Genomic DNA, 113347 nt, shown 5'->3' with positions numbered 1-113347 from the left:
GCCCTGTGCGATGGTGGCGGCGCTGAGCGCCGCAGGCCTGCCGACCGATCGCTTCCTGTTTCAAGGGTTTCTGGCGGCAAAGCGAGGGGCGCGTCGCGCCGCGCTCGAGGGGTTGGCTCGTGAAACCGCAACCCTGGTGTTCTATGAATCGCCGCACCGGATCAGTGACTTTCTGGATGACGTGGTCGATGTGCTGGGGGCCGGGCGGGAGGTTGTTGTCGCAAGGGAGCTTACCAAGTCGTTCGAAACGTTCTACAGCGGCAGTGCCAGTGACGTCCGGCAACAGGTCGGGGAAGACAGCCACGGTACCCGCGGCGAGTTCGTGGTGATGGTGCGTGGGGCGGATTTGACCGCCAACGCGCCCGATGCCGTGGATGTTGATCGAATGCTGGCCATGCTGGTTGCGGAGCTCCCGGTCAAAAAGGTGGCCAGATTGGTGGCCGAGTTGACCGGGTTGCCGAAAAATGAACTTTACCAGCGCGCCCTGAGGTTGCGGGAGGACTGATCGTGGATCTTCCGCGCGCGGGGCAAATTGTCTTGCGCGCGGGCGGGCACCCGCGTATCGTCTCGCCTGAGCTCGCCAGACAGTCGCCGCCGGTTTCGATCGGGGGAGGAAAGTCCGGGCTCCGCAGGGCAAGGTGCCAGGTAACGCCTGGGCGGCGCGAGCCGACGGAAAGTGCAACAGAAAGTATACCGCCTAAGTGCCTCCGGGCACCGGTAAGGGTGAAATGGTGCGGTAAGAGCGCACCGCGTGGCTGGTAACAGTCCACGGCGATGGTAAACCCCACCTGGAGCAAGACCAAATAGGAATCCAATGGCGTGGCCCGCGCTGGATTCGGGTAGGTTGCTTGAGGCCTGTGGTGACGCAGGTCCTAGATGAATGACTGTCCACGACAGAACCCGGCTTACCGGCGAGCTCTCCTTTTCCCTTTTTGTGATGCCGATCGTTCTGACGGCATCAGCTTTATAGCCAAATAATCTTATAGTTCATTTTTTCCCTCCGAATTTGAATTCATGTCTTTGATTTTCAAGTTTTTCTTATCTGTAATCTTCGGTTTTCTCTCCGTCGAAGCCTGTAACTCATTGTCTTAAAAGAAACTTTTGCTGGTACGACGCTGTTGGCGGCGCTTGCATTGTGGCAGGTGTGTTTCTATAGTGTGCAGAAGTGGGAAAAAGTGGTTACTTGTGGTTTTTGGTGGTGGATTTGTGCGTTGAGGTGGGTTTTTGGCGCCAGTTCACCGTTTCACCAGGGATCGGGTGCCAGCAAATGGGCCAAATATCCGGGGCGTAAGCCCGAGAGTCGGCGCGAATGAGCAACTTTCTTGGCAGTCATGCCATCAATATGGATGCGAAGGGTCGCCTGGCGATCCCCGCCCGCGTGCGTGAGGAACTCGCGCATGTGTGTGGCGGTCGCATTGTACTGACGGCCAATGCTGATGAGGAGCGTTGCCTGCTGATGTATCCGGAGCCCCAGTGGGAGGCCCTGCGTCCTCAGATTGAAGCCCTTCCCAATATGAACAAGGCTGCGCGCAGGTTGCAGCGGTTGCTGCTTGGTCACGCCACTCCGCTGGAGCTTGACTCGGCAGGCCGTATCCTGGTGCCACCAACCCTGCGCAGCTATGCGCGGCTGGAGAAAAAACTGATGTTGATTGGGCAGGGCAAAAAGCTGGAGCTCTGGAGCGAAGAGCGCTGGTTCGCCTGGCTGGATGAATCCTCGGATGAGGACGAAATGCCGGCGGCCATGGAGGCGCTGTCCCTATGACCTCCGGAACTGGTCAGGAGAAAGGCGGTCAGGCACTGCACCGTTCGGTTCTCCTGGATTCGGCGGTTGATTATCTGGTTAATGATCCGGATGGCCGCTACATCGATGGTACCTTCGGACGCGGTGGCCATAGCCGGCTGATTCTCGATCGGCTCGGCCCTGAAGGTCGCCTGCTTGGTATCGACAAAGATCCGGAGGCGATCCGCTTTGCCGGCGAGCTGGCCGCGGACGACGCCCGCTTTGCACTGTTCCACGGTTCCTTTGCGGAGCTGGAGAAGGCGGCGAGCGAGCAGGGCTGGCATGGGGTTAACGGGGTGCTGCTGGATCTCGGTGTGTCCTCACCGCAGCTGGACGATGCGAGTCGTGGATTCAGTTTCATGCGTCAGGGTCCGCTGGATATGCGGATGAATCCGCAGCAGGCGCCCAGTGCAGCGGAATGGCTGGCAACAGCCGGCGAACAGGAAATCGCTGATGTCATCTGGCGATACGGCGAGGAGCGGTTCTCCCGCCGTATTGCGCGGCGGGTGGTTGAGCAGCGCCAGGAAGCACCACTTGCCACGACCCGGGAGCTGGCTGAGCTGGTCGCGGCAGCGGTCCCGAAAAAAGAAAAGCACAAGCATCCGGCAACCCGGACCTTCCAGGCGATCCGGATCTTTATCAATCGTGAACTCGAGGATCTTGAAGCCGGGCTTGAGGCTGCCGTCAATAATCTGCTGCCCGGTGGCCGGCTGGTCGTGATCAGCTTTCACTCGCTGGAAGATCGCATTGTCAAACGCTTCATGCGGGACCTGGCGAGGGGGCCGCAATTGCCGCGGGGGCTGCCGGTGACGGCGGAGCAGCAGGCTTCGGAATTTGCCCTGGTAGGCAAGGCCATCAAGGCCGATACCGGGGAAGTCAGTGACAACATCCGGTCCCGGAGTGCGGTGATGCGTGTTCTTGAACGCCGCAAAGATCGGTCCGGATCAAAAGGAGGAGTTTGAGCGTGGGCGCGGTAACCATTGAGAAACCGGCCAGGACCTCGGCCGTACTGAGCCGGCAGACCGTACGGGAAGGTGTGGTCAGCGGCCTGCAGTTGTCGCGCACCATCTTTGCCGGGCTGGGGCAGCGGCATGTGGTCATCACTATGGCTCTCGCCTTGCTGCTGATAGCGTCTGCCGTGGGCGTGGTCGTTGCGGCGCATGACAATCGTGCGCTGTTCAACACTCTGTCTGGGCTGCATGCAGAACGGGATGGTTATCAACGGGAATGGAGCCAGTTGCTGCTCGAGCAAAGCGCATTGAGCGCCCATGGACGGATAGAACAGCAGGCTGCAGGTCAGCTGGGAATGGTCGTGCCAGGAAAGGACAGTATCGTGCTGGTGCCGGGAACGGTAGCCGGAACCAACTGAACAGATAACAACAATCCGTAACAGGTGGCTAAATTGCCGGGTCAGGGACAGAAGCAGTCAGGGTTGCAGCGGATCGCTGCCGGGCTTAAGGCCTGGCGGTTCGGCTCTGTGCTGGGTGTGTTTCTGCTGGTTACGGGGGTGTTGGCGTGGCGGTTGGTGGATCTCCATGTCATTGATCAGGAGTTCCTGCGTGAACAGGGCGATGTCCGCACCATCCGCGTTGAAACCATTGACGCTCACCGCGGCATGCTCACGGATCGCCACGGCGAATCGCTGGCCGTAAGTACGCCGGTCCAGACGGTCTGGGCCAACCCGTCCGAGATGGATCCCGAAGACCCGCGACTGACCAATGCAGCTCGGCTGCTGGGCTTTAATGAGGCAACGCTTCGTGAGCGCTTGCGCCAGTATGCCGCGCGCGAGTTTATTTTCCTCCGGCGCAAGATCCAGCCGAGCCTGGCCCGGGAAGTCCTGGCACTTGATATTCCCGGCATATACAGCCGTCGGGAATACCGCAGGTATTATCCCGCGGGTGAGGTGACCGCCCATGTGGTTGGCTTCACCGACATCGACGAAGCGGGCCAGGAGGGTATCGAGCTTTCCTACAACGAGTGGCTCAGCGGCGAGACCGGCAGCAAGCGGGTGCTCAAGGACAATCGTGGTCGGGTCATCAAGGATCTGACGCTGATTCGCGATGCCAGTCCGGGCCGCAATCTGGCTCTGAGTATTGATCTGCGGCTCCAATATCTCGCATACCGCGAGTTGAAGGCGGTGGTCAGTGCCCATAATGCACGCGGCGGTACCCTGGTGATGCTTGATGTGGACACGGGCGAAGTGCTCGCGATGGTCAACCAGGGGTCCTATAACCCCAATGACCGCCGCCAGCTCAGCTCGGACCGGCTGCGGAACAAGGCCATAACCGATCTGTTCGAGCCCGGGTCAACCATGAAACCGGTTGCCATGGCCGCGGCACTGGAATCGGGAAAGTTCAGGCTTGAGAGCACCATTGATACAGCGCCGGGGTACCGGCGCTTTGGTCGTTTTACTATCCGTGACACCCGTAATCACGGTGTGCTGACGATGACCGATATCATTGCCAAATCCAGCAACGTCGGCATGAGTGATATCGCCAATGAGCTGGGTGGTGACCTGATCCGGGATCTGTATTACCGGGTTGGCCTTGGTCAGGCAACGGGTATTGGTTTTCCGGGTGAAGCCGTGGGTGTCCTGCCATCGCCGCCGCGCTGGCGGCCGGTGGAAGAAGCCACTTTGTCTTACGGTTACGGGTTGAGCGTGAACGCCTTGCAGCTGGCCCAGGCTTACATGGTCATCGCCAACGGTGGTATCCGTTACCCGGTCAGCCTGTTGCGCCAGGATGCCCCGCCTGCCGGGGAGCGGGTGTTGTCCGAAAAAGTCAGTTATCAGGTGCGGGAAATGCTTCGGGAAGTGGTTGAAAACGGAACTGGCAAGCGGGCCAGACCGGGCTTTTACTCGGCGGGTGGCAAAACCGGAACTGTGCACCTGGTCGGCCGCAGCGGCTACCAGGACAGTGAGTACAAAGCGATTTTTGCCGGTATGGCACCTATTGATAACCCAAGGATTGTAACGGTAGTGGCCGTGGATGCGCCTCAGTCCGGTGAATACTACGGTGGCGAAGTTGCCGCTCCGGTATTTGCCCGCGTGATGAGTGATGCCCTGCGGCTGCTGAATGTAAAGCCTGAACTGGAACTCGGCAAAGTGTCGAGTGGTCCGGCAACAACCGGTGAGCGAGGTTAGGACTATGTCTATCGCATCACTCAGTACGCTGTTACAGGGCATTGTGGCGGTGCCTTCCGTCTTCGATGTGACCATCCACGGATTGCGAACGGACAGCCGTGAAGTCCGTGCCGGGGACGCCTTCGTGGCAATGGCCGGCGCGACGACATCGGCCGACCACTATGTGGATGAGGCGATCAGGCGCGGCGCAACCGTAGTCCTCCTGGAGGCAGCGGAGATGGCTCAGTGCAGTGAGCGACATGGCGCCCTTATCGTGCCGGTGCCGGACCTGCGTGGTCGGCTCGGCCGCATTGCTGCGCGCTTTTTCGAGCACCCGTCGCAGCGCCTGCGGCTGATTGGTGTCACCGGGACCAACGGCAAAACGTCGGTTACCCAGTATATTGCCCAGCTGCTGCAGGAAACCGGAACGCCCTGCGGCGTCATTGGCACTATTGGCTACGGCATGCCTGGCGGTTTGCAGCCGGCCACCCACACCACTCCGGATGTGGTGCAGGTTAATCGGGTGCTGGCCCAGGTCCAGGCCCAGGGCGGTCGCGCGGCGGCCATGGAAGTTTCTTCCCATGCGCTCGATCAGGGCCGGACAGATGGTCTGCTGATGACCGGGGCGGTGTTTACCAACCTGACCCGGGATCATCTCGATTACCACGGGTCGATGGAAGCGTACGGCGCCGCCAAGGCCCGCCTGTTCGAGCGGGAGGAGCTGCACTTTGCCGTCCTCAACTTCGACGACCCGTTCGGCCGTCAGCTGGCGGAACAGTTGCAGGGTCAGTGCGATCTGGTGCGTTACAGCCTGCATGAGTCGCAGACTGAACTGTGGCTGACGAACTATGAGCCGTCGGCCCTCGGCTTTGACGCCACAATTGACGGTGCATGGGGAAGTTTTGCGATATCCGCGCCACTGCTCGGCAGCTTCAATGTCAGCAACCTGCTGGCGGCAATGGGTGCGGTACTGAGCCTTGGCGTGCCGGTCGAGCGTGTGCGTACGGCAGTGGCCCGGTTGTCGCCGCCTCCTGGCCGGCTTGAAACCTATTCGGGCGCCAGTGGTGCCCAGGTCGTGGTGGACTATGCCCATACCGCAGACGCCCTGGCCAATGCACTGGCGGCCTTGCGCCCTCACACTTCCGGCCGTCTGATCTGTGTGTTCGGCTGTGGCGGTGACCGGGATCGCGGCAAGCGTCCGGAGATGGCGAGGGAAGCGGAAAAAGGTGCTGACCTGGTGATTGTCACCGATGACAATCCCCGCAGCGAGGATCCTGCCGTCATCGCGGACGAGATCCTGGCCGGGTTTGAAAGGCCGGCAGCGGTACGTGTCATCCATGACCGTGCCGAAGCCATTCGCACTGCGGTGAGTCTTGCTGCGGCCGGTGATGTGGTGCTGATTGCCGGCAAAGGGCACGAAGCCTGGCAGGAATCCGGCGGCCAGCGTACGCCGTTCAGCGATGCCGAGCAGGTCCGCGGTGTGCTGTCCCTGAATGGCGGTGTGGCATGATGCGGGCTTTCTCTCTGGCCGACGCGGCCCGGGTGCTGGACGTGCCGGCGCCGGAGCTGGACGCATGCTATACCGGGGTGAGCACCGACACCCGGGCGATCGGCCCGGGGCAGCTGTTTGTTGCGCTCAAGGGCGATAATTTTGACGGCCATCGTTTTCTTGCCCAGGCAGCGGCGGCGGGGGCTGCGGGTGCGGTAGTGGATACCGTTGACAGCACGGTGGACCTGCCCCAGATCCTGGTCGCAGATACCCTGGTCGCTCTGGGCCGGCTGGCGGCCGCCAACCGGGATGAAAGCCGGGCCGGTTTTGTCGCCATTACCGGCAGCAGTGGCAAGACCACCGTCAAGGAGATGACCGCGGCCATCCTGTCCCGGGACGGTGAAACCCTGGCAACCCGCGGCAACCTGAACAACCACATCGGAGTGCCGCTGACGTTGTTCGGGGTCGGGCCGAAGCACCGCTACGCCGTCATTGAAATGGGGGCCAGTGGCCTTGGCGAGATCGCGTACACCGTGGCCATGACCCGACCGGATGTGGCGATCATTACCAATGCCGGAGAAGCGCACCTCGAAGGTTTTGGCAGCTACGAGAATATCGTGCAGGCCAAGGGGGAGATAATTGACGGGGTGCCGGCCACCGGCCTGGTCGTGCTTAACCGGGATGACCCGGCGTATTTGCAGTGGCTGCAACGAGCCGGAACCCGCCACGTGGTCAGTGTCAGCACCGATAGCGGCAGTGACGCGGACTATCGTGCCGAGGTGATTACCTCCGGTCCTGACGAGCAGCGCTTCAGGATCAATGGGCCGAACGGTTGGTCTGCCGACATCGGTCTTGCCCTGAAAGGGGCGCACAACGTGACCAATGCCTTGCTGGCGGTAGCGGCGAGCCGTGGCCTGGGTGCCAGTGATCGCGCCGTGAAGGAGGGGCTTGAGGGCCTCGCGTCGGTCAAGGGGCGGCTGCAGTTCCTTGCGCTGGGTCCCGAACTGACCGTGATTGATGACAGTTACAACGCTAATCCCGCCTCGATGAAAGCGGCGCTGGCCACTCTGGCGCGACAGCCGGGTGAGCGCATTGCCGTTTTGGGTGCCATGGCGGAGTTGGGGCCGAAGTCCCTTGAGTTGCACCGGGACGTTGGGCAGGTTGCCCGCGACCTCGGCGTTGACCGGCTGCTGACGGTGGGACCGGGTTGCGAGGGGTATGCAGAAGGGTTTGGAGCCCAGGCGCAAGCCTGTGCCGGTCATGATGAGGCCGTTGAGCGGCTGATGAAAGGGTTGTCGGGGCCGGTCGTGGTGCTGGTCAAGGGTTCTCGCAGTTCCGCCATGGATCGCGTGGTGGAGGGAATAACACAAAAGGTGAATAACTGATGCTGCTCTGGCTGACTGAGCTTCTTGCAACCTACTTCCCCTCGTTGACGGTATTCCAGTACCTCACCGTGCGGGGCATTCTGGGGGTGCTGACCGCGCTGGTGATTTCGCTGGTGATCGGTCCGGTGATGATCCGCAAGCTCAGCCAGTACCAGATCGGTCAGGCGGTACGTGACGATGGTCCGCAGACTCACCTCAGCAAGGCCGGTACGCCCACCATGGGGGGCGCGCTCATTCTCGTGGCGATTGCTGTGAGCACCCTGTTGTGGGCAGATCTCGGCAACCGCTATGTCTGGATTACCCTGCTGGTCACCCTGCTGTTCGGTGCGGTTGGCTGGGTGGATGACTATCGCAAGGTGGTGGAGCGTAACCCCCGCGGCCTGCCCGCCCGCTGGAAGTATTTCTGGCAGTCATTGATTGGTGCCGGGGCGGCGATTGCACTTTTCTACAGTTCCTCGATGCCCCAGGAAACTTCGTTGTTTGTCCCGTTCTTCAAGAACGTTTCGCTGGCTCTGGGGCCGGTCCTGTTCATCCTGCTGAGCTATTTCGTGATTGTGGGGAGCAGCAACGCGGTCAACCTGACCGATGGGCTGGATGGCCTGGCTATCATGCCCACCGTTATGGTCGCGGGCGCACTGGGGATCTTTGCCTATGCATCGGGCCATGCCCAGTTTGCCAATTATCTGCTGATTCCCCAGCTACCGGGAACCGGTGAATTGATTGTGTTTTGCTGCGCCGTGGTTGGTGCCGGACTCGGCTTCCTGTGGTTCAACACCTATCCGGCCCAAGTTTTCATGGGCGACGTGGGCGCGCTGGCGCTCGGAGCGGCGTTGGGTGTGGTTGCGGTGATTGTCAGACAGGAAATCGTGCTCTTTATCATGGGCGGTGTGTTCGTCATGGAAACCATCTCGGTCATCCTGCAGGTGGCCTCGTACCGGCTGACCGGGCGGCGGATTTTCCGGATGGCGCCACTGCACCATCATTTTGAGCTGAAAGGCTGGCCGGAGCCCCGGGTTATCGTCCGGTTCTGGGTTGTTACGGTTGTGCTGGTCCTTATCGGGCTGGCTACGTTGAAAATTCGCTAGAGAGCAAGGCAGCGTCATGAGTGTTATCGCATCAGATCGTCGCACACTGGTAGTAGGGCTCGGCAAGACCGGGCTTTCCTGCGTGCGTTATCTGTGCGCGCTGGGCCGTGACGTTGCGGTCGCAGACAGTCGCCACAATCCGCCAGGCCTCGATACCCTGAGGGCAGGCTGGCCGGATGTGCCGGTTTACCTGGGAGATTTCGATCCCGCGCTGTTCGCCGGCTTCAATGAGCTGGTAGTTAGCCCGGGAATCGCCATCGCCGAGCCGGCCATTCAGGCGGCAGCGGCCCGGGGGGCAAGGATTCGTGGTGATATCGACCTGTTTGCCGAGGCCGCCGATGCACCAATTATCGCGATTACCGGCTCCAACGGTAAAACCACGGTAACCACTCTGGTGGGTGAAATGGCCGCGGCGGCTGGTCGCAAGGTCGCTGTCGGCGGCAACATCGGTACCCCGGCGCTGGAGTTGCTCGGTCGGGGAGCGGAGCTGTATGTACTCGAACTGTCGAGCTTCCAGCTGGAAACTACGGAAGAGCTGGGAGCTCTGGCCGCCACCGTGCTGAATGTCAGTGACGACCATATGGACCGTTACGACAGCAAGATGGATTATTTCCAGGCCAAACAGCGTATTTTCCGGGGATGCCAGAATGCCATCGTCAATCTCGATGATGCTCTCAGTACCCCGATGAAGCGGGACAACCTGCGCTTCCTGTGTTTCGGATTTCACCGGGTCAATCCGGACACCTTCAGCACCCGCGACGATGATAACGGCACCTGGATAACCTTCGGCTTCGATAACCTGATCCGTGCCGGGGAATTGCAGCTGATTGGTCGCCACAACATCAGCAATGTAATGGCCGCGCTCGCGCTGGGCTATGCCGCCGGGCTCCCGATGGACGCCATGCTGGAAGTGGCGCGGAACTTCCCGGGGTTGCCCCATCGCTGCGAGCTGGTGCGCCGGGTAAACGGCGTCGAGTACATCAACGACTCCAAGGGCACCAATGTCGGTGCCACCGTGGCGGCACTGGAGAGCCTGGCCACCGATCAGGGACGGATCGTGCTGATTGCCGGTGGTGACGGCAAAGGCGCCGATTTCACTCCGCTCGCGGAGCCGGTTGCCCACCACTGTCGTGCTTTGGTACTGATTGGACGTGACGGGCCGACCATCGCCGGCGTTGTCGGTGACAGGGTAGCGGTCGAATTTGCCGGCTCCATGGTGGAAGCCGTCAGGACGGCAGCGGGCCTGGCCCGCGCGGGGGACCGGGTGCTGCTGTCACCGGCTTGCGCCAGTTTCGACATGTTCCGGGATTACCTGGACCGGGGTGACCAGTTCCGCAACCTGGTGGAGGGGCTGGGATGAAGGCAAACCTGTTGCTCGGCTCCGGTACTGTCGAACAGGCACGTCGCCCGTTGCCATGGCTCATCCTGAGTGCCGCCGCCCTGATGGTGTTCGGGGTCATCATGATTTCGTCCGCTTCCATGGACATGGCGGCGGAAACCCTGGGCAACAGTTACCACTACGTGATCCGGCAGCTGATCTTTGCCACGCTCGGCTGTGTACTCGCGCTGATCGCGGCCAATATCCCCATTGCCTGGTGGGAGCGGAGCGGCTGGTTGCTCCTGGGGTTTGGCATGCTGGTGCTGGTGCTGGTGCTGACGCCTCTCGGCATGACCGTGAACGGATCGACCCGCTGGATTCCGTTCGGCCTGTTCAACGTGCAGGTGTCGGAAATCGCAAAACTTTGCCTGATTGCCTATCTGGCCGGTTACCTGGTGCGCCGCCGCGACGAGCTGCTGTCAACCTGGGTCGGTTTTATCAAGCCGGTCGGCGTGTTGACGGTTGCCTCGGTCCTGCTGGTTATCGAGCCGGATTTCGGCGCCACCGTGGTGCTGATGACCGCCGCCCTGGGCATGATTTTTCTCAGTGGCGTGCGGCTTACCCGTTTCCTGCCGCTGATCAGCTTCTGCGTGGTGATGGGGGTGATCCTGGTTGTCACCCAGCCCTACCGCCTCAAGCGCGTGGTGAGTTACCTGGACCCCTGGAAGGACCAGTTTGATACCGGCTACCAGCTTACCCAGTCACTGATCGCGTTCGGTCGCGGTGACTGGGCCGGCGTTGGCCTCGGTAACTCGGTGCAGAAACTGTTTTACCTGCCGGAGGCCCATACCGATTTCATCTTTGCGATTGTGGCAGAGGAGTTCGGGCTGGTCGGCTCGCTGGCGGTGCTGGTGCTGTTCGTTGTACTGGTGTTTGCCGGCCTGTCCATCGCCCGGGGTGCCGAAAAGGCCAACATGCCATTCGCCGCTTGCTTCTCCTATGGCATTACGTTGCTGATCGGCCTGCAGGCCAGTATCAACATCGCGGTCAATACCGGTCTGCTGCCGACCAAGGGCCTGACTTTGCCGCTGATGAGCTACGGCGGCTCCAGCCTGATGGTGACCTGTGTCTGTATCGGCGTACTGGCTCGGGTGGAAATGGAGCGCCTCGACAGCTTGAGCAATGCGCCCGGTGATGGGGAAAACGTAGCCAGGCCGGTCAGGGGAGGTGCCGTCTATGAGTAACAAGCGCTTCCTGATCATGGCTGGCGGCACCGGGGGACATGTCTTCCCGGCACTCGCCACGGCCCGGATGCTTGAAGAACGCGGCCATCAGGTGTTCTGGCTGGGGTCCCGGGGTGGCATGGAAGAGCGGTTGATTGCCGATACCGGAATTCCGTTGTCGCTGATCCACATTTCCGGACTTCGCGGCAAGGGCACGCTTGCCCTGTTGATGGCACCCTTCCGGCTGGTGCGGGCACTGAGTGAGGCGATTGCGGTGGTTCGCAAGGTGCGGCCGGATTGCGTGGTGGGTATGGGCGGTTTTGTGACCGGTCCCGGTGGCATGGCCGCCTGGCTGACCCGCACCCCCCTGGTGATTCACGAGCAGAATGCCATTGCCGGTATGACCAACCGGATTCTGGCCCGGTTTGCCAAGACTGTTCTGGAGGCGTTTCCGCAGAGTTTTGGCGCCGGAGTAGTTACCCGCTGTACCGGGAATCCGGTACGTCAGGATCTGGCGGCAGTCACCGCACCGGAACAGCGGTTGGCGGGGCGCAGCGGGCCGCTGAACGTGCTGGTGGTTGGCGGTAGCCTTGGCGCCCGGGCCATTAATGAGTGCGTTCCCCGGGCTCTGGCCCTGCTGCCGGACGCGGACCGCCCGCAGGTGCGCCACCAGTGTGGTGAGAAAAATCTGACAGCTGCCCGGAAAGCCTATGCTGATGCCGGTGTCGAGGCCAGTGTCGAGCCGTTCATCAAGGATATGGCGGACGCCTACCGCTGGGCGGACCTGGTGGTCTGCCGTGCGGGTGCGCTGACGGTGTCGGAACTGTGCGTTGCGGGCGTGGCGGCGATTCTGGTGCCATTTCCCCATGCGGTGGACGATCACCAGACCCGTAACGGTCAGCAGATGGTGACCGCCGGAGGCGCCATCCTGGTCCCGCAAAGCCGCCTGACCCCGGAACTGCTGGCGGAGACCCTGCGGGATCTCGGCGCCGATCGAGACCGGATTCTGAATATGGCGCAGTCAGCCCGTTCGCTGGCCCGCCCTGATGCAACGGAGAGAGTCGTGAATTACTGTCTGGAGGCCGCTAATGGCTGAAGCAACCAACCCGCCACTGGTGTATCAGGTGCCTGAAATGCGCCGCATCCGCAGTATCCACTTTGTGGGTATCGGTGGCGCGGGCATGAGTGGTATCGCCGAGGTGCTGAAGAACCAGGGCTACGATGTCTCCGGATCGGATCTGAAGGACAGCCCCGTTACCGATCGTCTGAGGGCGCTGGGCGTCACCGTGTTTATCGGGCACCGGGAAGACAACAGTGCGAACGCGGACGTGGTTGTGGTGTCGTCTGCGGTATCAGCCGAAAACCCGGAAGTGGCTGCGGCCCGCAGTCGACGTATCCCGATTGTGCCGCGGGCCGAGATGCTGGCGGAAATAATGCGTTACCGCCACGGCATTGCCGTTGCCGGTACCCATGGCAAAACCACCACGACCAGCCTGATTGCGTCGATCCTCGGGGAAGCGGGGCTGGATCCCACGTTCGTGATTGGCGGAAAGCTCAACAGTGCCGGCACCAATGCCCAGCTGGGAGGTTCACGCTACCTGGTTGCCGAGGCGGATGAGAGTGATGCGTCATTCCTGCACCTGACGCCAGTGATCTCGGTGGTGACCAATATCGAAGCCGACCACATGGATACCTATGGCGGGGACCTCGAGAAGCTCAAGCAGACCTTCGTGGAGTTTCTGCACAACCTGCCGTTCTATGGGGTCGCAGTGATGTGTGTGGATGATGATTATGTGGGTGAAATCATCCCGCGGATTTCCCGCGCGATTATCACCTATGGCATCGACAACCCCGACGCCGACTACCGGGCGGACAACATTTGTTTTGACGGCCTGAAAACCCGCTTCCTGGTGCGGCGCCCCGGAGGACGTTCAGACCTTCAGGTCGAGCTCAAGATGCCTGGTCGTCACAATGTGCTCAATGCCCTCGCGGCGATTGCCGTGGCAACGGACGAGGGTGTTGATGATGCTGCCATCTGTCGGGGCCTGCAGGGCTTCGGCGGAGTGGGGCGTCGTTTCCAGGTGTATGGCGACTATAAGACAACCCGGGGCACGGTCACCCTGGTGGACGATTACGGCCATCACCCGACCGAGGTCGCCGCGGTAATTCGCGCTGCCCGGGCCGCATATCCTGGCCGTCGTCTGGTCATGCTGTATCAGCCGCACCGGTACAGCCGGACCCGGGACCTCTACGAAGACTTCGTCAAAGTGCTGTCGGACGTGGACGGCTTGCTGCTGATGGAGGTGTATTCTGCCGGGGAACCGGCCATTCCCGGGGCGGATGGGCGGGCTCTGTGCCGCAGCATCCGGCAGAGGGGCAAACTCGAACCGGTGTTCGTGGAAGACAACAGCGAGATAGAAAGCCTGCTGGCCAACGTGTTGCAGGACGGCGACCTGCTGATTACCCAGGGCGCCGGTGATATTGGCGGTGTTGCAGCGCGTCTGGCCGCTGCCGGAGTGATATCAGGTGAGTGAAATGAATGCAGTGACGACCGCAGCCAACGGATTCCGGATTGATGAGCCGACCCGCAAGGCCTTCGGCCGTGTTGCGGTGTTCATGGGAGGCGACTCTGCCGAGCGTGCTGTCTCCCTGAAAAGCGGCCAGGCCGTGCTCGAGGCCCTGCTGGCCGCTGGTGTTGACGCCTTTGCCGTGGATGTTCGGGGTTGCTTGCTGAAAACCGTGGAAAACCCGGAGTTCGATCGGGTGTTCATTGCCCTGCACGGCCGCGGCGGCGAGGACGGCACCTTGCAGGCGATCCTGTCACAAGCCGGTATCCCTTATACCGGCAGTGACGTACTGGCTTCGGCACTGGCGATGGACAAACTGCGCACCAAGTACGTGTTTGCCGGTTGCGGCCTGCCGACACCCAAGTTCCGTACCATGGCGTCCATCGACGAGGCCGATGACATCCTGGCGGAGCTGCGGGTACCGCTGAGTGTCAAGCCATCCCGGGAAGGCTCCAGCATCGGCATTCGCAAGGTCAGCAACCGCGGCGAACTGGTGGAGGCCTACGAAGATGCGTGCAGCCATGATCCCCTGGTACTGGTGGAAGAGTGGATCGAAGGTCCCGAGTTCACGGTCAGTGTGCTGCAGGACCGGGCACTGCCGGCCATCGGTCTGAGCACCGATCACGTGTTTTACGACTACGACGCCAAGTACCTGGCGGATGACACCCGCTACCAGATTCCCTGCGGCCTGGCCGCGGCTGATGAGCAAAGGCTGCAGCAGTTGGCGGTGGATGCGTTCCGGGTGGTGGGCTGTCGCACCTGGGGGCGGGTGGACATCATGCAGGACCGGAACGGCGGCTTCTGGCTGCTGGAGGTCAATACGGTTCCCGGAATGACCGACCACAGCCTGGTGCCCATGGCCGCACGGGCAGCTGGCATCAGTTTCGAAGAGTTGGTGGTACGAATCCTGAAAGACACACTGGAGAGCGGTCATGCTTGATCGGGTTCTGGTAAGGAGTCGGGCAGTTCCGCCCGAGCCGCCCCGGCGCCGGGGAGCAACGTCGATCGGGCCGGAAGGCAGCAGCTTCGGCCCGCTGCGCCAGTTGCTGGCTGCCGTACCCTGGCAGCAGGTCGGTCTCGGGGGCGTCATTATCCTGCTGGCGGCCATGGTGCCCTGGGGCACGGGCCAGGTCCTGGCGGCGATGGACCGCAAGATTATGGCCATTGATGTCGCCGGGCAACTGGTCGGCGAAACCCGCACCGCCCTTGAGCGCGAGGCCGGTGACTGGTTGGGCAAGAGCTTCTTTGCCACCGATCTGGCCGATGTCAAAGCGGACCTGGAGCAACGGCCCTGGGTGGAGAGTGCCGCGGTCAAGCGGGTCTGGCCGGACCGGTTGCTGATCGAAATTCGTGAGAAGAAGCCGCTGGCCTACTGGAACAACGACAAGCTGGTCAGCCGCTCCGGCCAGCTGTTCGCACCGGCGAACCGGGACGTGGCCGGTAAGCTGCCGCTGCTGTCCGGGCCGGATGAGCGGGTCAGCGAAGTTATCCGGATGGCCCGCAGTTTCGCGGAAACGCTGACCGAGCGGGGAATCGGCTTTGCCGGGCTGACTCTGGAAGAGCGCGGCGCCTGGACCCTGACGCTGGCCAATGGCATCGAAGTTGCCCTTGGCCGCGACCAGGTCGAAGAACGATTTGAGCGCTTCCTGACCGTGTACGAGGGCCGGCTGGCCGTCCGAGCGGATGAGGTCAGGCGAGTGGACGCCCGTTACACCAATGGTGTGGCGGTCCAGTGGAAGAACCTGGATCCGGCATCCGGGGCGAAATCCTAGAACCATTTTCAAACCTGAGGTTTGGTGAAACGCATGTCATCGGTTGAAGCGGAAAACATGATTGTCGGCCTTGATATCGGAACCTCCAAAGTGGTTGCGATTGTAGGCAAGCGGAAGATGGACGGAACCATTGAGGTTGTCGGTATCGGTTCGCACCCCTCCCGCGGCCTGAAGCGGGGCGTGGTGGTGAATATTGAAACCACCGTTCAGGCAATTCAGCGGGCCGTGGAGGAAGCGGAGCTGATGGCGGGTTGCCGGATTCACTCGGTTTATGCGGGGATTGCCGGCAGTCACATCAAGAGCCTGAACTCCCATGGCATCGTGGCGATCCGCGATCGGGAGGTGACCCAGGCGGATATCGACCGGGTGATCGATGCCGCACAGGCGGTAGCGATCCCGGCCGACCAGAAGGTGCTGCACATCCTGCCCCAGGAGTTTGTTATTGATAACCAGGAAGGCATCAAGGAGCCGATGGGCATGTCCGGTGTTCGCCTGGAAGCCAAGGTCCACCTGGTGACCTGCGCGGTCAATGCCGCGCAGAACATTGAAAAGTGTGTGCGCCGCTGCGGTCTGGAGGTGGACGACATCATCCTCGAGCAACTGGCATCCAGTCACGCGATCCTCACCGAGGACGAGAAGGAGCTGGGGGTCTGCGTGGTGGACATTGGCGGTGGTACCACCGATATCGCGGTGTTTACCGGTGGTGCAATCCGTCACACCGCGGTCATACCCATCGCCGGTGACCAGGTCACCAATGACATTGCCATGGCATTGCGGACGCCGACCCAGAATGCCGAGGAGATCAAGATCAAGTACGCCTGCGCCCTGACTCAGTTGGCCGGAGCGGAGGAAACCATCAAGGTGCCGAGTGTCGGCGATCGCGCCCCCCGGGATCTGTCCAGGCAGGCGCTGGCAGAGGTGGTGGAACCCCGTTACGAAGAGTTGTTCACCCTGGTGCAGTCAGAATTACGCCGTTCGGGCTTTGAAGACCTGGTCCCGGCGGGCATCGTGATCACCGGCGGCTCGTCCACCATGGAAGGGGTGGTGGAGCTGGCCGAAGAAATCTTCCACATGCCGGTACGGCTTGCGAGTCCGCAAAAAGTGTCCGGGATGACGGAAGTGGTCAACAACCCGATTTACGCCACCGGCGTGGGCTTGTTGATCCATGGTTTCCGCCAGATGGAGCTGGGACGGGGACCGGTGCTCAGGGGCGAGGATGCTCCCTCGCTGGCTGAGCGCATAAAAAGCTGGTTTACCGGTCATTTCTGACGGTATCCGGTGGTTGTGAGGCCCTCAAGGGCCGGAAACGAAGGTATCTCGAAAACACAATCTCGAAAAAAATCAGTCTGGAGAAGGCTGAAAAACAGCACGAAGGAGTAGGGGAATGTTTGAACTCGTTGATAATGTCCAGCAAAACGCTGTTATCAAGGTTGTTGGTGTAGGCGGTGGCGGCGGTAACGCTGTCCGGCATATGCTCAGCAGCGACATCGAAGGTGTGGAGTTTATCTGCGCCAACACCGACGCCCAGGCACTGACCGACCTGGACGCCCGCCAGATCATCCAGCTCGGTGGCAACATCACCAAGGGGCTGGGTGCCGGTGCCAACCCGGAGGTTGGTCGCCAGTCCGCCCTGGAAGACCGTGACCGCATTGCCGAGGCCCTGTCTGGCGCGGACATGGTATTCATCACTGCCGGTATGGGCGGTGGTACCGGCACCGGTGCTGCCCCTGTGGTTGCCGAGGTGGCACGTGAACTGGGTATCCTGACCGTGGCCGTTGTTACAAAACCTTTCAATTTTGAAGGTGGCAAACGGATGAGTGTGGCCGAAAATGGCCTCAAGGAACTGGAAGAAAGCGTTGACTCCCTGATTACCATCCCCAACGAAAAACTGCTTTCGGTCATGGGCAAGAAAACCAGCCTGCTGGATGCCTTTGCTGCCGCGAACAACGTTTTGCTGGGTGCAGTTCAGGGCATTGCCGACCTGATTACCCGTAACGGTATGATCAACGTTGACTTCGCTGACGTAAAAACCGTCATGTCCGAGATGGGCATGGCAATGATGGGTACGGCCCGTGCCACCGGCGAGAACCGCGCCCGGGAGGCCGCAGAAGCCGCCGTTCGCAGCCCGCTGCTGGAAGATGTCAACCTGCAGGGTGCGAAGGGAATCCTGGTCAATATTACCGCCGGAATGGACCTCAACCTGGGCGAGTTTTCCGAAGTGGGCGACATTGTGCGCGAATTTGCTTCTGACTCGGCGACCGTTGTGGTGGGTACTGTCATTGATCCGGAGATGACCGACGAGCTGAAGGTGACTGTGGTTGCCACCGGCCTGGGCGGTGACCGGGAGAAGCCCACCAAGGTGGTGGACAACAGCCGTACCCTGGATGGCAAGACTGACTATCATCAGCTCGATCGGCCCGCAGTGCTGCGTCGCCGTGCGGTGGCTCATGGTAATGTCGCCATTGACCAGAGCAAAGACAGTGAGGAGCAGGGTGTCGATTATCTCGATATTCCCGCATTCCTTCGTCGCCAGGCTGACTGATAATCTGTTGCAATACGCAGCGGCGTCGGGTTTTCGCCGCAGGACTGCACGCTGATTATCAGCCTGGCCTTTGCCGGGTAAAGATCCGGTAAAGACGGATTGGTTAAATGGTATTCAGTCTTATTTTCTGATAGGCTGCGGGCAGATTTTTGCCTCGACACTATCGTACTTTTGTGACGGAAATATGTACCGATGATCAGACAACGGACGCTTAAAAACACCATCCGTGCCACCGGTGTTGGCTTGCACTCGGGTGAGAAGGTTTATCTGACCCTGAAGCCTGCACCAGTGGATTCGGGAATTGTGTTCCGCCGTACCGACCTCGACCCGGTGGTCGAGATTCGTGCCTGTGCGGAAAACGTGGGTGAGACCATGCTGTCAACGACGCTGGTAAAGGATGGCGTCCGGGTGGCGACGGTAGAGCATTTGCTGTCAGCCATGGCTGGTCTCGGAATTGATAACTGCTTTGTCGAACTGAGTGCGGCAGAAGTTCCGATTATGGATGGTAGCGCGGGACCGTTTGTGTTCCTGCTGCAGTCTGCCGGAATCGCCGAGCAGGACGCTGCCAAGCGGTTTATTCGGATCAAGCGTGAAGTGACGGTTGAAGAAGGCGACAAGAAAGCTACCTTCCTGCCTTTTGAAGGCTTCAAGGTGAGCTTTGGCATCGACTTCGATCACCCGGTGTTCAAAGGTCGGGCGCAGACCGCGTCGGTCGACTTCTCCAGCACGTCGTTTGTGAAGGAAGTCAGTCGTGCCCGGACTTTCGGCTTCATGCGTGATATCGAAAAACTGCGCGCAATGAACCTGGCGCTCGGTGGCAGTGTCGACAACGCCATTGTGGTTGATGACTACAAGATCCTTAACGAAGACGGTCTGCGTTACGAAGACGAATTCGTCAAGCACAAGGTTCTGGATGCCATCGGTGATCTCTACCTGCTGGGCAACAGCCTGATCGGTGAGTTCCGTGGTATCAAATCCGGTCACGACCTGAACAACAAGCTGCTGCGCAAGCTCAGGGCAGAAGAGGATGCATGGGAAGTGGTTACCTTCGATGACGAGGCGACAGCTCCTATCTCCTACATGAAACCTGTGCTCGCGGCCCAGGCTTAAGGCAGGACAGCCTCAGGTCCGGACGTGGCTTGCGAGTTTTTCGAGAACCTCGCGTAAGTTTTTATCCTTCGTGTGCCCGGCTTCCTCTTTGAGGAGCCGGGCATTTTCGTTGCTGAGCACCCGGCTTCGGGTTTTCGGGGCGGTCTTATAGCGTGCAGGCGCCACTTTTACCCGCAGCTTCCAGATGTAGCGGAACAGGTCGTTCTGCCGGACGGCTTCCATCACCTCGTGCTGACGGTACCGCAATTGGCTGGCGATGACCGCCGACTCCGCGCTGACCGTCAGTTCGCCTTCCTGGCAGCAAACAAAACGGACGCCATCGCGCAGACTTTCGGGAATGGCTGCCAAAACAACTGCCTCGGCCTGCTGGTGGTGCTGGGCCCGGGCCAGCAGATCCTGCAGCACCGGTGCCCGGTGTACGCTCTCCGGTGTGAGTTTGAGATCTGATTTTTTCTTCATCAACAACCCTTTTTCTCGACGCACACGGTAACCATTGGTTACACTTCGGCACGATTTCACTGCAGCACCTGTATTACACTCCGGTAACAATAGCAAGAGTGTCGTTTCAGGGCAGCTGCATTTTTCGGTAACTGCGTAGTCGCTGCCATGGAATGCTCGCCGGAATTTACGTAGTCAGCACTGCCAATGATTGAGTAGTCGGGGATTTCCCGTGATCTGGGCCAGGATGCCCGGCAGTTTGAGTCAAATTCAGCGAGGCGCAAGACTACAGGGAAAAGTTGCGCCCCGGTCATGAATCAAGAAAACGATATGAACATTATCCTGGTTGGCAAGCATCACGGGAAGTCCCGGACGCTGCCACTGAACTCTCTGGTTGCTGCCGCGCTGGTGCTGATAGCGGCAGCGGTTGTCGTTGCGGCCTTCTGGCTCGGCTTCAGGGTCGCCAGTGTGCAGGCGGAAGTCAGTGACACGCCGACACCGGCCCTGATTGCCGAATGGCAGGACCGCCTTGCGGCCCAGCAACAGGACGTCGACACCATGCGGGAGCACGCTCGCCAGCAAGTCGATGCATTGACGCTGCGCCTGGGCGAGATGCAGGGCCGTTTGCTGCGCCTGGATGCCATGGGCCAACGCTTTGTCGAATCCGGTCTGCTTGCCAGCGACGAATTCAATTTTGACCAGCCTGCCGCCATGGGGGGGCCGGAAGAGTCGATTCCGGGTGAGTCCTACACCACGCCCCAGCTAAGCCAGATGATAGACCAGCTGGAATCCCGGATTGCCGATCGTGAACAGCAATTGCGCCTGCTGGACAGTCTCATTTCCCGCAAGAAACTCGAGGATGACCGTTTTGTTGCCGGTCGGCCGATCACCTGGGGCTGGCTGTCGTCCCGCTATGGCTATCGCTCGGACCCCTTCAACGGTCGCCGGACCTGGCATGACGGGGTCGATCTCGCCGGCAAGGAAGGCAGCGACATCATTGCGGTAGCGGCGGGCGTTGTAACCTGGGCGGACGAGCGCTACGGCTACGGTAACCTGGTGGAAATTGATCACGGCGATGGCCTCGTCACCCGCTACGCCCATGCCAAGGCTGTCAAGGTCAAGGTGGGGGATGTCGTGCAGAAAGGCCAGGTCGTTGCGCTGATGGGCAGTACCGGCCGCTCCACCGGCCCTCACGTCCACTTCGAAGTACTCCGTAATGGCAAGAGCCAGAACCCGGAGCACTACATCCAGCGCGCCAGTCGCTGATCTTGTCTCCGGAGCCGGGGCCGCGTTTCGCGTGCTCCGGCTCGCTTTTATGTTCTTAACCGCCGGCCCTTATTCCCGTTGTGTGCGCCCTGCCTTTTGTACTGTCATGAAATAGGGTTAGAATGCCGGCTTCCCAAGTTTAATCAAAGAAGCAGTGGTCTATGTTCACGAAGCTTGCAACGAAGATGTTCGGCAGTAAGAACGCCAGAGAAATCAAGAGGATGCGCAAGGATGTCATGCGCATCAATGAACTTGAAGAGCAGTTTGGCAATTTGTCCGATTCGGAGCTGCAAGGCAAGACCGCCGAATTCCGTCGACGTCTGGACGAAGGGGAAAGCCTCGATAAACTGTTACCCGAGGCCTTTGCCACCGTGCGTGAAGCTGGTCGTCGGGTCATGGGCATGCGTCATTATGATGTCCAGCTGATTGGCGGTATCACCCTGCACGAAGGCCGCATCGCGGAAATGAAAACCGGTGAAGGCAAGACGCTGGTGGCGACTGCGGCAGTTTACCTCAATGCCCTGCCGGGTAAGGGGGTGCACGTGGTCACCGTCAACGACTACCTGGCCCGCCGTGATGCCGAGTGGATGGGCAAACTGTATCGCTTCCTCGGTATGCAGGTGGGTGTGATCACCGCCGGCCAGTCTCCGGACGAGAAGCGCGCAGCCTACCAGGCAGATATCAGTTACGGTACCAACAACGAATTCGGATTCGACTACCTCCGCGACAACATGGCATTCAGCACGGCTGACAAGGTCCAGCGTGGCCTGCATTACGCCATCGTGGACGAGGTTGACTCGATCCTGATCGACGAAGCCCGCACGCCGCTGATTATTTCCGGTGCTGCCGAAGACAGCTCCAGGATGTATCAGGCGATCAACGCGCTGGTACCGAGCCTGGAGCGGGGCGAAACGAGCGAGGAGGGAGAGACCTCCGGCGACTTCGTTATCGACGAGAAGTCACGTCAGGTAGAACTGACAGAGGCCGGCCACGAGAAAGTGGAAGAGCTGTTGCTCAGTGGCGGGCTGCTGCAGGAAGGCGAGAACCTGTACTCGGCGACCAACCTGAGCTTGTTGCACCATGTTCACTCTGCCCTGCGGGCTCATCACCTGTTCCAGAAAGACGTGGATTACATTGTCCAGGGTGACCAGGTCGTCATTGTTGATGAACACACCGGCCGCACCATGCCCGGCCGCCGCTGGAGCGAGGGGCTGCACCAGGCCATCGAGGCGAAGGAGGGCGTCCGGATCCAGGCCGAGAGCCAGACCTTGGCGTCGACCACCTTCCAGAACTATTTCCGCCTTTACGACAAGCTTGCCGGCATGACCGGAACCGCGGATACCGAAGCGTTCGAATTCCGCCAGATCTATGGTCTCGATGTGGTGGTGATTCCGCCTAACAAGCCGATCCAGCGGATTGATTACAACGACCTGATCTACCTCACCCAGGAAGAGAAATTCCACGCCATCATTGACGAGATCAAGGATGTGCAGGCAGAGGGTCGCCCGATTCTGGTGGGCACGGCGTCCATCGAGGCTTCAGAGCTGCTGTCGATGCTGCTGAAGAAAGCCCGGATCGACCACAAGATCCTCAACGCCAAGCAGCACGAAAGCGAAGCCCAGATTATCGCCCAGGCGGGTCGCCCGGGCGCGGTAACCATTGCTACCAACATGGCGGGTCGCGGTACCGATATCGTGCTCGGCGGTAACTGGGAGTACGAAGTAGCAGCCATGGACAACCCTTCCGAGGAAGAGGTTGGCCGCATCAAGGCGGAATGGACCGAGCGCCACAATCAGGTGCTCGAGGCCGGTGGCCTGCATATCATCGGTACTGAGCGTCACGAGTCGCGGCGGATTGACAACCAGCTGCGCGGCCGTGCCGGGCGCCAGGGTGACCCCGGCTCTTCCCGTTTCTTCCTGTCCCTGGAAGACAACCTGATGCGGATCTTTGCTCCGGAGCGAGTGAAGAACCTGATGCAGGCGATGGGCATGAAGAAGGGGGAGGCGATTGAGCACCGGATGGTGACCAATGCCATCGAGAAATCCCAGCGCAAGGTTGAAGGACGCAACTTCGACATGCGTAAGACCCTGCTGGAATACGATGACGTGGCCAATGACCAGCGTACGGTCATCTATGAACAGCGCAATGAAGTGATGTCTTCCGAAGACATCTCCGACATGATCAGCACCATCCGTGCTGACGTGGTGGATGGATTGATCAGTGAATACATTCCGCCCCAGAGCATGCCGGAGCAGTGGGATGTCGCCGGCCTTGAGGGGCAGTTGCAGTCCGAGCTGGCGATCGAGTTGCCGGTCCAGCAGTGGCTGGAAGAAGACAACAAGCTGTACGAGGAAAACCTGCGCCAGAAAATTCTCGACGCGGTTGTTGCTGCCTACGCCGCCAAGGAAGAGGTGGTTGGTGCGGAGCCGATGCGCAAATTCGAGAAGCAGGTTTTCCTGCAGGTGCTGGATACCCTGTGGAAAGAGCACCTTTCCAATATGGACCACCTGCGCCGTGGTATTCACCTGCGCGGTTACGCCCAGAAAAATCCCAAGCAGGAATACAAGCGCGAGGCGTTTAACCTGTTCGAGAGCATGCTGGACACCATGAAACGGGATATTACCCGTGTGCTGTGCCATGTCCGGGTGCAGAGCCAGGAAGAGATGGAAGAAGTCGAGCGTCGCCGCAAGGCCGAACTTGAGCGTGAGCTGGCAGCCGCCCGTATGCGCCACGATGAAACCAGTGCTACCGCGGCCCAGGGCGATGAAGGTGATCAGCAGGGTGGGCAAGGGACTCCGGAAACCTTTGTCCGGCAGGAGCGTAAGGTAGGGCGAAACGAGCCTTGTCCCTGCGGGTCTGGCAAGAAATACAAGCAGTGTCACGGTAAGGTCAGCTGACCGCCAGTAAGTGACTGCAGTAACAGACGACCCGCACCCTGGAGCTTCCAGGCTGCGGGTTTTTCGTTTACATGCCGGTACAGGCCGGCGACGGATTGCAACGAGGAGACATACCATGGCGGTAGGACCGGGCACATTACCCGACTTTTTTCCGGTGGCGGGCGTTCGGCTGGGCATTGCCAGTGCCGGAATCAAGAAACCGGGGCGCAAGGACCTGGTAGTGCTGGAGCTGGCTGAGGGCAGCCGGGTGGCGGGCATTTTTACCAGGAACCAGTTCTGCGCAGCCCCCGTGACGCTGGCTCGCAAGCACCTGACGGAAGCAAGTCCCCGCTATCTGCTGATCAATACCGGTAATGCCAATGCCGGTACCGGTGCCCGCGGTATGACCGATGCCCTGGCCTGTTGCGCGGCGCTGGCAGACGTTACCGGCGTCCAGCCCAACCAGGTGCTGCCGTTCTCGACCGGCGTGATCGGCGAGCCGCTTCCGGTGGCCAAGCTGGTCGCAGCCCTGCCGGCAGCGGTGGCAGATGTTGCCGAGGGCCACTGGGCCGAGGCAGCCAGTGGCATCATGACCACCGACACCCGGCCCAAGGGTGCCAGCCGCCAGCTGATCCTGGGCGGTCACTCGATTACCATCTCCGGGATCAGCAAGGGCGCGGGAATGATCCGGCCCAACATGGCGACCATGCTCGGCTTCATTGCTACCGATGCCCGGATCTCCCCCGAGGCGCTGCAGGCCCTGGCCAGTGAGCTGGGGGAGAAGTCCTTCAACCGCATCACCATTGATGGCGACACCTCCACCAATGATGCCTGCATGCTGATTGCCAGCGGCCAGGCCGGCGAGGAGATCGGAGTCGACAGTCCGTTGCTGCCGGAACTGAAAGCGGCACTGGCCGATGTCTACCTGGAGCTGGCACATGCCATCGTGCGGGACGGCGAGGGTGCCACCAAATTTGTAACCATTGCCGTGGAGGCCGCAGCCAGTCAGCAGGAAGCCCTCGATGTGGCCTATACCGTGGCCCACTCGCCTCTGGTAAAAACTGCGCTGTTCGCCTCTGACCCGAACTGGGGGCGGATCCTTGCGGCCGTTGGCCGCGCCGGGGTCGCCGGCCTCGACCTCGAGGCGCTGGAAATCTGGCTCGGTAACGTTTGCCTGGTGCGGGATGGCGGCCGGGCCGGGGATTACAGTGAGGAGCGTGGCCAGGCGGTGATGGACCAGGAGGAAATCACCATCCGCATCGATCTGAAGCGAGGTGATGTTGCCGAAACGGTCTGGACCTGTGACTTCTCCCACGACTACGTCACCATCAACGCAGAGTACCGGACCTGAGTGTGAAAGAGGTTCACGTTGCGGTCGCGGTGATTTGGCGTGATGACCGGCTGCTGATTGCGCGCCGGCCGGAGCACGCCCATCAGGGCGGACTGCTGGAGTTTCCGGGGGGGAAGGTCGAGCCCGGCGAGACCGTCGGCCAGGCGCTTGTCAGGGAAATTGCCGAGGAAACCGGCCTCGCCGTGCCTCTCGGCAGCCTGCAGCCGGTTATCGGCATCCGCCACGATTACGGGGACAAGCGGGTATTTCTGGACGTCTGGCAAACCAGCGCGGCCACGGGTGTGGCGGAAGGACGCGAAGGCCAGCCCGTGCGCTGGATGCGCCTTGATGAGCTCCGTGACCATGACTTCCCCGCTGCCAACCGGGCAATTCTGGGGGCCTTGCGGTTACCGGACCGTTACGGAATCACCGGTCCGTTCCGCACGCCCGCCGAGGGGGCGACCAGACTGGCGCAGGCGCTGGCGACTGGTGCGCCCCCCCTGGTGCTGTTGCGGGCGCCGTGGCTGGAGCCCGGCGCCTACCTGGAACTGGCTCGACAGGCGCTTGAGCTGTGTAGTGCCGCCGGCAGCCGACTGATGCTCCAAGGCAGTCCGGCGGTTCTTGCCAGCGTGCCGGAAGCGGCTGGCGTGCACTTGCCCTGGCGGGAGGCTGTCCAACTCGCCGAGAGGCCGGTTGGCCGGGACAAGTTGCTGGCGGTGTCCTGCCATAACAGGGATGAGGTTGCCCACGCCGCGACCCTGGCGGCGGATTTCATTACCCTCGGGCCGGTTCAGCCGACGCCCTCCCATCCCGGCGCCGCCACCCTTGGCTGGCCATCGCTGGCGGAGCAGGTCCAGCTAGCTCCGATGCCGGTTTTCGCGCTGGGCGGCGTCGGTCCGGGCGATCTGCTCAAGGCCAGGGCTGCCGGAAGCCAGGGCATTGCCGGGATCAGTTACTGGTGGTAGCGACTATATCTGTTATGCTGAGAACAAAGGCGGTTCCAGCCGTTACTCAAGGCATGTCAGCCCTGAAACAGGAGACTTTGTGAGCGAGCTTACTCATCTTGATGCCAAGGGCGCGGCCCGTATGGTGGACGTCACCGACAAGTCCGTCACCGAGCGGGAAGCCCGGGCCGAGGGTGTCATCCATATGGCGCCGGAAACCCTCGCGATGATTGTCGACGGCGAGCACCCCAAGGGGGATGTGCTGGCGGTGGCGCGGGTAGCAGCCATCATGGCCGCCAAGAAAACCCACGACCTGATTCCGCTCTGTCACGCCCTGAATCTCACCTCGGTAAAAGTGGAGCTGGTCCCGGATGATACCTTGCCGGGCGTCCGCATCGAGGCGCGCTGCAAGCTGGCCGGGCAGACCGGGGTGGAAATGGAAGCACTGACTGCGGTCAGTGTGGCGGCGCTGACCCTGTACGACATGTGCAAGGCCGTTGATCGGGGCATGCAGATTGGCGACATCCGCTTGCTCGAGAAGAAAGGTGGGCGGAGCGGACACTGGAAAGTAGATAGCGGAGCTTGACCATGACGATTGCACAACCGTTGGTTGATAACTTTGGGCGCCGGGTCACCTATGTCCGGTTGTCGGTGACCGATCGTTGTGACTTCCGCTGTGTCTATTGTATGTCCGAGGATATGACCTTCCTTCCCAAGAGTGAGGTATTGTCCCTCGAAGAAATGGAAGCGCTGGCCCGTAACCTGGTTGCCTGTGGCGTTACCAAGATCCGGCTGACCGGTGGCGAGCCGTTGGTCAGGCCGGGTGTAGTCGGCCTGGCAAAGCGGCTGAAAGCGCTTCCGGGACTGCGCGAGCTATGCATGACCACGAATGGCGGGCGGCTTCAGGATCTCGCCGAGCCACTGAAGGCCGCAGGTGTGGATCGCCTCAATATCAGCCTGGACAGCCTGGATGAAGGCCGCTTTCATGAGCTCACCAGAACCGGGCGTCTTGGTCGGGTGCTGGCTGGTATTGAGGCGGCGCAGCGCGCCGGCTTCCGCCACACCAAGCTCAATGCCGTCATACTGCGGGGGCGCAATGAGCACGAGGTGTTACCGCTGGTCCGGTTCGCCCTGGCACGTGGTCTGGATCTGAGCTTTATTGAAGAAATGCCACTCGGTGTCATTACCGAGCACGACCGTTCCAGTGCATTCATTGCCAGTGACGAGTTGCGGGAGCTCATTCGTCAGGAGTTTCCACTGGAAGCTGCGAAGGACGATACCGGCGGACCGTCCCGGTATTTCCGGATTCCCGGTCATGACACCCGTATCGGCTTTATCTCCCCGCACAGTCACAACTTCTGTGGCGACTGCAATCGCGTGCGGATCACCACCGAAGGCCGTTTGCTGCTCTGCCTGGGCAACGAGCATTCAGTGGATTTGCGGGCGGTACTCCGTGATGGCCCCCAGGATCAGCAATCGGTCGATCACCGGGTACGTGAGGCGCTGTATGGTGCGATGGCGATCAAGCCGGAAAAACACCACTTCAGTCTCGAAGAAGAGCCGCAGATTCTCCGCTTCATGAATGCCACAGGCGGCTGAACCCCCGCATCCTGCTTCCTGAAATCTGCCTGCCACTGGTTGCCACAGGCCTGTGCGACCCGTACCGCTGTGCGGTCATGACGTCAATCACCGGGTTACACTACGCCATCCGCGAGCCTTCTGGTAAAATGCGCGGCTTACTGAAGTTAACCACGAGGAATCATTGTGGCTGTCCGTTACATCCAGACTTGCCGGTTACCAACACCCTTCGGTGTCTTTGACATGCACGGTTTCGAGGAACCGGACACCGGCAAGGAGCATGTTGCCCTGACGCTTGGAGATCTGGGGAGTGGCGAACCGATGCTGGCACGGACTCATTCCGAGTGTCTGACCGGAGATGCGCTCTACAGCATGCGCTGTGACTGTGGTTATCAGTTGGAGGAGGCGCTGCGCAGTATTGCCCGCGAAGGTCGTGGCATCCTGTTGTATCTGCGACAGGAAGGACGGGGTATCGGGCTGCTGAACAAGATTCGCGCCTATCACCTGCAGGACCAGGGCGCCGACACGGTTGAGGCGAACGAGCAGCTGGGGTTCGCCGCGGACCTGCGCGATTACAGCATGTGCAAGGATATGCTTGGTCACCTCGGTATCAAGAGCCTGCGGCTGATGACCAATAACCCGCGCAAGGTGGCAGCATTGGAGTCACTTGGGATCGAGGTCGCCGAGCGGGTGGCCCTGCATGTCGGCCGCAACCCCCACAACGAAAGCTACCTCAATACCAAGCAGAGCAAGCTGGGGCACTGGCTTGATACCCATCAGGACGACGACCCGACGGTCTGACCGGGTCGCCGGCTGGACGTCTTCCTTCTGACTTAAGGAACGGCCTTCAGGGACTGATGCTGACGCATGCGGTCCAGCCGTTTCTCGATGGCCTGGCGAATACCTCGTGCATCCAGGCCGCACTCCGCCAGCAGTTCCTCGTGCTTACCGTGATCGATGAAGGTGTCAGGCAGCCCCAGCTGTAAAACCGGCTGGGTGATGCCCTCGGCATTGAGGAATTCCGTAACCGCACTGCCTGCGCCGCCGGCAACGGTGTTTTCTTCCAGCGTAACCAGCAGGTCATGTTGCCTGGCCAGTTCCAGTACCAGGGATTTGTCGAGCGGCTTGACGAAGCGCATGTCGGCCACGGTGGCGTCCAGGATCCCTGCGGCTTCCAGGGCCGGGGTCAACAGGGTGCCGAAGTTGAGGATGGCCACGGTTTTGCCGTCACGAACCTGGCGGCCGCGACCGATCGGCAGTGGCCGCAGTTCCTGCTCGATTACCGCGCCCGGACCGGTGCCCCGCGGATAGCGAACCGCCGCCGGGCCGTCAAACAGCATGCCGGTTTGCAGCATCTGGCGGGTTTCGTTTTCATCCGACGGGGTCATGATGACCATGTTGGGGATGCAGCGCAGGTAAGTGATGTCGAAGGCGCCGGCATGGGTCGGCCCGTCCTCGCCCACCAGGCCGGCGCGGTCGATGGCAAACAGCACGTCCAGGTCCTGGATGGCGACATCGTGAACCAGCTGGTCATAGGCCCGTTGCAGGAAGGTCGAATAGATAGCGACCACCGGCTTGGCGCCGTCGCAGGCCAGTCCCGCAGCCAGGGTCACCGCATGCTGTTCGGCTATGGCGACATCAAAATAGCGGTCCGGGAAGCGTTCCGAGAACGCCAGCAGGTCCGAGCCTTCGCACATGGCCGGGGTGATACCCACCACCCGCTCATCCTGGGCGGCACTGTCACATAACCACTGGCCGAATACGTTGGCATATTTCGGTTTCGGCGTTTGTGGCGCCACCGGTTCCGGTTTGCTGGCCGGGACCGGCTCGATCTTGTTGATGGCGTGATATCCGATCGGGTCCGCTTCCGCCGGTGCAAACCCCTTGCCCTTGGTCGTGACCACGTGGAGGAATTGCGGGCCATCGAGCTCGCGGATATTCTCCAGGGTTTCCACCAGCAGCGGCAGGTCGTGGCCGTCAATGGGGCCGATGTAATTGAAGCCCAGTTCCTCGAACAGGGTGCCCGGGGCGATCATGCCCTTGAAGTGTTCTTCCGTCTTGCGGGCCAGCGCCATCAGGTGCGGGGCGGCTTGCAGTACCCGTTTGCTGCTGTCGCGAACCTGGTTGTAGGTGCGGCTGGCCAGCAGCTTGGCAAAGTAATTGGACAGCCCGCCCACGTTGCGGGAGATGGACATGTCGTTGTCGTTGAGGATAACCAGCATGTCGGCATGCAGGTGGCCTGCGTGGTTGAGGGCCTCGAAGGCCATGCCGGCGGTCATCGCGCCATCCCCGATGACGGCAATGCTCTTGCGCCCGGTACCCTGCATCCGCGCGGCGATGGCCATGCCCAGCGCGGCACTGATGGAGGTGCTGGAGTGGCCGACGCCAAAGGTGTCGTATTCGCTTTCGGCGCGCTTGGGGAAGCCGGCAAGGCCGCCCTTGCGGCGAATGGTGTCCATCTGCTCCCGGCGACCGGTGAGGATCTTGTGGGGGTAGGCCTGGTGGCCGACGTCCCAGACCAGGCGATCGCTCGGGGTATTGAAGACATAATGCAGTGCCACGGTCAGCTCCAGCACTCCGAGGCCGGCGCCAAAATGGCCGCCGGTCTGGCTGACGGACCACAGCAGGAAAGCGCGCAGCTCCCTCGCCAGCTGGGGAAGCTGGTCTGCAGACAGCAGACGGAGCTGGTCCGGGGTATCTATCCGGTCCAGCAGCGGCGTGTTCGGCCGTTGTGGCGGGAACTCCCTGAATGTATATGTATCCTGCATCTGCTCGGGTCTTTTCCGGATAGGTGAGCGATAGTTGTGCGAACGGGTATTATACGGGATGAAGGCGGCCTGTTTCACACCCAAAACCGGTGGATTGCCGGATTGAGGTGGGATTGACAGGCCAGCCTGTCGAGCTCAGTGGTTACGCGCCACGATAAAGTCGGCCATGGCGCGCAGAGGATCGGCTTCCGGGCCGAAGCCGCCGAGGCTGATCAGCGCGGTGTCCAGCAGGCGCTGCAGATAGGTCCGCGCGCCGTCAATACCTAGCAGGGCCGGGTAGGTTGGCTTGGCGCGGGCCAGGTCGGAGCCCTGGGGTTTGCCGATAACGGCGGTATCACCCTCAATGTCCAGCAGGTCGTCCTGGACCTGAAAGGCCAGGCCAAGGGCGCCGGCATAGTCGGACAGGCGTGCCAGCTGATCATCCCGGACCCGCTCTGCGGTCAGTGCGCCGAGGCGGACGCTGGACTCGATCAGCGCGCCGGTCTTGGCCCGGTGCATGCGCTCCAGGGCTTCCACCGTCAGGGTCTTGCCCACGGATTCCAGGTCGATTGCCTGGCCGCCCACCATGCCCCGGTGGCCGCTGGCCACCGCCAGCTCCCGGATCATGCCGAGCCGGGTACCCTCACTTAGCCCCGGTGCCTCGGCCAGCCAGCCGAAGGCCATGGTCTGCAGGGCATCCCCCGCCAGGATAGCGGTGGCCTCATCAAAGGCGATGTGAGTAGTCGGTCGCCCGCGCCGCAACTCGTCATCGTCCATCGCCGGCAAGTCGTCGTGGATCAGCGAATAGGCATGAATCAGCTCGACACTGCAGGCCGGCACCACGGCCACCTCGGTGGACTGCCCCAGGGCCTGGGCGGCCCCCAGGCACAGCGCCGGGCGGATGCGCTTGCCGCCGCCAAGGACACTGTACTTCATGGCTTCGAGCAGCCGGGGTGTCGAGGCCACATCAATGGCAAAGCGGGCTTCCAGGGCCTGGTCGATGCGGCCGCGGCAGGTCTCGAGAAAGGCGGTCGCAGCCGTGGTGGATCTGGGCATCAGGCAGTCTCATCCGGATTGAAGGGGCGAGTTGTCAGGCTGCCATCCTGGTTCTGTACCAGTTGCTCCACCCGTTGTTCCGCAGATTTCAGGGCCTGCTGGCAATCCCGGGTCAGTTTGACCCCGCGCTCGAAGGCCGCCAGCGACTGCTCCAGGGAGAGCTCGCCCTGCTCCAGGTCCCTGACCAGTTTTTCAAGTTCGTCCAGGGATTTTTCAAAGTCGGCAATGGATGTCGTGCTGGTCTGGTCGGCCATGCTGGTCGGCCCCTCCGGTTGTGGTGCGGTTTGGCGCGATTATATCAAAGCTTCAGGATTCACGCTGCCAGCTGAACTGTCTTTGCTCGCCAGGGCGGCCAAATGGCAGCCAGGTTTGTTCGGTCACCAGTATCTCTCCGCTGGCGCCTACAGAAACAATGGTGGTGGCGCGGGTGCCATAGGCCTCGCCGCGGATAAAGGGTGACGACAGCATCCGCTCGGTGGCGATATCGACGCCGGTGTCCGGCAGGTCGCGGTCGTCTGCCGGGGTGTCATCCTGCAGTAACCGGATCAGGTCCCGGTGCAGTGCTTGCGGCCCGGCGCCGAGATCCTTGCGCAGCGTGCTGGCAAAGCCGTCCCGCAGGCGCAGCAGTTTTGGCCAGGGGCTTTGCAGCAGGTGGTTGCTCAGACCGTAAACCCCGCGGTGAATATGGCGGCCGGGGTGGGCATCCCGGTTGCTGTAGTACCAGCCGGAGCGGTCAGCCAGGCTGAGCAGGTTGAAACCGGCGTAGTCATGCTGGTGTGCCGGTAACTGCGAGGCAATAGCGTCGGGCCCGGACAGTGCGAGCACCGGCAGCTCGCCCCGGGAGACCCGTCCCGGCTCCGGACTGCCTTCGCGGACGTTGGTCACCGCGGCCACCCGGCCATCCCGGGATACCGCCAGCCAGGTGCCGCCGGAGCTGAGATCGCGGCCGGCGAGCAGATTCTGGTCCGGCCACCAGTCCATGGCCGCCGTCGGCCGCTGGAAGAATTCGTCACGGTTGGCCGCCACGACGAGGGGGTACTCGGGATGCTGGGCAAGGGCGAAGGCTATCAGGCACATGGATTGCTCGCTGGATGATCGGAGAGTGTGGTCACCGCTGCAATATCATCAAGGGCGGTGAAGGGCTGGCCAGTGATGTGTATCATACCAGCCTCGAATTCTTTCTCAGCACGGCGGCATTATATGACCCTCGTATACGTTATTGCATCGTACCTGGCCCTCGGGGCCTTTGCCGGTACCCTGGCCGGATTGTTCGGTATTGGCGGCGGCCTGATTATCGTCCCCGTGTTGATCTTCAGCTTCGGCCTGCAGGGGATCAGTCCGGAAATTGCCGCTCACCTCGCAGTCGGCACCTCGCTGGCGACCATTGTCTTTACCTCCATGAGTTCGATCCGCTCCCACCACCAGCACCAGGCGGTGCGCTGGGATATCTTCCGGCCAATGACAGCGGGAATTGTCGTCGGTGCCCTGCTCGGGGCATGGACTGCCTCATTGCTCAGCGGTCCGACGCTGGAGTTGGTGATTGGCATCTTCGTGATCCTGGTGGCACTCAAGATGCTTTTTGAAGTCAACCCCTCACCCTCACGGGGTGTGCCGGGTACCGCCGGCCTGACGGGTGCCGGGGCCAGTATCGGCTGGGCGTCTGCCATTTTCGGGATTGGCGGCGGTACCCTGACCGTCCCTTACCTGAGCTGGTGCAACGTCAAGATGCAGCAGGCGGTGGGTACCTCCGCGGCCTGCGGCCTGCCCATTGCCATCGCCGGTGCCCTCGGTAATATCTGGACCGGCTGGAGCCACGCCGAGTTGCCCGAACTGAGCTTTGGTTTCATCTATTTGCCGGCGTTTCTGGGCATCATCCTGACCAGCGTACTGTTTGCCAGAGTTGGTGCCAGCCTGGCCCACCGTCTGAACGCCAAACTGCTGAAGCGTGGTTTTGCCGCCATGCTGATCGTGGTGGGGCTACGTTTTCTCCTGAGCTGAGAGGTTATCGATGCTGAAGCATCCGCAGTTTGATCCGGTTGCCATTGCTGTTGGCCCCGTCAAAGTTCACTGGTACGGGCTGACCTACCTGGTCGGCTTTGTGGTGGGCTGGTGGCTTGGCCGTGTCCGTGCCCGCAAGTCCTGGTCGCCCGTTACCGAGGAGCAGGTGGGAGACTTGCTGTTCTATATTGCCCTGGGCGTCATCCTTGGTGGCCGGTTCGGGTACGTACTGTTCTACAACTTTGACACTTTCCTTGCCGACCCGCTGTGGTTGCTGCGGGTATGGGAAGGGGGAATGTCCTTCCACGGTGGTCTCATCGGGGTGATGCTGGCGATGTGGTGGTTTGGGCGCAAGCTGGGACGGGGCTTCTTTGCCATTGCCGATTTCGTTGCCCCGCTGGTGCCGGTGGGATTGGGGGCAGGCCGCATTGGCAACTTCATCAACGGCGAGCTGTGGGGCAAGCCGACCGACGTGTCCTGGGGTATGGTGTTCCCCCAGGCGCCCGATGCCCTGGCCCGTCACCCCTCGCAGCTGTACCAGTTTGCCCTGGAAGGCGTGGTACTGTTTGTCATCCTGTGGTGGTTCTCGGCGAAACCCCGGCCACGCATGGCGGTATCCGGCCTGTTCCTGATTTGCTACGGCCTGTTCCGCTTCCTGGTGGAGTTTGTCCGCCAGCCGGATCCCCAGCTCGGCTACCTGGCCTTTGACTGGCTCACCATGGGACAACTGCTGTCGTTCCCGATGATTCTGGCCGGCGCGGGCCTGATGATCTTTGCTTACCGGAGGCAACCGCAATGAAAGCCTATCTCGACCTGATCAGGGATGTGGTAGACAACGGCCTGGACCGGGGTGACCGCACTGGCGTCGGAACCCGTTCGGTCTTTGGCCGCCAGATCCGTTTTGACCTGCAGGAAGGCTTTCCGCTGGTGACCACCAAGAAAGTCCACTTGCGTAGCATCATCTACGAGCTGCTGTGGTTCCTCAACGGCTCCACCGACAACAACTGGCTGACAGAGCGCAAGGTCTCCATCTGGGACGAATGGGCACTGGACAATGGGGATCTTGGGCCCATTTACGGCAAGCAGTGGCGCAGCTGGCAGTGCCCGGATGGACGGGTCGTGGACCAGATCAGCGAAGTGATCGAGCAGATCCGCAGCAAGCCCAACTCTCGCCGGCTGATTGTCTCGGCGTGGAACCCCGCTGAGTTGCCGGATGAGTCTGTGGGCCCCCAGGATAATGTCCGTCAGGGCCGCATGGCGCTGGCGCCCTGCCATTGCCTGTTCCAGTTTTATGTGGCCGACGGCAAGCTGTCCTGTCAGCTCTATCAACGCAGTGCCGACCTGTTCCTCGGGGTGCCATTCAACATCGCCTCCTACGCCTTGCTGACCCACATGATTGCCCAGCAGTGTGACCTGGGCGTAGGTGAGTTCGTGCATACCTTTGGTGACTGTCACCTGTACCAGAATCACCTCACCGACGACATTGTGTTTGAGCAGCTCCAGCGGCAACCCCGACCGTTGCCGCGGTTGGTGATCAAGCGCAAACCGGCCAGTATTTTCGATTACGAACTGGAAGACTTCGAATTTGAAGGGTATGACCCGCATCCGGTGATCAAGGCGCCCATAGCAATTTAAGTCGGATTAGCAACATCAAAAGTCAGACTGCAAGGGGCGGAACATTCTTTTCAAAACTGTGCGGAGCCATGGGTGAAGAGCGAAAAGCTCTTCACGGGCAGGCCATGGACGGCCTGCACTGGACTCTCTGCGCGACGCAGGAGCGATAAGCGCAGAGGGGCGGAGCTCAAGCGCCACATGGATGTGCTTGAGCGGGTTTTGAAAAGAATGTTCCGTCTCTTGCTAACTCCGTAACGAGAGGATCTGAAATGAGGAAAGCCCTCATCGTCGCGATGGCCCGTAACCGGGTCATCGGCCGTAACAACAAGCTGCCGTGGTATCTGCCAGGGGACCTGCGTTATTTCAAACAGGCGACCATGGGAAAACCCATCATCATGGGCCGCAAAACCTGGGATTCCATCGGCCGGCCGTTGCCGGGGCGGATGAACGTGGTGATCTCCCGCAATACGGGCTGGCAAGCGCCGGCGGGAACCGTCGGGGCCGCGTCATTGCAGGATGCCCTGGTCAAGGCCGAAGCCCAGGCCGAACTGGAAGGTGGGGACGAGGTAATGATTATCGGCGGTGGCCAGATATATGCCGAGGCATTACCTCTGGTGGACCGCATGTACGTCACCCAGGTGCACGCCGAAGTGCAGGGGGATGCGTTTTTTCCGGAAGTGAACTGGGATGAGTGGGAAGAAATCGGACGGGAGGATTTCTCCGCGTCCGATAACAACCCTTACGACTACAGCTTTGTAATCTATCAGCGCTTGGCGTCAGACTGACGGGGCGGGCGTTTGCCGGCAGGCTTGCCGCCTTTGCCAGCCGGCTTACCCTTGAAGCCTTTGCCGGCTCCGGCTTTCGGGCCCTTCTTGAAACCGGGTTTGAAGCCAGGTTTGCCGCCCGGACGTCCGCCTTTGCGGTCACGGGGCGGTGCCGCAGAAACCACCGGCAATGCCTCGGGCTGCTCCAGCGGCAGCGAGCCCGGCTGGGCCGCTTCCATCCACACGGCCAGGGCGCCGGCTACCATGGCCATGTCCATCTCGTTGCGTTCGGCGATCTCGTCCAGCATGGCCATGGCCTTGGCCAGCTTACGGTCCTCGGCAAAGCCCAGCAGCTGGCTTTCGAACTGCTCGATGCGCATTTTCTGCAGATCCGCCGGTGACGGCAGCTCATAGGGCTCCATCGGAGAGTTGGTGGCGCGCTCCAGGGTGCGCAGCCAGCTTCGCTCGCGGGGGGTGACCAGCAGGATCGCCTTGCCATTACGTCCCGCGCGGCCGGTGCGGCCGACCCGGTGGATGTAGGCTTCGGTGTCGTAGGGGACATCGTAGTTGATGACGTGGGTAATGCGGGGCACGTCAAGGCCGCGGGCGGCGACATCGGTTGCAACCACGATGTCCTTTTTACCGCGCTTGAGGTCCTCGACCGTCTGCTCACGCTGACGCTGGTTCAGGTCGCCGTTCAGCGGTGCCACAGCGTGGCCGCGGGCGGACAGCTTCTCAGCCAGCAGCGTGGTTTCCGCCTTGGTGCGCACGAATATGATAGCGGCATCGATCGGCTCGACTTCGAGGATGCGGGTCAGGGCATCCAGTTTGCGCTCGGCATAGACCGGCAGCACGAACTGGGCAATCCGCTCGACCGTGCGGGTTTCACTCTCGATCTTCACTTCCGTTGCGTCGCGCAGATAGGTTTGGGCAACCTTCTTGATCTGCGGGGGCATGGTGGCGGAGAACAGTGCACGCTGGCAGTTCTCGGGCGTCTTGGCGAGGATGGCTTCGACATCGTCGATGAAGCCCATGCGGAGCATTTCATCGGCCTCGTCCAGCACCAGTGCCTTGAGTTTATCCAGCTTCAGGGTGCCCTTGCGCAAGTGGTCGAGCAGGCGGCCCGGTGTGCCGACAATGACCTGCGCACCGCGCCTCAGTCCCTTGATCTGGGGGAAAAAGTCCTGCCCGCCATAAATCGGCAGCACGTGGAAGTTGCGAAACTTGCTGGCATAAGTCGTGAACGCTTCTGCGACCTGGATGGCCAGTTCCCGCGTCGGAGCCAGCACGAGGATCTGCGGATCCATAACCGAGGCATCGACCCGGCTCAGAAGGGGCAGGGCGAAGGCCGCGGTTTTACCGGTACCGGTCTGGGCGACGCCCAGCAAATGGTTACCTTGCAGCAGCGCAGGAATGGACTGGGCCTGGATGGGTGAAGGGGTTTCGTATCCTACGGCGGTGACAGCTTCAAGAACCGCTGGATCCAGGCCAAGGTCGGCAAAAGACAATTCAGACATTAATGTACTCGGTATTCGGAGGGTAGGGCATTGCAGGGCAATGTACGTTGTCGCCCATTATAGCCCAATGCGCGCTGTTTAACACGCAAAGCACCGGCAACATTGGTAGGTAGTTGCCGGTGCGGGGGATGGAGGGCCGGTTTCAGGCGGCCCGGGAAGATTTGCAGGCGTCGATAATGATGCGGGCGAAGTCTTCCGGCGAGTCTTCCTGGAGAAAATGCCCCCCCTGCAGGGTGATGTGGGGCTGGCCGTGGGCGCCGGGGATCCGTCGTTGCATGTGGCGGTCTCCGCCCCGGGTAATCGGATCGCCGCCACTGAAGCAGGTAATAAACGGTTTGCGCCATTTCTCCAGGATACTCCAGGCCGCTTTGTTGGCTGCGCTTGCCGGATCGTCTGCGGTTATCGGTACCAGGCGAGGGAAGGCGCGGGCTCCAGCCTTGAATTCGGGGCCCGGGAAGGGTGCATCATAGGCGGCCAGTTCCGCCTTGCTGAGCGCGCGCTCGGTGCCGAGCTGCACAATGCGCCCGGCCGGGAACCAGGGACTGTAGCTGGCGAACGCTTTCCACAGCGAGAAAACCGCCGGCACCCGGGAGTCGCCGGTGGGCAGCATGCCGTTGCCGACGATGATCCGGCTGAACCGATCGTTATGTTCTGCGGCGAGACGAAGGCCAAGCAGCGAGCCCCAGTTCTGGCACACCAGGGTGGCGTCCTGCAGATCCAGGGCTTTCAGCCAGGAGGCGAGCCAACTCAGATGGCGCTGGTAACTGTAGTCTTCTACCGCGGCCGGTTTGTCGGATTTGCCGAATCCAATCAGGTCGGGAGCCAGCACCCGATGTCCGGCCTTCGCCACTCGCGGAATCATGTGGCGGTACAGATAGGACCAGGACGGTTCGCCGTGCAGCATGACCACCGGGTGGCCATCCTTCGGCCCCTCGTCAACATAGTGCATCCTCAGACCGGGTTCGACCTCAAGGTACGAAGGAGAAAAAGGATAGTCCGGAAGGCCGTTGAAACGGGCCTCATCGGTTCTCAGGATGCGCATGCCATCTACTGCCCTGACAAGTGATGTGTGTGGCCAGTGAAGACATACGGGCCATAACAGTCAGCATAAAGCAGATGGCGGAAAGATGTGTTTCGTTTGCGTAACAGTGCGTTGCGCGATTGATTCAGGACGCGACCTGGAGAAAGCGGTCGGGATTTTCCAGTTTGCCCAGGGCCTCGTCGCAGCAGTTCACCGCACCACAGTCGTCGGCAGAACACAGGCCGATGGTGTCGCATCCGGGGGCGATATCCCACTGGCCGGCGTTACGGAATACCCGGGAGCGGGACAGGGTTGACTGGCAATGGCCGCACAGCAGGGTGGGTACGGCGCTGCCCTGGGCCAGGATGGCGTGGTAGTGATGATTATCGGTCATGGTTTTCCTCCGGTGAAAGTCCAAGGTATGTCCGCGATGTGACAATTAAAAGTCAGGACTCAACTAAAAGGAACCATACGTTACCAATCTGCAATCCGGTTCATCGTATCCGTTACCGGTGGTTAATCTTCGGGGCCCGGCAACGGTCTGCGATTGGAGCGCTTGTCATCCCAGTCCAACTCCTTGGGGTCATACCAGCCCAGGGCGCTGCTGACCTTTTGCCGGGTCGGTCGGGACAGCGTACTCCACAGATCGGCAAACTCCTCAAGCCCTTGTTCACGCTGGCGCAGTTGTTTGCTGCGAAGGCGGTGGATGATCTGGGGTAATTGTAATGCCTGGCCCAGCTGACCGGGCACCCAGACCTCCTGCCCCATCACTTTGCGGCGGTGTTTGCGGGCTGCGAGAACCCGGGTGAGCTCTACGGCAGCTTCAAGGGCAGTCTCGATGGTAAAGTCTGCAGTATCCAAGCGCGGACCTGTTTGTTTGCTGATCATTAACCGTCCACTATACCCTGAAAATCGCTTTTCTGGCCACGGCGGCGTGATAGGCTATCATCCTGCCCGCCGACCTGTTTGAAGCAAGGACTCTGAGTATGTACGAAAAACTGGAAACACGGACTTTCCTGGCGATGCTGGTGGGGGTATCGCTGGCTTTTGTGTTTCTGATGAAGCCCTTTTTCGGGCCGATTTTCTGGGCGATGGCAATTGCGATGATCTTCTATCCGGTTCAGTTGCGGCTGCTTGCCCGGATCGGGCCCCGCCCCAATCTGGTCGCGCTGCTGACCCTGGTGATCTGCCTGGTTATCGTCGTTATTCCGGTGATGGTGCTGGTGTCCTCGCTGATTGCCGAGGGGCTGGGGGTGTATCAGCAGATCCAGAGTGGCCAGATCAAGCCGGGGGAATACATTGACCGGGTGAACAGGTCGTTCCCGGCCATTGAGGCCTTCCTGGCGCAGTTCGACATCAGCGTGACGGAAATCCGCGACCGGATTGCCAATGCCGTTGTCGGCGGCAGCCAGTTTCTGGCCAAGCAGGCCCTCGGGTTTGGTCAGAACACCTTTCAGTTTTTCCTCAGCCTCGCCCTGATGGTGTATCTGGCGTTTTTCCTGTTGCGTGACGGTACCCGCCTGGTGGATCTGCTGATCCACGCCCTGCCGCTTGGCGATGAGCGGGAGCGCCTGCTGTTTGCCAAGTTCGCCGAAGTGACCCGGGCCACCGTCAAGGGGAATCTGTTGATTGCGATTATTCAGGGTGCTCTGGGCGGTTTCATTTTCTGGGTGCTGGATATCAACGCCGCACTGCTCTGGGGGGTGGTAATGGCTATCGTCTCGCTGTTGCCGGCAGTTGGTGCTGCCCTGGTGTGGGTGCCGGCTGCTATCTATCTGGCGGCGACAGGCGAAGTGGTGTCTGCGGTGGTGCTCACTGTTTTTGGGGTGGTAGTGATCGGGCTGGCGGACAATGTGCTGAGACCGATTTTTGTCGGGCGTGACACCAAATTACCCGATTACATCGTGTTGCTGTCTACCCTTGGCGGTATTGTGATGTTCGGCGTCAACGGCTTTGTAATGGGGCCGCTGGTGGCAGCACTGTTCATGGCATTCTGGGGGATCTTTATTCGCGAGTTTGGCCATGCCGCACACCTGGCCAGTGTGGGCGGGGAGCGGGAGGCGACGGATACGCGCGAGGGTAATGAAGGCGGCTGATGCCGCCCCGGAATTGCGGCCCGGTATCCGGATACCGGGCCGCGACGGCTTCAGTCGAGTTTGCTGAGGTCCCGAACTGCACCTTTATCGGCACTGGTGGCCAGCAGGGCATAAGCCTTGAGTGCGGCGGAAACCTTGCGGTCGCGGGGCTGCGCCGGCTTCCAGCCATCCTGGTCGCGCTGTGCACGGCGGCGATCGAGTTCGTGTTGATCCACTTCCACATTGATCGAGCGGTTGGGGATGTCGATACGGATCAGGTCACCATTCTCAATCAGCCCGATGGCACCGCCGGCCGCGGCTTCCGGCGAGGCATGGCCGATGGACAGCCCTGAGGTACCCCCCGAGAACCGGCCGTCGGTCAGCAGCGCGCAGGATTTACCCAGGCCCTTGGACTTCAGGTAGCTGGTCGGGTAGAGCATTTCCTGCATGCCGGGGCCGCCCTTCGGGCCCTCGTAGCGGATGATCACCACTTCACCGGACTTGACGTCGTCGTTAAGGATACCGTGAACGGCGGAGTCCTGGCTCTCAAACACCCGTGCCTTGCCTTCGAACACAAAGATGCTTTCGTCTACCCCGGCGGTTTTCACGACACAGCCGTCCAGCGCGATGTTGCCATACAGCACGGCCAGGCCGCCTTCCGCAGAATAGGCGTGTTCGACTGAGCGGATACAACCGTTCTCGCGGTCACCATCGAGGGATGGCCAGCGGGTACTCTGGCTGAATGCGGTCTGGGTCGGGATTCCCGCCGGCCCGGCCTTGTAGAACTCCACCACCTCCGGGGTCGGAGAGCGCATGATGTCCCAGGTTTCCAGGGCCTCTTTCATGGTCTTGCTGTGAACCGTGGGCAGATCTGCGTTGATCAGGCCGCCGCGCTCAAGTTCGCCCAGGATGCCCATAATGCCGCCGGCGCGGTGGACATCTTCCATGTGATACTTGGGAGAGTTCGGCGCCACCTTGCACAGCTGGGGCACCTTGCGGGACAGTTGATCGATTTCGTTCAGGGTGAAGGGTACGCCACCTTCCTGGGCTGCGGCCAGCAGGTGCAGGATGGTGTTGGTGGAGCCGCCCATGGCAATGTCCATCACCATGGCGTTCTCGAACGCGGCCATGGAGGCAATGCTCAGCGGCAGAACGCTGGCGTCATCCTGTTCGTAGTAGCGGCGGCAGTTTTCCACGATCTGCCGGCCGGCCTTCAGGAACAGCTGCTCCCGGTCGGCGTGGGTGGCCAGCAGCGAGCCGTTGCCCGGCAGGGCCAGGCCAATGGCTTCGGTCAGGCAATTCATCGAATTGGCGGTAAACATGCCGGAGCAGGAGCCGCAGGTCGGGCAGGCGCTGCGCTCGTATTCCTCAACCTGTTCATCGGTGGCGTTCGGGTCGGCCGCGATCACCATCGCATCCACCAGGTCCAGTTTGTGTTCGGACAGCTTGGTTTTGCCGGCTTCCATCGGGCCGCCGGAGACAAAGATGGTGGGGATGTTCAGCCGCATGGCCGCCATCAGCATGCCCGGGGTGATCTTGTCACAGTTGGAAATACACACCAGGGCATCCGCGCAATGGGCGTTTACCATGTATTCCACGGAGTCTGCGATGATTTCCCGCGACGGCAGCGAGTAGAGCATGCCGTCATGGCCCATGGCGATGCCGTCATCAACTGCGATGGTGTTGAATTCCTTGGCCACCCCGCCGGCGGCTTCGATCTCGCGACAGACCAGCTGGCCCAGGTCCTTCAGGTGAACGTGCCCGGGGACGAACTGGGTAAAAGAGTTGGCGACGGCAATGATGGGTTTGCCGAAATCCTCATTCTTCATGCCGGTGGCGCGCCAAAGCGCACGGGCACCAGCCATGTTACGACCTGCGGTGGATGTCCGCGAACGATACTGGGGCATGGGCGTGTGGTCTCTCTCAGTCGGTTCAAACAAAACCAGAGGATAACAGATTCCACGTTGATCGCATGGTTGTTTTGCCCGGTGGCGGTTACAATCCACGGGATCAACTACTCCACAGCTCCCCGCCTGATTGCCCGGAGGAACCCGACATATGGGTGGCCAGGAAAACCTGCCAGTCGATCACCGTCTGCGGCACATGCAGCCGCTGTGCCGCCTTGCCGGGGACCAGCTGGTGCTGCTGGCCAGTCGTGCCGAGCGGCGCCGTTTCGGTGCCGGCCAGAAGGTTGTGGAACGGGGCAGTCGGGACGGGCTCGACTATTTCCTGTTGTCCGGTTCGGTGGACCTCACTGCGGTGGATGGGCGCACCCTGACCATTGCGGCTCAAAGCGATCAGGCCGCCAACGCCATTGCCCGCCTGCAGCCCCGCATGTTTCGGGTAACCGCCCACCAGCCTTGTGAATTCCTGGTTGTCGAGCAGGACGTGCTCAATCAGCTGTTACGGCAGGCGCCGGTGACCCCTGTCAGTTCGCTGTCTACAGCGCACACCGGGCTGCTGAGCCGGGGGGGTGATGAAAGTGAGGAGCACCGTCTGTTGATGGAGTTCTATGGCGATTTGCGGGTCAATCACGTGACGTTGCCGGGGCTTCCGGATGTGGCCTGGAAGGTGCGCCGTGCGGCAGAACGCCAGGAGGTATCCGCGGCCGGCCTGGCGGAGGCCATTGCCGCGGACCCGGCCATGGCTGCCAAGCTGGTCCGGGCCTGTAATGGGCCGCTGTTTCGCGGCTTCGGTGACGTCCGCAGTATTCCGGAGGCCGTCGCCAGGCTGGGTGTGGAAACCACCCGGAAGCTGGTAACCGAATTCGCCATGCGGGAGGTTTTCAGTTCCCGCCACCCGACGGTACAGGCGGCCATGACCAGAACCTGGCATCACGCCCGGGATGTTGCCGCGATCAGCCGGGAGCTGGCCGACCGGTTGCCCGGCGGTAACCCGGAGGAAGCAATGCTGGCGGGCCTGCTTCATGGTTTGGGGGCGGTTCCAGTACTGGTGCGGGCCGAACATCACGTGGAACTGTTTGCAGACCCGGTCAACCTTGACCATGCTATGAAGGAATTGTGTCCCGATATCGGCGCTGCCATTCTCGAACACTGGTCATTCCCCGAGCGGTTTGTCGAGGTGGCGCGCCATGCCGGCAGCTGGGACTACGAGTGCCTGGAGGCGACGCCCCAACTGGTGGATATCGTGATCGTGGCGCGCTTGCATGCCATGGTTGGAACCAATCAGAATGCCGGCTTGCCGCCGTTCGCCCGGGTTCCCGCGTACCGTCGGCTGGGAGGACTGGGACTAAATGCATCCCGTAGTCTCGAATTGCTGACGGCAGCGAGGGCGCGGGTCGATCGTATGCAGCAGGTGCTGTCGATCTATTGAGCGGGGCGATGTTCGGCCGGGGGCTGGCCAGGCCCGGAGTAAGGTATCAGGTGACTGTTCCGACTATGAATGTACCTTTGTTTCCACTGAATTCCATCGTTCTGCCCGGCGGCAGGATTCCACTCCAGCTGTTCGAGCCCCGTTATATCGACATGCTGACCCGTTGTCTCAAGGAAGACCGCGGTTTCGTCGTCGTGTTGTTGCGGGAGGGCCTGGAAACCAGCCAGGCGGCGGCCTTCTACGACATCGGCACCTATGTGCGTATCATCGATTTCCAGCAGCTGGACAACGGGTTACTGGGCATTACCGTTGAGGGACATGCCAAGGTTACGGTGGTCAAGTGCTGGAAGCAGGCGGACGGGCTGAATGTCGGTGATGTGGAGTGCCTGGTTGATGAGGACGAGCTCGATGTGCCTGAAGAATACGCCGAGCTGCCCTCGGTGCTGAAGGCGCTGTTCCGCCACCCGGTGGTCAGGGATCTCAACATGGAAGTGGATTATGACGATGCCCGTGACGTGGGCTGGCGGCTGACCGAACTGCTGCCCCTGGACAAGCAGGAAAAGCAGCGGCTGGTCGAGCTGCAGGACCCCCTTGAGCGACTGGCACGCCTCCATAGCCTGCTGGAGGCCATGGAGTAGAGATCACACGCTGGCGAGTCGATAGGCGATAATCGCATTGTCCCAGTGCAGGGCTATGTAGCTCCCGGCAAATGCCAGCCATGCCAACAGGCCGGTTACGGCCACCGGTTCCAGCGATAGCGGGACCTGGTCATGGCGGCTGTAGCTCGCGCGTACCAGCCCACAGACGGCCAGTCCCAGCGCGACGCCTCCCACCACATCGGTCATCCAGTGTACCCCGAGATAAACCCGGGAAAGCCCCACCAGCACCATCGGAAAGCTGAACACCAGATACACCAGCCAGCGCCGGGCGCTGGGTCGCTCCCGGGCGATAAAGCTCGCGAGCAGGCCCGCCAGGACGGTAATCCCGGCGGCGTGCCCGCTGGGAAACGCGCCGGAGTCGGGCGGGGCGTTGACCAGCGTCGGCCGGTGCACCCCAAAGCCGTACTTGCCGGCCCAGATCAGCCCTGCTGCCAGCGCAAGGGCCAGCAGTACATGCACGGCGGCGGCGTAGTAGCCGCGAAGCCCGAGCACCGCAGCTCCGATCAGCGCACCGGCAACCAGCACCGGCATGTCGCCACTGAGGGTGAAGAAAATCATGGCGGGGTCGAGCAGCGAGTTGCGCAGGGCGGTAAACCAGTCCCGGGTGAGAATGTCGGCGCTGGTGAGCAGGTCTGTCGCCGTGGTCAGAATCGCCCACACAAGGAACAGTGAGCCGGCACCTACCGCCAGGATCAGTGATGGCAGGGGGAACTCACGGTTGCTGGCTGGGCGCTGGCTGGAGTAGAGCCGCCAGATGCGGTGAGCCCGGCTGTAGCCCTCCATGTGCCTTGCCAGTAACCGGTAGAGCCGGCCCTCCGTGCCCAGTCCGAGCTGGAAGCGGAATATCACCAGGTAGACCAGGGTCAGTGCTGCAATGCTGATGCCCAGAATCGGGTAGAAGTGCGGGGGCAGGCGCACGTCGCTGGCCAGTGCGCTGCCCACCAGATAGCCCGGCAGGATGTACACCGGTGCCCAGCCGATGGCGGACAGCAGGTTGAACAGCACGAAGCGTCGCCAGGGCATCAGCAGGGCGCCGGCCACCATCGGAATGACCGGCCGTATCGGGCCGACAAAACGCCCGATCACCACGCTCTTGCCGCCGTGGCGATAGAAAAAGCGCTCGCCCTTGGTAACAAATGACGGGTACCGGCTGAACGGCCAGATGCTGTGCAGCCGGCCCTGAAACATCCGGCCCAGGCCAAAGCTGAGCAGGTCGCCGGCGATGGCCCCCAGCCCTGCCCAGATCAGTGCCTCGAACAGCGGCATGCCGGTCTTGCCGGCAAGGGCCGCCACCGCAAAGATGATGGCGACCCCGGGAATGACAATGCCTGCAATCGCCAGGGACTCCAGGAACGCGACCAGGAACAACGCCGCCGCCAGCCAGCCGGGGTTATCCCCCAGCCATTGGGTCAATAGCTGCAGCCACTCGGGAGTCATGGCTGACGGCTTTCTCCGGTGCTGTACCAGATGGTGTCATGGCCGCGTTTGCGGGCGGTGCCCAGCGCCTGGGCTGCACGCTCTCGTAATTGGGTCGAACGGGTGTCCTGGCGGGTCCGGGTGGTACAACCCAGGCTGATGGTGATTTTGCCGGCGACCGGCCAGCTGTGCTCTGCCACGGTGCGACGAATCCGTTCGGCGATTACCCGCACACCATCTTCCGGCGTGAATGGCAGGATCAGGAAAAATTCACCGGTGCGGAGGGAATACAGGGTATCGCCGGCCCGGATCACGCCGAACAGGTGTTGGGTCAGGGCCCGGCCCAGTGTCTGCATGCCGGTGACACCGTGCAGGTCCTCGGCCTCGTCGGCATAGTCAACGGCCAGCATGATCGCAGATAGCGGGTGACCAGTTGCCTCGCTGCGGCTGATCTCTTTCTGCAGGGTTTCATCAAGGAAGCGGGCGTTGTGGGCGCCGGTGAGGGGATCGGTAATTGCGAGATCTTCCGCGGATTGCGCCATATGGTCGTAATGCCAGATATAGAGTGCGGCCACGCTGGTCAGGATGACCGCTGCGAATGCCGGTGGTAGGGCCTCCACCAGCGGCAGCCGAACCAGCAGGAACAGTGTCAGCCCGGTGGTCAGCGCGAGGGAGAGGGTGATGCCCTGGCGCAGAGGCAGAATGATGAAGTTAAGCACCAGCAAGGGCAGGCACCAGTGACTGATGTATGGGCGGTCCAGGGTGACGACCGCTGCCAGTACCAGGGCATTGACCGCCGCCAGGATCATCAGGTGGCCCGGGGCCCTGAGTTGCTGTCGCCGCGAAACCAGCGTGTAAACGGCCCCGCCGAGGGTCAGCAGGGCAAGCCCTGCGGCGAGGTAAAACAGTTCGTAGAGTCCATACCGCAGGTTCTGGCTCGCCAGCATGACAATAAACAGGGTCGCCAGCAGGTAGCCGGCGAGGTGGGTCCAGGTGCGCAGGCGGGTTTCCGTCATGGTGCCGGATTCCTTGAGGTGGCTGGGCTGCCCGGTTCGGACATGTACGGGCGGGAGCTGAAGGTCTGGATACGGTTGCCGCCTTGTTGCTGGGCACGGCGCAGGGCATTTGCCGCAGACTGCTGCAGGCTGTCGGCGTCATCGCCAATATTCAGGGCCGCAACGCCTGCGCTGACAGTCAGGTCGAGGTCGTGAGAGGCCAGCAATGCCTGCAGGCCCTTGCGAAGGTTCTCTGCAGTCAGGGCCGCATCGTGGGAGTTGGTGCCGGGCAGGATGGCCAGGAACTGCAGGTCTGCCACCCGGTAGTAGGTGTCGAAATCCCGCAGCTGGGAGTGCAGAAAGCGCCCGATGCGGGGCAGGATCGAGCGGATGTCAGCGTCGGGACTGGTGTCGCTGAGGTGGGTGTCCAGACCGATCATCATCACCGCCATGGCGGTGCCTTCACGTTCGCTGCGCTGGATTTCCTTGTGGAGGTCTGCCGACAGGTATTCCCGGCTGGCGGCCTGGGTCAGTTCGTCTGTTCGCCGCAGTGGCGCAAGCTGGCGGGTCTTGTATTCCCGCAGGAAAACCAGCACGCAGGACAACACCACGGTGAGCAGCAGGGCAGCGACAAGCTGGTGCCGTTCCGGTGCGCCGGTCGCCCAGGTGCTGGCCACCATGACTGCTACCACGGTTGTCGCTGTGAGCAGCGCTCCCCAGGCTGCCGGGAGCAGGCCGAAAGCCACCAGAGGCAGGGCATACAGCCAGTGGGTCAGCCCCTGTGGGCCAGACCACAGGCTGGTCAGCAGGATGAGGAAGGTCAGCAGGAGGATTACCTGATTGATGCTCTTCCACGACAGACTGTCTCGTCCCGGCCTGAATGCCGGGCTGCTCCAGATCAGCGCTGCGCCGGCAGCGCCGGCAGCGGCCTCAAGGTAATTCCCGGTGACGGCCATGACCACCGCCACCAGCAACAGGCTCCCGCAACTGATTCTGGCGAAACGGCCAAGCAGGAATTTTTCGGCCAGTTGGGCCATGGTTTCCATCCTTTCCCGGGGGTATCCATTGTATGTGCAGCTGTATAATAAACACTTGAGGTGCGTACTTGAACGGGGAAAGGTAAAGTAGGTGCCCGATTTGCTTATCACTGACGGTCTTCAGAAAGGTATTGAGATGGACATTGCAGCTTACATGGCGGAAGTGGGACAGCAGGCAAGGCAGGCGTCTGCCGTTGTGGCACGGTCGACTACAGCGGTTCGCAACCGGGCCCTGCTGGCCACGGCCGAGGCGCTGGATGCTGCCCGCGACGAGCTGGTTGCGGCTAATGCCCGCGATCTGGCGGCGGGCCGGGAAAACGGCCTGGATACCGCGATGCTGGACCGGCTGGAGCTGACGCCCGCCCGGATTGACGCCATGATTGAAGGGCTGCGCCAGGTGGCATCGCTGCCGGATCCGATTGGTGAAATCAGCGATATGCGTTACCGGCCGTCCGGCATCCAGGTTGGCAAGATGCGGGTTCCGCTGGGTGTCATCGGTATCATCTACGAATCACGGCCCAACGTGACTGTCGAGGCGGCCAGCCTGTGCCTGAAGGCCGGCAATGCGGCCATTCTGCGAGGTGGCTCCGAGTCCATCCACTCCAACCAGGCCATTGCCGGGTGTCTTGCCCGCGGCCTGGCCGAAGCGGGGCTGCCCGAGTCGGCGGTCCAGGTGGTAAAAACCACCGACCGGGCTGCGGTGGGTGAGCTGATCACCATGCCCCGTTACGTTGATGTTATTGTGCCCCGGGGTGGCAAGGGGCTGATCGAGCGTATCAGCCGGGATGCACGGGTGCCGGTTATCAAGCACCTCGATGGCATCTGCCACGTTTATGTCGACTCCCATGGCGATCCGGAGAAGGCGCTGCGGGTGGTGGTCAATGCCAAAACCCACCGATACGGCACCTGTAACACCATGGAAACCCTGCTGGTCGACCGCGAAATTGCCGATGACCTGCTGCCGTTGCTGGCCCGGGCGCTGATCGACAAAGGCGTCGAGCTGAGGGGGTGCGAACTGAGTTGCGCCATTGTTGCCGACATGGTTCCGGCTACCGAAGAGGACTGGCAAACGGAGTACCTGGCGCCAATCCTGGCGGTCCGGGTAGTTGATGGCCTGGATGCGGCGATCGAGCACATCAATCGCTACAGCTCGCAGCACACCGACAGCATCATCACCGAGAATTACACCCGCGCCCGCAGATTCATTACCGAGGTGGATTCCAGCTCGGTAATGGTGAACGCCTCAACCCGATTTGCCGATGGCTTCGAGTATGGTCTGGGGGCAGAAATCGGCATTTCCACCGACAAGATCCATGCCCGCGGGCCGGTCGGGCTGGAGGGGCTGACGTCCCAGAAGTACGTGGTGTTTGGCGACGGCCACATCCGGGACTGACCGGTTATGCACGTCATCTATGGCGGCACCTTTGACCCGGTTCACCACGGTCACCTGCGGCTGGCGGTTGAGCTGAAGGAACGGCTGGGGGTGTCGGGCATTGCCATGGTCCCCTGTCATATTCCGCCGCACCGTGAGGCGCCCGGCACCAGCAGTGCCCAGCGTCTCCGGCTGCTGGAACTCGCGGTGAGCGGTGAGCCCGGATTACACGTCGATGATCGCGAGGTCGTCCGGGGAGGCGCGTCCTTCACCGCCGATACCCTGCGCCAGCTGCGCGCCACCCTCGGTGAGCGGGAGCCGCTGGCCATGGTGGTGGGGACCGATGCCTTTGCGGGTTTCGACCGTTGGCGGGACTGGCAGGCAATCCCGGATCTCGCCCATATCATTGTGATAGACCGGCCCGGGCCCGGCTTGCCGCCCGACAGTGCGCCGGCTCGCCTGCTGGCCGAGCGCCGGGTGGCGTCGGTGGCTGAACTCCATCGCCGGCCAAGCGGCGGCTGCCTCTGGCTGGATCTGCCGTTGCTGGACATTTCGGCGACCGGAATACGCGAGCGGATCCGCACCGGGCGGTCGCCCCGCTACCTGTTGCCGGATGTGGTCTGGGAGGCCATTCGCCGGGACGGCCTGTACGGCGCCGGCCAGCCCCTGCGCCGTTGATGAATCGCTTGGAATGCTCCTGCCCTGAGCGGAACTTTTAATGCTACAATCCGGTCTGAACATGACTATTCGGGCCGCCCATCCGGCGGAGGCCCGCAAAACAGGGTAAATATGCAGGCAGAGCAACTGAAAGATCTGGTCGTTAAAGCACTGGACGATGTAAAAGCACAGGACATCAGCGTGATCGATGTGCGGGACCGGACAAGTGTGACCGATTACATGGTACTGGCCTCCGGTACCTCCAACCGCCACGTAAAATCCCTGGCTGACTCGGTGGTTACCGAAGCCCGGGATAACGGTGTCCGTACCGCCAGTGTTGAAGGCGGTAATGTCAGTGACTGGATCCTCGTTGATCTCGGTGACGTTGTGGTACACGTGATGATGCCTGCCACCCGCGAGTTCTACGATCTCGAGCGCTTCTGGCGCGATGCTCCGGACCTCGGTGCCGCGGGCAGCGAATAACCATGCGGTTACGTCTGATCTGTGTAGGGCAGAAGATGCCCGGCTGGGTCAGTCAGGGTTATGATGAGTATGCCCGCCGTATGCCGCCGGAGCTCCCCCTCGAACTGACCGAAATTCCCATGGCCCACCGCGGCAAGAATCCGGATATCCCCCGGCTGATGCAGCGCGAGGGCGAGGCCGTGCTGGCCGCTGCCGGTGCCAGGGATCGTGTCGTTGCGCTGGAAGTGGGTGGGCGGCCCTGGTCGACCGAGCAATTGGCGGAACAGCTTGAACGCTGGCAGCTTGATGGCCGGGATGTCAGTTTCCTGGTTGGCGGGCCCGATGGCCTGGCACCGGAATGTCGGGCGAGGGCAGATCAGCAATGGTCGCTTTCGCCACTGACCCTACCCCATCCGCTGGTGAGAATCCTGCTGGCAGAACAGCTTTACCGGGCCTGGTCGATTACCCGCAACCATCCGTATCACCGCGCGTAGGATCGCTGCATGCCCTGGGGAGAGCTGAAAGATACTGCTGCCGAGCGGCGCCTGTTCCAGCGCCGTACCGTAGTCATGCTGGCGGTGGTTACCGCCATGCTGGGGCTGCTGATTGCGCGGATGTACCAGCTCCAGATTGTCGAGCACGACATCTATAACACCCTCTCCGACAAGAACCGGGTGCAGGTACAATCCGTCGCGCCTACCCGGGGCCTGGTATATGACCGCAATGACCTGCTGATTGCGGAAAATCGCCCGGTATTCAGTGTGACCGTGGTGCCTGAGCGGGTTGATGACATGGAGCAGACCCTGGCCACGCTGCGGGACATGCTGGCCATTTCCGACGAGGACATGGAGCGGTTTCGCCGTCGCCTGCGGGAGCCGCGTCGACCATTCCAGGAAATGCCCCTCCTGTACGATCTTGACGAAACCGAAATTGCCCGCCTTGCGGTTCACCGCCACGAATTGCCCGGAGTGGAAGTGGCTGCCGAGCTGGTGCGCTACTATCCCTACGGTGAGCTGACCTCCCATGCCCTGGGCTTTGTCGGGCGGATTAACCGGGAAGAGCTGCAGCGGATCGACCCGGTCAACTACGCCGGGACCAACTACATCGGCAAGTCGGGTATCGAGCGGTTCTACGAGGAGTTGCTTCACGGCAAGGTGGGGTACCAACACGTGGAAACCAATGCTCGCGGCCGGACCTTGCGGGTTCTGGAGCGTGAAAATCCGATACCGGGGGAGGATATCCGCCTGCATCTGGACATTCGGCTGCAGAAACTGGCCCATGAACTGCTCGATGGCCGCCGGGGCGCCATTGTTGCCATAGAGCCGGGCAGCGGCGGCTTGCTGGCGCTGGCCAGTGTACCGGGTTTTGATGCCAACCAGTTTGTCACCGGAATCAGTGTGGCGGATTACCGGAATCTCAGTGAATCCCTGGACAAACCCCTGTTTAACCGCGCCCTGCGCGGCCAGTACCCCCCCGGGTCAACGATCAAGCCGATGATGGCGGTCGCGGCGCTGGACAGCGGAGTGACGGATCGCCAGCGCAAGGTCTGGGACCCCGGGTACTATCAGCTCAACGACAGTGGCCGCCGCTACCGGGACTGGAAGCGGGGTGGTCACGGCTGGGTCGACCTGATGGATGCCATGGCTGAATCCTGTGACATCTACTTCTATGATGCGGCGGTCCGGATGGGGGTGGATACCATGTACCAGTACCTTTCCCGGTTCGGCTTTGGTGAAGATGCCACCCTGGATGTCAAAGGTGCACTGAGTGGCCTGCTGCCCTCCCGGGAGTGGAAGCGGGGAGCCCGCAACGAACCCTGGTATCCCGGGGATTCGGTCAACATGGGCATCGGCCAGGGCTTTATGCTGGCGACGCCGCTGCAGCTGGCAACTGCGACGGCGCTGATTGCCAATCGTGGCCAGTGGGCGGAGCCACGTTTGTTGATGGATACCCTGGGTGACCATCCGGTGGAGGAGTTTTTGCCGCAGGAAAGCCACGAACCGCTGATTCTGAAGAACCAGGACGACTGGGAGTTTGTGGTGGACACGATGGCAGCCGTCATGCACGGACCCCGGGGAACAGCGCGGCGTGCCGCCACCGGCGCATCCTACCGGATGGCGGGCAAGACCGGCACCGCCCAGGTGTTCAGTCTTGCCCAGGATGAGGAGTACGACGCTGAGGAAATCCGGGAGCGGTTGCGGGATCACGCCTTGTTTGTCGGCTTCGCCCCGGTGGATGAGCCCCGGATTGCGGTGGCGGTAATCGTCGAGAACGGGGGCAGCGGCAGTGGCACTGCAGCTCCGGTCGCCCGTGCCCTGTTCGATGCCTGGTTGCTGGGCTTCCCCGAGGAAGGTGAAAAAGTGATTGTAGAAACTTCACCGGATGGAGGGGAGTAATGCCGGTACGTGACCTGGCCAGTAAATCCGCAGCCAGCTCCCTGACCCCGAACCGGGGTTTCTGGGGGATGCTCCACCTGGATCCGGTGCTGCTCCTTCTGCTGCTGATCCTGGTCGCAGGCGGGCTGTTTGTGCTCTATAGCGGGGCCGACCAGAACATCGCCGTGGTGAAGTCCCAGGGTGTCCGTCTGGCAATTGCCTTCGGAGTCATGCTGGCGTTTGCCCAGCTGGATCCGGCCGTCTATCGCCGCTGGGCACCGTGGCTGTATATTGCCGGCCTGGCTTCCCTGGTTGCGGTGCTGCTGGTGGGGGTTGGAGCCAAAGGCGCCCAGCGCTGGCTGGCTTTGCCGGGGCTGCCCCGGTTCCAGCCGTCGGAGATCATGAAACTGCTGGTGCCGATGATGGCGGCCTGGTATTTGTCGCGGCACTATCTGCCGCCCCGGATTCGCCATCTGCTGGTGGGCTTCGTGATTGTGCTGCTGCCCATGGGGCTCATCGTCCAGCAGCCGGATCTGGGAACGTCGCTGCTGGTCGGCTCGGCGGGACTGTTTGTCATTTTCTTCGCGGGTATCAGTTGGCGGCTGATTGGCGCGTTTGCGGTCCTGGTATCGGTGGCGGCGCCGTTGATGTGGTTCTTTGGCATGAGGGAATACCAGAAGCAGCGTGTGCTGACGTTGCTGGATCCCCAGAGTGACCCGCTGGGTGCGGGCTGGAATATCATCCAGTCGAAGACGGCTATCGGCTCTGGCGGCGTTGACGGCAAGGGTTGGCTGCAGGGGACCCAGTCGCACCTGGAGTTCCTGCCCGAGAGTCACACCGATTTCATCGTGGCGGTGCTGGCGGAGGAGTTCGGCTTTGTCGGTATATTGGTGCTGTTGGCGGTTTACCTGATGATCATCCTGCGCTGTCTCTACATCGCGGTAAGTGCCCAGGATTCCTTCAGCCGATTGGTCGCCGGCGCGCTGACCATGACCTTCTTCATCTACATTTTCGTCAACATCGGCATGGTCAGCGGCATCCTGCCAGTGGTCGGGGTGCCGTTGCCCCTGATCAGCTATGGTGGAACCTCGAGTGTGACGCTGCTGGCTGCGTTCGGGGTGCTGATGTCGATCCATACCCACCGGCGGATGATCTCGGCCTGATCCGGCTGTGTGCCGCAAAGGTGGACTCAGGTTAATGGTGGCGGCGCCAACCCCATGCTAAGGTGCCCCGGATTTCGGGCACAGAACTTTACCCACGGCACACAGGACACACGGGGACATGGCAGCACGGCGGAATAACCGGATCGGTCGCAAGGTGTGGGGACTCATGGTGATGCTTGCCACGGCAACCCTGAATGCAGCCGCTGCCGGTTATGAATCCTCGGCGGATGGTAAGGCATTTATCGGGGAGATGACGGATCGCTACGGTTTCGAAGCATCGCGGGTAACGGCCTTGCTGGCATCGGCCACCCGTCAGGACGCGATTCTTGAGGCAATCAGCCGACCGGCGGAAAAGTCCCTGGAATGGCACCAGTACCGCAAGATCTTTATCCGCCCGGAGCGTCTGGCACAGGGGCGCAAGTTCCTGGCAGAGTATCGGGAGGCGTTTGCCCGTGCGGAGGCAGAGTACGGCGTGCCGGCAAACATCGTTGCCGCCATCATCGGTGTCGAAACCTGGTACGGCAACTATACTGGCAAATATCGGGTCCTTGACGCCCTGGCAACACTGGCTTTTGACTACCCGCCGCGTAGCAGGTTTTTTCGCAGCGAACTGGTTCAGTATTTGCTGTTGACCCGGGAGCAGGGGCTGGACCCGGAAAGTCTGAAAGGCTCCTACGCCGGCGCCATGGGGTACGGCCAGTTTATCTCCAGCAGTTACCGGAACTATGCGGTCGACTTCGATGGCGATGGGCGGGTAGATATCCTGAACAGCCCGGTTGATGCCATTGGCAGTGTTGCCAATTACTTCCACCGCCATGACTGGCGTAGTGGTGAACCGGTCGCGGAGCGGATCGAAGACCGGTTGCCGGAGACGTCGCCTTTGCTGGGTGGGGAACTCCGGCCACGCCTGACGGTCAGAGCCTACCGCGATGCCGGCATAGCACCGGGGGCGGCGGTGCAGCCCGACGATCCGGCCCGGGCGGTCAGGGTCAGCGGGGAGCAAGGGCCGGAGCTTTGGCTGACGTATCATAATTTTTATGTTATTACCCGTTATAACCACAGCCATTTGTACGCTATGGCCGTGCATGAACTGGCGAGGCTACTGGACTCGTCAGCCGAATTGCCAGGGGAGTCTTGAAGCGGCGTGATAAGCTCAGCCTGTAACATCAAATTCGTCATCCTGCTGTTGCTGGGGGGAGTAATGCTGGCAGGTTGTGCCTCGGCACCACCTGAGCCGGACCATTCCTCCCGCTACACGATCACTCAGGATCGCGCCCCGTCCGGCCATTTTGATGTGTCCGGCCTGGCTGACGCGGTCCCCCGCTATGAACAGCCCCGTTCCGCCGGTAATAAGTCGCCCTATTCGGTGTGGGGTAAAACATACTCCGTGATGGCCAGTAATGAGGGCTATGTCGAGCGCGGCGTCGCCAGCTGGTATGGCGAGAAATTTCATGGTCACAAGACGTCCAACGGCGAAACCTTCGACATGTACACCATGTCTGCGGCCCACAAGAGCTTGCAGATCCCGGGTTATGCCCGGGTCACCAACCTCGACAACGGCCGTTCGGTGATTGTCCGGGTCAATGACCGCGGCCCGTTTCACGGCGACCGGTTGATTGACCTGTCCTACGCGGCAGCCAAGAAGCTGGGCTATCAGGGCAGGGGAACCGCGCGGGTGGAGGTGGCGGCCATCACCGTCCGGCCGGACGGCAGCATGATGCTTGCCGGCAAACCATTCACTCCCGGCACGGGGGGCGACTCTGCCGCCGTGGCAGACCGGCGTAGCCCGGTTGCCGGAAGCGAGGCGTTATTTGTGCAGCTCGGTTCGTTCAGCAGCCCTGACCCGGCTGAGATGCTGTCACACCAGGTGCGGAGCCAGATCTCCAGCCCTACCCGGGTCAGGTCCGTGGACACGGCATCCGGGCGTTATCATCGGGTACAGGTTGGCCCCTTCCGGGATGCCGACGAAGCCGAGCGTGCCCAGCGTCTCCTCGAAGCCCGTGGCTACAGTCAGACCCTGTTGCTGACGGACAGCCATTGAAGTCCTCCGCACCGCCCCCTATATCAGGGGGGTGGAACGATTCACGACGATTAACCAATAACTGAATGGACCCATGTTAAACAACCTCGTTATCCGCTCACTGATCGCTACCATCCTGGTCCTGCTGCTTCCGGTCTTTCCGGTATCCGCACAACAGCAGGCCGTGCTGATTCCCTCGCCGCCGCAGATTGCCGCAAGCTCCTATGTCCTGATGGATCCCAGAAGCGGGGCTGTCGTCATGGACAACAACAGTGCTGAACGGCTGCCACCAGCCAGTCTCACCAAGATGATGACCGCCTACATCGTCGAGCGGGAACTGCATGAGGGCCGGATAGCCATGTCCGACATGGTGCCGATCAGCGTGAAGGCATGGAAAACCGAGGGCTCGCGTACTTTTGTGCGTGAAGGAACCGAGGTCAGTGTCGAGACCCTGCTCAAGGGCGTCATCATTCAGTCCGGTAACGATGCCTCGGTGGCGCTGGCAGAGTTTATTGCCGGCAGTGAGGGTGCGTTTGTCGATATCATGAACCAGCAGGCCCAGCTGCTGGGCATGAAAGATACCCGTTTCGCCAATGCCACCGGCTTACCGGCGGAGGGCCATTATTCGACTGCTAACGACCTCGCGATCCTGGCACGGGCAATCATCAATGATTACCCGGAGAACTACCCGATCTACAAAGAAAAGCATTTTACCTACAACAATATCCGCCAGCCCAACCGGAACATGTTGCTGTGGCGCGACGACAGCGTTGATGGCCTGAAAACCGGCCATACCGAAGAGGCCGGCTATTGCCTGGTGGCATCCGCACAGCGCGATGATACCCGCTTTATTGCGGTGGTCATGGGGACCAGCAGCGAGTCTGCACGGGCCCAGGAAGTGCAGAAAATGCTGAACTACGGTTTCCGTTACTACGAATCACAGCGCTTGTTCAGTGCCGGTCAGGAACTGGTTAGCAGCCGGATCTGGGGTGGTCAGGCCGACCAGCTACCGGTAGGCGTCGTCGACGATGTCCATGTGACCATCCCCCGCGGGTCGCGCAACTCCCTGGAGTCCAGTGTCGACCTGGATAGCGTGATCAAGGCGCCGGTGGCACTGGGCGATGAGCTGGGGCGGGTCAAAGTGACCCTCGGCGACCGGGTGATTGTGGATCAGCCGGTACTTGCCTTGCAGGAAGTGCCCGAAGGCGGCCTGTTCAAGCGCCTGTGGGACAGCATCAAGCTGTTCTTTGTCCAGCTGTTTGAGTGAGGGCCGTTGTGCCCTCCGGAGAATTGACGAATGAGTGAACCCAAAGCCCCGAAAATCGAGTTTCCCTGCGACTATGTGATCAAGGTCATTGGTGATCACGCCCCGGACTTTACCGAGTTTGTGGTGGCGGTGGTGGAGCAGCATGCCCCGGGAATCTGCGAGTCCGACATTTCCATCAATGAGAGCCGGGGGGGGCGGTTCTGCTCGGTGCGGCTGAAAATTGTTGCTACCGGCGAGCCTCAGCTCAAGGCCCTGTTTGAAGACCTGAAGGCCAGCGGCCGCGTGCACATGGTGCTCTGACGCATGGCCGAGCTGGTGATCCGTAACCTGGGAATGCAGCCTTACCAGGAAACCTGGGAGGCCATGAAGGCCTTCACCGCGTCCCGGGACAAGGATACCCCGGACGAACTCTGGTGCCTGGAACACCCGCCGGTCTATACCCAGGGCCAGGCCGGCAAGGCGGAACACATCCTCGCGCCAGGTGATATTCCGGTTATCCAGGTTGATCGGGGCGGGCAGGTGACCTATCACGGCCCCGGCCAGCTGGTCGTCTACCTTATGGTCGATCTGCCCCGGGCCGGTGTCGGCGTAAGAACCATGGTGGATATCATCGAACAGGGCATTGTAACGGTGCTGGCCGAGCTGGGGGTCACCGCAGCGCCGCGGGCGGATGCTCCGGGGGTCTATGTGGACGGCGCGAAAATCGCATCACTGGGCCTGCGGGTGAAGCGGGGCTGCTCGTTTCATGGCCTGGCACTGAACGTCGCGATGGACATGGCGCCCTTCCTGCGGATCAATCCCTGTGGTTATGCCAACATGCCTATGTGTCAGGTGACGGACTTCGCCCCCGGGGTTAGCGTTGCGGACCTTGCCGAACGCCTTTCCGGCGCACTGGCAGCTTCTCTCAAGGGCGACCCGGTAATCCGGACTGACGGCTGGCAGGCATTAGCCGACAGCTGAACCCGGTCTAGCAGTGTCGTAGTTGCAGACCCGGTTGCGGCCCTGGCTCTTGGCGCAATACAGGGCTTCATCCGCCCGTTGCAGCATCCGGTCGACCGATTCATCCCCGCAGATTGTGGCTACCCCTGCCGAAATGGTGGCGCGGACCTGCTGGCCTTCGAAGGCAATGGCTTCCTCGGCAATTGCCTGGCGGATGCGCTCGGCGGTAATGAGCGCTTCGGCGTTGCCGGTCTCCGGCAGCACCACCAGATACTCCTCGCCACCCCAGCGCGACAAGGTGTCCATTTTGCGGCACTGCTGCCGGAGGGCCCTGGCGACCAGTTTGATCATCAGGTCGCCGGCCTGGTGGCCGTAGTTGTCATTGACGCTCTTGAACAGGTCGATATCCATCAGCAGGACCGAAAACGGACGCGAGTGGCGCAGGTAGCGCTGGTGCTCGGTGTCCAGCTGATGGTGGGCTTCACGCCGGTTGGCGAGCCCGGTGAGGGCGTCGTGCTTGGCGGCAAATTCGAAGTCTGCAGCCAGCCTTATCAGGCCGAGTTTACTGCGGCGTCTGCTCTGGTCAAGGATGTAGCAGGTCACCATCTCGAATCCCAGTGCCGCTACCATGGTCAGGCGAAAATTGGTGCTGTATGGCGTGTTGAACAGACTGTCGCCGATCGGGCTGAACAGCAGAATCAGTGCGCTCAGACCACCGCTGCAGGCAATGACGCCGATGCGGGCTTCACTGATATAGAAAATGATCGGCGGGAAGGCAAACAGCCACATGATGGCCGATCCGTCCTCCACGGCACTGACCGCCAGATAGGTGAACAGTACGGTGATCAGCACGATAAACCCCCGCCGTTGCAGCGTGGTGTTGCGGCTGACCTGATACCAGAGCGCATTGCTGGCGAGCAGGGCGCTGAAGGTGACCAGCACCGCAAAGATCAGGGCATCGCCTCGCAAGTGCGAGCGTATGGCAAAGAACACCAGCAGCGGAATGGCGGCCAGGCTGAGCCAGCCAATCAGTACCGGGACAGGGATTTCCCCTTTGACCCGGAACTGGGACAGCTCGGTATCCGGGGTCGTGTGCGGATCGTGGATCATCTCGATTGCCGTTATTGTTGTGATTGGGCCGTTATCGGTTCCGGTCGGCGCAGGCGATTGTTATCTTAGCGGTCTCGCACGCTGCCAACTGTGTAAAAACGTAAACGATGGCGTCATATCGGTGCGGTGGTCAGGACGCCCTGCTGCCTCCCCGTGGCCAGTCGTCAGCTAATCACGTCCGGAATTTGATACATTGGCCGTCGGGCCAGCCGGTCGGGGGCGGCTCAGTGAGGTGAGAGTTGCCGGACCACCGTATAATGGCGGGAACTGGCAGCGCCCCGCGTCGACAAGGTAGTCAGGCGCGGCAAGACATTTCCCAACGAGAGCAGGTTATTGATGGCTTCCAAGGGTCGCGGTAATTCGGTTTCGCGGATCAAAACCGGCAGTTTCGAGCGCCGGCTTACCCTCACCCGGGCCGGGTTGTTTGCCGGTACCCGCATGGCGTCACACATGGCGACTAACTGGCTAAGCAGCAAGGACAAGCGGGATGCCCGCCATCGAGCCATGCTGTCGAGCCAGGCGGAGTTCCTGGTGGAGGAGCTCGGCAAGCTCAAGGGCAGTGTGGTCAAGATCGGCCAGGTCATGGCGTTGTATGGCGAGCATTTCCTGCCGGAGGAGGTCACCGAAGCCCTGCATACCCTGGAAGACCAGACCACGTCGCTGGAGTGGCCGGCGATTGCGAGGGTGTTGCAGGAGGAGCTCGGCGCGGCAAGGCTGGCGGAACTGGAGGTGGACCCGGAGCCGATCGGCGCTGCGTCCCTGGGGCAGGTGCACCGGGCAAGACGCATCAGTGACGGTCTCGAACTGGTACTCAAGGTGCAGTATCCGGGAGTTGCCGATGCGGTGGACAGCGACCTCAACGCCGTTGCCCAGCTGCTTCGGATTGCCCGTCTGGTCTCCTTTGGCCCCGAGTTCAACGACTGGCTGGAGGAAGTCCGCGAGATGATGCACCGGGAGGTGGACTATCGCCTGGAGGCCCGGACTACCGAGAAATTCCGCAACCTGTTACGCGATGATGCCCGCTTCGTGGTGCCGCGGGTGCTTGGCGAGTATTCCACTGCCCACATCATTGCCTCCACCTTCGAGCACGGCCACTCGGTCAGTTCGGTTGCGGTCAGGGAGCTGCCCCTGGAGCGGCGCAGCGAACTTGGTCGTGCGGCCCTGGAGTTGTTCTTTCGGGAACTGTTTGACTGGGGGGAAATCCAGACCGATCCCAATTTTGGCAACTACCGGATCCGCATCGCGGGTGAGCCGGGCGAGGATGCACCCCGGGACCAGATCGTGTTGCTGGATTTCGGGGCTGTCCAGGCCTACCCGGACAGTTTTCTGACCCCGGTCATCCACATGATCCGGGCGTCCTACGAGCGCGATCTCGATGAGGTGATCGAAGGTGGCGTGCGGTTGCGGTTCATGAGCCGGGACTGGCCGGAAGACGTGCTCCACAAGTTCGGTGAAGTCTGTATGTCGGTGCTGGAACCACTGGCACCGGATCGTAGTCACTGGCCGGATTATGCCGTGAACCCCCGGGGCGAATACCGCTGGAAGCAGAGCGATCTGCCGTCCCGGGTTGCCCGCCAGGCAGCCCGCTCCGCGATCAGCCGGTACTTTCGGATTCCACCCAAGGAATTTGTCTTCCTCAATCGCAAGCTGATCGGGGTTTATACCTTCATCGCGGTACTCAACGCGGAGTTCAACGGCGAACCGCTGCTGCGACAATTCCTTTACGACGAGGCGTGAACCACCAGCCACAGCACGATGGCGTAGCGGATGCCCTTGCCGATCCCCACCAGAATCACAAAATTCAGCCAGGGTACGCGCATGATGCCGCCAATGAGGGTCAGCGCATCGCCGCCAACCGGCATCCAGCCAAGCAGCAGCGACCACTGGCCATAACGGTTGAAACGGATGCGGGCCTGCTCCAGTTGCTTGTCGGTCATCGGAAACCAGCGTTTGTGGCGGAAGCGATCCACCTGGCGGCCGATGATGCCGTTGACGACGGAACCGAGTGTGTTGCCGAGGGTAGCCCAGAACCACAGCCACCAGAGCGAGAAGCCCTGGGTCACCAGGCCGCCGAGCAGAACCTCGGAATAGGCGGGCAGCAGTGTGGCGGCCGCGAAAGCGGTCAGGAACAGGCTGAGGTAGGCCACGGGCTTCTCCGGAGGTGACGCTTTGCTGGCGGCTGTGGAATGTGCCGATTGAAGTGGATCTGGCGGCCCCCTACACTTGGCCCGGTGGTTGATCGGCGCCGGCTATCGATGTTATTCAAACCATTAAATTTCATGCAAGTCCGTTGTCTGTCACCATGCAGGCTGATTTCAGTCAATGCGATGGGGCCCCGTGTCGTTCCATCATGATTATCCGGTTCAGTTAGTTGGAGGTAGTTTATGGAGCGCGTCACGATATACGGCCGTTACTCATGCGGATTTTGTGTCGGAGCCAAGAATCTTTGCGAGCGGAAAGGGTTCGACTTCCAGTTCGTGGACATGATCGCCGAGGATATGACCAAGGCAGATATTGAAAAGATTATTGGCAAGCCGGTTATGACTGTACCGCAAATTCTGGTCGGTCAGCAGCATATCGGCGGCTACGATCAGTTCAGTGCCTGGGTCCGTGATCGTGAAACCGCCGGCGTGCAGGGCTAAGCGCTTCTCATTGCGGTGAGCGCCCGGGTTTGCTGAGCCCGCCCGGGCCAAAGCAAAACGCCCCCGGCCTTGCGGTCGGGGGCGTTTTTTCTGGTCGGTCCAGCGAATTTACAAGGTAAATTCGGTTTTCAGTTTCTTTTCGGTCAACTCGTTTTGCAGTCTGGCCACCTTTGGCAGGCCATCCTCGAACGGCGGGAAGCTTTCGCCCGCAATCAGCGGCTCCAGGTAGTCACGGCAATCCTGGGTGATGCCAAAGCCGTCATCACGGATGTAGTGAATGGGCATTTTCTTTTCCTGGTTGGCAACGTCGCTCAGTGGCGCTTCGCCAATGTGCCAGCGATAGGGCCGGGCCTGGTCGCGGACGATGATCGGCATCACGGCCTGCTTGCCACTCAGCGCCATTTCTACCGCGGCCTTACCCACGGCGTAGGCCTGCTCGACATCGGTGGCAGAGGCGATGTGGCGTGCAGCCCGCTGCAGGTAGTCGGCAACCGCCCAGTGATACTTGTAGCCCAGCGCCTGCTTGACCATGTTGGCGAGGGTAGGCGCAACGCCACCGAGTTGGGTATGGCCAAAGGCGTCCTTGTTGCCGGTATCGGCAAGGAAGCGGCCGTCCTCGTGCTGGGCACCTTCGGACGCGACAATCACACAGTAGCCGTAGTTCTTGACGCAGAAATCAACCCGCTCGAGGAAGGCCTCCCGGCGGAAGGGAATCTCCGGGAACAGGATGATGTGAGGTGGCTCCGCTTCGCTCTTGCTGGCGAGGCCGGCAGACGCCGCAATCCAGCCAGCATGACGGCCCATGACTTCGAGAATGAATACCTTGGTGGAGGATTCGCACATCGATTTGATGTCGAGACCGGCCTCCAGGGTAGAGGTGGCAATGTACTTGGCGACAGAGCCAAAGCCCGGACAGCAGTCGGTGAACGGCAGGTCGTTGTCGACGGTCTTGGGCACCCCGATGCAGGTAATCGGGTAGCCCATCTTGTCGGCAATCTGGGAAACCTTGTAGGCGGTGTCCTGGGAGTCGCCGCCCCCGTTGTAGAAGAAGTAGCCGATATCGTGGGCGCGGAAGACCTCGATCAGCCGTTCGTACTCGCGCTGGTTCTCGGAGATGTTCTTCAGCTTGTAACGGCAGGAGCCAAACGCACCGCCCGGCGTGTGAATGAGGGCCCGGATGGCCTCCTCCGACTCAAGGCTGGTGTCGATCAGTTCTTCCCGCAAGGCGCCGATGATGCCGTTACGGCCGGCGAAAACCTTGCCGATACGGTCGGGATGCTTCCTTGCGGTCTCAATTACGCCGCAGGCACTGGCGTTAATGACGGCGGTGACTCCGCCTGACTGGGCATAAAATGCGTTTCTGATGGCCATCTCGGCTCACGCCTCCTGGTGGTTCAACGAATGCCGCGAATGATACGCCAATCCCCGGCAATTTTCATGAGGGACATCCACAGCCCGGCTCTGCACTCATGTCGCCGAAAAATGGCCTTGACGGGTCACCACAGATACAGGAGGCTTGGCACCATTGAAATCAGCACACGGAGTTCAAATGCACGTTCATATCCTGGGTATCTGTGGCACCTTTATGGGCAGCCTGGCAGTGCTGGCACGGCAGTTGGGCCACACTGTCACCGGCTCTGATCACGGGGTCTACCCGCCCATGAGCACCCAGCTTGAAGCCCAGGGTATCAGCCTGATGGACGGCTATGATCCGGCCAATCTGGACCCTGCGCCAGACCTGGTACTGATTGGCAATGCCATGTCCCGGGGTAACCCGGAGGTGGAGGCGGTACTCAATCGCGGAATCGATTACATGTCCGGTCCCGAGTGGCTGGCCCGGGAGGTGCTCCGCAAGCGCTGGGTGCTCGCGGTGGCCGGCACCCACGGCAAGACCACGACCACCTCCATGCTGTTGTGGATCCTCGAGCAGGCCGGTTTTGATCCCGGATACCTGGTAGGTGGTGTCCCCCAGGACTTCCCGGTATCGGCGCGGCTTGGCAGCAGCGATTTCTTCGTGATTGAGGCGGATGAGTATGACAGCGCCTTCTTCGACAAGCGCTCCAAGTTCGTGCATTACCGGCCCCGGACGCTGATTCTCAATAATCTCGAGTATGATCACGCGGACATTTTTGCCAGCGTTGAGGACATCGAGCGCCAGTTCCACCATCTGGTGCGCACGGTACCCTCCAATGGCCTGATCGTCCGTCCGGTGCTGGACAGCCATCTGGACCGGGCCCTGGCGATGGGCTGCTGGAGCAGTGTGCAGGACACCTCGGTGGGCAGTGAATGTGCGACCGCCAGCGACTGGCGTGCCGAGTTGCTGGCCGAGGACGGCAGCCATTTCATGGTGGTCCATCACGAGCAGCCAGTGGCTACGGTGCGCTGGTCGCAAACCGGCCTGCATAATGTACGCAACGCCCTGGCTGCCATTGCGGCGGCTCGTCATGTCGGAGTCACCCCGGATCACGCCGTGGCGGCACTGTGCCGTTTTTCCGGCGTAAAGCGGCGGATGGAGTTGTTGGCAGAGGTTGGCGGTATTCGGGTCTATGACGATTTTGCCCATCACCCCACCGCGATCGCTACCACCCTGGAGGGGCTGCGCAACAAGGTGGGGGATGAGACGATCATTGCCCTCATCGAGCCGCGCTCCAATACCATGCAGCAAGGGGTGCACCAGCAGGCGTTGCTGCCGAGTTCGGCGGCCGCCGACCGGGTGGTCTGGGCCAATCTCGGCAATCTCGACTGGTTGTCGACGCTGATTGAAAACGATCGGCAGAACTCCGGGGGCCCCGGTCGTCATCGGCTGGAAACGTCGGTGGAAAGCCTGATTGAACGGGTCTTGGACGAGATTCCGCGGCCCTGCCATATTGTGATCATGAGCAACGGTGGATTTGGCGGTATTCATCAGAAACTGATTGCCGCCCTTGAACGTAGTTTCAGTGGACAATAATTCCAGCGAAACCAGTGAGCCCTGATCATGACGACATCACCTGAATTCAGTCGCACGGTTAATCTGGCCGTAACCGGGGCCTCCGGTGTCCAGTACGGCCTACGCCTGTTGCAGTGCCTGGTTGCGGCGGACTGCCGGGTGCACGTGATGATCAGCCGTGCTGCCCAGGTGGTAATTGCTACCGAAACCGACCTGCAGTTGCCCGGATCCACTGCCGCCATGCAGGAGGCCCTGGCCTCCTATGCCGGAGCCCGGGAGGGCCAGGTGCTGGTGTTCGGACGGGAAGACTGGTTTGCGCCGCCAGCCTCGGGTTCGGGTGGCAAGGCGCCGCTGGTGATCTGTCCCTGCAGTACCGGCACCCTGTCGGCGCTGGCAACCGGAGCCAGCAACAATCTGATCGAGCGGGCCGGCGATGTTGCCCTCAAAGAGCGCCGGCAGCTCATTCTGGTGCCGCGGGAAGCACCCTACTCAGAAGTTCACCTCGAGAACATGCTCAGGCTTACCCGCATGGGCGCGGTTATCATGCCGGCCAGTCCCGGGTTCTACCATCGTCCCGAATCGGTTGCCGACCTGGTGGACTTCGTGGTGGCGCGCTTGCTGGATCACCTGGGCATTCCGCAGACCCTGATGCCCCGGTGGGGCGAGGCGCGCCTGCAGGCCCGGCAGGACCGCCGCTAGACCGTGGTTTGCCACCCGGCGCCCTGGCGCACCGGGATGGTGGCGGAAGGCGGTTTTGGTCATCCCGATTGATGGTTTTCATCATTGAGCAATCCCCGTCGGCGCCACAGACTTGTGTGACTACAACCACAAGCATGTCACACCGAGGTTCAAGATGATTCCACGTACACTCTTTGACGCCGACCTGGATGGGTTCCGCGATTCGCTTCGCAAGTTTCTCGAGCAGGAGGCCGTGCCTTACCATGCCCAGTGGGAAAAAGACGGCCAGGTCAGTCGCGAACTATGGCTCAAGGCGGGAGCGTTGGGCTTCCTGTGTCCGACCCTGCCGGAGGAGTATGGTGGCGTCGGGGCCGACTTCCGCTACAGCGCGGTGGTGATCGAGGAGATCTCCCGTGCCGGCTTGTCCGGCATTGGCTGGGGCCTCCATTCGGACATTGTGGCGCCCTATATCCTGCATTACGGCTCGGACGAGCAGAAACAGTACTATCTGCCGAAACTGGCGACGGGCGAGATGATCGGTGCCATTGCCATGACAGAACCCGGCGCCGGGTCTGACCTGCAGGGCGTCAAAACCACCGCACTGAAGACCGGCGATCACTACCTCCTCAATGGCTCGAAAACATTTATTACCAACGGGCAGCTGGCGGATCTGGTGATCGTCGTTGCCAAGACGGATCCGAAGGAAGGCGCCAAGGGCACCAGCCTGTTGCTGGTCGAGACGGCCTGGGAGGGCTTTGAAAAAGGCCAGAACCTCAACAAGGTGGGGATGAAGGCGCAGGATACCTCGGAGCTGTTCTTCCAGGACGTCAAGGTGCCGGCCAACCGCTTGCTGGGGGCTGGTGAAGGGCAGGGCTTCTTCCAGTTGATGCAGGAGTTGCCTGCGGAGCGTCTGCAGGTGGCGCTGGCTGCGGTCGCGGCAGCCGAGGCGGCCTGGCAGTGGACCCTTGATTACGTCAAGGAACGCAAGGCTTTCGGCAAGCCGGTCATCGCCTTCCAGAACACCCGCTTCAAAATGGCCGAGATGAAGGCGGATATTACCGCGGCACGGGTGTTCTGCGACCGCTGCCTCGAGCTTCACCTGGAGAAAAAGCTGGATATTCCCACCGCGGCCATGCTCAAGCAATGGACGACGGATCTGCAGTGCAAGGTAATGGACGAGTGCGTACAGCTTCACGGGGGCTACGGGTATATGTGGGAGTACCCGATTGCCCGTGCCTGGGCCGACTCCCGGGTGCAGCGAATCTATGCCGGCACCAACGAGATTATGAAGGAAATCGTCGCCCGCTCCTTCTGAGTGGGCCAGGATCGCTGCGGCGTTGGCCGTAGCCCCCTGATCGCCCGATTCCGGCTACGCCGTTACCGGAACCGGGCGGTTACCAAACTTTACAAATTGCCAAGCCTATCAAGGTTCGCTATCCCGACATCCCCTACAGTGTCCGTTCGGTCTCACAGATGGATTGCGGTTACTGACATGACACGCTTGCTTGCCTTCTCCCTTACTGCACTCATGCTTGCCGCTGCCGGCTGCAACAAGGAATCCACCGAGCTGCCGGTGGATGGTCGTGACTTTGACGGGGTCGGTTACAGCACGACAGCCGTCTACAGTGGTCGCGTCATCGACGGCTATCTGCGCGAGGCACGGGTGTGGCTTGATGTCGACGGTAACGGCCAGTACACGCCGGGCCCGCTGACACTGGCCCTGGATTCCGGTATCAACATTGTGCTGGAGGAGGGTGAGCCCACCGCCATGAGCGGTGCCGGTGGCCAGTTCCGGCTCGATATTTCGGGCCTGGCTCGGGACGCCGGCGAGGCCCCGGACCTGGATCCGCGAAGCTTTGCGCTGTTTGCCGTCGCGCTGCCCGGCCGGACCCTGGAGGAAACCGCGAGTGGAGATCGGCCGGTGGAGCGGGCGTTCTTGCTGTCCGCGCCGCCCGGGGTGAGGAATGTAACACCGCTGACCACGCTTGCCCGTCACCTGGGTTTGATGGGGGTGGCCCTTGGGGATGACTCCACCCGCGAGTTGGCAGCCTTGCTGGGTAGTATCAACCTGTACGGCGATTATGTCGTCGCCGGAGATCATCGTGCCCATGCCTACGCTAGGGCGTTTGCCCGCTACCTGGCTGGCCAGTTTCCGGACAGTGCCAACGCTGTGCTGGCGGCCGGGGATGGTACCGAAACGGTTCTGGGTGCCAGCGAGATTTTCCTGTTAGGTGCGTCACTGGTCCGCGGTGCCCCGGATATTCTCCGGGCCGTGGACGAGGCGGCACCGTCCGGACGCTATGACAATGTTGATGTCGCGGAGGTGGTGTTGCCGGGGGTGGCGCCGGATCTGACCAACCCGGTGCTGTTGCGGCGGCAGCGGGTGAGCGCGGTGCCGGACAGTGGCGACCTGCCGACCGGCAGTAGCCATCTGGCGATATCCGCGGAGCTGGTGTTCGATTACCAGGCCGACGGTCGGCTGATCTCGATCACTGCCGATGGCTGCATGATGCCATCCATGATAGAGATGGTTCGTCTCGCCAACGCCGACGGCCGTATGGCCGCCACCGGCACCCAGTGGCGGCCGACACTCTCCCTGGCACCGGCAAGCCGGACGTTTTTTGATCAGAAAGGCGCCGATGAGCGCCTGGCGTTTGACTGGAGTGCCCGCCGCGCCACCTTTGAGACCACGACAAGTTGCCAGCCAGGGCTGGCGGCAGGTTCGGAATTGGGCGGTCAGCCGGCCGTCACCTGGCAGTGGACACTGGATGGTGAAGGCCGGGTGGCCAGTATTACCGACGGCACACGAACCCTGATCCCGGACTACGGTCGCATCAGTGCCGGATTCCTCGGGTACCGGTTACAAGCGGGGGAGGTCCTGGAGGAGGAAGTCGCCGTTGTCGGGGAGCTGCAGGACTGTGAGGCCACCCTTGCGGCGGAAGTTATGGCGGCGGGCCGGGTGATCTCGGCGCAGCAGTCGTACACCTTTGCCGGCCATGATCCTCAGCCGGCGCAGTTTACCGCCTTGCAGCTGGACCTGGACCTTCGTAACGGATTTGATCGCCTGCTGGGTTACAGCTTCCTCGATCCGGCGCTGGCGGCGTCCGCCGGACTGCCGGACAGTAATGGCTTTCGCTGGCACTTCGTCTATCCGTTGCCGGGCAGCCTCCAGTATGTGGCCGATCAGCCAGATCTTATTGGTGAGGCGTTGTTGGCTGGCCATTCTGCAGACCTCAGCTGTGGTACCGACGTGTCCAGTCTGCCGTCATCACTGTTTGGGCGGGTGCAGTTTGAATACCAGACCCTGTCGGACTACCTGATCGAGCAGTTGCAGTAATGGCAGCGGTGCCGGAGCGGCGGCCTGTGGCGCCATGTTTCCGGCATATCTGACTGGCCAGCGCACAGACATGCGAAAAACCACCGTGCAGCAACCGCAAGTGGGCATTTTACGTTAAGTAAACGTTGATCTTGAGTAAGCAAGGGATTGGGTTTTCAGCCATTTCCTGGGGGAGGAAATGGTGCCGAGGAGAGGACTTGAACCTCCACGGGGTTGCCCCCACTAGCACCTGAAGCTAGCGTGTCTACCAATTTCACCACCTCGGCAGGTGATTTGCAGGTTCGCTGTTAGTTTATTGAAAACTTAGCGGTTCTGCCAGTCCGGTGAGGTGTTCCCCTCAACCGATGGCGCGTACTTTAATGATTCCCCTTTGGCCTGTCAAACCTTTTTTCAAAAATATTTTCGGTCCGGTTAGGCAGCCTTGCAGGAGGGGCGTTATACTCCTGACAACCTCAATGAAAACCGGGTGCTGCATAAAGCGGCACCGGTACCCGATAAAGGATCCGAATGGCTTCCAGGAAGAAATCAGACGCAGACCCCTATGCCCGCCGCGAGGCAGAAAAGTACGACAACCCCGTCCAGAGTCGCGAGTTTATTCTGGCTCATCTGCGTGAGCGCGGCGCGCCGGCAACCCACGAAACCCTGTGCCAGGAATTCGGCCAAACCTCCCCGGACAGCATTGAAGCCCTGCGCCGCCGGCTGATAGCCATGTGTCGGGATGGTCAGCTGATCTGTAACCGGCGGGGGGCCTACCTGCCTATAGATGAAGCGGACCTGGTGACCGGCAAGGTCGTCGGCCACCGGGATGGTTTCGGTTTTCTGGTGCCTGATGATGGGGGGGCGGACCTGTTCCTCAGTGCCCGCCAGATGCGCCAGGTGTTTCACGGTGACCGGGTGGCGGCGCGGGTTGACAGTGTCGACGACCGCGGTCGTCGCGAGGGTGTGATTGTCGAAGTGCTGGAAGCGAGAACCTGGCAAACCGTTGGCCGGCTGTTCCGGGAGAGTGGCATTTCGTTCGTGGTGCCGGAAAATGCCCGCATCAACCACGAGGTGCTGATTCCCGAGGAGCATTGCGGAGAGGCGTATCACGGCCAGTATGTGGTGGTGGAAATCCTCCGGCAGCCGTCAAAGCGCACCCAGCCTACTGGCAAGATCCTCGAAGTTCTCGGTGACCACATGGCGCCGGGGATGGAGATCGATGTGGCGATCCGCTCCTATGAGATTCCCCACAGCTGGCCGTCAGCCGTGGGTGAGCAGGCGGCGGCTATTCCGGCAGAGGTCGCCGAGAAGGACAAGGCCAACCGGGTCGATATCCGCAACATGCGGCTGGTCACCATTGATGATGAAAGTGCCCGGGATTTTGACGATGCGATTTACTGCGAGCCGCGCCCCCGTGGTGGCTATCGCCTCGTCGTTGCCATTGCCGACGTGTCGCACTACGTGCGTCCCGGCTCCCCGCTGGACGAGGAGGCCATTCGCCGGGGCAACTCGGTGTATTTCCCGGACCACGTGGTGCCGATGTTGCCGGAGAAGCTCTCCAATGGCTTGTGTTCGCTGAACCCGGATGTCGACCGGCTGTGCATGGTGGCGGACATGACCATCAGTGCGGCAGGCAATATCAGTGGCTATACCTTCTATCAGGCTGTAATGCGCAGTCATGCCCGGCTGACCTACAACAAGGTCAGCGATATGCTGGAACGCCCTGACACCGAGCAGGGATACCGGCTGGCGACCCAGTACGCGGATCTGCTGCCACACCTGCACAACCTGTACAGTCTCTACAAGTTGCTGCGTGAGGCCCGCACCGAGCGCGGGGCGATTGATTTCGAGACCACCGAAACCAAGATTGTGTTCGATGCCGAGCGCAAGATTGAGGAAATCGTGCCGGTGCACCGGAACGATGCGCACAAGATAGTAGAGGAGTGCATGCTGTGTGCCAACGTGGCCACGGCCCGCTTCCTCAAGAAATACAAGATTCCGGCGCTGTACCGGGTGCATGACGGGCCTTCGGAGGAGCGTCTCAGTAACCTGCGGCTGTTCCTGGGCGAGCTTGGCCTGCCGCTGGGGGGCGGAGACACACCGACCTCGGCGGATTACCAGGCGTTGCTGGGTCAGGTGGCGGAGCGGCCGGATGCCAATGTCATCCAGATGGTCATGCTGCGTTCACTCAGTCAGGCGGTCTACAGTCCGGAAGAGAGCGGGCATTTCGGTCTCGGGTATTCGAGTTACACCCACTTTACCTCGCCCATCCGGCGCTACCCGGACCTGATTGTGCACCGGGCGATCAAGTCCTGCATCCATAACCCGGGTGCCAACAAGGATGTGGTCGCGCCCAAGGTCGCTGATCCCGAGCTGGCGGTATATCCCTACGATTACGCCAGCATGGAGCAGCTGGGCGAGCATGTCTCGATGACCGAGCGGCGGGCCGACGATGCCACCCGCGATGTCATGGCATGGCTCAAGTGCGAATTCCTCAAGGATCATGTGGGTGAGGAATACGACGGTGTTATCGCTGCGGTGGTGCCGTTTGGTTTCTTTGTCGAGCTGTCGGATATCTACATTGAGGGGCTGGTCCACGTTTCCACGCTCAGTGGCGATTACTTCCATCATGACTCCGCCAAGCATCGTCTCATCGGTGAGCGCACGGCGGTCAGTTTCCGTCTTGGTGACGAGGTGCGGGTAAAGGTGGTGCGAGTGGGGCTGGAAGATCGCAAGATTGACCTGGAGCTTACCAGCACGCCGAAGCGCCGCAAGGCGGATCTTGCCGCGCTGGACGTGCCGGCTCGTGGTGACAAGGGTAAAGGCAAGGGCCGTGATCGCGGTCGCGGTAAGGGCGGTGACTCTGCCGGCGCCGGGCGTCCGAAATCTGCCAAAGAGCAGTTGGCAGCGGAGGCCGCCCGCGAGGCGGCAAAGAAGTCCCGTGGCTCGGGGAGCGCCCGGAAGGCCGTCGATGGTGATGCCAAGGGCAAGTCCGCTGGCAAGAAAAAATCCCGTGCCGGTGCCTCTGGTGGCAAGTCCGCCCGTGGCCGATCCCGCAAGCCTGCAAAATCTGGAAGTTGAGTCGTGACTGATAATTATGTATTTGGCTGGCACGCTGTCGAGGCGGTGCTGAAGCGAGAGCCTGATCGTCTCCAACAGGTGTGGATTCAGACCGGGCGGCAGGACAAGCGGGTGAAATCAATCACCGACTCCCTTGATGAGCTGGGGGTGCGCTGGAGTGTGGTGCATCGCAAGGAGCTGGATGAGCGGGTTGCCGGCGTTCATCAGGGCGTTGTGGCAGCGGTCAGTGAGAGTCGTGAATGGTCCGAGGATGATTTGCTGGCGCACATGGCAAGTCCGGGTGTCACCCCTTTCCTGTTGATCCTGGACGGAGTGACCGATCCCCATAATCTGGGTGCCTGCATGCGCACCGCCGATGCGGTGGGCGTGCAGGCGGTGGTGGTGCCCAAGGACAAGTCGGCGTCTCTTACTCCGGTAGCGCGCAAGGTAGCCTGCGGCGCTGCCGAAACCGTGCCGCTGGTAAGGGTGACCAACCTCGCCCGCTTTTTGCGTAGCTTGCAGGACGCCGGAGTGTGGCTGATCGGCACGGCCGGCGAGGCTGCGGGTACGCTCTACGAAGCGGATTTCCGTGGGCCGGTGGCCCTGGTGATGGGCGCAGAGGGCAAGGGAATGCGTCGACTGACCCGTGAACACTGCGATCTGCTGGTGAAGATTCCCATGCTCGGGCATGTGGACAGTCTGAATGTCTCGGTGGCCACCGGCGTCTGTCTTTACGAAGCCTTGCGCCAGAGGCTTGCATAGTCGCTTCGACACGCCTAAAATGCCTGACCCCTTTTTCAAGGGGCGGTGTTTTATTGTCTGAAAACCTGTTTTCGGCAATTAAACCCGGCTTTGAATGAAAGCGAAATAACCGACAGCGAGTCTGTCACCTCCTTGCTTCTTCTGGCACCAGGTTCCCGCTTTGCGGAGCTGCATACCGGGGGAGGCTGTTTAAACCGTAGGGAGAACTCATGCGTCACTACGAAATCGTATTTATGGTACACCCTGATCAGAGCGAGCAGGTGCCCGCAATGATCGAGCGTTATACCAGCGTCATCGGCGAAGATGGCGGCAAGGTACATCGCCTGGAAGATTGGGGCCGTCGTCACCTGGCTTACCCGATCAACAAGATTCACAAAGCCCACTACGTCCTGATGAACGTTGAATGTTCACAGGCCGCAATGGACGAGCTGACTCATAACTTCCGCTTCAACGACGCTATCATCCGCGACCTGATCATCCGTCGCGACGAGGCTGTTACTGAACTGTCTCCGATGAAAGCTGCCGAGTCCCGTGAAGACCGTCGTTCCGGCGGAGACGACCGTCCGCGCCGTTCAGCCGATTCTGACGACCGTCGTCAGGCTGATGCCCAGGACGAAGAAGAGTAAATTACCACCGGAATTGAGGAGTTAATTCATGGCTCGTTTTTTCAGACGTCGTAAGTTCTGCCGGTTCACGGCAGAAGGTGTTAAAGAGATCGATTACAAAGATCTGGACACCCTGAAAGGCTACATCACAGAAACCGGCAAAATCGTGCCCAGCCGTATCACCGGCACCAAGGCACGTTATCAGCGTCAGCTGGCTACCGCGATCAAGCGCGCCCGCTTCCTGGCCCTGCTGCCGTACTCGGACAGCCACGACAACTAAGTAACACATAGAACGACAGGACTCGGGACCATGCGTGCACTGGCACAGTTTGTAATGCGCGGTCCCCTGCAGGCAGGTGGGGTGGCAGCCGTTACGACGGCGATACCCTTGCTGTTCTGGATTGGCGCAGCCGTTGTTGGCCTGGTCATTCTCAGGCTGGGTCTCAGCCAGGGGCTCAGTATCGGGCTCTGGGCGCTGCTGCCGGCGCTTGGCTGGAGCTGGATCGGGCAAGACCCGACCGCACTGGCCGTGCTGCTGCAGGTGACACTGATGGCGACCGTTCTCAGAGCAACCCTGTCCTGGGAGAAGGCCCTCCTTGGAGGCAGCTTTCTTGCCATTGCCACAGGTGCCTTGTTGCCTGTGTTGTACCCCGACATGCTGGACAACCTGGTCCGCGCCGGGGTGAGTTTTTACGAACAGTACAACGCCGAAGTTGCCCGCAGTCTGGGTGACGAGCTTGAGTCGGTCATCCGGCAGAGCATGAACGCCAGTATGACTGGCACCTTCCTGGTAACAGGGGTGCTGATGACAATGCTGGCGAGGTCATGGCAGGCAGGCTTGTACAACCCTGGCGGGTTCCGGGAAGAGTTCCATGCTTTCCGGCTGTCTGGCCCGGTCGCCGTGCTCTGTGTGGCGATCATGCTGGCAGGGTCGTTTCTCGGCCTCAATTCGCTGCTGCTGAGCTGGGCCTTTGGCCTGCCGCTGTTCATCGCGGGTGTGGCGCTGGTGCACGGGGTGGTTGGACGTAAGAACATGAGTGGGCAATGGCTGGTGATGTTCTACATCGCCCTGGTCCTGCTGGGTCCGAGCCTGATGGTTCTGTTACTGGTTTTGGCGTTTGTGGATAGCTGGCTGGATTTCCGGGGGCGGATCAAGCCCTCCGGGCCGGCTGAATAAAGCACGAAGAGGTTAACGAGATGGAAGTTATTCTGCTCGAGAAAGTTGCAAACCTTGGTTCACTGGGTGACAAGGTCAAGGTAAAGGCCGGTTACGGTCGTAATTTCCTGCTTCCTTACGGCAAGGCTGTTGCTGCCACGGAAGACAACCTGAAGGCGTTCGAAGCCCGTCGCGCCGAGCTGGAAAAGTCTGCTGCTGAAAAGCTGGCGACTGCCCAGGCTCGCGCCGAAGCACTCGAAGGCGCTTCCTTCACCATCAGCTCCAAGGCAGGTGACGAAGGTAAGCTGTTCGGCTCCATTGGCGTTCGCGATATCGCGGAAGCCATCACTGCGGCCGGCACGGAAGTAGAGAAGAGCGAAGTTCGTCTGCCGGAAGGCCCGATCCGCGCGATCGGCGAGTACGAGATCGAACTGCAGCTGCACTCTGACGTGGAAGTTACCGTTAAACTGGCGGTAGTTGCCGAGTAAGCAGTACGTTAAAGAGATCAAACCGGGCGCTGTCTGGCCAGGTTTGAGCTCGGGAATCCGTCGGGCGGCCATGCTGCCGGGCGGATTCCGGAAACAGGCCCGGGTCGCAAATGCGGCTTCCGGGCCTGTTGCTTTCTGATATGCTTGTACGCTCCGGCGTGCGTCCGGTATTGGCATTTCCCTTGAGATTACTGAAGACCCGTTCATGGCAAATCTGAATCTGCGACCTACCACCGATCTTGAAACCAGCCGGGTAAAGGTTCCGCCTCACTCCCTTGAGGCCGAGCAGGCGGTGATTGGTGGCCTGATGCTTGATAACCGCCGTTTTGACGAAGTATCGGAGATTATTACCTCTGCCGATTTCTACCGTCAGGATCACCGGCTTATTTTTGGCGCGGTTGAGCGGCTGGCCAGCGAAAGCGAGCCCATGGATGTGGTGACCCTTGCCGAATTCCTGGAACGGGCAGGGGATATTGAAGATGCCGGCGGGCTGAGCTACCTGGCAGAGCTGGCGGAGAAAACCCCGGGGGCTGCCAACATCCGCGCCTATGCGGAAATTGTGCGTGAGCGCTCGGTGCTGCGCCAGCTGATTGAGGTGTCCGGTGGTATTGTTGACTCGGCATTTAATCCGCAGGGGCGCACCAGTGATGACCTGCTGGATGAGGCGGAGCGCAATGTTTTCCGTATTGCCGAGTCCCGCACCAAGAAAGGCTCAGGCCCCCAGGCCATCAATCCCATCCTGACCAAGGCTCTGGGGCGGATTGAAGAGCTGTTTGAATCCGGCGATACCATCACCGGCCTGACCACCGGTTTTACCGACCTGGACGGCCAGACCTCCGGTATGCAGCCAGCGGACCTGATCATCGTCGCAGGTCGACCCTCCATGGGTAAGACCACCTTCGCCATGAATATTGTGGAGAACGCCCTGCTCAGTTCCGGCCAGCCCATCCTTGTGTTCAGTATGGAGATGCCGGCAGACTCGATCGTCATGCGTATGTTGTCGTCACTCGGGCGCATTGACCAGACCCGGATGCGCAGTGGCCGGCTGGAGGAAGATGACTGGCCACGGTTGACGTCGGCGGTGTCCCTGCTGAAGGACAAACCCCTCTACATTGATGACACCGCGGGCCTGAGCCCGACGGAAATGCGCTCGCGGGCCCGCCGTATTGCCCGGGAGAACGGGGGCAAGCTGGGTCTGATCATGGTGGATTACCTGCAGTTGATGCGGGTGCCGGGAATGACGGAGGGCCGGACCGCGGAGATCTCCGAAATCTCGCGTTCCCTCAAAGGCCTCGCCAAAGAACTCAGTTGCCCGGTGGTTGCGCTGTCCCAGCTCAACCGGAGCCTCGAGCAGCGGCCCAACAAGCGACCGGTAAACTCGGACCTGCGGGAATCCGGAGCGATCGAGCAGGACGCCGACGTGATCATGTTCGTCTACCGGGACGAGGTGTATAACGAAGACACGCCGGACAAGGGCGTCGCCGAGATTATTATCGGTAAGCAACGGAATGGTCCGATCGGCACCGTACGACTGGCGTTCATTGGTAAGTTCACCAAGTTTGAAGATCTTGCCCATGGCGACTATCGCGAGGAATACTGATGCCCCGCGCCACCGTCGCCAGGATTGATCTGGCCGCCATCCGCCACAACTTCGGTCTGGCCCGGCAGTTTGCCGGCGGTGCCCGTGCCATGGCGGTGATCAAGGCGGATGCCTATGGCCATGGGATTGCCCGCGTGGCCCGGACACTGGCGCCGGACGCTACCTGTTTTGCGGTAGCGTGTATCGAGGAGGCGCTGGCGATCCGGGACGCAGGTCTGGCCCATCCGGTGGTGTTGCTGCAGGGGGTGCATGCGGCCGGGGACATGGCAACCTGTGCGGCGCAAAACTTCGAGCCGGTATTGCACAGCGGGTATCAGCTCGACTGGTTGGCGGCGCAGGCTGCCGGCCCGGCGTTCTGGATCAAGGTGAACACCGGAATGAACCGGCTGGGCTTTCGGCCTGCCGAACTGTCCCGGGTGATGGCGGTCCTGGCAGGGCGCAAGTCGGCGTTCCTGGGTTTTGTCACCCACTTTGCGGCGTCCGATGAAATGGACAATGACGCCACCCGCCAGCAGACCGCGGTGTTTGCCGATGCGGTGGCCCCCTGGCCGGATGCCGAGCTGAGCGTGGCCAATTCGGCGGCTCACTTCCGGGATGGCCAGCCCCTGTTTACGCGCAGCCGTCCCGGGATCATGCTGTACGGTGCCTCGCCGATGGCGGAGCGCAACGGCAGTGACCTCGGGCTGCAGCCGGCCATGTCTTTGGAATCAAACCTGATTGCGGTGCGGACCCTCGCTGCCGGAGATGCGGTGGGTTACGGTGCGGCCTGGCGGGCGGAACGGGAAACTCCGATGGGGATTGTCGCCATCGGTTATGCCGACGGCTATCCGCGCCATGCCGGTAATGGTACCCCGGTGTGGGTGAAGGGCCATCGTGCAGCACTGATCGGCCGGGTGTCGATGGATATGCTGGCCGTGGACTTGTCGGCGGTTCCCGATGCCCGCGAGGGGGATCCGGTCGAACTCTGGGGCCGGAATGTGAGTGTGGACGAGGTGGCCCGTTGTGCCGGCACCATTTCCTATGAACTACTCACTGGCGTGACAGCCCGGGTGCCCAGGCTGTACCACGGCGGCTGACCGGTCCGGTTCAGGCGGCGGGATCGGGTTCGTGGATGATTTCCTCGATAAAGTCGAGGATGTTGGCCAGGCTGCGGTCATCGAGCTTTTTCAGCACCTTGTGGATAACCATTTTGCTGCCTTTGAGCATGCTGCCAATGCCCATCTTCGCCATGCTCATCATCATGTTGCCGGCGCGCAGGCGGCGCAGCGGTTCGAGAAAGAAAAAGTCGAGGCCGGATTCAGTCAGTTCCACAATCAGATTGTAGAGGGTGTCGATGGCGTCCTTATCGGCCTTGCCCCTCTGGCGCAGTTCGTTGACCGTGTAGAGCGCCCTGGTGCGCAGCTCATCGGGAATTGGCGCTACGATATGGCTTTGTTGTTTCAGCATAAATAGTCCTGTTGTATGCTCGGCAGAGATTCCGTTGTTGGCAGTCGGGTTTATTGTAGTGGGCCGGCTCCGGCTGCCATTGGCTTGAAAGGAAAGCATACCCTGTCATATCAGTGATAGGACAAGGCCGTATTGTCAGCCTGGGGCGGCGGGAGGAAAGTAGGGTAAGCGCGCGCCAGGAGTCTGCCAGGAATACGGAAAACGAAACGGGCCCACTGGTCGTTAAACTGGATATTGGAGTTGGTACTTGTCGGTGAATGTTCTGGTTGTCCATGATTATGGCCCTCTCGGGCGGATTCTGCTTGAGCGACTCAAGCAGACGTCCCTGCATATCAGTCCGCTGCTGGTAAGCGAGCCGCACCGGGCGGACCTGTCAGCGCTTGCCAACTGGGTGCCGGCAGATACCGACCTGATCGTGAATGCACTCTGGGATACCGATCCCGAGTCGGCGGAGCAGAACCCGGAAGCCGTTCACCGTGCCGCCTTCTCCATACCCATCGCCCTGGCCGAGCACGCCAGGGCCCATAACATGGCAATGTTCCAGCTGTCGTCCTGCTACGTGTTTGATGGCCGCAAACAGAGTGCCTACATTACCTCCAATCCCGGCCAGCCGGTCAGTCAGCTTGGCAACTGGCAATGGGAGTGTGAGCAGGCGCTACGCACCCTGTTGCCGCGGCATATTATTTTGCGCACGGGCTGGAGTCTCGGGCGGTTCATCCGCAAAGTGGAAGCCTGTGCTGCCTCCGGAGAGCACGTGCGGCTACCCGGTAAGGTCCGTGGGCAGCCGGTGACCTACCGTGATCTGGCGCGAGTGATTGTGGCAATTCTTCAGCAGCTGGATTGTGGCGCGGAAGTCTGGGGCACCTACCAATACGCCGGTGCCGAAGAGGTGTCGCTCTACGAACTCGGGCTGGCGATTGCCGAGCTCAAGGGAGTGCCGCCCGGGGTGCGGGTGGTGGATGAGGCTCAGGAGTGGGCTGCGCTGGAGCCCGGGAATGCCACGCTCAACTGTACCAAGATCCGCAACACGTTCGGCATCAAGCAACAACCCTGGCGGACCGGGCTCGCCGACGAACTGGATGCGCTGGTGCTGGGGGGAGAGATTCGACTGCTGGGAGAAGCCGCCGGCGGTTGACCGGCGGTCATGGGGTATCAGCAGCGCTGGCGAGAGGATTCCCGGGTGACCAGTTGCAGCGCTTCGATATCGAGCAATTCCACTTCGCGGCCGCGCGCCCGGATCAGGCCCTGATTCTGGAAGCGGGTGAAGACCCGGCTGACGGTTTCCACGGCAAGACCGAGGAAGTTGGCAATGTCGTTCCGCGCCATGGGCAGGCTGAACTGGGTCGGTGACATCCGGCGGCGCCCAAATCGGCTGGACAGCGACAGCAGCAGGGCCGCAATGCGTTCCTCGGCGGTGTTCTTGCTGAGCAGCATTGCCAGCTGGTGGCTGTTCTGGATTTCCTGGCTCATCAAGTGGAAAAAGTGATGTTGCAGCTCGGGAATCTTGTGGGTCAGCTCTTCCAGTCGGTCGACCGGCAATTCGCAGACACTGGTCCGCTCCAGGGCCTTGGCTGAACAGGCATAGGCATCGCTGCTCATGCTGTCGAGGCCAACCAGTTCGCCGGGCATGAAAAAGCCGGTGACCTGTTCTTCGCCGGACTCGGTAATAATCGACGTCTTGATCGCGCCACTGCGCACCGCAAAGCATGAGCGGAACGGTGTGCTCTGCTCGAAAACCAGCTCGCCACGGTTAAAGATGCGACCCTGCTGGACGATGTCTTCCAGGCGATCGAGTTCGTTTTCGTTAAGGGCGAGTGGCAGGCACAGGTTGCTCAGGCTGCACTGATGGCAGGAAGCTTTGAGCGGGGAGACCTGACGGAGTGTGATCGGTTGAGCCATGGTAGACGAACCCGCCTGTTTGATTCATATCAAGTGCGTACCTTAATACGAACAGGCACCATTGCCAATGAGTAATGTCGTTGACAGCCGGTTTTTCCCTACGACTTATGGCCATTGGGGGTGTCCTGGGCCAGCCGGTGACGGCAATCTGCAGGTCGGGTGACGGAGCGGGGTGGTAAGGGGAAGAGACAGGGCCGGCGATAACGTTATCGCCGGCCCGTGACCGGTCAGATCTTCTGGAACACCAGAGACGCGTTGGTGCCGCCAAAACCGAAGCTGTTGGACATCACCGTGCTGAGGCTGGCGTCCTGAGCTGCGGGTCCCACAATGGGCATGCCGGCAAGGTCGGCGTCCGGGTTGCTCAGGTTGGCGGTACCGGCAATAAAGCCGTTCTGCAGCATCAGCAGTGAGTAGATCGCCTCGTGTACACCCGCTGCGCCGAGCGAGTGGCCGGAGAGTGACTTGGTGGACGAGATGGCGGGCACCTTGTCACCAAACACGTTGCGGACGGCCTTCATCTCGGCCACATCACCCACCGGCGTGCTGGTACCGTGGGCATTGATGTAGTCGATCGGGGCATTGACCGTTGCCATTGCCTGCTGCATGCAGCGCAGTGCACCTTCACCGGATGGTGCCACCATGTCGTGGCCGTCAGAGGTGGCGCCGTAGCCGGTCAGTTCGGCGATGATGGTCGCGCCACGCTTGCGGGCATGCTCCAGCTCTTCCAGTACCACCATGCCGCCACCACCGGCGATGACGAAACCGTCACGGTCGCTGTCGAACGGGCGTGAGGCGGTGTGGGGTTCGTCGTTGTACTTGGTGGACAGGGCACCCATGGCGTCAAACAGCATGGTCAGGCTCCAGTCCTCTTCCTCGCCGCCGCCGGCGAACACAATGTCCTGCTTGCCGGCCTGGATCTGTTCCATGGCATGGCCGATGCAGTGGGCACTGGTGGCGCAGGCGGACGACATGGAGTAGTTGACGCCGCGGATCTTGAACGCGGTCGCCAGGCAGGCGGATACCGTGCTGGTCATGATGCGCGGCACCATGTACGGCCCGATGCGTTTCACGCCCTTCTCCCGCATCAGGTCAACAGCTTCAACCTGGCTGGAGCAGGAAGCGCCGCCGGAACCGGCGATCAGGCCGGTACGGTCATTGGAAATCTGGTCTTCGCTGAGGCCGGCCTGGGCAATGGCCTGCTCCATGGCAAGATAGCTGTACATGGCGGACTGGCCCATGAAACGCCGGAGCTTTCGGTCGATGACCGAGGTGTCCACGTCCACGGAGCCTGAGACCTGGCTACGGAATCCCATGTCACGGTAGGTTTCGTTAAACCTGATGCCGGATTTTCCGGTTTTCAGGCTGTTCAGCACCTCATCAGTAGAGTTGCCAAGGCAGGACACAATGCCCATTCCGGTAACCACAACCCGTCTCATACTATCCTCCTTCCCGTCCCGCCGGCGCAGACCGCCGGGGACTTTAGTGTCAGTCATTCCGGGCCCAAGTGTAGGCGTTTTGTCCGTTTTGCGATATTTGACCTTGGTAAGGGGCATCTGTCCCGGTACATAATGGCAATTACGTACAAGGGTCGACCTGAGAAACCGAAGCCGGTGAGCCAAGGTCCCGAAACAACATCCGCTAACAAGAAGGAGAGTCCCGTGCGAAGCTTGTCCGAATTTCTCGCGGCTTATGGTGAAAGTCACCAGAACCCGCTGAACCAGTGGGTTCATATCGTCTGTGTGCCCGCCATCCTGATCTCGACCCTGGGCCTGCTCTGGCTGGTGCCGGTGGGGCAGTGGCTGGGGCTGGCCGAAACCACGGCATTCTGGGTAAACGGCGCCACGATCGTGGCCGCGTTGTCTGGGCTGGTCTACCTCAAACTGTCGGTGGGGGTGCTGGTGCTGATGGCTGGCTGGTTCGCGGTATCGCTGTGGGCGATCCTGGCCGTGCTGGAGGCGGGGTGGTCACTGTTGTGGACCAGCCTGGTGGTGTGGCTGGTCGCCTGGGCAGTACAGGTGTATGGCCACAAAGTTGAAGGTAAAAAGCCTTCGTTTGTGGAAGACCTGGTGTTCCTGCTGATCGGACCAATCTTCGTCAGTATTGAGTTTGCCGCCAAGCTGGGCCTTCCTGTGCCCCACGCCCAGGGCAGCCATCACCACGATCGCGGCACCGCCGGTCACTGACGGCTTGCTGCGGAGCTGTCCATCCGGGACAGCTCCGCGCCCCGTTACTTCTTCTTGCGGGCAGCGTTGCTGGCTTCCTCTTCCGCCCTGGCGGCCTCGTAGGCGCGGGTTTCTTCTTCGATCATCGCCGGGGTTTCCAGGGAAATCCGCCCGAGCTTGCCTGCGCGGAGTTCCGTGAGCAGCACTTCTGCCACCTTGTGGAGATCGGGAATGCCGCCGCGGGAGAAGAAACGACGCTTTTCCGCAATGGCGTCCATCAGTGCCAGGCCATCCCGCGGGCGCTGGTCGAGCTGGTAACGTTCCATCACCGCGTCGGGATAGGCCTGCAGCAGGTAATCCGCGGCGAACAGTGCAACGTCCTCAAAGTCGATCACCGCGCTGCGAATGGCGCCACTGACCGCCAGGCGATAGCCGCAGGCCTCCGGGCTCAGTTTGGGCCAGAGGAAACCCGGAGTGTCATAGAGCAGGATGTTGTCCGGCAGCTTGATCACCTGCTGTGCCCGGGTAACCGCCGGTTCATTGCCGGTCTTGGCTGCCGGGCGACCGGCCAGGGTGTTGATCAGGGTGGATTTGCCGACATTGGGGATGCCGAGAATCATCACCCGCAATGCGCTTTTCTGGCGGTCATGGGATGGCGTCATCTCTCCGGCCAGCCGAAGGATATCCAGTGCCTCCGCCCGCTGGTTGTGGGTCAGGGTGACCGCCCGGACGCCCCGTTCTTTTTCCAGCCATGCCTGCCACTCGGCGGTCACCTCCGGATCAGCCAGGTCACGTTTGTTGAGTACCTTGATCAGCGGAGTATCACCCCTCAGGGCCGGCACCAGCGGATTCTCGCTGCTGAACGGAATGCGGGCATCCACCACCTCGATGAGGAGGTCCATCTGGGGCATGACCTTTTTGATCTCCTTGCGGGCCTTATGCATGTGCCCGGGAAACCAGTTAATCGCCATCTTGTGTACTCCGGCTGTTGTTGACCGGCGCCATTATGGACGGGAATGACCAAACTTTCACATTTGTTGTAACCCCCGCGTGGTGGAGGCTGGCGGGGTGCAGTCTGTGATACATGTATAAAAAGAAGGCGCGTCGGGATGCAACCGGGTGCCGGTTTGATTTAGGGTAGTGGGCCTGAGAACCGCATGTAACCCGAAAAAGATCGATGGAGATCACTCTATGAAGCTCGTAAAACTGTTCGGAATGGCCCTGATTGTTTTGGGCCTGGCCTCTCCGGTGATGGCGCAGCAGGCCCAGGGGCAGCCGGACCAGGTGGACCAGTTGGCTAAAATGGTGGGCCTCAGCGAGGACCAGCAGAAGGAAATCCGCGGCATCATCGAGCAATCACAAGGTGAGATCCGCGAGCTGCAGGTCGAAGCACAGCAACTGCAGCAGCAGATCCAGGGTCAGATCAAACCGGACTTCGATGAAGCAGCGATCCGCAAGGACTCGGCCAGGTTGGGCGAGCTGACCGGCGAAATGACTGCGCTGTCTACCCTGATGCAGGCGAAAGTGGATGCAGTCTTCACTGAGGAGCAGCGTGCCGAACTGGACAAGCGCATGCAGCAGATGCAGCAGCAAATGCAGCAACAGCGCCAGATGATGCAGCAGCAAGGCCAGTAACCGACTGATCCGGTACGGGGTAACGCCCGTACCACTCAGTAATTCCCGAAGAACCGCCGCAGCTTTTGCTGGCTGGCGGTTTTTTGTTGCCTGCGCCCTGACCGCGGTCGGTGTTCCGGTTCCTTGCGGCTGCCGGAATAATCGTTGGCTATACTCAGACAGGCAATTGGCTGAGCCTCAACGGAAACACGGAAGGACTGTATGACAGAAACCAAGAAGTCGATGCGTTCAACCATTCTCATGCCGGTATTTCTTCCGGCGGTGGCGGTTACCCTGTTGCTGGTGATCGGTACTATAAGCAATCCCGAACTGGCCGGGCAGGCTTTCAGTTCTACCCTGGCGTGGATTACCGAAACCTTCGGTTGGTTTTACATGCTGGCGGTAGCCATTTTCCTGGTATTTATAGTCGCAGTGGGCGCCTCGAGCTGGGGCAATATCAAGCTGGGGCCGGATCATGCCGAGCCGCAATACAGTTTTGCCGAATGGTTCGCCATGTTGTTTTCTGCCGGTTACGGTATTGCGCTGTTGTTCTTCGGTGTGGCGGAACCGGTCCTGCACTATGCCTCCCCGCCGGTCGGTGCACCGGAAACCGTCGACGCGGCCAAACAGGCCATGCAGATTGCCTTCTTCCACTGGGGTTTCCATATCTGGGCCATTTACGGTCTTGTGGGCCTGGTGCTGGCGTACTTCGCCTTTCGTCACGGCCTGCCGCTGTCTATCCGGTCGGCGCTCTATCCGCTGGTGGGTGAGCGAATCCACGGTCCGATCGGACACATCGTTGATGTGTTTGCCATCCTTGGAACCCTTTTCGGTATCGCCACGACACTCGGGTTGTCGGTGGCGCAAATCAACGCCGGCATCAACTACCTGTGGCCGGGAATTCCGGTCAGCACCACGGTGCAGATCATCGCCATTGCCGTCATAACCGCGGCAGCGACCTTCTCGGTGGTCGCGGGAATGGACAAGGGGGTCAAGCGCCTGTCCATCCTCAATATGGTGCTGGCGGTATCGCTGATGCTGTTCGTGTTCGTGGTCGGGCCGACGATTCACATCCTGGAAACCTTTATCCAGAACACCGGCAGTTACCTCAGCGGGATTGTCGAGCGCACCTTCAACCTGCAGGCCTACAGTCGCAGCGACTGGATTGGTAACTGGACCCTGTTTATTTTCGGCTGGACCATTGCCTGGGCGCCGTTTGTCGGCATGTTTATTGCCAAAATCAGCCGTGGTCGAACCATTCGCCAGTTCGTCTTCGGTGTCATGCTGGTGCCGTCCATTTTCACGTTCCTGTGGTTCTCAATCTTTGGCGACACCGCCCTGAACCTGATCATGAACGAGGGGCTCAGCACTCTGATCACCAACGTGCAGGAAGACCATGCGGTAGCCCTGTTCCGGCTGTTCGACGAATTGCCCTGGTCCTTCTTTATCTCCTTGCTGACGGTGCTGCTGATCATCACCTTCTTCGTTACCTCGTCGGACTCCGGCTCCCTGGTGATTGATTCCCTGGCCTCCGGTGGCGTGATCAACACCCCGGCCTGGCAGCGGGTGTTCTGGGCAGTCCTGGAAGGCGCCCTGGCTTCGGCATTGCTGCTGGCCGGTGGCCTCAGTGCGCTGCAGACCATGACCATTGCCAGCGCCTTGCCCTTTGCCATCATCATGCTGATTGCCGCCGTCGGCATGTGGCGTGCGCTGATCATTGAGGGCCACCGGGAGACCAGCCTGCAGGCTCACATGACCAGCAATCGTCACATGACCGGATCCCAGTGGAAGCATCGGCTTGCCGCAATCGTAGAATTCCCCGGCCAGCATGAAGTGGAAATGTTTATCAAGAATACGGTGATGAACAGTATGAGAGCGGTGGAGAAAGAGCTAAAAGACCGCGGCTGGCAGGCTGTAGCCGAGTTTGATGCGGACCTGTGCCGATCCCACCTGACGGTGCACCGTGAGCACCACGTCGATTTCGTCTATGACATCCGGCTGACCGAGCATCCGATGCCCGGATTTGTCTACGGCGAACTGAAGCGCGATCCGGATGAGCTGGAGGTGTACTACCGGGCGGAGGTCTATCTGCGTCGCGGTGGCCGGGCTTATGATATCTATGGCTACGACGAGCACGATGTCATCAAGGACATTCTCGATCAGTTCGAGAATTACCTGCACTTCCTTGATATCTCGCCCGGTAAGCTGCCCTGGGATATGGCCGAGCATGACGACATGCTGAATACCCCGGAAGACCCGGAAGCCGGTAAAGCCTGAGGGCTAAGGTGCCAATGCGGCTTCCCGACGCCCTCCGACAGCCGAATCAGTGCAAGGTTCTCAGTCGAGAACCTTGACCGGAATGGCCAGTGAGGGATCGGGGGCCGGGACGGCGGGCACCGCCAGGCCGAGATTGTTTTTCTCGAACACCCGGTCAGCCCGGTAGCTGGAGCGAACCATCGGACCGGATGGCACCTCCATAAAGCCTTTCGCGAGGCCAAGTTCGCGATAGCGGTTGAAGTCTTCCGGTGTCACGTAGCGCTCGACCGGCAAGTGATTGGGTGTGGGGCGCAGGTACTGGCCAAGTGTGAGGATGTCCACGCCGATGGCACGGAGGTCATCCATGGTTTCGAGGATTTCTTCCTCGGTTTCGCCCAGGCCCAGCATCAGGCTGGTCTTGGTCAGCACGTCCGGCCGGTGTTGCTTGGCATGGGCCAGCACGCTGAGAGTCTTTTCGTAGCCGGCGCGAGGGTCACGTACCCGGTGGGTCAGGCGCTTGACGGTTTCCACGTTCTGGGCAAACACGTCCAGCCCGGAGTCCACCACCTTCTCGACGTCGCTCATCACCGCATCGAAATCCGGGGTGAGGGCTTCAACGGCCACTTCCGGAGTGCGGGTCTTGATGGCGGCAACGCAGGCAGCGTAATGGCTGGCGCCGCCGTCGGCCAGGTCATCCCGGTCCACCGAAGTCAGTACGATGTAACGCAGCCCCATCAGCTCGACAGACTTGGCGGTATTCTCCGGCTCGTCCGGATCCAGCCAGCCCTTGGGGTTGCCGGTATCCACCGCACAGAATTTGCAGGCGCGGGTGCACACGGAGCCCATCACCATGATGGTCGCAGTGCCGCTGTTCCAGCATTCACCGATGTTGGGGCAGTGGGATTCCTGGCAGACAGTGCTCAGCCGGTGCTCATTGACATTGCGCTTGACGGCATCAAAGCGTTCACCCCCGGGCATGCGGGCGCGCAACCACTTGGGCTTCCGCTCCGGCGGAACCTCTGCGTTGGCGGACCGTTTGATGCCGTCCTTGATGGCAGAAAATCCTTGTTCGTTGCGGAATTTGGAACCACTGCTAACGCGGGGTTTTGCGCCGTCGCTCATGACAACCGGACTCTTTTGACTGCGGGGAATGGGCTTACCAGAATACTGCGGCAGACCAGGTGACACAAGGCGGATAGGGGTAATCCGCGCCCCGTGGGCTACGACTTTCGGCGAGTCGGTGCGCATTTGCCATGGGGGCAGGGTCGGGTGGTGGGGCAAACGGGCTCGGGTATTTTGGGACACTCCCCGGCCGGGGAGTGCCCCAGTTGGCATCAGGCGCAGGCCGCATCCAGTGCCTGACTGACGTCGGCGATAATGTCGTCAACATGCTCGATGCCGATCGACAGCCGCACCAGGTCCTCACTGACCCCCGCGCTCTTGAGCTCTTCCGGGCTCAGCTGGCGGTGGGTGGTGGTGGCGGGATGGCAGGCCAGGGACTTGGCGTCGCCGATATTGACCAGGCGGTAGATCAGCTGCAGCGCATCGATGAATTTGGCACCGGCGTCACGACCGCCCTTGATGCCGAAGCTCAGGATGCCGGAGGCCTTGCCGCCGCAGATCTTGTCGCAGGTCGCCTTGTAGGGGCTGTTGGCCAGGGCCGCGTAGTTTACCCAGGCCACCGACGGGTGATTCTGCAGGAAACTGGCCACTTTCTCGGCGTTCTCGCAGTGGCGCTCCATGCGCAGGGCCAGGGTTTCCAGGCCTTGCATGATCAGGAAGGCATTGAAGGGAGACAGGGCGGCACCGGTATTGCGCAGTGGCACCACCCGGCAGCGACCGATGAAGGCTGCGGCGCCGAGGGCTTCGGTGTACACCACGCCGTGGTAGGACGGATCCGGCTCGTTGAGCATCGGAAACTTCTTCGCGTTGGCTTTCCAGTCGAATTTGCCGGAATCCACCACGATGCCGGCTACGGTGGTGCCATGGCCGCCAATGTATTTGGTCAGCGAGTGCACCACAATGTCGGCACCATGCTCGAAGGGGCGGCACAGGAACGGCGTTGCCACTGTGTTGTCGACGATCAGCGGAATGCCGTGCCTGTGGGCAATTTCGGCCCAGCGCTGGATATCAACAACGTTACCAGCCGGGTTGCCGATAGATTCACAGAATAGCGCGCGGGTGTTGTCATCAATGGCTTGCTCGACTGCGTCAAAGTCATCATGGGGCGCGAAACGGCACTCGATGCCCTGGTTCGGCAGGGAATGGGCAAACAGGTTGTAGGTGCCGCCATACAGCTGGCTGGTGCTGACGATGTTGCTGCCTACCCGGCAGATGGTTTGCAGGGCATAGGTAATCGCCGCCATGCCTGACGCCAGGGCGAGGGCGCCAACACCGCCTTCCAGTTGGGTCATCCGCTCTTCGAGTACCGCATTGGTCGGATTCATGATGCGGGTATAAATATTGCCCTGGACCTTGAGGTCAAACAGGTCCGCGCCGTGCTGAGTATCGTCGAAGGTGTAGGACGTGGTCTGGTAGATCGGGGTGGTGGCAGCGTGAGTTGTGGGGTCGCCGCTGAAGCCCGCGTGGAGGGCCAGTGTCTCGAGTTTCATCGCAACGTTCCTTGCTGGGGTTGGTTTGAGTTATTGGGTCCGGAGGGCAGTATGCCATAGCGTTGGCGGCGGCAGGATGGTTTCCCTACGGAAAATTCACATTATGGATATGCCTTTTGATTCTATGTTTGTGTATCGTGTCCAGTCATATGGTTCACCAAGGGAGAAGGTTTATGAAAGCACAATTCATCCGCTCTGCCGCACTGGTTTCCGGCGTTCTGCTGGCGGGGGCGCTGGCCAGCGGGCCGGTACTGGCTCAGTCTGATGCCGGCAGCAACGGCCAGCAAGCCGAAGAAATGATCAAGAAGGGCAAGGGCGCTGCCGCCGAGGGTAAAGGCAAGGGCCGCGAAAAAGCCGACGAATACCGCGGCGACGCCGGACAAAAGGCGGAACAGGCCGGTGAGCGCGCCCGCGATGACGCCGAACGTGCCCGCGAACGTGCCGACGGCGAGGCTGAGCGCGCCCGTGAACGCGCAAATGATGACGCGGAGCGTGACCGCGAGCGAGTCCGCGAACAAGCCGAAGAGCATGAGCGCAACCAGGACAAGGCCATGGACAAGGGCGAGTCCTCGAACCGTGACAACGATAACCGCAAGGCGGACCCGGCATCCAAGGGTAGCGAGAAAGGCCAGCAGCAGAAGCAGGAGAAATCCAAGGCCTGGTGGAATTTCTGGGACTGAGTCAGGCCCGCTGACCGCCTTCAATAAAAAGCCCGCATGTGCGGGCTTTTTACGTTACACCAGCGCGCCGTGCACCATCGCCCGCAGCTCCTGCCGGATGGGGTAGGATGAGGACGGCATCAGCTGGGTCATGAAGACCACCACCATGTCCTCCACCGGGTCCACGAAAAAGTTGGTGCTGGCGAGGCCGCCCCAGCCATATTCACCCACCGAGCCGTTGGTATGGGATTTCGCCACATCGGTTTTCACCGAAAAGCCCAGTCCGAAGCCGTTACCTTCATAGGGCGTCTCACTGAACGCTCCGATCGACAGGGCGGGTAGGTCCTGATTGTCCGGCAGGTGGTTGCTGCGCATGAATTCCAGCGTCTTGCGCCCGATAATCCGCTGGCCGCGGAAGGCACCGCCCTGACTGAGGGCCTGGGCGAAGTGGTGGTAATCGTCAACCGTTGACACCAGGCCGCCACCCCCGGACAGCAATACCGGCTCCCGGAGGTAGCGGGAGTGCTCGGGGTCATCCTGCAGCTTCATGGTGTTGTCAGGCTGATGCAGGTAGCAGGCGGCAAACCGCTCCTGCTGGTCTGGCCGCACCTGAAACCCGGTGTCGTTCATCTCCAGCGGGCCAAAAATGTGCTCCCGGAAGTAGTCATCCAGAGGCTGGTCGGCAAGCTGTTGTACCAGGTAGCCCACCACATCCGTTGCAACCGAGTAGTTCCAGGCCGTCCCCGGTGTGAATTCCAGGGGCAGCCCGGCCAGCCGCTCGATCAGCGTATCCAGCGTCAGGTCGCGGCTGCCATCAAGTTTCAGGGTCCGGTAGGCCGCATCCACGTTGGTCCGGTTGAGGAAACCGTAGGTTAGCCCGGACATGTGGGTGAGCAGGTCACGAATGGTCATGGAACGGGATGCCGGTTCGGTCTGGAAGTCCGGATAGACCCCTGCCTTGTAGACCTGCAGGTCCCGCCACGACGGAATGTATCGGTGTACCGGATCATCCAGCAGGAAGCGGCCCTGCTCGTAAAGCTGCATGAGGGCGATTGAGGTGACCGGCTTGGTCATCGAGTAGATGCGAAAAATGGTATCCCGCCGTGCCACCTTGTTGCGTTCGACGTCCATCAGTCCCTGGGCCTTCACCCAGACAACTTCACCATGCCGGGCGACCAGGGTGACGGCACCGGGCAATTTGCCGGGCTGGATATAGCGTTCGTCAAGATGGCGGGTAATTCTTTCCAGGCGCTCAAGAGAGAGGCCGGCAACGACGTTTGCATCGGGCATGGCGGATCCTGTTGGCAAAAGCACAGGTTAGTGCATCGGGGCCGGCGGGAGAAGAGGGAGATAATCCCGTCGCCGCAAGATAAACCTGTGCTATTCTTGCGGCACTTCTGGCGGTGTGCTGGGGTTGTGTGTTCCGTGAGAATTCTTCCTGTCGTGCAGATCATTGGGTTCCTGCTGATTCTGCTCAGCTTCCTGATCACCCTGCCAGTCAATTTGCTCCTGTTCGGAGACATTCCTGATCGCTGGGCGTTTATCCGGTCGGCGTTGATCTGTTTCACGGTCGGCTTGGCCTGCTTCATGGTGACAGGCCGTAAGCGCCATGGTCTCAAGCAGCGTGAAATGTTCCTGCTGACCGTTTCGGCCTGGATTGTCATCCCGATCTTCTCAAGTTTTCCGCTGCTGCTGAGCGATCTCAACCTTTCCGTTACAGATGCCTTCTTCGAGAGTATTTCGGGGGTTACCACCACGGGGTCCACGGTGCTGACCGGTCTTGATAATCTGCCGGATGACATCCTGCTGTGGCGATCGATCATGCAGTGGATGGGGGGCATCGGAATCATCGGCATGGCAGTTGCGGTGCTGCCATTCCTGAGGATTGGTGGCATGCGCCTGTTTGCCACCGAATCGTCCGAGTGGACTGAAAAGGCGGTGCCGCGTACCAACCGGCTGGCGCGCGGGCTGGTGTTCAGCTACCTGGCGATTACTGCCGGCTGCATCCTGGTGTATTGGGTGCTGGGAATGGACCTGTTCAATGCCATCAATCACGCCCTGACCACCGTTTCCACAGGGGGCTACTCGACCTCGGACAGCTCCATGGGACAGTTCGACGGTAGCGCCATCCTGCTCGCGTCGTCCTTCTTCATGATGCTCGGCGGCATTCCCTTCTTTCTGTTTGTGCGCTTGCTGAACGGTCAGTACATGCCGCTGTTGCGGGATAAGCAGGTGCACTTCTTCCTGCAGTTCCTGTTCGGGGTGGCCCTGGTGATTGCCGTCTATCGGATGCTGGTGGACCAGGCCCCGGCAGTCGATGCCTTCGTTCATGCCTTGTTTAATGTCACGTCCGTGGTGACGACTACCGGCTATGCCAGCGAGGACTATACCCTCTGGGGGCCACTGGTGATCGTACTGTTCTTTTTCCTGACCTTTGTGGGCGGCTGCTCCGGCTCCACCAGTGGAGGGATGAAGATCTTTCGCTTCCAGTTGTCCATGTTGCTATTGCGCGAGCAGGTGATTCGCCTGCTTCATCCCAATGCGGTAATGGCGCGTCATTACAATGGCCGGATTATCAGTGATGAAATTGTTGCCTCTTCGGTCGCCTTCTCATTTATTTTCCTGGCCACCCTCGCAGTCTCGGCAGCGATCCTCGCAGCGCTAGGTCTCGATCTGGTGACCAGCCTCACCGGCGCTGCGACGGCGCTGGCGAACGTGGGGCCGGGCCTGGGCGGCAGCATTGGCCCGGCAGGCAACTTCCAGGCCCTGCCGGATGCGGCGAAATGGGTTTTGATGGTGGTGATGCTGTTGGGGCGGCTCGAGCTGCTCAGCGTGTTTGTGCTGTTCTCGCGTCATTTCTGGCGGGGTTAGGGCTAACCAGTCTGAAACGAAAAAAGCCCGGCTCTTGCGAGTCGGGCTTTCCTAATACTGGTAGCAAGGGGCGGAGTTGAACCGCCGACCCCAGCATTATGAGTGCTGTGCTCTAACCAACTGAGCTACCTTGCCATTTCGCTCTGGGCAATGCCCCAAACGAGGCGCGTATTTTCAGTATTCGGGCTCCGTCTGTCAAGACCATGAACCCGATTTTTGCCGAAAAATTTATACGTTGAAGCGGAAGTGGATAACGTCGCCGTCCTGGACGATGTAGTCCTTGCCCTCAAGGCGCCATTTGCCGGCATCCTTGGCACCGGCTTCACCGTTGAACTGGACGAAGTCGTTGTAGCTGATGACTTCGGCACGGATGAAGCCCCGCTCGAAGTCGGTGTGGATGACCGCGGCGGCCTGGGGCGCGGTAGCGCCAACCCGAACGGTCCAGGCGCGGACTTCTTTAACCCCGGCAGTAAAATATGTCTGCAGGTCGAGGAGGCTGTAGCCGGCGCGGATCACCCGGTCGAGGCCCGGTTCGTCCATGCCCATCTCGTCCAGGAAGATGCTCTTCTCGTCATCGTCCAGTTCCGCGATCTCGGCTTCCAGTTTGTTGCAGATCGGGACGACCACGGCATTCTCGGCTGCGGCGATCTCTTTCACCTTGTCGAGGTAGGGGTTGTTCTCAAAGCCGTTCTCGTCGACGTTGGCGATGTACATGGTGGGCTTGACCGTCAGCAGGCACAGCTCACGGATCAGCGCCATTTCATCCTTGTCGAGGCCCATGCCGCGTACCGGCTTGCCTTCGTTCAGTACCGGCAGCAGACGCTCGAAGATGTCCAGCTGGGCCTTGGCCTGCTTGTCACCGCTCTTGGCCACCCGCTGGACCCGCTTGATGGCCTTTTCCACAGTGTCCATGTCGGCGAGGGCAAGCTCGGTGTTGATTACTTCGATGTCGGCGGCGGGGTCAACCTTGTTGGCGACGTGGATGACGTTGCTGTCGTCAAAGCAGCGCACCACATGGGCGATGGCGTCGGTCTGGCGAATGTTGGCCAGGAACTGGTTGCCCAGGCCTTCACCTTTCGAGGCGCCGGCGACCAGGCCGGCAATGTCGACAAACTCCATGGTAGTGGGGACTACCCGTTCAGGTTTGACGATCTCGGCCAGCTTGGTCAGGCGAGGATCGGGCATGGCCACCACACCGGCATTGGGCTCGATGGTGCAGAAAGGGAAATTCTCTGCGCCGATGCCGGCTTTGGTCAGTGCGTTGAACAGGGTGGATTTGCCGACGTTGGGAAGGCCGACGATGCCGCAGTTAAATCCCATGGAGTGCCTCTGCTGGTACGGAAATTGTGTGGGCGGATTATACCGGTGTCTGCCGGCGGGTGCGAGCAGGCGAGAAGGGTGCTGGTACCGCTCAGGGTTTGGGTTTGAAGCTGTGCAGCCGGTTCATGGCAGCAGCCAGTTTGCCGTTGGCGGCGTCCGGGAGCACCCGCAGGGTTTCGTCGAAAACCGCGTTGAGGTCTTCGGTTTCCTGTTTCCCCAGCTTGCCGAGTACAAAACCGGTCACCTTGCGGCTATCGCCGGGATGGCCGATGCCCAGGCGCAGGCGCTGGAAGCTGTTGCTGCCGAGGTGGGCAATGGTATCGCGGAGGCCGTTGTGGCCGCCGTGGCCGCCACCTTTCTTCAGTTTGGCGGTGCCGGGAGGCAGGTCCAGTTCGTCGTGGGCAACCAGAATCTGCTCGGGGGGAATCTTGAAGAAGTCCGCCAGTGCCTTGATGGCCAGGCCGCTGCGGTTCATGAACGTAGTGGGGTTCAGCAGGTGCAGGTCGAGACCCTGCCACTGGATACGGGCGTACAAGCCGTGGTACTTGCGCTCCGGGCGGAGCGTCTGGCCCGCGGCGCGGGCCAGTGCTTCGACGAAGAGGGCGCCGGCGTTATGGCGGGTATTTTCATAGTCGGCTCCGGGATTTCCCAGGCCAACCACCATGACAATATCCTGCGCCACTTGCCGTTGCCCCCTGAGTCACCAGTCGGTAGACCGGTTTTACTCTTCGCCGGACTCTTCAGAGCTTTCTTCTTCGCTCTTCGCGCCTTTCGGCTTGTGAATGGCCAGAACCGGCAGGTTGTGGTCTTCACCCTGAGCCAGAGCGGCAATGCGAACGCCTTCCGGCAGTTTCAGGTCGGACAGGTGAACCACCTGGTCCATCGCCACGTCCATCAGGTCAACTTCGATGAACTCGGGCAGGTTCTGCGGCAGGCAGATCACTTCCACTTCGGTCATCTGGTGGGAAACGGAGCCACCCTGGAGCTTGACGGCCGGTGCGGTTTCCTCGTTGAGGAAGTGCAGCGGTACGTTGACGTGGATTTCGTGGTCCTTGTCAACGCGCAGGAAGTCAGCGTGGGTCAGCAGCGGCTTGTACGGATGACGCTGCAGATCTTTCAGGATGACGCTTTCTTTCTTGCCATCAATTTCGATGGTCAGGATGTGAGAGAAGAAGGCTTCGTTTTCCAGGGCTTTCTTGATCTCGTTGTGCCAGATGGAAATGGCTGTTGCTTCCTTGTTACCACCGTAGATGATGGCCGGGATTTTACGCTCCTCACGACGCAGGCGGCGGCTCGCACCCTTCCCCTGATCGCCACGAGGAAATGCTTCGATTACAAATTCCTGGGACATGGTATGTACCTCAATCTTCATCTGAACGGCCCGCGACCAGGCGAAGGACAGATGACGTTTCTGAAAAACCGGAGAGTTATTTCTCCGGTTGACTAAAAGGGTCGGGAGCCTGATTAGGCTCCCGACCCGGTATCTTGCTGATCAGCCTGAAAAAGCGGAACTTTAAGGTCAGGCGTTCTCGAACATGGCGCTGATGGACTCTTCATTGCTGACGCGACGAATCGACTCTGCCAGCAGGCCCGCCATGCTGAGGGGGCGGATTCTATCACAATTCTTCGCTTTGTCATCCAGCGGGATGGTGTCACACACCACCAGTTCATCCAGCTTGGAGGCGTTGATGTTGTCAACGGCCGGGCCAGAAAGAACCGGATGGGTGATGTAGGCGACCACCCGTGCTGCACCGTGCTCTTTCAGGGCGTTCGCCGCCTTGCAGAGGGTGCCGGCTGTGTCGACGATGTCGTCGACCAGAATGCAGGTCTTGTCTTTGACATCACCGATGATGTGCATGACCTGGGATACGTTGGCCTTCGGACGACGCTTGTCGATGATGGCCAGGTCGGCGTCGTTCAGGCGCTTGGCAACGGCGCGGGCACGTACCACGCCACCGACATCCGGGGAGACCACGATGAAGTTCTCGAAGCGCTGCTTCTCGATATCGTCGAGCAGTACCGGTGTGGCGTAAATGTTATCAACCGGAATGTCGAAGAAACCCTGGATCTGGTCGGCGTGCAGGTCGACCGTCAGCACCCGGTCTACGCCGATGCTGGAGATCATGTCGGCAACCACCTTGGCGCTGATGGCAACGCGGGTGGAGCGTACGCGACGGTCCTGGCGGGCATAGCCGTAATAGGGGATGACGGCCGTGATACGTGTGGCGGAGGCGCGGCGCAGGGCGTCGGCCATCACGATCAGTTCCATCAGGTTGTCGTTGGTCGGGTAGCACGTGGGCTGGATGATAAAGACGTCGTGACCACGAACATTCTCGTTGATTTCTACAGTGGTTTCGCCGTCGCTGAAGCGGCCAACGGTCGCTTGGCCCATCGGGATGTGCAGTTTCTGGGCAATGGCTTTGGCGAGTTCCGGATTGGCATTACCGGAAAAGATCATCAGTTTGGACACGACGGCATCCTTCTCAGTATCGGCGTTTGATTCAGAAGAAGCGGGAGAAAGGTGGCTGGGGTGGTAGGATTCGAACCTACGCATGACGGGATCAAAACCCGTTGCCTTACCACTTGGCGACACCCCAGTATCGTGCTTTTTCGGCATCATCTTAGCTCTGTCAGCTTTTTGTGTAGAGGTGAAATGTTCACCCCTTTAGCTACGAACCCCGTGATGCCGGAGGGTTTGCTTTCCCAGATAATCCGGGCTGCGGATTCTGTCGGGAAACGTCCAAAAATGCAAGCCCCGGTTCCGGTTAATCTTGCAGGTCCGAATTGTGAAAGCCATGTCAGGCTTTGGTTAACCTCCGGATACAGTTTGCGAACTACATCCTCACAGTCGTTTCGGTACCTCGAGGCGTCTCCCTCAAAAGCGGGCGCTATTTTGATTCTAGGGGTGTCCCTTGTCAACCCTTGTTCTGAAAAAATATTTCCGGTGTTTATATCGCAGGCAGGTTTCAGAACCACGAACCAGTCCTCCGGCGGATGGGCCGGCGTCAGTTTCTCTCCGACACCCTCGCCCCAAGCGGCAAAACCGCGGACAAAGACCGGTACGTCGGCACCCAGGCTGAGGCCCAGTTCGGCCAGTCGGTCGATGCTCAGCCCAAGGTTCCACAGATGGTTAAGGCCGAGCAGGGTGGTCGCGCAGTTGGAGCTGCCGCCGCCGAGCCCGCCGCCCATGGGCAGGCGTTTGTCGAGCCGGATGGTCACACCGGGTAATTCACGAGGCGTGGTGGAGGCCAGCAGGCGGGCGGCACGGATGATGAGGTTGTCTTCGTCCGCCACACCAGGCAACGGATTCTCCAGGCGCACACCGGGCGCTGTGGTGAGCGTGAAGGTGAGGTCGTCGCCGTAATCGAGGAACTGGAACAGGGTCTGCAGTTCGTGATAGCCGTCAGGCCGGCGGCCGACGATATGAAGAAACAGGTTCAGTTTCGCCGGCGAGGGCAGGGTGAGCGGATTTGGTGTGGTCATGGTGCGAGCTGCTTCCACGGTGGGTTCAGATTTGCCAGTCGGTGATGACCAGGCGGACCCGCTTGTCACCCTTCAGGGCGGTGATCCGTGCCGGTAGTTCGGGATAGCGGTTGCCGGAGGCCTGCCAGCGGTCATAACGGATTTCCCAGCCATGCTGGCGGATCATGGCCAGACGGCTTTGCTGGTCGAAGTAGAGGCGGAAGTCCTCCGCGGGCCCCGGTAGCCCGCGTACCCACCATACCAGGCTGTCGATCGGCAGCTGCCAGCCGGTTGCGGCTTCGATCAGGCTCTCCGGGTCCGACGAGGTGTAAGTCTCGCCATCGGACAGGGTGAGTTCCAGGAAACCCGGCACACCCTTGAGGCGGGTCTGGCCCAGTCCGAGGAAGGCAGAGGACAGCGACAGGTCATAGGCTTCGCCATTCTGTATCCAGTGGTTGATCACGGCCGTTCCGCTGTCGGACGGCTGGCGAACGGCCAGCTTGCCAGCCAGTTCCCAGCGGGTCAGGCTTTTCAGGGTGGCGCTGCGTTCGCCCCAGTTCGCCGGGGGCTGGCTGGTCAGGCCCTCCGGCAGGGGTTCCATGGTGATGGTGGAGCAGGCGCTCAGCAACAGGCCCGCAGCGACGGCTGCTGCCGGCCAGATGGTGGCGAGTTTCATAAGTCGTCCGTTCCTGTCAGCCGCTGGATGGTCTCCAGTAACAGCGGATGTTCCGGGTTGGCTGCAAGGCCTTCTTTCCAGATGATGCGGGCCTGGGTTTGCTGGCCGCTCACCCAGAGGGCTTCGCCATAGTGGGCGGCCACCTCCGGATCGGGGAAGGCGGCGTAGGCCTGTTCGAGGTAATCGATGGCGCCGCTCAGGTCGCCCTGGCGGTACAGCACCCACCCCATGCTGTCGAGGATGGCCGGGTTTTCCGGGTCCAGGCTGAGGGCGCGTTCGATCAGGCTGCGGGCCTCGCCCAGGCGGTCCGTGCGGGTGGTCAGGATATAGCCCAGGGCGTTGAGGGCGACGGCATTCTGCGGATCCTGCTCCAGCAGAGTGCGCAGGTCCTGCTCGGCGTCCGCCGGCCGGTTCAGGGCGTCCAGCAGCATGGCCCGTGAATAGCGGATGCGGATGCTGTCGGGGTATTGGTCGAGTGCCTGGCTGGCGCTGTCCAGGGCCCGCTGTTGCAGATCCCGGTCCATCAGCAGATTGATTTCCAGCAGCCAGAAGCTTTCACCCTGCTCCGGGTGGGTTTCGCGCATGCGGCGGATGCTGGCCAGGGCCTCGTCAAGTTGTCCGGCATCAGCGCGCAACTCGCTGGCCCGGGCGAGGGCGGGAAAATAATGGCTGCCTGCCTCTACCTGCTCGTAATAGCCGATCGCAAGTTTGGGTTTGCCTTCGTCGTCGGCAATGCGGCCGAGGTAATAGTGGGCTTCGTCAGTATGGTGACCCTCGCTGATCAGCTGGGTCAGTTCCTTGCGGGCCAGGGCGAGTTCGCCATTTTCCAGGGCGACCAGAGCGTGGGAAAGGCGCAGCCCGGGGATGTCCGGGAACTGTCTGACCAGGCGGGCGAACTCGTCCTGTGCGGCGCGCATCTCCCCCTCGCTGATCAGCATGCGGCCATAGAGCGTGCCCATCTGGCGGTTCTGCGGGAAGCGGCGGGTGTTCTTCAGCAGGTAGTCCAGGGCCGACATCTTGCGCCCGGTCTGGTAGAGCAGATCCCCCTTGAGGATGATGGCGGGCTGAAAGTTGGGGTGCTGCTCCAGTAACGTATTGAGGCGCTCAAGCCCCTGGTTTGGCTCACCGGTCATCTTCAGTAGCAGTGCGATGCCGTATTCAATTTCCGGATTGTCGGGGTGACGCTCGGCCAGTCGGGTATAGAGAGTAAGCATTTCCTGCTGCTGTTCCGGCGGCAGGTTGCCGGCCATCGCCGCCAGGCTGTCAAAATCGGCATCGCCGCCCAGATCCATGATCTGCTCCATGTGGGAGAGGGCGGTTTCCAGGTTGTTTCCGCGCAGGGCCTGAATCGCCGAGACGCGGTGGGCCTCCAGACTGGCCGGATCAATCTCCAGCCACAGTTTGGCCAGCTGGCGCTGGGCGTTGTCGGCGTTGAGGGACTGGGAAATCCGCATCGCGCGCTCGGTAATGCCTTCGTCGCGGGACAGCTTGGCCGCCTGCACATAGTTGGCGAGCGTGACGTCAAAGCGGCCGCGCTGACCGGCAATCTCGGCGCCCAGCAACAGATACAGGACTTCCGGTTCGAAATCGGCGTAGTTGACCTCGGCGGTGCCTCCGGCTTCCTCTGTGGCCTCCTTTACCGGTGCGGCTTGTGCCTCTGCCTCCGTGGTGTCCGGCCCGGCGGTGACGCTGGCGCAGCCGGAAACAGTCAGGCCGATCAGGCCGGAGAGCAACAGCAAGACAACTTTTTGCATGTGACATCCTGTGTTCAGAAGACGGTGCACCTGACGACATATCAGGCCGGCCGCAAATCCGGGCCGGGTAGGGTTCTATGATGGCATAAGCATCTGATCTTGCCCAACCTGTCCGCACTTCCCCATACCTGTTGGACATTTGGGTGGCAGCGGAGCGGTCCGGCCGTTAAAATGCTGGCAGAACCGGCTTGTTTCCCGTTCCCGTCGTCCAGGTGCGCCGCGTGCCGGGACAAGGTGACGACCATAAGCCGAACAACAGGTGATGAGGGTAGTCTTACTCTGATATGGCATTGCTAACGCTGGGTATTAACCATCGCACGGCCCCCGTGGAGCTCCGTGAGCGCGTTGCGTTCACGCCTGAGCGCATGGTCGAGGCATTGGCGGAGTTGCGCGCGACCACCGGTGCGACCGAGGCGGCCATTCTTTCCACCTGTAACCGCACCGAACTTTACCTGGCCGGTGACGACGACTGTGCTCCGCAGGTACTGCGCTGGCTTGCCGGCTTCCACGGCCTTGACGCCAGTGAGCTGGAGGAAGTGCTGTACACCCACTGGGACACCGATGCGGTGCGCCACATCATGCGGGTGGCCAGCGGGCTCGACTCGATGGTGCTGGGTGAGCCACAGATTCTCGGCCAGCTCAAGGATGCCTATGCCCTGGCCCGGGAGAAGGGGGCCACCGGCAGTTTCCTGTCGCGTCTGTTCGAACAGGCGTTCTCGGTGGCCAAGCGGGTCCGAACCCAGACAGCGATCGGCGAGAATCCGGTGTCAGTCGCCTATGCTGCGGTCAGCATGGCGCACCATATCTTTTCCGACATGTCCCGCAACCGCGCGCTGCTGATTGGCGCCGGTAAAACCATCGAACTGGTTGCCCGCCACCTGGCCGATGCCGGCGTCCGGGATTTCCTGGTTGCCAACCGGACCCTCGAGCGTGCCCAGGTTCTGGCGGAATCCCACAACGGGCGGGGTATTCTGTTGTCCGAGATTCCCGACCATCTTGCCGAGGTGGATATCATCATCTCGTCAACAGCGAGCCCGCTGCCGATACTCGGCAAGGGGGCGGTGGAGCGTGCGCTGAAGCACCGCAAGCACCGGCCGTATTTCATGGTGGATATTGCGGTGCCCCGGGATATCGAGCCGGAAGTGGCCGACCTGGCTGACGTCTACCTTTATACCGTCGATGACCTGCGCCACGTTATCGAAGAGAATATCCGTTCCCGGGAAGGGGCAGCCCGGGAAGCCGAGAACCTGATTACCGCCGGCGCCCAGGACTTCCTCGCCCAGTTGCGGGCGCTGGATGCGGTATCCACCCTGAAACAGTTCCGCCAGCGGGCAGAAACGCTGCGGGACCTGGAAACCGAAAAAGCCCTGCGGGCACTGCGCAATGGCGGTGACCCGGAAACCGTCCTGCGCAGTCTGGCGCGGGGCCTGACCAACAAACTCCTCCATGAGCCCTCCGTCCAGGTACGCAAGGCAACGGCCGAAGGCCGGCCGGAAGTGACCGAGTGGCTGCGTGAACTGCACCAGTTGGAAGCCCGCGAAGCCGAGGCTGACATCACCCCGGAAAAACTATGAAGTCATCGATACAGTCCCGCCTCGAGCAGTTGGTTGACCGCTACGAGGAGGTCAGCGCGTTGCTCAGCGATCAGGGGGTGATCGCCCGCCAGGACCAGTTCCGCGAGTTGTCCCGGGAGTTCGCCGAGATCGAGCCGGTTGTTCTGGGCTTCCGGGCCTATCGCGAGGCGCTGGGTGATGTCGATGCCGCCACCGAACTGGCCCGCGACGGTGACGCCGAGATGCGGGAGATGGCGGAAGAGGAACTGGATGTTGCCCGTCGCAAGGTCGCCGAGCTGGATGAGGAGCTGCAGCGGCTGATGCTGCCGAAAGATCCCAATGATAGCCGCAGTGCCTTCCTGGAGATCCGTGCCGGGACCGGTGGTGACGAGGCGGCCATTTTTGCCGGCGATCTGTTCCGCATGTACCTGCGCTACGCCGAGCGTCGCCGCTGGCAGGTTGAGGTGATCAGTGAGAGCCCCGGTGAGCATGGCGGTTACAAGGAAATCATCAGTCACGTGGTGGGTGCCGGCGCCTACGGAGCGCTGAAATTCGAATCCGGCGCCCACCGGGTGCAGCGGGTGCCGGAAACCGAATCCCAGGGCCGTATCCATACCTCCGCCTGTACGGTCGCGGTGATGCCGGAAGCCGACGAAGCCGAGGCGGTCGAGATCAACAAGGCAGACCTGCGCATCGACACCTTCCGCTCCTCCGGTGCCGGTGGCCAGCACGTCAACAAGACCGACTCCGCCATCCGGATCACCCACCTTCCGTCCGGGATCGTGGTGGAATGCCAGGAAGAGCGCTCCCAGCACAAGAACCGGGCCAAGGCAATGAGCCTGCTGGCTTCCCGCTTGCAGAATGCGGAGCTGGAGCGGCAGCAGAAATCCATGGCAGAAACCCGCAAGAGCCTGGTCGGCAGTGGCGACCGCTCGGAGCGAATCCGTACCTACAACTTTCCCCAGGGCCGCATTACCGACCACCGTATCAACCTTACCCTGTACAAACTCGATGAGGTGATCGGCGGCGATCTGGACCCGGTTATCGTGCCCCTGCAGCAGGAGCACCAGGCCGAACTGCTAGCCAGCATTGCCGAGGAGTAAGCCGTTGCTTACCTGCGAGCAAGCACTCAGGCAGGCCGCAGCCGCCATCGGTGGCGACTCGCCCCGGCTTGATGCCGAGCTCCTGCTGGCCCGGGTGACCGGCTGGAGCCGGACCAGCTTCCGCGCCTGGCCCGAGCGCGAGCTGGCGGACGAGGCCGCTGAACATTTTGCGGTTCTGGTCAGTCAGCGTGCCAACGGAACACCGGTGGCCCACCTGCTCGGCGAGCAGGGCTTCTGGTCGCTGACCCTGCAGGTCAATCCTTCTACCCTGATTCCGCGGCCGGATACCGAGTGCCTGGTGGAGGCTGCGCTGGCGTTGCCATTGCCGGGCGCGGCCCGGGTGATTGACCTGGGCACCGGCACCGGTGCCATCGCCCTGGCGTTGGCCAGCGAGCGACCGCAGTGGCAGGTTATGGCCTGTGACGCAGTGGCGGACGCGGCCGAGCTGGCACGCCGTAATGCCTGCGCCCTCGGCCTGCCGCTGGAGGTGGTGGTCAGCCACTGGTTTGCCGACCTGCCGCCGGGGCGTTTTGATCTCATCATTTCCAATCCACCGTACATCCGTCGGGATGACCATCATCTACAACAGGGCGATGTCCGTTTCGAGCCATCGACGGCGCTGGTGGCCGGTGACGACGGCCTGGATGACCTGCGGGTGATCATTGCCGAAAGCCCGGACTGGTTGCAGCCGGCGGGTTGGCTGGTGGTGGAGCATGGTTACGACCAGGGCGAGGCGGTTCGCCAGCTGTTTGCGGCCGCCGGATTCACCGCGGTGGCAACCCGACGGGATTATGGCGGCCAGGAACGGCTGACCCTGGGCTGCTGGCCGGAGCGCCAGGTCGGGGCGGACGATGCCCCGAGACCAATTTCACACCGGGAGAGCAGCGATGCTGAGTGACGAGGAATTGTTGCGGTACAGCCGCCAGATACTGTTGCCGAAGTTTGACGTGGCTGGCCAGGCGCGGCTGAAATCCGCCCGGGTACTGGTGGTCGGTGCCGGCGGCCTGGGATGTCCGGTTGCCCTGTATCTGGGCGCGGCGGGGGTCGGTCATCTTACCCTGGTGGACGACGACCGCATCGAACTGGCCAACCTGCAACGCCAGATTGCCTTCGCCCAGGACCAGATCGGCGACGACAAGGCCGCCAGCCTGGCAGCGCGGGTCCGCAGCATCAATCCACTGATCTCGGTGGATGCGCTGTGCCAGCGGCTGGACGGCGCAGAACTGCAGCACCGGGTGGATACCGCCAGTGTGGTGGTGGACTGCTCGGACAATTTCAACACCCGCTTCGCCCTCAACCGGGCCTGCGTCAAGGCGGGGGTGCCGCTGGTGTCCGGGGCCGCGATCCGCGGCGAAGGCCAGCTCTCGGTGTTTGACTCCCGGGATCCGACCAGCCCTTGTTACCACTGCCTTTACCCCGAGCAGGGTAACGAGGATCTGACCTGCTCCGAGGCAGGGGTGATCGGGCCGCTGGTCGGCATGATCGGTGCCAGCCAGGCGATGGAGGCCATCAAGGTGATTTCCGGCGTCGGCCGGCCGCTGACAGGGCGGTTGTTGATTCTCGACGCCTGGCAGGCCGACTGGCGGGAGATGAAACTGGCCCGGGATCCGGACTGTCCGGTGTGCGCCGGGCACTGAGCCTCGCGTCGCACACCGTCCTGTGGTGTCGGTTCAGTCTTTCAGCGCCTGGAAACGGGCAATGGCTTCTTTGCGACTTTCCTTCAGGTCCACAATCGGCCGCGGATAGCCCTTCGGGATAACACCCCCTGCCCAGGGCTGGTGGATGCGCCTGGCGTCCAGCTTCGCCAGCTCCGGCACGTAATGGCGGATAAATTCACCGTCAGGATCAAACCGTTCACTCTGGGTGGCCGGATTGAACACCCGGAAATAGGGCGCCGCATCGGTGCCGGTGGACGCGCTCCATTGCCAGCCACCGTTGTTTGACGCCAGGAAGCCGTCCACCAGCTGGTTCATAAACCACTGCTCTCCCAGTCGCCAGTCAATGAACAGGTTCTTGGTCAGGAACATGGCGGTGATCATTCGCAGGCGGTTGTGCATCCAGCCGGTCTGGCGGAGTTGACGCATGGCGGCATCAACGATGGGAACGCCGGTTTGGCCCTCCTTCCAGGCCTCGAAAGCCTCGCCCGGCGGGTTCCATACCAGGGCCTCGGTTTCCGGTTTGAAGGCGCGGTGCATGCTGATCCGGGGGTAATGCCAGAGAATGTGGATGTAGAAGTCCCGCCAGGCAATCTCGTTGATCCAGGTGGTGAAGCCTTCCTGATTGCCGCCCATCGCCTGGGCCTGGCGCGCGGCCACCAGGCACTGTCGCCCCGATAACACCCCGTTGGCGAGGTAGGGCGAAAGCTGGCTGGTGCCGTTGATTGCCGGGATATCCCGCTGCGCCTTGTACTGGCCGGCACGCTCCGTCAGGAAGGCTTCCAGTTGCCGGTGTGCCGCCTCCTCGCCACAGGGCACCAGGGCGGCCGGCGCCGGACCAAACTCGTCCAGTCCGGTTTCAACCTGCGCGGCAGCGACGGCCTCGCCCCTTGCCGTTGGCACCGGGTGTAGTTGCGGCGGGTTGTCGTCCAGCCACTGGCGCCAGTTACGGGCGAACGGTGTAAACACCGAGTAGGGCTCCTGCTGCCGGGTCAGGATACTGCCCACCGGCGCTGCGCACTGGTCGCGGTACTTGCTGATAGCCAGGCCGCTGGTGGAGAGGGCATCCTTCAGCTGTTTGTCCCGGCGGCGTTCGTTGATGCCGTACTCTTCGTTGAAGTGTAGGTGGGTGACATCATGCTGGCGGCACAAGGTGGCGAGGGCGGGGATGGCATCGGCAAAGGTGTCAGCGCGGAGGAAGGTCAGCGATATGCCCAGAGCTGCCAGCTGGCGGGACAGCTCGTTGGCATGCGCCAGTACAAAGCGGACCCGTGCCGCCGACCAGTCATGCTGCCGCCACTGGCCGGGACTGACAATAAAACAGGCAATCACCCGGTCGCGGTCACTGCAGGCGGCGGTCAGGGCGGGGTTGTCGGCAAGTCGCAGGTCGTTGCGAAACCAGACAAGCTGGGTCATAGGCATCCTCTGGCCCGGGGCCACTCATTGATGTAATAAAATCACTGGCTTGGATATTCGCTGCCGTACCGCGATTGGATTATAGTTAACACCGTAAACCCCGGGAGATCTGGATGCACCATGATTGACAGCAGTGAGGAGCCGTCGGGCCCGCAAGACGGCGCCTGGAATCATCCCTACATCCTCAGCTCCGGTGAAACCCAGTATCACGAACTCAGCCATACCCGGCTTTGGGTAACGCTGCTGGACAAGGAGTGGCAGGTTCGCAGCGAACGTACACCGCAAAGCGTTGACCGCATTCGCTGGGAGCAGACCACCCAGTATGTGTTGCCGGGCGCCGAGGCGACGTTGCAGCGGTTTATCCGCCGCGATGACAACAATACCGTGACCTATCTGCCCGCCCTGGCGCGCTTGCCGACCGTGATCCGGCCCTATCAGCCACTGACCATTCCGGCCGCCGGCGAATGTACCATCTATGTCGGTACCCTGCTGTGGATGCGGATCTGCGTGGGCGAGCGTAAAACCGAGTTGGTGGAACTGCCGCTGGCGGATCCGTCCATGACCTGGGTGGGCCGCAACACCATGGAAGGGGACCTGTGTTACTCGGCGCCCAGCTATGCGCGGCTGGTGCTGGAAGCCGTCCCCAAACGCCCGTGGCGGGCGATTACCCCGGTTCGCATTGTTAACCGCCGTGATGACGCCCTGTTGCTGGAGCGGTTCAGCCTGCCGACGCCGCTATTGTCGCTGTATATCAATGACAAGGGCCTGTTGTGGACACCCGGGGTAACCGTGGTGTGCGAAACCGACATGAATTCCGCGCGCCTGAAAGTGGATGGCAAGGTTCCCGAAGTCGCCGGCAGCTGTCAGCTGCTCAGCCCGGCGCGGGAAAAAAGCGAACGCGGCGGGCTGATCCGGGCCTTTGACCGGATGTTTGGCTGAGTGCCCCGGATGAACCCCGGCGCAGGGAGACTGCAAGCGTGATTGAAGAGTTTGAAAGCGGCCTGAGGCAACTGTTGACCAGCATTCCCTGGCTGCAGTGGTTCAGCGGGCTGTTCCTGTTGGTGCTCGGCATTGTGCTGGCGTCGCTGGCCGCCCGCAGCGTTTCCGGCTTTATGCAGGAGCGGGCATCCCGCCACCATACCGTGATGATGCGGCGGCTGGTGTTCTACCTGATTTTCGTTATCTTCCTGGTTGCCGCGATGCGCGAGGTCGGCTTCTCCCTCGATGTGCTGCTGGGGGCAGCGGGTATCCTCACGGTGGCTATCGGCTTTGCGTCCCAGACCTCGGCATCCAACATGATCAGCGGCCTGTTCCTGCTGGTGGAGCGCCCCTTTGAAATTGGTGATTTTATCGAGGTGGAAGGTACTCTCGGGGAGGTGATCGGTATCGACATGCTCAGCGTCAAGCTGCGCACCACCGACAACCTCTATGTCCGCATCCCCAATGAAACCCTGATCAAGACCCGGGTGGTCAACCGCTCCCGCTTCGCTATCCGCCGGCTGGATCTGACCGTGGGCATTGCCTACGCTGAAGATGTGGAACGGGTCGAAGCGCTGCTGCTGGACCTTGCTGAACAGAGCAGTGCCGCCCTCGAAGAGCCCAAGCCCTTTGTGTTGGTGACCGGTTTCGGGCCATCCTCGGTCGACCTGCAGTTTTCATTCTGGGTTGCCCGGGACCGGGTGCTCGAAGGTCGCAGCGACATGATGGTCGCGGTCAAGAAAACCCTCGACCGGGAAGGGATAGAAATTCCCTTCCCGCATACCAGTGTTTACGCCGGCAGTCATTCCGCGCCCTTCCGGGTGGAGCTGCTCAGGCCTGAACGAACCAGCCAGAAGGAACAAGCGGATGTCGAAGAACCCGGTGGATGACAACGGGAACTCTCCATCAGATCCCTCACCCGACATGATAAGCAGCAGCCTGCAGCGGGCCGGCGACGAAACTGGCCGGATCCTGCTCGGCTGGCGGGAATGGGTCGGTTTGCCGGACCTGGGCATCGCCAGGATCAAGGCCAAAGTGGATACCGGGGCGCGAACCTCGTGTCTGCATACCTTTCGCACCGAGCCCTACACCGAGAACGGCCAGCGCCGGGTGCGGTTCTGGGTGCATCCGGTGCAGAACAACCTGCACGAGGTGGTCGAGTGTGACGCCGTGGTGCTTGACGAACGTACCGTCTCGGATTCCGGTGGCCACCGGGAACTGAGGATGGTGATTGAAACCAGCCTGGTGGTGGGTGATACCATCTGGCCGATCGAAATGACCCTGACCAACCGGGACTCCATGCGCTTCCGCATGCTGCTGGGACGCACCGCGATGGCGGAACGCAGCATTGTGTTACCGGAATCTTCCTATCTCGCCGGTGAGCCGGCTCTAAGGACCAAGAAATGAAAATTGCGATACTCTCGCGTAACCGCCACCTCTATTCCACTCGTCGCCTGGTGGAAGAGGGTATCAACCGGGGTCACGAAGTGCGGGTGATCGATGCCCTGCATTGTTCCATGAACATCACCTCGGCGCGCCCCCAGATCCACTATCACGAGGAGGTCCTGGAGGATTTTGACGTAGTGATTCCCCGCATCGGCGCCTCGGTAACCTTCTACGGCACGGCGGTATTGCGGCAGTTTGAAATGATGGGCGTATTCCCGGTGAACGAATCCGTCGCCATCACCCGCTCCCGGGACAAACTGCGCTCGCTGCAGCTTTTGGCCCGCAAAGGGGTGGGGATGCCGGTGACCGGTTTCGCCAACAAGCCGGACAACGTGCCCGAACTGCTGAAGATGGTCGGCGGCGCCCCGGTGGTGATTAAACTGTTGCAGGGCACCCAGGGAATTGGCGTGGTGCTGGCGGAAACCCGCAAGGCCGCCGAAAGTGTGATCGAGGCCTTCATGGGCCTGAAAGCGGACATCCTGGTGCAGGAATTCATCAAGGAAGCCGGCGGAGCCGATATCCGTTGCTTTGTCATTGGTGACAAGGTGATTGCAGCCATGAAGCGCCAGGGCGCCGAAGGCGAGTTCCGCTCCAACCTGCACCGTGGCGGCACCGCCTCGCTGGTCCGTATCACCCCCGAGGAGCGTCGCACCGCCATTACCGCCGCCAAGTCCATGGGCCTCAACGTGGCCGGTGTGGACCTGCTGCGCTCAAGCCGCGGGCCGCTGGTGATGGAAGTGAACTCGTCACCGGGCCTGGAGGGCATCGAGAATGCCACCGGCAAGAACGTCGCCGGAATGATCATCAACTGGACCGAAAAGAACTACAAACCCTGGAAAACAAAAACCAAAGGGAGAGGTTAACTTGGCCCGAGCTCCGTTTGTCATCGCCGGCACCGAAATCAAGGCCGGCACCCGGGCAACCGTCGAAGTGCCGGTTGCCAAGCTGTACACCCACACCCCCCTGCATATTCCCGTTGAGGTGGTCCACGGCCGCCGCGATGGCCCGGTGCTGATGGTGTGTGGCGCAATTCACGGGGACGAGATCAACGGAGTGGAGATTGTCCGCCGGGTGTTGCGCAATTCCGCGCTGCGGCACCTGCGCGGCACCCTGGTGGCGGTGCCGATCGTCAATATCTTCGGCTTTGTCCAGCGCTCCCGCTACCTGCCGGACCGCCGTGACCTCAACCGCTGCTTCCCGGGGAGCGAAAGCGGGTCGCTTGGTGGCCGCATTGCCTACCTGCTGCGGACCCAGATCATGGAGCACGTCACCCACATTATCGACCTGCACACCGGCGCCATTCACCGCTTCAACCTGCCCCAGGTGCGGGCCGAACTGAAGAACCCGGAAACCGCCCGCATGGCGGAGGCCTTCGGCGCACCGGTCATCATCAACGCCGGCCTGCGGGAGGGCAGCCTGCGGGCCTATGCCGACTCCCTCGACATTCCGGTGGTCACCTTCGAAGGCGGCGAGGCCCTGCGCTTTGACGAGGTTGTCATCACCAGCGGTGTCAAAGGCGTGATCCGGGTGATGCGGGAACTGGAAATGGTGCCACAGAAAAAAGGCCCCCGGGCGCCGAAAAAACGCTCGGAAACCGCCGCCAACTCCCAGTGGGTGAGGGCCGATATCGACGGCATCATGCGCCCGGTGGCCAGTCTCGGCCAGAAAGTGCGCAAAGGCCAGCGCCTGGCCATGGTGGCGGATCCGTTCGGCGAAGCCGAGGTGGCCATCACCTCGCCGTGCTCCGGTATCGTGATCTGCGTGAACAACCTGCCGCTGGTCAATGAAGGCGAGGCGATCTACCACATTGCCCGCTTTGACGAGCTCAGCGAAGCCGAAAAAGCCATGGATTACTTCCGCAGCTCGGTGGAAGCCGAAGTCAGCGAGGCGGTGGTACCGGTCCACCCGTGGGATGAGCTGCAAAAATAGCCGGCCGGCTCCGGGCACTACCCGCCCGGGGCCAGCACGTCGCCATCAAGGAGAACTGCCATGATCTGGGACCAGACCACCATAACCCTGCCGGCGCAGCCGCGCGGGTTCCACCTCGTCACCCATGACATCCTGGCGCAGGGCCCCGCGCTGACCAATTGCCAGGTGGGCCTGCTCAACCTGTTTATCCAGCACACCTCCGCCTCCCTGGCCATCAACGAGAACGCCGACCCCGACGTGCGGGGCGACCTGGAACGCCACTTCAACGTAATGGTGCCGCAGCACGCACCCCACTACGAACACCTCACCGAGGGCCCGGACGACATGCCGGCCCACATCAAGAGCGTGCTGATCGGCAGCTCCCTGTCCATCCCGGTGACCGATGGCAAACTGGCACTGGGCACCTGGCAGGGCATTTACCTGTGTGAGCACCGCGACCACGGCGGGCCGCGGCGGGTGGTGGCGACGTTGCAGGGGCGGTGGTGAGTTGGTCAATGGGTCGATGTCGACACATATGACAGATCTCGATGGGTGAATTTCCACCCATTCGGTCCCCCCGGATTTTCCCCGGAGTCCCCGGAGGCCGCACCACATAAGCATTTCCCACAATCTGGCCCAACCCTTGCTATCTTTACAGAGATCGAAGCCCTGTCGCTTCGCTTGGCACCCAACTAACACAACGATATCGGGAGCAATCTCTATGAAGACTCAAGCCGTGATGGCAGCAGCACTGGTTTCCACTCTCGCCGTAGCAGGTCCGGTTTCCGCCCAGGACAAGTCCGACTGGCCGGGTAACTTTACAGTGGGTACCGCCAGCCAGGGCGGAACCTACTTTGCCTATGGCGCTGGCTGGGCCAACTTTGTGGCCGAGAACCTGGGCATTTCCGGTGGCGCCGAGATTACCGGTGGTCCGATGCAGAATATGGCCCTGGTGCACACCGGTGACCTGAACTTCGGTCTGACCACTATGGGTCCGGCCCGCGAGTCCATGGAAGGCAACAGCCCGCTGGCACCGGGCATGAAGATGGACAACGTATGCGCCATGTTCCCGATGTACGAGACACCGTTCTCGGTAACCGCGCTGACCAGCTCCGGCATCAAGTCCATCTCTGACATTCCTGCGGGCGCGACCATTGGTTTCGGTCCGGCGGGTTCCACCTCCGATACCTATTTCCCGAAGATGATGGAAACCCTGGGCGTGGACTTCGAGCGTCGTAACGGCAGCTGGTCTGACCTGGGTGGTCAGTTGCAGGACGGCCTGATCGATGTGGTTGCCTTTGCGGCAGGCGTGCCCATTCCGGCGGTGAGCCAGCTTGAAGTGCAGACCGACGTGAACATCATCGGCATGACCGACGAAGAGCTGAAGAAGATCACCGATTCGTATCCGGTCTCGGAGTTTGTGATTCCGGCGAGCACCTACCAGTCCCTTGAGAAGGACTCCCGCGTGGTCTCCATGTGGAACTTTGCGGTTGCCAACTGTGATGTTTCCGAAAGCCTGGTTTATGAAATGACCAAGCTGACCATGGAAAACAACGACAAGATGGTGTCCATCCACAAGGCGGCCCGTACCTCGATTCCGGAGAACTACACCAAGAACAACGTGCTGCCATGGCACGCCGGTGCAGCTCGCTGGTTTAACGAAAACGGGTATACCATCGAAGCGGACAAGATCAAGCAGTAAGCCTGTTGCCTGAGGGAGCCGCTGCGGCGGCTCCCATTACTCGCCGGTGTCTTGCCGGCCCCGGATTCCCCGTTTGCAGGGTGCATCATGACCACTGAAAACCAATCACACTACACCCCCAAGATTACCGAGGACGCCGACCACGTTCTCGCCCACGACGTCGATGAAGAGCCTATTGAGGAGAACCGACGGCTTTTTGAGGGCGGCTTGCTGAAGCTGTTCATCCTGCTGGCCATTGCGTATTCGTCCTTTCACCTGTACGTCCTCAATATTGCACCGCTGGAAACCTGGTCGTTCCGGATTGTCCACATTGCCGGTGCCCTGGTGCTGGGCTTCATGTTGTATGCCGGTGCCCGTTTTGTGTCCGAGGAAGAGGGCGAGGCCCGCCACCGCTGGACCACCTGGATCGCTGCCGTGGCCCTGTTGCCGGCCCTGTACGCGCTTTACCAGACCGGTTCTTTCTACAGCCAGGTGCAGTCCGGCACCCTGCGAATTGCCGCCGAGCTGGAAACCTGGCACTTTGGCTGGCCGCTGCTGGTGGCCACTGCTGTGGGCATCGTGATGAGCTGGTTCCACCAGCGCCGGCGCAGCCGGTTCAGTATTCCTGACCTGGTGCTGATTGTCTGTTCGTTGGCGGTTGCCGCCTACTTCCTGGTGGCCTATAACTCGGCGATGCGGATGTCGACGGGTACCTCATTCGCCCCTATTGGTATTTCCTTTGCGGCCATCGCCGGTACCGCCCTGATTATGGAGCTGACACGCCGGGTGGCGGGCATGGCTCTGGTGACCATCGGCCTGGTTTTCCTGGTGTATGTCTTCGCCGGTCCCTACCTGCCGGGCTTCCTCGGTTATCCGGGGCTGTCGGTGCAGCGTTTCTTCAGCCAGGTGTATACCGATGCCGGTATCCTTGGGCCGACCACCGCGGTGTCTTCCACCTACATCATCCTGTTCATCATCTTTGCCGCCTTCCTGCAGGCGTCGAAGGTGGGTGACTACTTCGTCAACTTTGCGTTTGCGGCGGCCGGCCGGTCCCGCGGCGGTCCTGCCAAGGTGGCGATTTTTGCCTCCGGCCTGATGGGGATGATCAACGGCACCAGTGCCGGTAACGTGGTGTCTACCGGTTCGCTGACGATCCCGCTGATGAAAAAGGTGGGTTATAGCAAGAAGTCTGCCGGCGCGGTTGAGGCTGCGGCGTCTACCGGTGGCCAGATCATGCCGCCGATCATGGGCGCGGGCGCCTTCATCATGGCGGAGATTACCGGTATTCCCTATACCGAGATTGCCATTGCCGCGATCATTCCGGCCATCCTGTACTTTGCTTCGGTCTACTTCATGGTGGATTTCGAGGCGGCCAAGCTGGGCATGCGTGGCATGCGTGAGGACGAGCTGCCCAAGCTGTCCCGGATGATTCGGCAGTGCTACCTGTTCGTGCCGATTATCATCCTGATTGTGGCCCTGTTCATGGGGTATTCGGTCATCCGTGCCGGTACGCTGGCAACGGTGTCTGCGGCGGTGGTCAGCTGGCTGTCGCCGAACAAGATGGGCATCCGCCAGATTCTCAATGCCCTTGAGATTGCGGCCATCATGTCGATCCAGATCATCGTGGTGTGCGCTGCGGCGGGTGTCATCGTGGGCGTGATTTCCCTGACCGGCGTAGGCGCCCGGTTCTCGGTACTGTTGCTGGATGTGGCGGCCGCAAGCCATCTGCTGGCGCTGGTGTTCGCCATGTTCATCTCCATCCTGCTGGGTATGGGCATGCCGACCACGGCGGCCTATGCGGTGGCCGCATCTGTGGTGGCGCCGGGCCTGGTGCAGCTGGGTATTGAGCCGCTGACGGCGCACTTCTTCGTGTTCTATTTTGCGGTGGTGTCTGCCATTACGCCTCCGGTGGCCCTGGCTTCCTATGCGGCGGCGGGTATTTCCGGCGCCAACGCCATGGAAACCTCGGTGGCCTCGTTCCGTATCGGCATTGCTGCCTTCATCGTTCCCTTTATGTTCTTCTACAACAGTGCGCTGCTGATGGAAGGTGCATGGTTCGAGATTGCCCGCGCCCTGGTCACCGCGACTTTTGGTGTGTACCTGCTGTCCGGTGGTGTGCTGGGCTGGTTCGCCAAAGTGAGTGCCCTGTGGCTGACCCGGATCATGCTGATTGCTGCCGCACTGCTGATGATCGAGGGCGGTCTGTGGACCGACCTTGC

General features: G+C 61.2%; 105 protein-coding genes, 3 tRNA genes and 1 other RNA gene (2 of these 109 only partly in view). 75 read left to right on the top strand and 34 right to left on the bottom strand.

Annotated elements, in window-relative coordinates; all coding sequences use genetic code 11:
• From rsmI to lpxC, 18 genes are all read left to right on the top strand, one after another.
• Positions 1-505 carry the 3' portion of a 16S rRNA (cytidine(1402)-2'-O)-methyltransferase gene (gene rsmI, locus CLH61_RS11905; protein WP_099614990.1) on the top strand. 335 nt of this gene lie to the left of the window's left edge, so the window shows 505 of its 840 coding nt (coding positions 336-840); its start codon lies off the left edge, out of view; the stop codon is at positions 503-505.
• A gap of 67 nt (positions 506-572) precedes the next feature.
• An RNA gene (gene rnpB, locus CLH61_RS11900) (RNase P RNA component class A) lies at positions 573-924 on the top strand.
• A 385-nt stretch (positions 925-1309) separates the two neighbouring features.
• Entirely contained in the window at positions 1310-1762 is a 453-nt protein-coding gene (gene mraZ, locus CLH61_RS11895; protein ID WP_099614948.1) for a division/cell wall cluster transcriptional repressor MraZ, read from the top strand.
• Positions 1759-2742, top strand: a complete 984-nt coding sequence (gene rsmH / locus CLH61_RS11890) for a 16S rRNA (cytosine(1402)-N(4))-methyltransferase RsmH (RefSeq protein WP_099614947.1) — start codon at positions 1759-1761, stop codon at positions 2740-2742. Before mraZ ends, rsmH begins: the two co-directional genes overlap by 4 nt.
• Before the next feature lie 2 nt (positions 2743-2744).
• Positions 2745-3149, top strand: coding sequence for a cell division protein FtsL (gene ftsL / locus CLH61_RS11885; protein WP_099614946.1), 405 nt, complete (start codon positions 2745-2747; stop codon positions 3147-3149).
• A 33-nt stretch (positions 3150-3182) separates the two neighbouring features.
• Entirely contained in the window at positions 3183-4922 is a 1740-nt protein-coding gene (locus CLH61_RS11880; protein WP_099614945.1) for a peptidoglycan D,D-transpeptidase FtsI family protein, read from the top strand.
• 4 nt (positions 4923-4926) lie between these two features.
• Positions 4927-6411: a UDP-N-acetylmuramoyl-L-alanyl-D-glutamate--2,6-diaminopimelate ligase gene (locus CLH61_RS11875; protein ID WP_099614944.1), complete on the top strand. Its 1485-nt coding sequence runs from the start codon at positions 4927-4929 to the stop codon at positions 6409-6411.
• Positions 6408-7775 carry a UDP-N-acetylmuramoyl-tripeptide--D-alanyl-D-alanine ligase gene (locus CLH61_RS11870; RefSeq protein ID WP_099614943.1) on the top strand — a complete coding sequence of 456 codons (1368 nt, stop codon included), beginning with the start codon at positions 6408-6410 and terminating at the stop codon, positions 7773-7775. The genes CLH61_RS11875 and CLH61_RS11870 overlap by 4 nt, the downstream gene beginning before the upstream one ends.
• Entirely contained in the window at positions 7775-8860 is a 1086-nt protein-coding gene (gene mraY, locus CLH61_RS11865; RefSeq protein ID WP_099614942.1) for a phospho-N-acetylmuramoyl-pentapeptide-transferase, read from the top strand. The genes CLH61_RS11870 and mraY overlap by 1 nt, the downstream gene beginning before the upstream one ends.
• A gap of 16 nt (positions 8861-8876) precedes the next feature.
• On the top strand, positions 8877-10220 hold the full coding sequence (gene murD, locus CLH61_RS11860) for a UDP-N-acetylmuramoyl-L-alanine--D-glutamate ligase (protein ID WP_099614941.1): 1344 nt from the start codon (positions 8877-8879) through the stop codon (positions 10218-10220).
• Positions 10217-11422, top strand: a complete 1206-nt coding sequence (gene ftsW, locus CLH61_RS11855; protein ID WP_099614940.1) for a putative lipid II flippase FtsW — start codon at positions 10217-10219, stop codon at positions 11420-11422. Before murD ends, ftsW begins: the two co-directional genes overlap by 4 nt.
• Positions 11415-12497 carry an undecaprenyldiphospho-muramoylpentapeptide beta-N-acetylglucosaminyltransferase gene (gene murG / locus CLH61_RS11850; protein WP_099614939.1) on the top strand — a complete coding sequence of 361 codons (1083 nt, stop codon included), beginning with the start codon at positions 11415-11417 and terminating at the stop codon, positions 12495-12497. Before ftsW ends, murG begins: the two co-directional genes overlap by 8 nt.
• The gene (murC, locus tag CLH61_RS11845) at positions 12490-13935 is read left to right on the top strand and encodes a UDP-N-acetylmuramate--L-alanine ligase (protein ID WP_099614938.1); all 1446 of its coding nucleotides are present in this window, start codon (positions 12490-12492) and stop codon (positions 13933-13935) included. Before murG ends, murC begins: the two co-directional genes overlap by 8 nt.
• A 1-nt stretch (position 13936) precedes the next feature.
• Positions 13937-14908 carry a D-alanine--D-alanine ligase gene (locus tag CLH61_RS11840; protein ID WP_099614937.1) on the top strand — a complete coding sequence of 324 codons (972 nt, stop codon included), beginning with the start codon at positions 13937-13939 and terminating at the stop codon, positions 14906-14908.
• A complete protein-coding gene (locus tag CLH61_RS11835; RefSeq protein ID WP_099614936.1) occupies positions 14901-15740 on the top strand; it encodes a cell division protein FtsQ/DivIB in 840 nt (279 codons plus the stop codon). Before CLH61_RS11840 ends, CLH61_RS11835 begins: the two co-directional genes overlap by 8 nt.
• 33 nt (positions 15741-15773) lie before the next feature.
• Positions 15774-17009: a cell division protein FtsA gene (ftsA, locus tag CLH61_RS11830; protein ID WP_099614935.1), complete on the top strand. Its 1236-nt coding sequence runs from the start codon at positions 15774-15776 to the stop codon at positions 17007-17009.
• A gap of 115 nt (positions 17010-17124) precedes the next feature.
• Complete coding sequence (gene ftsZ / locus CLH61_RS11825) at positions 17125-18282, top strand: cell division protein FtsZ (RefSeq protein WP_099614934.1); 1158 nt, start codon at positions 17125-17127, stop codon at positions 18280-18282.
• A gap of 192 nt (positions 18283-18474) precedes the next feature.
• Positions 18475-19392 (top strand): UDP-3-O-acyl-N-acetylglucosamine deacetylase, encoded by a 918-nt coding sequence (gene lpxC, locus CLH61_RS11820; RefSeq protein ID WP_099614933.1) that lies wholly within the window; start codon positions 18475-18477, stop codon positions 19390-19392.
• A gap of 12 nt (positions 19393-19404) precedes the next feature.
• On the opposite strand, the gene CLH61_RS11815 is transcribed toward lpxC, so the two are convergent.
• Entirely contained in the window at positions 19405-19851 is a 447-nt protein-coding gene (locus CLH61_RS11815; protein ID WP_099614932.1) for a DciA family protein, read from the bottom strand.
• A gap of 309 nt (positions 19852-20160) precedes the next feature.
• On the opposite strand from CLH61_RS11815, the gene CLH61_RS11810 reads away from it, so the two are divergent.
• The 7 genes from CLH61_RS11810 to ribA all read left to right on the top strand — a co-directional run bounded on the left by CLH61_RS11810 (position 20161) and on the right by ribA (position 28625).
• A complete protein-coding gene (locus CLH61_RS11810; RefSeq protein WP_228152625.1) occupies positions 20161-21096 on the top strand; it encodes a M23 family metallopeptidase in 936 nt (311 codons plus the stop codon).
• Positions 21097-21257: 161 nt separating this feature from the next.
• Positions 21258-23993, top strand: coding sequence for a preprotein translocase subunit SecA (gene secA / locus CLH61_RS11805; protein ID WP_099614930.1), 2736 nt, complete (start codon positions 21258-21260; stop codon positions 23991-23993).
• Positions 23994-24108: 115 nt separating this feature from the next.
• Entirely contained in the window at positions 24109-25323 is a 1215-nt protein-coding gene (gene argJ / locus CLH61_RS11800; RefSeq protein ID WP_099614929.1) for a bifunctional glutamate N-acetyltransferase/amino-acid acetyltransferase ArgJ, read from the top strand.
• A gap of 2 nt (positions 25324-25325) precedes the next feature.
• Entirely contained in the window at positions 25326-26267 is a 942-nt protein-coding gene (locus CLH61_RS11795; RefSeq protein WP_099614928.1) for a Nudix family hydrolase, read from the top strand.
• A gap of 79 nt (positions 26268-26346) precedes the next feature.
• Entirely contained in the window at positions 26347-26832 is a 486-nt protein-coding gene (gene moaC / locus CLH61_RS11790; protein WP_099614927.1) for a cyclic pyranopterin monophosphate synthase MoaC, read from the top strand.
• Between the two features lie 8 nt (positions 26833-26840).
• Entirely contained in the window at positions 26841-27845 is a 1005-nt protein-coding gene (gene moaA / locus CLH61_RS11785) for a GTP 3',8-cyclase MoaA (protein ID WP_099614989.1), read from the top strand.
• A 165-nt stretch (positions 27846-28010) separates the two neighbouring features.
• Positions 28011-28625, top strand: coding sequence for a GTP cyclohydrolase II (ribA, locus tag CLH61_RS11780; RefSeq protein ID WP_099614926.1), 615 nt, complete (start codon positions 28011-28013; stop codon positions 28623-28625).
• Between the two features lie 32 nt (positions 28626-28657).
• On the opposite strand, the gene dxs is transcribed toward ribA, so the two are convergent.
• The 4 genes from dxs to CLH61_RS11760 all read right to left on the bottom strand — a co-directional run bounded on the left by dxs (position 28658) and on the right by CLH61_RS11760 (position 32704).
• Positions 28658-30592 (bottom strand): 1-deoxy-D-xylulose-5-phosphate synthase, encoded by a 1935-nt coding sequence (dxs, locus tag CLH61_RS11775; RefSeq protein WP_099614925.1) that lies wholly within the window; start codon positions 30590-30592, stop codon positions 28658-28660.
• Between the two features lie 135 nt (positions 30593-30727).
• A complete protein-coding gene (locus tag CLH61_RS11770; protein ID WP_099614924.1) occupies positions 30728-31627 on the bottom strand; it encodes a polyprenyl synthetase family protein in 900 nt (299 codons plus the stop codon).
• Positions 31627-31881, bottom strand: coding sequence for an exodeoxyribonuclease VII small subunit (locus CLH61_RS11765; protein WP_099614923.1), 255 nt, complete (start codon positions 31879-31881; stop codon positions 31627-31629). Before CLH61_RS11765 ends, CLH61_RS11770 begins: the two co-directional genes overlap by 1 nt.
• A gap of 52 nt (positions 31882-31933) precedes the next feature.
• Positions 31934-32704, bottom strand: coding sequence for an NRDE family protein (locus tag CLH61_RS11760; protein ID WP_099614922.1), 771 nt, complete (start codon positions 32702-32704; stop codon positions 31934-31936).
• A gap of 123 nt (positions 32705-32827) precedes the next feature.
• On the opposite strand from CLH61_RS11760, the gene CLH61_RS11755 reads away from it, so the two are divergent.
• From CLH61_RS11755 to CLH61_RS11740, 4 genes are all read left to right on the top strand, one after another.
• The gene (locus CLH61_RS11755) at positions 32828-33625 is read left to right on the top strand and encodes a sulfite exporter TauE/SafE family protein (protein ID WP_099614921.1); all 798 of its coding nucleotides are present in this window, start codon (positions 32828-32830) and stop codon (positions 33623-33625) included.
• 10 nt (positions 33626-33635) lie between these two features.
• Positions 33636-34424, top strand: a complete 789-nt coding sequence (gene lgt, locus CLH61_RS11750; protein ID WP_099614920.1) for a prolipoprotein diacylglyceryl transferase — start codon at positions 33636-33638, stop codon at positions 34422-34424.
• Complete coding sequence (locus tag CLH61_RS11745) at positions 34421-35260, top strand: thymidylate synthase (RefSeq protein ID WP_099614919.1); 840 nt, start codon at positions 34421-34423, stop codon at positions 35258-35260. Before lgt ends, CLH61_RS11745 begins: the two co-directional genes overlap by 4 nt.
• A 248-nt stretch (positions 35261-35508) precedes the next feature.
• Entirely contained in the window at positions 35509-36024 is a 516-nt protein-coding gene (locus CLH61_RS11740) for a dihydrofolate reductase (protein WP_099614918.1), read from the top strand.
• Here the strand turns inward: CLH61_RS11740 and CLH61_RS11735 are convergent.
• The 4 genes from CLH61_RS11735 to CLH61_RS11720 all read right to left on the bottom strand — a co-directional run bounded on the left by CLH61_RS11735 (position 36003) and on the right by CLH61_RS11720 (position 39429).
• Positions 36003-37520, bottom strand: a complete 1518-nt coding sequence (locus CLH61_RS11735; RefSeq protein WP_099614917.1) for a DEAD/DEAH box helicase — start codon at positions 37518-37520, stop codon at positions 36003-36005. The genes CLH61_RS11740 and CLH61_RS11735 overlap by 22 nt on opposite strands.
• Before the next feature lie 142 nt (positions 37521-37662).
• Positions 37663-38562 (bottom strand): haloalkane dehalogenase, encoded by a 900-nt coding sequence (locus CLH61_RS11730; protein ID WP_099614916.1) that lies wholly within the window; start codon positions 38560-38562, stop codon positions 37663-37665.
• 124 nt (positions 38563-38686) lie between these two features.
• Positions 38687-38935, bottom strand: coding sequence for a hypothetical protein (locus CLH61_RS11725; protein ID WP_099614915.1), 249 nt, complete (start codon positions 38933-38935; stop codon positions 38687-38689).
• A 122-nt stretch (positions 38936-39057) separates the two neighbouring features.
• A complete protein-coding gene (locus CLH61_RS11720) occupies positions 39058-39429 on the bottom strand; it encodes a hypothetical protein (RefSeq protein WP_099614914.1) in 372 nt (123 codons plus the stop codon).
• A 98-nt stretch (positions 39430-39527) separates the two neighbouring features.
• Here CLH61_RS11720 and CLH61_RS11715 point away from each other — a divergent pair, with 98 nt between their 5' ends.
• A complete protein-coding gene (locus CLH61_RS11715; protein WP_099614913.1) occupies positions 39528-40637 on the top strand; it encodes an AI-2E family transporter in 1110 nt (369 codons plus the stop codon).
• A gap of 50 nt (positions 40638-40687) precedes the next feature.
• On the opposite strand, the gene ilvD is transcribed toward CLH61_RS11715, so the two are convergent.
• Positions 40688-42523: a dihydroxy-acid dehydratase gene (gene ilvD, locus CLH61_RS11710; protein WP_099614912.1), complete on the bottom strand. Its 1836-nt coding sequence runs from the start codon at positions 42521-42523 to the stop codon at positions 40688-40690.
• Positions 42524-42674: 151 nt separating this feature from the next.
• Between ilvD and CLH61_RS11705 the strand changes: the two genes are divergently transcribed.
• Complete coding sequence (locus CLH61_RS11705; RefSeq protein ID WP_099614911.1) at positions 42675-43949, top strand: HDOD domain-containing protein; 1275 nt, start codon at positions 42675-42677, stop codon at positions 43947-43949.
• Between the two features lie 65 nt (positions 43950-44014).
• Entirely contained in the window at positions 44015-44587 is a 573-nt protein-coding gene (locus tag CLH61_RS11700; RefSeq protein ID WP_099614910.1) for an LON peptidase substrate-binding domain-containing protein, read from the top strand.
• Between the two features lie 3 nt (positions 44588-44590).
• On the opposite strand, the gene CLH61_RS11695 is transcribed toward CLH61_RS11700, so the two are convergent.
• Genes CLH61_RS11695 through CLH61_RS11685 form a run of 3 tightly spaced genes read right to left on the bottom strand, consistent with a single transcriptional unit; the run spans position 44591 to position 48056 of the window.
• Positions 44591-46045, bottom strand: coding sequence for a bifunctional DedA family/phosphatase PAP2 family protein (locus CLH61_RS11695; RefSeq protein WP_099614909.1), 1455 nt, complete (start codon positions 46043-46045; stop codon positions 44591-44593).
• The gene (locus CLH61_RS11690; protein WP_099614908.1) at positions 46042-47040 is read right to left on the bottom strand and encodes a GGDEF domain-containing protein; all 999 of its coding nucleotides are present in this window, start codon (positions 47038-47040) and stop codon (positions 46042-46044) included. Before CLH61_RS11690 ends, CLH61_RS11695 begins: the two co-directional genes overlap by 4 nt.
• Positions 47037-48056, bottom strand: coding sequence for a GGDEF domain-containing protein (locus CLH61_RS11685; RefSeq protein ID WP_099614907.1), 1020 nt, complete (start codon positions 48054-48056; stop codon positions 47037-47039). The genes CLH61_RS11690 and CLH61_RS11685 overlap by 4 nt, the downstream gene beginning before the upstream one ends.
• Positions 48057-48192: 136 nt before the next feature.
• On the opposite strand from CLH61_RS11685, the gene CLH61_RS11680 reads away from it, so the two are divergent.
• The 11 genes from CLH61_RS11680 (at position 48193) to lipB (ending at position 58332) form a co-directional block, all read left to right on the top strand.
• On the top strand, positions 48193-49449 hold the full coding sequence (locus tag CLH61_RS11680) for a glutamate-5-semialdehyde dehydrogenase (RefSeq protein ID WP_099614988.1): 1257 nt from the start codon (positions 48193-48195) through the stop codon (positions 49447-49449).
• Positions 49450-49455: 6 nt separating this feature from the next.
• A complete protein-coding gene (gene nadD / locus CLH61_RS11675) occupies positions 49456-50106 on the top strand; it encodes a nicotinate-nucleotide adenylyltransferase (protein WP_099614906.1) in 651 nt (216 codons plus the stop codon).
• 111 nt (positions 50107-50217) lie between these two features.
• Complete coding sequence (gene rsfS, locus CLH61_RS11670) at positions 50218-50568, top strand: ribosome silencing factor (RefSeq protein WP_099614905.1); 351 nt, start codon at positions 50218-50220, stop codon at positions 50566-50568.
• Positions 50569-50570: 2 nt separating this feature from the next.
• Positions 50571-51041 carry a 23S rRNA (pseudouridine(1915)-N(3))-methyltransferase RlmH gene (gene rlmH / locus CLH61_RS11665; RefSeq protein WP_099614904.1) on the top strand — a complete coding sequence of 157 codons (471 nt, stop codon included), beginning with the start codon at positions 50571-50573 and terminating at the stop codon, positions 51039-51041.
• A gap of 9 nt (positions 51042-51050) precedes the next feature.
• The gene (gene mrdA / locus CLH61_RS11660) at positions 51051-52943 is read left to right on the top strand and encodes a penicillin-binding protein 2 (RefSeq protein ID WP_099614903.1); all 1893 of its coding nucleotides are present in this window, start codon (positions 51051-51053) and stop codon (positions 52941-52943) included.
• Positions 52944-53011: 68 nt separating this feature from the next.
• On the top strand, positions 53012-54085 hold the full coding sequence (gene rodA / locus CLH61_RS11655) for a rod shape-determining protein RodA (RefSeq protein ID WP_407657578.1): 1074 nt from the start codon (positions 53012-53014) through the stop codon (positions 54083-54085).
• Positions 54086-54203: 118 nt separating this feature from the next.
• The gene (mltB, locus tag CLH61_RS11650) at positions 54204-55223 is read left to right on the top strand and encodes a lytic murein transglycosylase B (protein WP_228152624.1); all 1020 of its coding nucleotides are present in this window, start codon (positions 54204-54206) and stop codon (positions 55221-55223) included.
• Between the two features lie 63 nt (positions 55224-55286).
• Complete coding sequence (locus CLH61_RS11645) at positions 55287-56126, top strand: septal ring lytic transglycosylase RlpA family protein (RefSeq protein WP_099614986.1); 840 nt, start codon at positions 55287-55289, stop codon at positions 56124-56126.
• A gap of 73 nt (positions 56127-56199) precedes the next feature.
• A complete protein-coding gene (locus CLH61_RS11640; protein WP_099614901.1) occupies positions 56200-57372 on the top strand; it encodes a D-alanyl-D-alanine carboxypeptidase family protein in 1173 nt (390 codons plus the stop codon).
• Between the two features lie 30 nt (positions 57373-57402).
• A complete protein-coding gene (locus CLH61_RS11635; RefSeq protein ID WP_099614900.1) occupies positions 57403-57672 on the top strand; it encodes an HP0495 family protein in 270 nt (89 codons plus the stop codon).
• Between the two features lie 3 nt (positions 57673-57675).
• Complete coding sequence (lipB, locus tag CLH61_RS11630) at positions 57676-58332, top strand: lipoyl(octanoyl) transferase LipB (RefSeq protein ID WP_099614899.1); 657 nt, start codon at positions 57676-57678, stop codon at positions 58330-58332.
• Here lipB and CLH61_RS11625 read toward each other — a convergent pair.
• Positions 58318-59421, bottom strand: a complete 1104-nt coding sequence (locus tag CLH61_RS11625) for a GGDEF domain-containing protein (protein WP_099614898.1) — start codon at positions 59419-59421, stop codon at positions 58318-58320. The genes lipB and CLH61_RS11625 overlap by 15 nt on opposite strands.
• Positions 59422-59757: 336 nt before the next feature.
• Here CLH61_RS11625 and CLH61_RS11620 point away from each other — a divergent pair, with 336 nt between their 5' ends.
• Positions 59758-61158: an ABC1 kinase family protein gene (locus CLH61_RS11620; RefSeq protein WP_099614897.1), complete on the top strand. Its 1401-nt coding sequence runs from the start codon at positions 59758-59760 to the stop codon at positions 61156-61158.
• On the opposite strand, the gene CLH61_RS11615 is transcribed toward CLH61_RS11620, so the two are convergent.
• The gene (locus CLH61_RS11615; RefSeq protein WP_099614896.1) at positions 61143-61568 is read right to left on the bottom strand and encodes a YqaA family protein; all 426 of its coding nucleotides are present in this window, start codon (positions 61566-61568) and stop codon (positions 61143-61145) included. The genes CLH61_RS11620 and CLH61_RS11615 overlap by 16 nt on opposite strands.
• 237 nt (positions 61569-61805) lie before the next feature.
• Here CLH61_RS11615 and CLH61_RS11610 point away from each other — a divergent pair, with 237 nt between their 5' ends.
• Positions 61806-62063, top strand: a complete 258-nt coding sequence (locus tag CLH61_RS11610; RefSeq protein ID WP_099614895.1) for a GrxA family glutaredoxin — start codon at positions 61806-61808, stop codon at positions 62061-62063.
• A gap of 108 nt (positions 62064-62171) precedes the next feature.
• Here CLH61_RS11610 and CLH61_RS11605 read toward each other — a convergent pair whose 3' ends face one another.
• Positions 62172-63434 (bottom strand): 6-phosphofructokinase, encoded by a 1263-nt coding sequence (locus CLH61_RS11605; RefSeq protein ID WP_099614894.1) that lies wholly within the window; start codon positions 63432-63434, stop codon positions 62172-62174.
• 178 nt (positions 63435-63612) lie between these two features.
• Here CLH61_RS11605 and mpl point away from each other — a divergent pair, with 178 nt between their 5' ends.
• The 4 genes from mpl (at position 63613) to CLH61_RS11585 (ending at position 69007) form a co-directional block, all read left to right on the top strand.
• Positions 63613-65013: a UDP-N-acetylmuramate:L-alanyl-gamma-D-glutamyl-meso-diaminopimelate ligase gene (gene mpl, locus CLH61_RS11600; protein ID WP_099614893.1), complete on the top strand. Its 1401-nt coding sequence runs from the start codon at positions 63613-63615 to the stop codon at positions 65011-65013.
• A gap of 27 nt (positions 65014-65040) precedes the next feature.
• Entirely contained in the window at positions 65041-65691 is a 651-nt protein-coding gene (locus CLH61_RS11595) for a flavin prenyltransferase UbiX (protein ID WP_099614892.1), read from the top strand.
• 154 nt (positions 65692-65845) lie between these two features.
• A complete protein-coding gene (locus tag CLH61_RS11590) occupies positions 65846-66985 on the top strand; it encodes an acyl-CoA dehydrogenase family protein (RefSeq protein ID WP_099614891.1) in 1140 nt (379 codons plus the stop codon).
• A gap of 177 nt (positions 66986-67162) precedes the next feature.
• Complete coding sequence (locus tag CLH61_RS11585) at positions 67163-69007, top strand: hypothetical protein (RefSeq protein ID WP_099614890.1); 1845 nt, start codon at positions 67163-67165, stop codon at positions 69005-69007.
• Positions 69008-69186: 179 nt separating this feature from the next.
• Here the strand turns inward: CLH61_RS11585 and CLH61_RS11580 are convergent.
• Positions 69187-69273: transfer RNA gene (locus CLH61_RS11580), tRNA-Leu, on the bottom strand.
• Positions 69274-69514: 241 nt separating this feature from the next.
• On the opposite strand from CLH61_RS11580, the gene rnr reads away from it, so the two are divergent.
• The 8 genes from rnr to alr all read left to right on the top strand — a co-directional run bounded on the left by rnr (position 69515) and on the right by alr (position 77733).
• A complete protein-coding gene (gene rnr / locus CLH61_RS11575) occupies positions 69515-72067 on the top strand; it encodes a ribonuclease R (RefSeq protein ID WP_099614889.1) in 2553 nt (850 codons plus the stop codon).
• A gap of 3 nt (positions 72068-72070) precedes the next feature.
• On the top strand, positions 72071-72808 hold the full coding sequence (gene rlmB / locus CLH61_RS11570) for a 23S rRNA (guanosine(2251)-2'-O)-methyltransferase RlmB (RefSeq protein WP_099614888.1): 738 nt from the start codon (positions 72071-72073) through the stop codon (positions 72806-72808).
• 209 nt (positions 72809-73017) lie between these two features.
• Complete coding sequence (gene rpsF, locus CLH61_RS11565) at positions 73018-73434, top strand: 30S ribosomal protein S6 (protein WP_099614887.1); 417 nt, start codon at positions 73018-73020, stop codon at positions 73432-73434.
• Positions 73435-73462: 28 nt separating this feature from the next.
• Positions 73463-73693, top strand: coding sequence for a 30S ribosomal protein S18 (rpsR, locus tag CLH61_RS11560; RefSeq protein ID WP_071264330.1), 231 nt, complete (start codon positions 73463-73465; stop codon positions 73691-73693).
• 30 nt (positions 73694-73723) lie between these two features.
• Complete coding sequence (locus CLH61_RS11555; RefSeq protein WP_099614886.1) at positions 73724-74590, top strand: YybS family protein; 867 nt, start codon at positions 73724-73726, stop codon at positions 74588-74590.
• A gap of 20 nt (positions 74591-74610) precedes the next feature.
• Complete coding sequence (gene rplI / locus CLH61_RS11550) at positions 74611-75057, top strand: 50S ribosomal protein L9 (RefSeq protein ID WP_099614885.1); 447 nt, start codon at positions 74611-74613, stop codon at positions 75055-75057.
• A 205-nt stretch (positions 75058-75262) separates the two neighbouring features.
• The gene (gene dnaB / locus CLH61_RS11545; RefSeq protein ID WP_099614884.1) at positions 75263-76657 is read left to right on the top strand and encodes a replicative DNA helicase; all 1395 of its coding nucleotides are present in this window, start codon (positions 75263-75265) and stop codon (positions 76655-76657) included.
• Positions 76657-77733: an alanine racemase gene (alr, locus tag CLH61_RS11540; protein ID WP_099614883.1), complete on the top strand. Its 1077-nt coding sequence runs from the start codon at positions 76657-76659 to the stop codon at positions 77731-77733. The genes dnaB and alr overlap by 1 nt, the downstream gene beginning before the upstream one ends.
• A gap of 10 nt (positions 77734-77743) precedes the next feature.
• On the opposite strand, the gene CLH61_RS11535 is transcribed toward alr, so the two are convergent.
• Positions 77744-78103, bottom strand: coding sequence for a hypothetical protein (locus CLH61_RS11535; protein WP_099614882.1), 360 nt, complete (start codon positions 78101-78103; stop codon positions 77744-77746).
• Between the two features lie 253 nt (positions 78104-78356).
• Between CLH61_RS11535 and CLH61_RS11530 the strand changes: the two genes are divergently transcribed.
• Entirely contained in the window at positions 78357-79238 is an 882-nt protein-coding gene (locus tag CLH61_RS11530; RefSeq protein ID WP_099614985.1) for a sugar nucleotide-binding protein, read from the top strand.
• Between the two features lie 17 nt (positions 79239-79255).
• Here the strand turns inward: CLH61_RS11530 and fnr are convergent, their stop codons facing one another.
• Both fnr and fabB read right to left on the bottom strand, forming a co-directional pair.
• On the bottom strand, positions 79256-80002 hold the full coding sequence (gene fnr / locus CLH61_RS11525) for a fumarate/nitrate reduction transcriptional regulator Fnr (protein WP_099614881.1): 747 nt from the start codon (positions 80000-80002) through the stop codon (positions 79256-79258).
• 227 nt (positions 80003-80229) lie between these two features.
• A complete protein-coding gene (fabB, locus tag CLH61_RS11520; RefSeq protein ID WP_099614880.1) occupies positions 80230-81438 on the bottom strand; it encodes a beta-ketoacyl-ACP synthase I in 1209 nt (402 codons plus the stop codon).
• Positions 81439-81660: 222 nt separating this feature from the next.
• Here fabB and CLH61_RS11515 point away from each other — a divergent pair, with 222 nt between their 5' ends.
• A complete protein-coding gene (locus tag CLH61_RS11515) occupies positions 81661-82185 on the top strand; it encodes an Mpo1 family 2-hydroxy fatty acid dioxygenase (RefSeq protein ID WP_099614879.1) in 525 nt (174 codons plus the stop codon).
• Positions 82186-82229: 44 nt separating this feature from the next.
• On the opposite strand, the gene ylqF is transcribed toward CLH61_RS11515, so the two are convergent.
• A complete protein-coding gene (gene ylqF, locus CLH61_RS11510) occupies positions 82230-83135 on the bottom strand; it encodes a ribosome biogenesis GTPase YlqF (RefSeq protein WP_099614878.1) in 906 nt (301 codons plus the stop codon).
• A 220-nt stretch (positions 83136-83355) separates the two neighbouring features.
• Here ylqF and CLH61_RS11505 point away from each other — a divergent pair, with 220 nt between their 5' ends.
• On the top strand, positions 83356-83799 hold the full coding sequence (locus CLH61_RS11505; protein WP_099614877.1) for a Spy/CpxP family protein refolding chaperone: 444 nt from the start codon (positions 83356-83358) through the stop codon (positions 83797-83799).
• Positions 83800-84000: 201 nt separating this feature from the next.
• Positions 84001-86055: a BCCT family transporter gene (locus CLH61_RS11500; protein WP_099614876.1), complete on the top strand. Its 2055-nt coding sequence runs from the start codon at positions 84001-84003 to the stop codon at positions 86053-86055.
• A 60-nt stretch (positions 86056-86115) separates the two neighbouring features.
• Here CLH61_RS11500 and lipA read toward each other — a convergent pair whose 3' ends face one another.
• Both lipA and CLH61_RS11490 read right to left on the bottom strand, forming a co-directional pair.
• On the bottom strand, positions 86116-87156 hold the full coding sequence (gene lipA / locus CLH61_RS11495; RefSeq protein ID WP_099614875.1) for a lipoyl synthase: 1041 nt from the start codon (positions 87154-87156) through the stop codon (positions 86116-86118).
• A 212-nt stretch (positions 87157-87368) separates the two neighbouring features.
• On the bottom strand, positions 87369-88646 hold the full coding sequence (locus tag CLH61_RS11490) for an O-acetylhomoserine aminocarboxypropyltransferase/cysteine synthase family protein (RefSeq protein WP_099614874.1): 1278 nt from the start codon (positions 88644-88646) through the stop codon (positions 87369-87371).
• Between the two features lie 173 nt (positions 88647-88819).
• Here CLH61_RS11490 and CLH61_RS11485 point away from each other — a divergent pair, with 173 nt between their 5' ends.
• The gene (locus CLH61_RS11485; protein ID WP_099614873.1) at positions 88820-89326 is read left to right on the top strand and encodes a hypothetical protein; all 507 of its coding nucleotides are present in this window, start codon (positions 88820-88822) and stop codon (positions 89324-89326) included.
• A gap of 54 nt (positions 89327-89380) precedes the next feature.
• On the opposite strand, the gene CLH61_RS11480 is transcribed toward CLH61_RS11485, so the two are convergent.
• Entirely contained in the window at positions 89381-90595 is a 1215-nt protein-coding gene (locus tag CLH61_RS11480; RefSeq protein WP_099614872.1) for a serine hydrolase domain-containing protein, read from the bottom strand.
• A gap of 135 nt (positions 90596-90730) precedes the next feature.
• Here CLH61_RS11480 and CLH61_RS11475 point away from each other — a divergent pair, with 135 nt between their 5' ends.
• Positions 90731-92176 (top strand): TrkH family potassium uptake protein, encoded by a 1446-nt coding sequence (locus tag CLH61_RS11475; RefSeq protein WP_228152623.1) that lies wholly within the window; start codon positions 90731-90733, stop codon positions 92174-92176.
• A gap of 58 nt (positions 92177-92234) precedes the next feature.
• Here the strand turns inward: CLH61_RS11475 and CLH61_RS11470 are convergent.
• The 9 genes from CLH61_RS11470 to CLH61_RS11430 form a co-directional block, all read right to left on the bottom strand.
• Positions 92235-92311, bottom strand: a tRNA-Met gene (locus tag CLH61_RS11470).
• 93 nt (positions 92312-92404) lie between these two features.
• Positions 92405-93496: a redox-regulated ATPase YchF gene (ychF, locus tag CLH61_RS11465; RefSeq protein ID WP_099614871.1), complete on the bottom strand. Its 1092-nt coding sequence runs from the start codon at positions 93494-93496 to the stop codon at positions 92405-92407.
• Between the two features lie 91 nt (positions 93497-93587).
• Positions 93588-94160, bottom strand: a complete 573-nt coding sequence (gene pth, locus CLH61_RS11460) for an aminoacyl-tRNA hydrolase (RefSeq protein ID WP_228152622.1) — start codon at positions 94158-94160, stop codon at positions 93588-93590.
• Positions 94161-94217: 57 nt separating this feature from the next.
• The gene (locus CLH61_RS11455; protein ID WP_099614983.1) at positions 94218-94847 is read right to left on the bottom strand and encodes a 50S ribosomal protein L25/general stress protein Ctc; all 630 of its coding nucleotides are present in this window, start codon (positions 94845-94847) and stop codon (positions 94218-94220) included.
• Positions 94848-95015: 168 nt separating this feature from the next.
• Complete coding sequence (locus CLH61_RS11450) at positions 95016-95966, bottom strand: ribose-phosphate diphosphokinase (RefSeq protein WP_099614869.1); 951 nt, start codon at positions 95964-95966, stop codon at positions 95016-95018.
• Between the two features lie 52 nt (positions 95967-96018).
• A tRNA-Gln gene (locus tag CLH61_RS11445) sits at positions 96019-96093 on the bottom strand.
• 19 nt (positions 96094-96112) lie between these two features.
• Entirely contained in the window at positions 96113-96979 is an 867-nt protein-coding gene (gene ispE, locus CLH61_RS11440) for a 4-(cytidine 5'-diphospho)-2-C-methyl-D-erythritol kinase (RefSeq protein ID WP_099614868.1), read from the bottom strand.
• Positions 96980-97004: 25 nt separating this feature from the next.
• On the bottom strand, positions 97005-97634 hold the full coding sequence (gene lolB, locus CLH61_RS11435) for a lipoprotein insertase outer membrane protein LolB (RefSeq protein WP_099614867.1): 630 nt from the start codon (positions 97632-97634) through the stop codon (positions 97005-97007).
• Positions 97631-99388 carry a tetratricopeptide repeat protein gene (locus tag CLH61_RS11430; RefSeq protein WP_099614866.1) on the bottom strand — a complete coding sequence of 586 codons (1758 nt, stop codon included), beginning with the start codon at positions 99386-99388 and terminating at the stop codon, positions 97631-97633. The genes lolB and CLH61_RS11430 overlap by 4 nt, the downstream gene beginning before the upstream one ends.
• 284 nt (positions 99389-99672) lie before the next feature.
• On the opposite strand from CLH61_RS11430, the gene hemA reads away from it, so the two are divergent.
• Genes hemA through CLH61_RS11410 form a run of 4 tightly spaced genes read left to right on the top strand, consistent with a single transcriptional unit; the run spans position 99673 to position 103681 of the window.
• Positions 99673-100962 carry a glutamyl-tRNA reductase gene (hemA, locus tag CLH61_RS11425; protein WP_099614865.1) on the top strand — a complete coding sequence of 430 codons (1290 nt, stop codon included), beginning with the start codon at positions 99673-99675 and terminating at the stop codon, positions 100960-100962.
• Positions 100959-102044, top strand: coding sequence for a peptide chain release factor 1 (gene prfA / locus CLH61_RS11420; protein WP_099614864.1), 1086 nt, complete (start codon positions 100959-100961; stop codon positions 102042-102044). The genes hemA and prfA overlap by 4 nt, the downstream gene beginning before the upstream one ends.
• Positions 102045-102048: 4 nt before the next feature.
• Positions 102049-102942 (top strand): peptide chain release factor N(5)-glutamine methyltransferase, encoded by an 894-nt coding sequence (gene prmC / locus CLH61_RS11415; RefSeq protein WP_228152621.1) that lies wholly within the window; start codon positions 102049-102051, stop codon positions 102940-102942.
• Positions 102932-103681: a HesA/MoeB/ThiF family protein gene (locus CLH61_RS11410; protein ID WP_099614862.1), complete on the top strand. Its 750-nt coding sequence runs from the start codon at positions 102932-102934 to the stop codon at positions 103679-103681. The genes prmC and CLH61_RS11410 overlap by 11 nt, the downstream gene beginning before the upstream one ends.
• A 33-nt stretch (positions 103682-103714) precedes the next feature.
• Here the strand turns inward: CLH61_RS11410 and phrB are convergent, their stop codons facing one another.
• Entirely contained in the window at positions 103715-105115 is a 1401-nt protein-coding gene (gene phrB, locus CLH61_RS11405; RefSeq protein WP_099614861.1) for a deoxyribodipyrimidine photo-lyase, read from the bottom strand.
• 120 nt (positions 105116-105235) lie between these two features.
• On the opposite strand from phrB, the gene CLH61_RS11400 reads away from it, so the two are divergent.
• The 8 genes from CLH61_RS11400 to CLH61_RS11365 all read left to right on the top strand — a co-directional run.
• A complete protein-coding gene (locus CLH61_RS11400; RefSeq protein ID WP_099614860.1) occupies positions 105236-106054 on the top strand; it encodes a hypothetical protein in 819 nt (272 codons plus the stop codon).
• A 38-nt stretch (positions 106055-106092) separates the two neighbouring features.
• The gene (locus tag CLH61_RS11395) at positions 106093-106983 is read left to right on the top strand and encodes a mechanosensitive ion channel family protein (protein WP_099614859.1); all 891 of its coding nucleotides are present in this window, start codon (positions 106093-106095) and stop codon (positions 106981-106983) included.
• Between the two features lie 34 nt (positions 106984-107017).
• Entirely contained in the window at positions 107018-107500 is a 483-nt protein-coding gene (locus CLH61_RS11390) for an ATP-dependent zinc protease family protein (RefSeq protein ID WP_211289110.1), read from the top strand.
• Positions 107497-108402 (top strand): 30S ribosomal protein S6--L-glutamate ligase, encoded by a 906-nt coding sequence (rimK, locus tag CLH61_RS11385; RefSeq protein WP_099614857.1) that lies wholly within the window; start codon positions 107497-107499, stop codon positions 108400-108402. Before CLH61_RS11390 ends, rimK begins: the two co-directional genes overlap by 4 nt.
• 1 nt (position 108403) lies before the next feature.
• Positions 108404-109468 (top strand): succinylglutamate desuccinylase/aspartoacylase family protein, encoded by a 1065-nt coding sequence (locus CLH61_RS11380; RefSeq protein WP_099614856.1) that lies wholly within the window; start codon positions 108404-108406, stop codon positions 109466-109468.
• A gap of 63 nt (positions 109469-109531) precedes the next feature.
• Positions 109532-109954 carry a secondary thiamine-phosphate synthase enzyme YjbQ gene (locus CLH61_RS11375; protein WP_228152627.1) on the top strand — a complete coding sequence of 141 codons (423 nt, stop codon included), beginning with the start codon at positions 109532-109534 and terminating at the stop codon, positions 109952-109954.
• A 214-nt stretch (positions 109955-110168) separates the two neighbouring features.
• Positions 110169-111149 (top strand): TAXI family TRAP transporter solute-binding subunit, encoded by a 981-nt coding sequence (locus tag CLH61_RS11370; protein ID WP_099614854.1) that lies wholly within the window; start codon positions 110169-110171, stop codon positions 111147-111149.
• A gap of 87 nt (positions 111150-111236) precedes the next feature.
• Positions 111237-113347, top strand: partial view of a TRAP transporter permease gene (locus tag CLH61_RS11365; protein ID WP_099614853.1) — the 5' portion only. It continues 70 nt past the right edge of the window; only the first 2111 of its 2181 coding nucleotides appear in the window; the start codon lies at positions 111237-111239; the stop codon falls past the right edge of the window.

Source organism: Marinobacter profundi, assembly GCF_002744715.1.
Taxonomy (GTDB): Bacteria; Pseudomonadota; Gammaproteobacteria; order Pseudomonadales; family Oleiphilaceae; genus Marinobacter; species Marinobacter profundi.
Note: the sequence above shows the minus strand (reverse complement) of the source record. Positions and strands in the feature narration are given on the sequence as shown.

What these genes read in the sequence shown, in the direction of transcription:
- mraZ (WP_099614948.1), top strand. Translation starts at nt 1,310, where the DNA reads ATGAGCAACTTTCTTGGCAGTCATGCCATCAATATGGATGCGAAGGGT.
- rsmH (WP_099614947.1), top strand. Translation starts at nt 1,759, where the DNA reads ATGACCTCCGGAACTGGTCAGGAGAAAGGCGGTCAGGCACTGCACCGT.
- CLH61_RS11875 (WP_099614944.1), top strand. Translation starts at nt 4,927, where the DNA reads ATGTCTATCGCATCACTCAGTACGCTGTTACAGGGCATTGTGGCGGTG.
- CLH61_RS11870 (WP_099614943.1), top strand. Translation starts at nt 6,408, where the DNA reads ATGATGCGGGCTTTCTCTCTGGCCGACGCGGCCCGGGTGCTGGACGTG.
- mraY (WP_099614942.1), top strand. Translation starts at nt 7,775, where the DNA reads ATGCTGCTCTGGCTGACTGAGCTTCTTGCAACCTACTTCCCCTCGTTG.
- murD (WP_099614941.1), top strand. Translation starts at nt 8,877, where the DNA reads ATGAGTGTTATCGCATCAGATCGTCGCACACTGGTAGTAGGGCTCGGC.
- ftsW (WP_099614940.1), top strand. Translation starts at nt 10,217, where the DNA reads ATGAAGGCAAACCTGTTGCTCGGCTCCGGTACTGTCGAACAGGCACGT.
- murG (WP_099614939.1), top strand. Translation starts at nt 11,415, where the DNA reads ATGAGTAACAAGCGCTTCCTGATCATGGCTGGCGGCACCGGGGGACAT.
- murC (WP_099614938.1), top strand. Translation starts at nt 12,490, where the DNA reads ATGGCTGAAGCAACCAACCCGCCACTGGTGTATCAGGTGCCTGAAATG.
- CLH61_RS11840 (WP_099614937.1), top strand. Translation starts at nt 13,937, where the DNA reads ATGAATGCAGTGACGACCGCAGCCAACGGATTCCGGATTGATGAGCCG.
- CLH61_RS11835 (WP_099614936.1), top strand. Translation starts at nt 14,901, where the DNA reads ATGCTTGATCGGGTTCTGGTAAGGAGTCGGGCAGTTCCGCCCGAGCCG.
- ftsA (WP_099614935.1), top strand. Translation starts at nt 15,774, where the DNA reads ATGTCATCGGTTGAAGCGGAAAACATGATTGTCGGCCTTGATATCGGA.
- ftsZ (WP_099614934.1), top strand. Translation starts at nt 17,125, where the DNA reads ATGTTTGAACTCGTTGATAATGTCCAGCAAAACGCTGTTATCAAGGTT.
- lpxC (WP_099614933.1), top strand. Translation starts at nt 18,475, where the DNA reads ATGATCAGACAACGGACGCTTAAAAACACCATCCGTGCCACCGGTGTT.
- CLH61_RS11815 (WP_099614932.1), bottom strand. Translation starts at nt 19,851, where the DNA reads ATGAAGAAAAAATCAGATCTCAAACTCACACCGGAGAGCGTACACCGG.
- CLH61_RS11810 (WP_228152625.1), top strand. Translation starts at nt 20,161, where the DNA reads ATGAACATTATCCTGGTTGGCAAGCATCACGGGAAGTCCCGGACGCTG.
- secA (WP_099614930.1), top strand. Translation starts at nt 21,258, where the DNA reads ATGTTCACGAAGCTTGCAACGAAGATGTTCGGCAGTAAGAACGCCAGA.
- argJ (WP_099614929.1), top strand. Translation starts at nt 24,109, where the DNA reads ATGGCGGTAGGACCGGGCACATTACCCGACTTTTTTCCGGTGGCGGGC.
- dxs (WP_099614925.1), bottom strand. Translation starts at nt 30,592, where the DNA reads ATGCAGGATACATATACATTCAGGGAGTTCCCGCCACAACGGCCGAAC.
- CLH61_RS11770 (WP_099614924.1), bottom strand. Translation starts at nt 31,627, where the DNA reads ATGCCCAGATCCACCACGGCTGCGACCGCCTTTCTCGAGACCTGCCGC.
- CLH61_RS11765 (WP_099614923.1), bottom strand. Translation starts at nt 31,881, where the DNA reads ATGGCCGACCAGACCAGCACGACATCCATTGCCGACTTTGAAAAATCC.
- CLH61_RS11760 (WP_099614922.1), bottom strand. Translation starts at nt 32,704, where the DNA reads ATGTGCCTGATAGCCTTCGCCCTTGCCCAGCATCCCGAGTACCCCCTC.
- CLH61_RS11755 (WP_099614921.1), top strand. Translation starts at nt 32,828, where the DNA reads ATGACCCTCGTATACGTTATTGCATCGTACCTGGCCCTCGGGGCCTTT.
- lgt (WP_099614920.1), top strand. Translation starts at nt 33,636, where the DNA reads ATGCTGAAGCATCCGCAGTTTGATCCGGTTGCCATTGCTGTTGGCCCC.
- CLH61_RS11745 (WP_099614919.1), top strand. Translation starts at nt 34,421, where the DNA reads ATGAAAGCCTATCTCGACCTGATCAGGGATGTGGTAGACAACGGCCTG.
- CLH61_RS11740 (WP_099614918.1), top strand. Translation starts at nt 35,509, where the DNA reads ATGAGGAAAGCCCTCATCGTCGCGATGGCCCGTAACCGGGTCATCGGC.
- CLH61_RS11735 (WP_099614917.1), bottom strand. Translation starts at nt 37,520, where the DNA reads ATGTCTGAATTGTCTTTTGCCGACCTTGGCCTGGATCCAGCGGTTCTT.
- CLH61_RS11730 (WP_099614916.1), bottom strand. Translation starts at nt 38,562, where the DNA reads ATGCGCATCCTGAGAACCGATGAGGCCCGTTTCAACGGCCTTCCGGAC.
- CLH61_RS11725 (WP_099614915.1), bottom strand. Translation starts at nt 38,935, where the DNA reads ATGACCGATAATCATCACTACCACGCCATCCTGGCCCAGGGCAGCGCC.
- CLH61_RS11720 (WP_099614914.1), bottom strand. Translation starts at nt 39,429, where the DNA reads ATGATCAGCAAACAAACAGGTCCGCGCTTGGATACTGCAGACTTTACC.
- CLH61_RS11715 (WP_099614913.1), top strand. Translation starts at nt 39,528, where the DNA reads ATGTACGAAAAACTGGAAACACGGACTTTCCTGGCGATGCTGGTGGGG.
- ilvD (WP_099614912.1), bottom strand. Translation starts at nt 42,523, where the DNA reads ATGCCCCAGTATCGTTCGCGGACATCCACCGCAGGTCGTAACATGGCT.
- CLH61_RS11705 (WP_099614911.1), top strand. Translation starts at nt 42,675, where the DNA reads ATGGGTGGCCAGGAAAACCTGCCAGTCGATCACCGTCTGCGGCACATG.
- CLH61_RS11700 (WP_099614910.1), top strand. Translation starts at nt 44,015, where the DNA reads ATGAATGTACCTTTGTTTCCACTGAATTCCATCGTTCTGCCCGGCGGC.
- CLH61_RS11695 (WP_099614909.1), bottom strand. Translation starts at nt 46,045, where the DNA reads ATGACTCCCGAGTGGCTGCAGCTATTGACCCAATGGCTGGGGGATAAC.
- CLH61_RS11690 (WP_099614908.1), bottom strand. Translation starts at nt 47,040, where the DNA reads ATGACGGAAACCCGCCTGCGCACCTGGACCCACCTCGCCGGCTACCTG.
- CLH61_RS11685 (WP_099614907.1), bottom strand. Translation starts at nt 48,056, where the DNA reads ATGGCCCAACTGGCCGAAAAATTCCTGCTTGGCCGTTTCGCCAGAATC.
- CLH61_RS11680 (WP_099614988.1), top strand. Translation starts at nt 48,193, where the DNA reads ATGGACATTGCAGCTTACATGGCGGAAGTGGGACAGCAGGCAAGGCAG.
- nadD (WP_099614906.1), top strand. Translation starts at nt 49,456, where the DNA reads ATGCACGTCATCTATGGCGGCACCTTTGACCCGGTTCACCACGGTCAC.
- rsfS (WP_099614905.1), top strand. Translation starts at nt 50,218, where the DNA reads ATGCAGGCAGAGCAACTGAAAGATCTGGTCGTTAAAGCACTGGACGAT.
- rlmH (WP_099614904.1), top strand. Translation starts at nt 50,571, where the DNA reads ATGCGGTTACGTCTGATCTGTGTAGGGCAGAAGATGCCCGGCTGGGTC.
- mrdA (WP_099614903.1), top strand. Translation starts at nt 51,051, where the DNA reads ATGCCCTGGGGAGAGCTGAAAGATACTGCTGCCGAGCGGCGCCTGTTC.
- rodA (WP_407657578.1), top strand. Translation starts at nt 53,012, where the DNA reads ATGCTCCACCTGGATCCGGTGCTGCTCCTTCTGCTGCTGATCCTGGTC.
- mltB (WP_228152624.1), top strand. Translation starts at nt 54,204, where the DNA reads ATGGCAGCACGGCGGAATAACCGGATCGGTCGCAAGGTGTGGGGACTC.
- CLH61_RS11645 (WP_099614986.1), top strand. Translation starts at nt 55,287, where the DNA reads ATGCTGGCAGGTTGTGCCTCGGCACCACCTGAGCCGGACCATTCCTCC.
- CLH61_RS11640 (WP_099614901.1), top strand. Translation starts at nt 56,200, where the DNA reads ATGTTAAACAACCTCGTTATCCGCTCACTGATCGCTACCATCCTGGTC.
- CLH61_RS11635 (WP_099614900.1), top strand. Translation starts at nt 57,403, where the DNA reads ATGAGTGAACCCAAAGCCCCGAAAATCGAGTTTCCCTGCGACTATGTG.
- lipB (WP_099614899.1), top strand. Translation starts at nt 57,676, where the DNA reads ATGGCCGAGCTGGTGATCCGTAACCTGGGAATGCAGCCTTACCAGGAA.
- CLH61_RS11625 (WP_099614898.1), bottom strand. Translation starts at nt 59,421, where the DNA reads ATGATCCACGATCCGCACACGACCCCGGATACCGAGCTGTCCCAGTTC.
- CLH61_RS11620 (WP_099614897.1), top strand. Translation starts at nt 59,758, where the DNA reads ATGGCTTCCAAGGGTCGCGGTAATTCGGTTTCGCGGATCAAAACCGGC.
- CLH61_RS11610 (WP_099614895.1), top strand. Translation starts at nt 61,806, where the DNA reads ATGGAGCGCGTCACGATATACGGCCGTTACTCATGCGGATTTTGTGTC.
- CLH61_RS11605 (WP_099614894.1), bottom strand. Translation starts at nt 63,434, where the DNA reads ATGGCCATCAGAAACGCATTTTATGCCCAGTCAGGCGGAGTCACCGCC.
- mpl (WP_099614893.1), top strand. Translation starts at nt 63,613, where the DNA reads ATGCACGTTCATATCCTGGGTATCTGTGGCACCTTTATGGGCAGCCTG.
- CLH61_RS11595 (WP_099614892.1), top strand. Translation starts at nt 65,041, where the DNA reads ATGACGACATCACCTGAATTCAGTCGCACGGTTAATCTGGCCGTAACC.
- CLH61_RS11590 (WP_099614891.1), top strand. Translation starts at nt 65,846, where the DNA reads ATGATTCCACGTACACTCTTTGACGCCGACCTGGATGGGTTCCGCGAT.
- CLH61_RS11585 (WP_099614890.1), top strand. Translation starts at nt 67,163, where the DNA reads ATGACACGCTTGCTTGCCTTCTCCCTTACTGCACTCATGCTTGCCGCT.
- rnr (WP_099614889.1), top strand. Translation starts at nt 69,515, where the DNA reads ATGGCTTCCAGGAAGAAATCAGACGCAGACCCCTATGCCCGCCGCGAG.
- rpsF (WP_099614887.1), top strand. Translation starts at nt 73,018, where the DNA reads ATGCGTCACTACGAAATCGTATTTATGGTACACCCTGATCAGAGCGAG.
- rpsR (WP_071264330.1), top strand. Translation starts at nt 73,463, where the DNA reads ATGGCTCGTTTTTTCAGACGTCGTAAGTTCTGCCGGTTCACGGCAGAA.
- CLH61_RS11555 (WP_099614886.1), top strand. Translation starts at nt 73,724, where the DNA reads ATGCGTGCACTGGCACAGTTTGTAATGCGCGGTCCCCTGCAGGCAGGT.
- rplI (WP_099614885.1), top strand. Translation starts at nt 74,611, where the DNA reads ATGGAAGTTATTCTGCTCGAGAAAGTTGCAAACCTTGGTTCACTGGGT.
- dnaB (WP_099614884.1), top strand. Translation starts at nt 75,263, where the DNA reads ATGGCAAATCTGAATCTGCGACCTACCACCGATCTTGAAACCAGCCGG.
- alr (WP_099614883.1), top strand. Translation starts at nt 76,657, where the DNA reads ATGCCCCGCGCCACCGTCGCCAGGATTGATCTGGCCGCCATCCGCCAC.
- CLH61_RS11535 (WP_099614882.1), bottom strand. Translation starts at nt 78,103, where the DNA reads ATGCTGAAACAACAAAGCCATATCGTAGCGCCAATTCCCGATGAGCTG.
- fnr (WP_099614881.1), bottom strand. Translation starts at nt 80,002, where the DNA reads ATGGCTCAACCGATCACACTCCGTCAGGTCTCCCCGCTCAAAGCTTCC.
- fabB (WP_099614880.1), bottom strand. Translation starts at nt 81,438, where the DNA reads ATGAGACGGGTTGTGGTTACCGGAATGGGCATTGTGTCCTGCCTTGGC.
- ylqF (WP_099614878.1), bottom strand. Translation starts at nt 83,135, where the DNA reads ATGGCGATTAACTGGTTTCCCGGGCACATGCATAAGGCCCGCAAGGAG.
- CLH61_RS11505 (WP_099614877.1), top strand. Translation starts at nt 83,356, where the DNA reads ATGAAGCTCGTAAAACTGTTCGGAATGGCCCTGATTGTTTTGGGCCTG.
- CLH61_RS11500 (WP_099614876.1), top strand. Translation starts at nt 84,001, where the DNA reads ATGACAGAAACCAAGAAGTCGATGCGTTCAACCATTCTCATGCCGGTA.
- lipA (WP_099614875.1), bottom strand. Translation starts at nt 87,156, where the DNA reads ATGAGCGACGGCGCAAAACCCCGCGTTAGCAGTGGTTCCAAATTCCGC.
- CLH61_RS11490 (WP_099614874.1), bottom strand. Translation starts at nt 88,646, where the DNA reads ATGAAACTCGAGACACTGGCCCTCCACGCGGGCTTCAGCGGCGACCCC.
- CLH61_RS11485 (WP_099614873.1), top strand. Translation starts at nt 88,820, where the DNA reads ATGAAAGCACAATTCATCCGCTCTGCCGCACTGGTTTCCGGCGTTCTG.
- CLH61_RS11480 (WP_099614872.1), bottom strand. Translation starts at nt 90,595, where the DNA reads ATGCCCGATGCAAACGTCGTTGCCGGCCTCTCTCTTGAGCGCCTGGAA.
- ychF (WP_099614871.1), bottom strand. Translation starts at nt 93,496, where the DNA reads ATGGGATTTAACTGCGGCATCGTCGGCCTTCCCAACGTCGGCAAATCC.
- pth (WP_228152622.1), bottom strand. Translation starts at nt 94,160, where the DNA reads ATGGTGGTTGGCCTGGGAAATCCCGGAGCCGACTATGAAAATACCCGC.
- CLH61_RS11455 (WP_099614983.1), bottom strand. Translation starts at nt 94,847, where the DNA reads ATGTCCCAGGAATTTGTAATCGAAGCATTTCCTCGTGGCGATCAGGGG.
- ispE (WP_099614868.1), bottom strand. Translation starts at nt 96,979, where the DNA reads ATGACCACACCAAATCCGCTCACCCTGCCCTCGCCGGCGAAACTGAAC.
- lolB (WP_099614867.1), bottom strand. Translation starts at nt 97,634, where the DNA reads ATGAAACTCGCCACCATCTGGCCGGCAGCAGCCGTCGCTGCGGGCCTG.
- CLH61_RS11430 (WP_099614866.1), bottom strand. Translation starts at nt 99,388, where the DNA reads ATGCAAAAAGTTGTCTTGCTGTTGCTCTCCGGCCTGATCGGCCTGACT.
- hemA (WP_099614865.1), top strand. Translation starts at nt 99,673, where the DNA reads ATGGCATTGCTAACGCTGGGTATTAACCATCGCACGGCCCCCGTGGAG.
- prfA (WP_099614864.1), top strand. Translation starts at nt 100,959, where the DNA reads ATGAAGTCATCGATACAGTCCCGCCTCGAGCAGTTGGTTGACCGCTAC.
- CLH61_RS11410 (WP_099614862.1), top strand. Translation starts at nt 102,932, where the DNA reads ATGCTGAGTGACGAGGAATTGTTGCGGTACAGCCGCCAGATACTGTTG.
- phrB (WP_099614861.1), bottom strand. Translation starts at nt 105,115, where the DNA reads ATGACCCAGCTTGTCTGGTTTCGCAACGACCTGCGACTTGCCGACAAC.
- CLH61_RS11400 (WP_099614860.1), top strand. Translation starts at nt 105,236, where the DNA reads ATGATTGACAGCAGTGAGGAGCCGTCGGGCCCGCAAGACGGCGCCTGG.
- CLH61_RS11390 (WP_211289110.1), top strand. Translation starts at nt 107,018, where the DNA reads ATGATAAGCAGCAGCCTGCAGCGGGCCGGCGACGAAACTGGCCGGATC.
- rimK (WP_099614857.1), top strand. Translation starts at nt 107,497, where the DNA reads ATGAAAATTGCGATACTCTCGCGTAACCGCCACCTCTATTCCACTCGT.
- CLH61_RS11370 (WP_099614854.1), top strand. Translation starts at nt 110,169, where the DNA reads ATGAAGACTCAAGCCGTGATGGCAGCAGCACTGGTTTCCACTCTCGCC.